This is a genomic window from Pseudonocardia sp. DSM 110487 (genome assembly GCF_019468565.1).
Classification (GTDB): domain Bacteria; phylum Actinomycetota; class Actinomycetes; order Mycobacteriales; family Pseudonocardiaceae; genus Pseudonocardia.
In genome coordinates, this window is the sequence record NZ_CP080521.1 from 6,969,095 (window position 1) to 7,082,091 (window position 112,997).

The 112,997-nt window shown below is 72.2% G+C and carries 111 protein-coding genes (1 of these 111 cut by a window edge); 38 read left to right on the top strand and 73 right to left on the bottom strand.

Annotated elements, in window-relative coordinates:
- The 6 genes in view from K1T35_RS32590 to rpsB are tightly spaced (at most 42 nt apart) and all read right to left on the bottom strand, a layout consistent with a single transcriptional unit that may run on beyond the window.
- Positions 1–605 carry the 5' portion of a class I SAM-dependent methyltransferase gene (locus K1T35_RS32590; protein ID WP_220262999.1) on the bottom strand. It extends 109 nt beyond the left edge of the window, so only the first 605 of its 714 coding nucleotides appear in the window; it begins with the start codon at positions 603–605; the stop codon falls past the left edge of the window.
- Positions 605–1,435 carry a phosphatidate cytidylyltransferase gene (locus K1T35_RS32595; protein WP_220263000.1) on the bottom strand — a complete coding sequence of 277 codons (831 nt, stop codon included), beginning with the start codon at positions 1,433–1,435 and terminating at the stop codon, positions 605–607. The genes K1T35_RS32590 and K1T35_RS32595 overlap by 1 nt, the downstream gene beginning before the upstream one ends.
- 32 nt (positions 1,436–1,467) lie before the next feature.
- Positions 1,468–2,025, bottom strand: a complete 558-nt coding sequence (gene frr / locus K1T35_RS32600; protein ID WP_220255606.1) for a ribosome recycling factor — start codon at positions 2,023–2,025, stop codon at positions 1,468–1,470.
- The gene (gene pyrH, locus K1T35_RS32605; protein ID WP_220255607.1) at positions 2,022–2,795 is read right to left on the bottom strand and encodes a UMP kinase; all 774 of its coding nucleotides are present in this window, start codon (positions 2,793–2,795) and stop codon (positions 2,022–2,024) included. Before pyrH ends, frr begins: the two co-directional genes overlap by 4 nt.
- Before the next feature lie 26 nt (positions 2,796–2,821).
- Positions 2,822–3,637: a translation elongation factor Ts gene (gene tsf / locus K1T35_RS32610; RefSeq protein ID WP_220255608.1), complete on the bottom strand. Its 816-nt coding sequence runs from the start codon at positions 3,635–3,637 to the stop codon at positions 2,822–2,824.
- 42 nt (positions 3,638–3,679) lie between these two features.
- On the bottom strand, positions 3,680–4,585 hold the full coding sequence (rpsB, locus tag K1T35_RS32615; protein WP_220255609.1) for a 30S ribosomal protein S2: 906 nt from the start codon (positions 4,583–4,585) through the stop codon (positions 3,680–3,682).
- A gap of 324 nt (positions 4,586–4,909) precedes the next feature.
- Here rpsB and K1T35_RS32620 point away from each other — a divergent pair, with 324 nt between their 5' ends.
- A complete protein-coding gene (locus K1T35_RS32620; RefSeq protein ID WP_255621004.1) occupies positions 4,910–5,947 on the top strand; it encodes a M23 family metallopeptidase in 1,038 nt (345 codons plus the stop codon).
- Here K1T35_RS32620 and K1T35_RS32625 read toward each other — a convergent pair.
- The 12 genes from K1T35_RS32625 to K1T35_RS32680 form a co-directional block, all read right to left on the bottom strand.
- Positions 5,865–6,710, bottom strand: a complete 846-nt coding sequence (locus K1T35_RS32625; RefSeq protein WP_220255610.1) for a FliA/WhiG family RNA polymerase sigma factor — start codon at positions 6,708–6,710, stop codon at positions 5,865–5,867. The genes K1T35_RS32620 and K1T35_RS32625 overlap by 83 nt on opposite strands.
- The gene (locus K1T35_RS32630; RefSeq protein ID WP_220255611.1) at positions 6,685–7,590 is read right to left on the bottom strand and encodes a tyrosine recombinase XerC; all 906 of its coding nucleotides are present in this window, start codon (positions 7,588–7,590) and stop codon (positions 6,685–6,687) included. Before K1T35_RS32630 ends, K1T35_RS32625 begins: the two co-directional genes overlap by 26 nt.
- A gap of 149 nt (positions 7,591–7,739) precedes the next feature.
- Positions 7,740–8,870, bottom strand: coding sequence for a DNA-processing protein DprA (gene dprA / locus K1T35_RS32635; RefSeq protein ID WP_220255612.1), 1,131 nt, complete (start codon positions 8,868–8,870; stop codon positions 7,740–7,742).
- On the bottom strand, positions 8,867–10,372 hold the full coding sequence (locus K1T35_RS32640) for a YifB family Mg chelatase-like AAA ATPase (protein ID WP_220255613.1): 1,506 nt from the start codon (positions 10,370–10,372) through the stop codon (positions 8,867–8,869). The genes dprA and K1T35_RS32640 overlap by 4 nt, the downstream gene beginning before the upstream one ends.
- A complete protein-coding gene (locus K1T35_RS32645; RefSeq protein ID WP_220255614.1) occupies positions 10,372–10,728 on the bottom strand; it encodes a YraN family protein in 357 nt (118 codons plus the stop codon). The genes K1T35_RS32640 and K1T35_RS32645 overlap by 1 nt, the downstream gene beginning before the upstream one ends.
- A gap of 300 nt (positions 10,729–11,028) precedes the next feature.
- A complete protein-coding gene (locus K1T35_RS32650) occupies positions 11,029–11,352 on the bottom strand; it encodes a DUF2469 domain-containing protein (protein ID WP_147253937.1) in 324 nt (107 codons plus the stop codon).
- A complete protein-coding gene (locus K1T35_RS32655) occupies positions 11,349–12,173 on the bottom strand; it encodes a ribonuclease HII (protein WP_255622701.1) in 825 nt (274 codons plus the stop codon). The genes K1T35_RS32650 and K1T35_RS32655 overlap by 4 nt, the downstream gene beginning before the upstream one ends.
- A gap of 93 nt (positions 12,174–12,266) precedes the next feature.
- Positions 12,267–13,340 (bottom strand): signal peptidase I, encoded by a 1,074-nt coding sequence (gene lepB, locus K1T35_RS32660; protein ID WP_255621005.1) that lies wholly within the window; start codon positions 13,338–13,340, stop codon positions 12,267–12,269.
- Positions 13,341–13,562: 222 nt separating this feature from the next.
- Positions 13,563–13,922, bottom strand: coding sequence for a 50S ribosomal protein L19 (rplS, locus tag K1T35_RS32665; RefSeq protein ID WP_220255616.1), 360 nt, complete (start codon positions 13,920–13,922; stop codon positions 13,563–13,565).
- Between the two features lie 129 nt (positions 13,923–14,051).
- Positions 14,052–14,804 (bottom strand): tRNA (guanosine(37)-N1)-methyltransferase TrmD, encoded by a 753-nt coding sequence (gene trmD / locus K1T35_RS32670; RefSeq protein ID WP_220255617.1) that lies wholly within the window; start codon positions 14,802–14,804, stop codon positions 14,052–14,054.
- A gap of 99 nt (positions 14,805–14,903) precedes the next feature.
- Positions 14,904–15,476, bottom strand: a complete 573-nt coding sequence (locus tag K1T35_RS49870) for a Clp protease N-terminal domain-containing protein (protein WP_220255618.1) — start codon at positions 15,474–15,476, stop codon at positions 14,904–14,906.
- Positions 15,477–15,488: 12 nt separating this feature from the next.
- A complete protein-coding gene (locus K1T35_RS32680; protein ID WP_220255619.1) occupies positions 15,489–15,704 on the bottom strand; it encodes a helix-turn-helix domain-containing protein in 216 nt (71 codons plus the stop codon).
- Positions 15,705–15,833: 129 nt separating this feature from the next.
- On the opposite strand from K1T35_RS32680, the gene K1T35_RS32685 reads away from it, so the two are divergent.
- Positions 15,834–18,905, top strand: coding sequence for an AAA family ATPase (locus tag K1T35_RS32685; protein WP_220255620.1), 3,072 nt, complete (start codon positions 15,834–15,836; stop codon positions 18,903–18,905).
- 68 nt (positions 18,906–18,973) lie between these two features.
- Complete coding sequence (locus K1T35_RS32690; RefSeq protein ID WP_220255621.1) at positions 18,974–20,347, top strand: FAD-binding oxidoreductase; 1,374 nt, start codon at positions 18,974–18,976, stop codon at positions 20,345–20,347.
- Between the two features lie 31 nt (positions 20,348–20,378).
- Here K1T35_RS32690 and rimM read toward each other — a convergent pair whose 3' ends face one another.
- The 4 genes from rimM to K1T35_RS32710 all read right to left on the bottom strand — a co-directional run bounded on the left by rimM (position 20,379) and on the right by K1T35_RS32710 (position 23,093).
- Complete coding sequence (gene rimM, locus K1T35_RS32695) at positions 20,379–20,897, bottom strand: ribosome maturation factor RimM (RefSeq protein WP_220255622.1); 519 nt, start codon at positions 20,895–20,897, stop codon at positions 20,379–20,381.
- A gap of 19 nt (positions 20,898–20,916) precedes the next feature.
- Positions 20,917–21,156 (bottom strand): RNA-binding protein, encoded by a 240-nt coding sequence (locus K1T35_RS32700; RefSeq protein ID WP_220255623.1) that lies wholly within the window; start codon positions 21,154–21,156, stop codon positions 20,917–20,919.
- A 67-nt stretch (positions 21,157–21,223) separates the two neighbouring features.
- Complete coding sequence (gene rpsP / locus K1T35_RS32705; RefSeq protein ID WP_220255624.1) at positions 21,224–21,664, bottom strand: 30S ribosomal protein S16; 441 nt, start codon at positions 21,662–21,664, stop codon at positions 21,224–21,226.
- Between the two features lie 163 nt (positions 21,665–21,827).
- The gene (locus tag K1T35_RS32710; RefSeq protein WP_220255625.1) at positions 21,828–23,093 is read right to left on the bottom strand and encodes a CPBP family intramembrane glutamic endopeptidase; all 1,266 of its coding nucleotides are present in this window, start codon (positions 23,091–23,093) and stop codon (positions 21,828–21,830) included.
- 228 nt (positions 23,094–23,321) lie between these two features.
- On the opposite strand from K1T35_RS32710, the gene K1T35_RS32715 reads away from it, so the two are divergent.
- The gene (locus tag K1T35_RS32715) at positions 23,322–24,062 is read left to right on the top strand and encodes a class I SAM-dependent methyltransferase (protein WP_255621006.1); all 741 of its coding nucleotides are present in this window, start codon (positions 23,322–23,324) and stop codon (positions 24,060–24,062) included.
- A gap of 253 nt (positions 24,063–24,315) precedes the next feature.
- Here K1T35_RS32715 and K1T35_RS32720 read toward each other — a convergent pair whose 3' ends face one another.
- The 3 genes from K1T35_RS32720 to K1T35_RS32730 are packed head-to-tail and all read right to left on the bottom strand — an operon-like array spanning position 24,316 to position 27,767.
- Positions 24,316–25,398, bottom strand: coding sequence for an amidohydrolase family protein (locus tag K1T35_RS32720; protein ID WP_220255626.1), 1,083 nt, complete (start codon positions 25,396–25,398; stop codon positions 24,316–24,318).
- Between the two features lie 4 nt (positions 25,399–25,402).
- Positions 25,403–26,938, bottom strand: coding sequence for a signal recognition particle protein (gene ffh, locus K1T35_RS32725; protein WP_220255627.1), 1,536 nt, complete (start codon positions 26,936–26,938; stop codon positions 25,403–25,405).
- Positions 26,939–26,948: 10 nt separating this feature from the next.
- Positions 26,949–27,767, bottom strand: coding sequence for a helix-turn-helix transcriptional regulator (locus K1T35_RS32730; RefSeq protein ID WP_220255628.1), 819 nt, complete (start codon positions 27,765–27,767; stop codon positions 26,949–26,951).
- Between the two features lie 103 nt (positions 27,768–27,870).
- On the opposite strand from K1T35_RS32730, the gene K1T35_RS32735 reads away from it, so the two are divergent.
- Entirely contained in the window at positions 27,871–28,635 is a 765-nt protein-coding gene (locus K1T35_RS32735) for an SDR family oxidoreductase (protein WP_220255629.1), read from the top strand.
- Here K1T35_RS32735 and K1T35_RS32740 read toward each other — a convergent pair.
- From K1T35_RS32740 to K1T35_RS32755, 4 genes are all read right to left on the bottom strand, one after another.
- Positions 28,592–29,203: an AAA family ATPase gene (locus tag K1T35_RS32740; RefSeq protein WP_255621007.1), complete on the bottom strand. Its 612-nt coding sequence runs from the start codon at positions 29,201–29,203 to the stop codon at positions 28,592–28,594. The genes K1T35_RS32735 and K1T35_RS32740 overlap by 44 nt on opposite strands.
- Positions 29,204–29,381: 178 nt before the next feature.
- Positions 29,382–31,733: a [protein-PII] uridylyltransferase gene (locus K1T35_RS32745; protein ID WP_220255631.1), complete on the bottom strand. Its 2,352-nt coding sequence runs from the start codon at positions 31,731–31,733 to the stop codon at positions 29,382–29,384.
- Between the two features lie 92 nt (positions 31,734–31,825).
- On the bottom strand, positions 31,826–32,164 hold the full coding sequence (locus tag K1T35_RS32750) for a P-II family nitrogen regulator (RefSeq protein WP_220255632.1): 339 nt from the start codon (positions 32,162–32,164) through the stop codon (positions 31,826–31,828).
- A 4-nt stretch (positions 32,165–32,168) separates the two neighbouring features.
- Complete coding sequence (locus K1T35_RS32755) at positions 32,169–33,551, bottom strand: ammonium transporter (RefSeq protein ID WP_220255633.1); 1,383 nt, start codon at positions 33,549–33,551, stop codon at positions 32,169–32,171.
- Between the two features lie 261 nt (positions 33,552–33,812).
- On the opposite strand from K1T35_RS32755, the gene K1T35_RS32760 reads away from it, so the two are divergent.
- Positions 33,813–35,753: a serine/threonine-protein kinase gene (locus K1T35_RS32760; protein ID WP_220255634.1), complete on the top strand. Its 1,941-nt coding sequence runs from the start codon at positions 33,813–33,815 to the stop codon at positions 35,751–35,753.
- Positions 35,754–35,772: 19 nt separating this feature from the next.
- Here the strand turns inward: K1T35_RS32760 and ftsY are convergent, their stop codons facing one another.
- The 3 genes from ftsY to K1T35_RS32775 form a co-directional block, all read right to left on the bottom strand.
- Positions 35,773–37,128, bottom strand: a complete 1,356-nt coding sequence (gene ftsY / locus K1T35_RS32765) for a signal recognition particle-docking protein FtsY (RefSeq protein WP_220255635.1) — start codon at positions 37,126–37,128, stop codon at positions 35,773–35,775.
- A 124-nt stretch (positions 37,129–37,252) separates the two neighbouring features.
- Positions 37,253–40,837: a chromosome segregation protein SMC gene (gene smc, locus K1T35_RS32770; RefSeq protein ID WP_220255636.1), complete on the bottom strand. Its 3,585-nt coding sequence runs from the start codon at positions 40,835–40,837 to the stop codon at positions 37,253–37,255.
- A gap of 44 nt (positions 40,838–40,881) precedes the next feature.
- Entirely contained in the window at positions 40,882–41,172 is a 291-nt protein-coding gene (locus tag K1T35_RS32775; protein ID WP_255621008.1) for an acylphosphatase, read from the bottom strand.
- Positions 41,173–41,226: 54 nt separating this feature from the next.
- On the opposite strand from K1T35_RS32775, the gene K1T35_RS32780 reads away from it, so the two are divergent.
- Positions 41,227–41,898: a CAP domain-containing protein gene (locus tag K1T35_RS32780; protein WP_220255637.1), complete on the top strand. Its 672-nt coding sequence runs from the start codon at positions 41,227–41,229 to the stop codon at positions 41,896–41,898.
- Between the two features lie 48 nt (positions 41,899–41,946).
- On the opposite strand, the gene K1T35_RS32785 is transcribed toward K1T35_RS32780, so the two are convergent.
- The 3 genes from K1T35_RS32785 to K1T35_RS32795 form a co-directional block, all read right to left on the bottom strand.
- The gene (locus K1T35_RS32785) at positions 41,947–43,143 is read right to left on the bottom strand and encodes a hypothetical protein (protein ID WP_220255638.1); all 1,197 of its coding nucleotides are present in this window, start codon (positions 43,141–43,143) and stop codon (positions 41,947–41,949) included.
- Positions 43,140–43,460 (bottom strand): PadR family transcriptional regulator, encoded by a 321-nt coding sequence (locus K1T35_RS32790; RefSeq protein ID WP_220255639.1) that lies wholly within the window; start codon positions 43,458–43,460, stop codon positions 43,140–43,142. Before K1T35_RS32790 ends, K1T35_RS32785 begins: the two co-directional genes overlap by 4 nt.
- A 76-nt stretch (positions 43,461–43,536) precedes the next feature.
- A complete protein-coding gene (locus K1T35_RS32795; RefSeq protein WP_220255640.1) occupies positions 43,537–44,979 on the bottom strand; it encodes an MFS transporter in 1,443 nt (480 codons plus the stop codon).
- Between the two features lie 3 nt (positions 44,980–44,982).
- Between K1T35_RS32795 and K1T35_RS32800 the strand changes: the two genes are divergently transcribed.
- On the top strand, positions 44,983–46,017 hold the full coding sequence (locus tag K1T35_RS32800) for a magnesium and cobalt transport protein CorA (protein WP_220255641.1): 1,035 nt from the start codon (positions 44,983–44,985) through the stop codon (positions 46,015–46,017).
- A gap of 6 nt (positions 46,018–46,023) precedes the next feature.
- Here K1T35_RS32800 and K1T35_RS32805 read toward each other — a convergent pair whose 3' ends face one another.
- Positions 46,024–47,049 (bottom strand): methyltransferase, encoded by a 1,026-nt coding sequence (locus K1T35_RS32805; protein ID WP_220255642.1) that lies wholly within the window; start codon positions 47,047–47,049, stop codon positions 46,024–46,026.
- 153 nt (positions 47,050–47,202) lie between these two features.
- Between K1T35_RS32805 and K1T35_RS32810 the strand changes: the two genes are divergently transcribed.
- The 8 genes from K1T35_RS32810 (at position 47,203) to K1T35_RS32845 (ending at position 55,767) form a co-directional block, all read left to right on the top strand.
- On the top strand, positions 47,203–48,381 hold the full coding sequence (locus K1T35_RS32810) for an ROK family transcriptional regulator (protein WP_220255643.1): 1,179 nt from the start codon (positions 47,203–47,205) through the stop codon (positions 48,379–48,381).
- Between the two features lie 32 nt (positions 48,382–48,413).
- The gene (locus K1T35_RS32815; RefSeq protein WP_220255644.1) at positions 48,414–49,661 is read left to right on the top strand and encodes a sugar ABC transporter substrate-binding protein; all 1,248 of its coding nucleotides are present in this window, start codon (positions 48,414–48,416) and stop codon (positions 49,659–49,661) included.
- A complete protein-coding gene (locus K1T35_RS32820) occupies positions 49,658–50,596 on the top strand; it encodes a carbohydrate ABC transporter permease (protein ID WP_220255645.1) in 939 nt (312 codons plus the stop codon). Before K1T35_RS32815 ends, K1T35_RS32820 begins: the two co-directional genes overlap by 4 nt.
- Positions 50,589–51,425: a carbohydrate ABC transporter permease gene (locus tag K1T35_RS32825; RefSeq protein WP_220255646.1), complete on the top strand. Its 837-nt coding sequence runs from the start codon at positions 50,589–50,591 to the stop codon at positions 51,423–51,425. The genes K1T35_RS32820 and K1T35_RS32825 overlap by 8 nt, the downstream gene beginning before the upstream one ends.
- On the top strand, positions 51,422–52,435 hold the full coding sequence (locus K1T35_RS32830; protein WP_220255647.1) for a Gfo/Idh/MocA family protein: 1,014 nt from the start codon (positions 51,422–51,424) through the stop codon (positions 52,433–52,435). Before K1T35_RS32825 ends, K1T35_RS32830 begins: the two co-directional genes overlap by 4 nt.
- Positions 52,432–53,427, top strand: coding sequence for a Gfo/Idh/MocA family protein (locus K1T35_RS32835; protein ID WP_220255648.1), 996 nt, complete (start codon positions 52,432–52,434; stop codon positions 53,425–53,427). The genes K1T35_RS32830 and K1T35_RS32835 overlap by 4 nt, the downstream gene beginning before the upstream one ends.
- A complete protein-coding gene (locus K1T35_RS32840; protein ID WP_220255649.1) occupies positions 53,424–54,596 on the top strand; it encodes a Gfo/Idh/MocA family protein in 1,173 nt (390 codons plus the stop codon). Before K1T35_RS32835 ends, K1T35_RS32840 begins: the two co-directional genes overlap by 4 nt.
- Positions 54,597–55,026: 430 nt before the next feature.
- Positions 55,027–55,767, top strand: a complete 741-nt coding sequence (locus tag K1T35_RS32845) for a DUF899 family protein (protein ID WP_220255650.1) — start codon at positions 55,027–55,029, stop codon at positions 55,765–55,767.
- 18 nt (positions 55,768–55,785) lie between these two features.
- Here the strand turns inward: K1T35_RS32845 and mutM are convergent, their stop codons facing one another.
- Genes mutM through K1T35_RS32865 form a run of 4 tightly spaced genes read right to left on the bottom strand, consistent with a single transcriptional unit; the run spans position 55,786 to position 58,221 of the window.
- On the bottom strand, positions 55,786–56,667 hold the full coding sequence (gene mutM, locus K1T35_RS32850; protein WP_220255651.1) for a bifunctional DNA-formamidopyrimidine glycosylase/DNA-(apurinic or apyrimidinic site) lyase: 882 nt from the start codon (positions 56,665–56,667) through the stop codon (positions 55,786–55,788).
- Between the two features lie 10 nt (positions 56,668–56,677).
- A complete protein-coding gene (rnc, locus tag K1T35_RS32855) occupies positions 56,678–57,424 on the bottom strand; it encodes a ribonuclease III (protein ID WP_220255652.1) in 747 nt (248 codons plus the stop codon).
- 10 nt (positions 57,425–57,434) lie between these two features.
- The gene (gene rpmF / locus K1T35_RS32860; protein ID WP_075949936.1) at positions 57,435–57,617 is read right to left on the bottom strand and encodes a 50S ribosomal protein L32; all 183 of its coding nucleotides are present in this window, start codon (positions 57,615–57,617) and stop codon (positions 57,435–57,437) included.
- A gap of 28 nt (positions 57,618–57,645) precedes the next feature.
- Complete coding sequence (locus K1T35_RS32865; protein ID WP_370645179.1) at positions 57,646–58,221, bottom strand: DUF177 domain-containing protein; 576 nt, start codon at positions 58,219–58,221, stop codon at positions 57,646–57,648.
- A 48-nt stretch (positions 58,222–58,269) separates the two neighbouring features.
- Between K1T35_RS32865 and K1T35_RS32870 the strand changes: the two genes are divergently transcribed.
- Positions 58,270–58,791, top strand: coding sequence for a hypothetical protein (locus K1T35_RS32870; protein ID WP_220255653.1), 522 nt, complete (start codon positions 58,270–58,272; stop codon positions 58,789–58,791).
- Between the two features lie 7 nt (positions 58,792–58,798).
- Here K1T35_RS32870 and K1T35_RS32875 read toward each other — a convergent pair whose 3' ends face one another.
- The 7 genes from K1T35_RS32875 to K1T35_RS32905 form a co-directional block, all read right to left on the bottom strand.
- Positions 58,799–59,569 (bottom strand): hypothetical protein, encoded by a 771-nt coding sequence (locus K1T35_RS32875; RefSeq protein ID WP_220263316.1) that lies wholly within the window; start codon positions 59,567–59,569, stop codon positions 58,799–58,801.
- A 49-nt stretch (positions 59,570–59,618) separates the two neighbouring features.
- A complete protein-coding gene (locus tag K1T35_RS32880; protein WP_220255654.1) occupies positions 59,619–60,140 on the bottom strand; it encodes a GNAT family N-acetyltransferase in 522 nt (173 codons plus the stop codon).
- Positions 60,141–60,179: 39 nt separating this feature from the next.
- Positions 60,180–61,661, bottom strand: a complete 1,482-nt coding sequence (locus K1T35_RS32885; RefSeq protein WP_220255655.1) for a glycosyltransferase family 39 protein — start codon at positions 61,659–61,661, stop codon at positions 60,180–60,182.
- 74 nt (positions 61,662–61,735) lie between these two features.
- Positions 61,736–63,403, bottom strand: a complete 1,668-nt coding sequence (locus K1T35_RS32890; protein ID WP_220255656.1) for an HlyD family efflux transporter periplasmic adaptor subunit — start codon at positions 63,401–63,403, stop codon at positions 61,736–61,738.
- A 44-nt stretch (positions 63,404–63,447) separates the two neighbouring features.
- Positions 63,448–64,656 (bottom strand): ABC transporter permease, encoded by a 1,209-nt coding sequence (locus tag K1T35_RS32895; protein ID WP_220255657.1) that lies wholly within the window; start codon positions 64,654–64,656, stop codon positions 63,448–63,450.
- On the bottom strand, positions 64,653–65,342 hold the full coding sequence (locus K1T35_RS32900; protein ID WP_220255658.1) for an ABC transporter ATP-binding protein: 690 nt from the start codon (positions 65,340–65,342) through the stop codon (positions 64,653–64,655). The genes K1T35_RS32895 and K1T35_RS32900 overlap by 4 nt, the downstream gene beginning before the upstream one ends.
- A gap of 120 nt (positions 65,343–65,462) precedes the next feature.
- Positions 65,463–66,668 carry a citrate/2-methylcitrate synthase gene (locus K1T35_RS32905; protein WP_220255659.1) on the bottom strand — a complete coding sequence of 402 codons (1,206 nt, stop codon included), beginning with the start codon at positions 66,666–66,668 and terminating at the stop codon, positions 65,463–65,465.
- 71 nt (positions 66,669–66,739) lie between these two features.
- Between K1T35_RS32905 and K1T35_RS32910 the strand changes: the two genes are divergently transcribed.
- The 9 genes from K1T35_RS32910 to K1T35_RS32950 all read left to right on the top strand — a co-directional run bounded on the left by K1T35_RS32910 (position 66,740) and on the right by K1T35_RS32950 (position 75,660).
- Entirely contained in the window at positions 66,740–67,957 is a 1,218-nt protein-coding gene (locus K1T35_RS32910) for a LeuA family protein (RefSeq protein WP_220255660.1), read from the top strand.
- Between the two features lie 420 nt (positions 67,958–68,377).
- Positions 68,378–69,640, top strand: coding sequence for a hypothetical protein (locus K1T35_RS32915; protein WP_220255661.1), 1,263 nt, complete (start codon positions 68,378–68,380; stop codon positions 69,638–69,640).
- A 281-nt stretch (positions 69,641–69,921) separates the two neighbouring features.
- Entirely contained in the window at positions 69,922–70,977 is a 1,056-nt protein-coding gene (locus K1T35_RS32920; RefSeq protein WP_220255662.1) for a TRAP transporter substrate-binding protein, read from the top strand.
- 3 nt (positions 70,978–70,980) lie between these two features.
- Positions 70,981–71,484: a TRAP transporter small permease gene (locus tag K1T35_RS32925; protein WP_220255663.1), complete on the top strand. Its 504-nt coding sequence runs from the start codon at positions 70,981–70,983 to the stop codon at positions 71,482–71,484.
- Positions 71,485–71,499: 15 nt separating this feature from the next.
- Positions 71,500–72,804, top strand: coding sequence for a TRAP transporter large permease (locus K1T35_RS32930; protein WP_220255664.1), 1,305 nt, complete (start codon positions 71,500–71,502; stop codon positions 72,802–72,804).
- Positions 72,805–72,817: 13 nt separating this feature from the next.
- On the top strand, positions 72,818–73,648 hold the full coding sequence (kduI, locus tag K1T35_RS32935) for a 5-dehydro-4-deoxy-D-glucuronate isomerase (protein ID WP_220255665.1): 831 nt from the start codon (positions 72,818–72,820) through the stop codon (positions 73,646–73,648).
- Between the two features lie 31 nt (positions 73,649–73,679).
- Positions 73,680–74,450, top strand: coding sequence for an IclR family transcriptional regulator (locus K1T35_RS32940; protein WP_220255666.1), 771 nt, complete (start codon positions 73,680–73,682; stop codon positions 74,448–74,450).
- Positions 74,451–74,472: 22 nt separating this feature from the next.
- Positions 74,473–75,261: an SDR family oxidoreductase gene (locus tag K1T35_RS32945; protein ID WP_220255667.1), complete on the top strand. Its 789-nt coding sequence runs from the start codon at positions 74,473–74,475 to the stop codon at positions 75,259–75,261.
- Positions 75,262–75,372: 111 nt separating this feature from the next.
- On the top strand, positions 75,373–75,660 hold the full coding sequence (locus K1T35_RS32950; protein ID WP_220255668.1) for a YciI family protein: 288 nt from the start codon (positions 75,373–75,375) through the stop codon (positions 75,658–75,660).
- A gap of 49 nt (positions 75,661–75,709) precedes the next feature.
- Here the strand turns inward: K1T35_RS32950 and K1T35_RS32955 are convergent, their stop codons facing one another.
- The 4 genes from K1T35_RS32955 to K1T35_RS32970 are packed head-to-tail and all read right to left on the bottom strand — an operon-like array spanning position 75,710 to position 78,726.
- The gene (locus tag K1T35_RS32955) at positions 75,710–76,030 is read right to left on the bottom strand and encodes a hypothetical protein (protein ID WP_220255669.1); all 321 of its coding nucleotides are present in this window, start codon (positions 76,028–76,030) and stop codon (positions 75,710–75,712) included.
- Positions 76,031–76,085: 55 nt separating this feature from the next.
- The gene (locus K1T35_RS32960) at positions 76,086–77,528 is read right to left on the bottom strand and encodes an Nramp family divalent metal transporter (RefSeq protein WP_220255670.1); all 1,443 of its coding nucleotides are present in this window, start codon (positions 77,526–77,528) and stop codon (positions 76,086–76,088) included.
- A 20-nt stretch (positions 77,529–77,548) separates the two neighbouring features.
- Entirely contained in the window at positions 77,549–78,010 is a 462-nt protein-coding gene (gene rpiB / locus K1T35_RS32965) for a ribose 5-phosphate isomerase B (protein WP_220255671.1), read from the bottom strand.
- A complete protein-coding gene (locus tag K1T35_RS32970) occupies positions 78,010–78,726 on the bottom strand; it encodes a GntR family transcriptional regulator (protein WP_220255672.1) in 717 nt (238 codons plus the stop codon). The genes rpiB and K1T35_RS32970 overlap by 1 nt, the downstream gene beginning before the upstream one ends.
- Before the next feature lie 122 nt (positions 78,727–78,848).
- Between K1T35_RS32970 and K1T35_RS32975 the strand changes: the two genes are divergently transcribed.
- Positions 78,849–79,367, top strand: a complete 519-nt coding sequence (locus tag K1T35_RS32975; protein WP_220255673.1) for a hypothetical protein — start codon at positions 78,849–78,851, stop codon at positions 79,365–79,367.
- Here the strand turns inward: K1T35_RS32975 and K1T35_RS32980 are convergent.
- From K1T35_RS32980 to K1T35_RS32990, 3 genes are read right to left on the bottom strand one after another with little or no spacing between them, the layout of a single operon-like run.
- Complete coding sequence (locus K1T35_RS32980; RefSeq protein ID WP_220255674.1) at positions 79,336–82,026, bottom strand: AfsR/SARP family transcriptional regulator; 2,691 nt, start codon at positions 82,024–82,026, stop codon at positions 79,336–79,338. The genes K1T35_RS32975 and K1T35_RS32980 overlap by 32 nt on opposite strands.
- 42 nt (positions 82,027–82,068) lie before the next feature.
- Positions 82,069–82,527: a carboxymuconolactone decarboxylase family protein gene (locus K1T35_RS32985; protein ID WP_220255675.1), complete on the bottom strand. Its 459-nt coding sequence runs from the start codon at positions 82,525–82,527 to the stop codon at positions 82,069–82,071.
- Positions 82,528–82,566: 39 nt separating this feature from the next.
- Positions 82,567–83,715, bottom strand: coding sequence for a serine hydrolase domain-containing protein (locus K1T35_RS32990; protein ID WP_220255676.1), 1,149 nt, complete (start codon positions 83,713–83,715; stop codon positions 82,567–82,569).
- Positions 83,716–83,996: 281 nt separating this feature from the next.
- Here K1T35_RS32990 and K1T35_RS32995 point away from each other — a divergent pair, with 281 nt between their 5' ends.
- Positions 83,997–86,258: a hypothetical protein gene (locus K1T35_RS32995; protein WP_220255677.1), complete on the top strand. Its 2,262-nt coding sequence runs from the start codon at positions 83,997–83,999 to the stop codon at positions 86,256–86,258.
- Here the strand turns inward: K1T35_RS32995 and K1T35_RS33000 are convergent.
- A complete protein-coding gene (locus K1T35_RS33000) occupies positions 86,227–87,147 on the bottom strand; it encodes a bifunctional helix-turn-helix transcriptional regulator/GNAT family N-acetyltransferase (protein WP_220255678.1) in 921 nt (306 codons plus the stop codon). The genes K1T35_RS32995 and K1T35_RS33000 overlap by 32 nt on opposite strands.
- A gap of 181 nt (positions 87,148–87,328) precedes the next feature.
- Here K1T35_RS33000 and K1T35_RS33005 point away from each other — a divergent pair, with 181 nt between their 5' ends.
- Positions 87,329–87,586 (top strand): hypothetical protein, encoded by a 258-nt coding sequence (locus K1T35_RS33005; protein ID WP_220255679.1) that lies wholly within the window; start codon positions 87,329–87,331, stop codon positions 87,584–87,586.
- Positions 87,587–87,776: 190 nt separating this feature from the next.
- Here K1T35_RS33005 and K1T35_RS33010 read toward each other — a convergent pair whose 3' ends face one another.
- Entirely contained in the window at positions 87,777–88,673 is an 897-nt protein-coding gene (locus K1T35_RS33010; protein WP_220255680.1) for a dienelactone hydrolase family protein, read from the bottom strand.
- A gap of 20 nt (positions 88,674–88,693) precedes the next feature.
- A complete protein-coding gene (locus tag K1T35_RS33015; RefSeq protein WP_220255681.1) occupies positions 88,694–89,590 on the bottom strand; it encodes an NADP-dependent oxidoreductase in 897 nt (298 codons plus the stop codon).
- A gap of 63 nt (positions 89,591–89,653) precedes the next feature.
- Between K1T35_RS33015 and K1T35_RS33020 the strand changes: the two genes are divergently transcribed.
- Both K1T35_RS33020 and K1T35_RS33025 read left to right on the top strand, forming a co-directional pair.
- Positions 89,654–90,019 carry a hypothetical protein gene (locus tag K1T35_RS33020; RefSeq protein ID WP_220255682.1) on the top strand — a complete coding sequence of 122 codons (366 nt, stop codon included), beginning with the start codon at positions 89,654–89,656 and terminating at the stop codon, positions 90,017–90,019.
- 148 nt (positions 90,020–90,167) lie between these two features.
- Positions 90,168–92,318, top strand: coding sequence for a hypothetical protein (locus K1T35_RS33025; RefSeq protein WP_220255683.1), 2,151 nt, complete (start codon positions 90,168–90,170; stop codon positions 92,316–92,318).
- 140 nt (positions 92,319–92,458) lie between these two features.
- On the opposite strand, the gene K1T35_RS33030 is transcribed toward K1T35_RS33025, so the two are convergent.
- Complete coding sequence (locus K1T35_RS33030; protein ID WP_220255684.1) at positions 92,459–92,845, bottom strand: nuclear transport factor 2 family protein; 387 nt, start codon at positions 92,843–92,845, stop codon at positions 92,459–92,461.
- Between the two features lie 72 nt (positions 92,846–92,917).
- Between K1T35_RS33030 and sigJ the strand changes: the two genes are divergently transcribed.
- Entirely contained in the window at positions 92,918–93,784 is an 867-nt protein-coding gene (gene sigJ / locus K1T35_RS33035; RefSeq protein ID WP_255621010.1) for an RNA polymerase sigma factor SigJ, read from the top strand.
- 60 nt (positions 93,785–93,844) lie between these two features.
- Positions 93,845–94,642 carry an alpha/beta fold hydrolase gene (locus K1T35_RS33040; protein WP_220255685.1) on the top strand — a complete coding sequence of 266 codons (798 nt, stop codon included), beginning with the start codon at positions 93,845–93,847 and terminating at the stop codon, positions 94,640–94,642.
- Here K1T35_RS33040 and K1T35_RS33045 read toward each other — a convergent pair.
- The 6 genes from K1T35_RS33045 to K1T35_RS33070 form a co-directional block, all read right to left on the bottom strand.
- Complete coding sequence (locus K1T35_RS33045) at positions 94,628–95,359, bottom strand: DUF899 domain-containing protein (RefSeq protein WP_220255686.1); 732 nt, start codon at positions 95,357–95,359, stop codon at positions 94,628–94,630. The two genes, K1T35_RS33040 and K1T35_RS33045, sit on opposite strands and share 15 nt — an antisense overlap.
- A 13-nt stretch (positions 95,360–95,372) precedes the next feature.
- Complete coding sequence (locus tag K1T35_RS33050; protein WP_220255687.1) at positions 95,373–95,702, bottom strand: metalloregulator ArsR/SmtB family transcription factor; 330 nt, start codon at positions 95,700–95,702, stop codon at positions 95,373–95,375.
- Positions 95,692–96,123: an SRPBCC domain-containing protein gene (locus K1T35_RS33055; protein ID WP_220255688.1), complete on the bottom strand. Its 432-nt coding sequence runs from the start codon at positions 96,121–96,123 to the stop codon at positions 95,692–95,694. Before K1T35_RS33055 ends, K1T35_RS33050 begins: the two co-directional genes overlap by 11 nt.
- A 102-nt stretch (positions 96,124–96,225) precedes the next feature.
- Positions 96,226–96,963 (bottom strand): SDR family oxidoreductase, encoded by a 738-nt coding sequence (locus K1T35_RS33060; RefSeq protein WP_220255689.1) that lies wholly within the window; start codon positions 96,961–96,963, stop codon positions 96,226–96,228.
- Between the two features lie 95 nt (positions 96,964–97,058).
- Positions 97,059–98,033: a serine hydrolase gene (locus K1T35_RS33065; RefSeq protein ID WP_220255690.1), complete on the bottom strand. Its 975-nt coding sequence runs from the start codon at positions 98,031–98,033 to the stop codon at positions 97,059–97,061.
- A gap of 2 nt (positions 98,034–98,035) precedes the next feature.
- Positions 98,036–98,857 (bottom strand): mycofactocin-coupled SDR family oxidoreductase, encoded by an 822-nt coding sequence (locus K1T35_RS33070; protein WP_220255691.1) that lies wholly within the window; start codon positions 98,855–98,857, stop codon positions 98,036–98,038.
- A 73-nt stretch (positions 98,858–98,930) separates the two neighbouring features.
- Between K1T35_RS33070 and K1T35_RS33075 the strand changes: the two genes are divergently transcribed.
- Positions 98,931–99,650 (top strand): HD domain-containing protein, encoded by a 720-nt coding sequence (locus K1T35_RS33075; RefSeq protein ID WP_220255692.1) that lies wholly within the window; start codon positions 98,931–98,933, stop codon positions 99,648–99,650.
- Here the strand turns inward: K1T35_RS33075 and K1T35_RS33080 are convergent.
- Complete coding sequence (locus K1T35_RS33080) at positions 99,580–100,848, bottom strand: MFS transporter (RefSeq protein WP_255621011.1); 1,269 nt, start codon at positions 100,846–100,848, stop codon at positions 99,580–99,582. The two genes, K1T35_RS33075 and K1T35_RS33080, sit on opposite strands and share 71 nt — an antisense overlap.
- A 111-nt stretch (positions 100,849–100,959) precedes the next feature.
- Here K1T35_RS33080 and K1T35_RS33085 point away from each other — a divergent pair, with 111 nt between their 5' ends.
- Entirely contained in the window at positions 100,960–101,916 is a 957-nt protein-coding gene (locus K1T35_RS33085; RefSeq protein ID WP_220255693.1) for a LysR family transcriptional regulator, read from the top strand.
- Here K1T35_RS33085 and K1T35_RS33090 read toward each other — a convergent pair.
- Together K1T35_RS33090 and K1T35_RS33095 are read right to left on the bottom strand one after the other, a co-directional pair.
- Positions 101,913–102,392, bottom strand: coding sequence for a dihydrofolate reductase (locus K1T35_RS33090; RefSeq protein ID WP_220255694.1), 480 nt, complete (start codon positions 102,390–102,392; stop codon positions 101,913–101,915). The two genes, K1T35_RS33085 and K1T35_RS33090, sit on opposite strands and share 4 nt — an antisense overlap.
- A complete protein-coding gene (locus K1T35_RS33095; protein ID WP_220255695.1) occupies positions 102,389–103,186 on the bottom strand; it encodes a thymidylate synthase in 798 nt (265 codons plus the stop codon). Before K1T35_RS33095 ends, K1T35_RS33090 begins: the two co-directional genes overlap by 4 nt.
- Before the next feature lie 43 nt (positions 103,187–103,229).
- Here K1T35_RS33095 and K1T35_RS33100 point away from each other — a divergent pair, with 43 nt between their 5' ends.
- A complete protein-coding gene (locus K1T35_RS33100) occupies positions 103,230–103,793 on the top strand; it encodes a putative immunity protein (protein WP_220255696.1) in 564 nt (187 codons plus the stop codon).
- 34 nt (positions 103,794–103,827) lie between these two features.
- On the opposite strand, the gene K1T35_RS33105 is transcribed toward K1T35_RS33100, so the two are convergent.
- Positions 103,828–104,232 carry a PPOX class F420-dependent oxidoreductase gene (locus K1T35_RS33105; RefSeq protein WP_220255697.1) on the bottom strand — a complete coding sequence of 135 codons (405 nt, stop codon included), beginning with the start codon at positions 104,230–104,232 and terminating at the stop codon, positions 103,828–103,830.
- A 114-nt stretch (positions 104,233–104,346) separates the two neighbouring features.
- On the opposite strand from K1T35_RS33105, the gene K1T35_RS33110 reads away from it, so the two are divergent.
- Entirely contained in the window at positions 104,347–105,918 is a 1,572-nt protein-coding gene (locus K1T35_RS33110; protein ID WP_220255698.1) for an FMN-binding glutamate synthase family protein, read from the top strand.
- Between the two features lie 27 nt (positions 105,919–105,945).
- Here the strand turns inward: K1T35_RS33110 and K1T35_RS33115 are convergent, their stop codons facing one another.
- The 5 genes from K1T35_RS33115 to K1T35_RS33135 form a co-directional block, all read right to left on the bottom strand.
- Positions 105,946–106,383 (bottom strand): universal stress protein, encoded by a 438-nt coding sequence (locus tag K1T35_RS33115; RefSeq protein ID WP_220255699.1) that lies wholly within the window; start codon positions 106,381–106,383, stop codon positions 105,946–105,948.
- A gap of 4 nt (positions 106,384–106,387) precedes the next feature.
- Complete coding sequence (locus K1T35_RS33120) at positions 106,388–108,298, bottom strand: MFS transporter (RefSeq protein WP_220255700.1); 1,911 nt, start codon at positions 108,296–108,298, stop codon at positions 106,388–106,390.
- 307 nt (positions 108,299–108,605) lie between these two features.
- Positions 108,606–109,931: an amidohydrolase family protein gene (locus K1T35_RS33125; RefSeq protein WP_220255701.1), complete on the bottom strand. Its 1,326-nt coding sequence runs from the start codon at positions 109,929–109,931 to the stop codon at positions 108,606–108,608.
- A gap of 103 nt (positions 109,932–110,034) precedes the next feature.
- The gene (locus tag K1T35_RS33130; RefSeq protein WP_220255702.1) at positions 110,035–111,105 is read right to left on the bottom strand and encodes a KR domain-containing protein; all 1,071 of its coding nucleotides are present in this window, start codon (positions 111,103–111,105) and stop codon (positions 110,035–110,037) included.
- On the bottom strand, positions 111,102–112,022 hold the full coding sequence (locus K1T35_RS33135) for a DMT family transporter (protein WP_255621012.1): 921 nt from the start codon (positions 112,020–112,022) through the stop codon (positions 111,102–111,104). The genes K1T35_RS33130 and K1T35_RS33135 overlap by 4 nt, the downstream gene beginning before the upstream one ends.
- 68 nt (positions 112,023–112,090) lie before the next feature.
- Between K1T35_RS33135 and K1T35_RS33140 the strand changes: the two genes are divergently transcribed.
- A complete protein-coding gene (locus tag K1T35_RS33140) occupies positions 112,091–112,936 on the top strand; it encodes a LysR family transcriptional regulator (RefSeq protein ID WP_220255703.1) in 846 nt (281 codons plus the stop codon).
- Positions 112,937–112,997: the final 61 nt, after the last annotated feature.

A 112,997-nucleotide genomic window follows, 5' to 3' on the forward strand; every position in this document is an offset into this window, starting at 1 on the left:
ATCCGCAGGACAGCCTCGAGGGTCTCCCTGTCCGGGAACCCCCACGTCGTCATGATGCGGCGCATCGAGAAGCCGTGGCGCTCGAAGAACTCCTCGACGCGGTCCGAGCGGTAGCGCGGCAGGTCGGCGCGCATCCAGTCGCCGTACGGCGCGACGGTGGCGTCGAGGTCGACGATCGCGATCGCGCCGCCCGGCCGCAGCACGCGCTGCGCCTCGGCCAGCCCTGGCTCGCACCCGGGCCCGAAGAAGTACGCCGTACGGGCGTGCACCAGGTCGATGCTGGCGTCCGCGATCGGCAACGCGGCCGCCCCCGCCCGACGCACGGTGGCCCGTCCGCCCATGCGCTCGCGCGCGCGTTCCACCAGGCCGGCATGCGGCTCCACCCCCGTGACGGACGCGGCCTCCGCGGCGAAGACGGGCAGGTGGAACCCGTCGCCGCACCCGACGTCCAGCACGTCGGAACCGGACCACGGCGCGGTCTCCCGCAGCGCGGTCCAGATCGCGCCCTCGGCGTCCTGCGCGCGGTTCTCCCGCTCGTAGACCTCGGGCCAGTTCCAGATGTTGGGGCTCGGGATCGCCTTGTCGGGCCGACGGAACCCCCGGATCACGGGACGACGATGCTCAGGAGCGCCCATGCGACGACCGCGGTGGGCAGCAGGGAGTCCATCCGGTCCAGGAGGCCGCCGTGGCCGGGCAGCAGGGTGCCCATGTCCTTGATGCCGAGGTCCCGCTTGACCATCGACTCGATCAGGTCGCCCAGGGTGGCGCACGCGACCAGCAACGCGCCCGTGAGGGCGCCCGCCCACCATGCCCCGCCCAGCATCAGGTGCACGCACAGCGCGCCCGCGACCATGCCGAAGAGCTGCGACCCGGCGAAGCCTTCCCACGACTTCTTCGGGCTGATCGTCGGAGCCATGGGATGGCGCCCCAATAGCACGCCCGTGGCGTAGCCGCCGACGTCCGAGGCCACCCCGCAGATCAGGAACGTGAGCACGCGGGCGAGCCCGTCGTCCGCGACGACCAGCAGCACCGCGAACGAGCAGAAGAGCGGTACGTACGCGGCCGTGAACAGGCCTGCGGTGACGTCTCGGACGTAATGTTCCGAACCTGCCCGCATCCGCCAGAGCAATACCGCAAGCGCGGTACCGGTGAAGGCGACGGCGAGCCCGCGCAGCCCGAACGGCCACGACAGCCAGACCATCGCCTGCCCACCGGCGAGCAGCACCGGCAGCGGCACCGCGATCCCGGCGCCGCGACGCAGCGCCCCGCCGAGCTCCCATGTGGCCACGGCCGTGGAGACGGCCAGCACCCCGATGAAGAAATGCCGCTCGAGCACGAGCGACGCCAGGATGACGGCGCCCATGCCGACGCCGACGGTGATGGCCGCGACGAGATCACGCCCGGCCCGCGACGGCCGGCGGGCCGGAGGCACCATCGCCGTGGTGTGTGGGGAGGAGGCGGTCACCGTCAGACTTCGAGCAGCTCGGTTTCCTTGTGCTTGACCAGTTCGTCGACCTGGTGGACGTACTTGTCGGTGGTGCCCTGCAGCTCCTTCTCGGCGCGCCCGACCTCGTCCTCGCCCGCCTCGCCGTCGCGCGCGATGCGGTGCAGCTCCTCCATGGCCTTGCGGCGGATGTTGCGGATCGTGACGCGCGCGTCCTCACCCTTGCCGCGGGCCATCTTCACCATCTCGCGGCGCCGCTCCTCGGACAGCTGGGGGATGACCACCCGGATGATCTGCCCGTCGTTGCCAGGGTTGAGGCCGAGGTCGGAGTTGCGGATGGCGGTCTCGATGGCCTTGAGCTGGCTGGCGTCGTAAGGCTTGATCACCGCCATGCGCGCCTCGGGCACGTTGATCGAGGCGAGCTGGTTGATCGGCGTCATCGATCCGTAGTAGTCGACGAGCACCCGCGAGAACATGTTCGCGTTGGCCCGGCCGGTGCGTACGGAGGCGAGGTCGTCCTTCGCGACGGTGACGGCCTTCTCCATCTTCTCCTCGGCGTCGAAGAGCGTCTCGTCGATCACGGCGTGTCCCTGCCTTCCGCAAACCCCTGGGTGCTGACCAGGGTGCCGATCCTCTCACCCCGCACCGCTCGTGCGATGTTCCCCTCGACGAGCAGGTTGAACACGATGATCGGCATCTTGTTGTCCATGCAGAGGCTGAAGGCTGTGGCATCCGCGACCTTCAGCCCCTGTTCGAGCACCTCGCGGTGGGTGATCTCGTCGTACAGCTTGGCGCCCGGGTCGAGCTTCGGGTCGGCCGTGTAGACGCCGTCGACCCCCTTGGCCAGCAGCACGACCTCGGCCCCGATCTCCAGCGCACGCTGGGCACCAGCGGTGTCGGTGGAGAAGTAGGGCATGCCGACGCCCGCCCCGAAGATCACGACCCGGCCCTTCTCGAGGTGCCGGATCGCGCGGCGCGGGATGTACGCCTCCGCCACCTGGCCCATCGTGATGGCCGTCTGGACGCGGGTTTCGATACCGTGCTCGCGCTCGAGGAAGTCCTGCAGCGCGAGGCAGTTCATGACGGTGCCGAGCATGCCGATGTAGTCGGCACGGGCGCGGTCCATGCCGCGCTGCTGCAGCTCCTCACCGCGGAAGAAGTTGCCGCCGCCGATCACCACCGCCACCTGGGCGCCGGTGGTGACGACCTCGGCGATCTGGCGCGCGACGGTTTCGACCACCCCCGGATCGACCCCGACGGACCCGCCGCCGAACATCTCGCCGCCGAGCTTCAGCAGCACGCGGCGATATCCGGCGCTCGGGCCGTCGGAGTCGTTCCGTGGAGTGGTCATCGCGTCGCCTTCGTCCGTGGGCCGGCTCAGGCCTGGCCGACCTCGAACCGGGCGAACTCGCGGACGGTGACACCTGCCTCGTCGAGCAGCGCCTTCACCGTCTTCTTCGGCTCGTGGACCGACGGCTGCTCCAGCAGCACGACGTCCTTGTAGAAGCCGTTGATGCGGCCCTCGACGATGCGCGGCAGCACCTGCTCGGGCTTGCCCTCCTCGCGGGCGGTGGCCTCGGCGATGCGGCGCTCGTTCTCCAGCACGTCACCCGGGACCTGGTCGCGGGTGGTGTACTGCGGCCGGGCCGCGGCGATGTGCATCGCGACGCTCTTGGCGGCCTCGTCGCCCGCACCCTCGTACGCCACCAGCGCGCCGATGGCCGGCGGCAGGTCCGACGCGCGGCGGTGCAGGTACAGCGCCACCGGGCCGTCGACGTGGATGTAGCGCTTGATCTCGAGCTTCTCGCCGATACGGGCAGAGAGCGCCTGCACGGCGTCGTCGACGGTGCCACCGTCGAGCGGCGCCTTCTTCAGCGCGTCGAGATCGGCCGGCTGCTGGTCCACCGCGACGCGGAGGATCTTGTCGGCGAGCACCTGGAAGTCATCGCTCTTGGCGACGAAGTCGGTCTCGCAGTTCAGCTCGACCATCGTGCCGCCCTCGGCCGCGACCAGCCCGTTGGCCGTCTCGCGGCCGGCGCGCTTGCCCACGTCCTTGGCGCCCTTGATGCGGAGCAGCTCGACGGCCTTGTCGAAGTCGCCCTCGGCCTCCTCGAGCGCCTTCTTGCAGTCCATCATCCCGGAACCGGTCAGATCCCGGAGCTTCTTGACGTCGGCGGCGGTGTAGTTCGCCATGGTGCCTTATTCGTCCGTTTCTCTTCGAAGAGTGTCGGGTCGTCAGCCGGCGGTGGTCTGCTGGGTGCCGTTGCTGGTGGAAGCCGGCGCGACCTCGGCAGCCGGGTTGGGCGCGTCGGCGCTCTGACCAGCGGCGGTGAGGCTGGCGCCGTCGGACCCGGCGCCCTCGGCGAGCAGGGTCTGCTCCCACTCCGGCAACGGCTCGTCGGTCGCGACGCCGGCCTCCGGCTTGTCCTCGCCGTCGCCGCCGCGCGTGCGCTGCGAGCGGGCCATGAGGCCGTCGGCGGCGGCGCGCGCGATCACCTTGGTGAGCAGCGCCGCCGAACGGATGGCGTCGTCGTTGCCCGGGATCGGGAAGTCGACCTCGTCGGGGTCGCAGTTGGTGTCCAGGATGGAGACCACCGGGATGCCCAGCTTGCGGGCCTCACCGACGGCGATGTGCTCCTTCTTGGTGTCCACGATCCACACCGCGCTCGGGACCTTCGACATGTCGCGAATGCCGCCGAGGGTCTTCTCGAGCTTGTCCTTCTCGCGGGTGAGCATGAGGATCTCCTTCTTGGTGCGACCCTCGAAGCCACCCGTCTGCTCCATCGACTCCAGCTCCTTGAGGCGCTGCAGCCGCTTGTGCACGGTCTGGAAGTTCGTGAGCATGCCGCCCAGCCAGCGCTGGTTGACATACGGCATGTTGACCCGGCCCGCCTCGTCGGCGATGGCCTCCTGCGCCTGCTTCTTCGTGCCGACGAACATGATCGTGCCGCCGTGGGCGACGGTCTCGCGGACGAACTCGTAGGCCCGGTCGATGTACGACAGGGTCTGCTGCAGGTCGATGATGTAGATGCCGTTGCGCTCGGTGAGGATGTAGCGCTTCATCTTCGGGTTCCAGCGGCGGGTCTGGTGCCCGAAGTGCACGCCGGAATCCAGCAACTGCTTCATGGTGACGACGGCCATGGCCGGTGTTCACCCTCTCGTCGGGGCGCGACCGCCGGACGGCCACGCGCGCGGTTTCGCGGAGCGCCGGTCGGCGGCACCGCCCTAGCGTGGCGCCGGTGGCCGGACCCGGGAGGTCCCGGGACCGCCCGTCCACCGCTCCCGTTCGATACGGGTGCGCGCACGCGCGAAGTCACCTCGACGACGTCGAGATGCAGGTTGAGTGTACGCCGAGGGCCGAACCGGCCCGACGCCGCATCCCGGAGTTGTCCACCTCGACCCCGAACCATCCACAGCCAAGGTGACTCGCCCCGCGCCGCCCTCGTTCCGCGCCAGGCTGAGCCCGTGGACCGAACGAGGCTGGCAGAGCACACGATCGGCGGCATCGCCCGCCGGTCGCCGTCGCGACGGCCGGCCACGAGGGGCGTCGCGAGATGGGCGCCCCTCGTGCTAGTCGCTCTCGCCGCGGCGGTGCTGCCGCTCCCGGCCGCGGCTCCGGGTGAGCCCGCGGCCGAGACGCGGCGCGACCGGCCGGTCGGCTTCGCCACGCCCGCCCCACCCGGACGGGCCGGGGCCGCTGCACCTGCGCCGCCGCCCGACGATCTCCCGATCCCACCCGACCGACCACCCGTGCGCGCCGAGCCACCTTCCGACGGTCTGCCGGCCCCGCCGGAGCGGCAGGCGCCACCCGCTGCCGCGCCGGCTCCCCCCGGCTGGCCGCCCTTCGCGCCGGCACCGCCTCCGGGCGCCGGCGTCCCCGCGCCAGGGGCGCGGTACGCATGGCCTCTGCTGCCGGCCCCCGTGATCGCCGCCCGCTTCCGGGCGCCGCCGCATCCGTACGGGCGCGGCCACCGTGGCGTCGACCTCGTGGGCGCGGCCGGCCAATCCGTGCTCGCGGCCCGCGCCGGCACCGTCGTGTTCGCCGGGCCGATCGGCGCCCGCAGCGTCGTCTCCGTGGACCACGACGACGGCCTGCGCACCACGTACGAACCGGTGCGGCCCACCGTGCGAGCGGGCGCGGTGGTGCGGGCAGGCGACGTGCTCGGGCTGCTGGAGCCCGGGCACCCGGGCTGCACGGCTGCGGCCTGCCTGCACTGGGGCGTGCGCCGCGGGCTTCAGGAGTACCTGGATCCACTGGTGCTCCTGCGCCCGGCCGAGGTGCGACTGCTGCCGGTGCCGGATCCGTGGCCCGCCGGGATCGTTGCGGCGCGGGGACCGCCGCGTGGAACGCGCGCCGAACGCGATCGTCGCATGCCCCACGGGCCCTGCGAGGACCACGACGAGCGCGCGGAGCCGGCCCTCAGCCCGCCGCGAGCTCCTCCAGCCTGCCGCGCAGGCGGCCTACCAGCCGCGTGTGCAGCTGGCACACCCGCGACTCGGTGACCCCCAGGAGCCTCCCGATCTCGGCGAGCGTGCGGTTCTCCAGGTAGTAGAGGCGCACGACGTCGCGGTCGCGCTCCTCGAGCTGCGCCACCGCGACGGCGAGCTGCCGGAACGTCTCGGCGGCCTGCACCACGGCCATCGGGTCGAGTGCGCCGTCGTCGGCGAGGAGCTCCGACACCCCGCCGCTGCTCTCGTCGAGGGCCTCGACGCTGATCAGCTGCACCTGCCTGCCGAAGGTCCGCACCTCGTGCGTCGGCAGGCCCAGCTCCTCGGCCAGCTCGGCGTCGGTGACCGCTCGCTGGAGCCGGCCCTCCAGCCGCTCCTGCGCACGTTCCAGCTCGCGCACGCGCCCGCGCACGGTCCGGGGCACCCAATCCTGGGCTCGCAGCTCGTCGAGGATCGCGCCACGGATGCGCGCCACCGCGTAGCTCTCGAACCGCGGGCTGCGCTCGGGATCGAAGCGCTCCACCGCGTCGATGAGGCCGAACACGCCGCACTGCACCAGATCGGCCACCTCGACGTAGGACGGCAATGCGCTCCCGAGCCGGTGCGCCACAGCTCGCAGCAGCGGCGTGTAGTGCACGACGAGCTGGTCACGCAGCGCGCGCGTGGGCTCGGCGAGATACGCCGCCCACAACTCCTCAACGGGCGACGCCGAGACCGCGACCGGCAGTACGGGAGCGTGGACCACCGCACCGGACACCGTTCTGAGCTGCGCAGACGGGGCCGGGAGAACGTCATGCCCGCGGATGCGCCTGCTCATGTACCACCTTCAGCCGCTCGACCGTGACCTGCGTATAGAGCTGAGTGGTCGCTAGCTTAGCGTGACCAAGCAACTCCTGTACGTAACGGAGGTCCGCGCCGCCTTGCAACATGTGGGTGGCTGCGGCATGCCGGAGGCCATGCGGCCCAACATCCGGCGCGCCGGGTACGGCCTCGAGGGCCTGGTGGACGACACGTCGCGCGACCCGCGGGTCGAGCCGGCCGCCGCGCGCGCCGAGCAGGAGCGCGGGCGGCGATCCCGGGCGTGTCAGGGCCGGCCGTCCGGCGCTGAGCCAGCGTCGCAGCGCGTCGGAGGCGGGCACCCCGTAGACGACCGTGCGTTCACGGTCGCCCTTGCCGATCACGCGCAGGGCGCGCCGGCCCGGGTCGACGTCGTCGAGGTCGAGCCCGCACAGCTCCGCCACCCGCACCCCGCTGGCGTAGAGCAGCTCCAGCACGAGCAGGTCGCGCAGGGCGATCGGGTGTTCCTCCGCGGCCCCGCTCCCGGCCGCATCGAGCACGGCGCCCGTCTGCTCGACGGTCGGGACCGCGGGCAGGGTTCGCCGCGGCCGCGGTGACGCGAGCCGCGCACCCGGGTCGACGGGCATGCGTGCGGTGCGGTGGGCCCACGCGGTGAAGCTGCGCGCTGCGGCAGCCCGCCGGGCGAGCGTGGCCCGGCCGAGCCCCGCCTCGTGCCCCACCGCCAGCCATCGGCGCAGCCACGCCAGGTCGAGAGCGTCGAGGCCGGCCAGGCCCTCGAGCAGACCGACCAGATCACCGCGGTACGCCCGCACGGTGTGCTCCGAGCGCCCCCGCTCCAACGCGAGGTGCTGTAGGAACGCCTCCAGCGCTGTCGCCGGACCGGGCGCGAGCTCGGGCATCCGCCGACCGTGCGCGTCGCGGGCGGAGCGGTCAAGCTCCCGGCGGCGTGTCGGCGAAGCGCCCCGCGCCACTTCACACACCGGGTGCGCACTTCACACAGGGCGGGCGTTGTGTGAGGTGCCGGCTGGATGTGTGAAGTGCCCACGTCTCATCCCGCCTCCACCACTCGGCGCCGCCAGCGGCCCTCGCAGTGCTCGACGAGCCCGCGCCGTTCGAGGCCCACCAGGGCCACCCGCACGGCGCCGATCGGCATTCCGGATTCCAGCGCGAGCCAGCGGGTGTCGCGGGCACCGCGGGCGGGCAGGGCGTCGTGGACGAGAGCGGCCGGGGCGTCGAGACCGTCGGTAGGCCGACCTCGCTCGGGATCGGGCGGGTCCGCGAGGTGCGCGCCGATCGGCGCCACCGCCTCCAGCACCTCGTCGCTGCGGGTGACCAGCAGCGCGCCGTCGCGGACGAGGCGGTGGCAGCCCACCGACATCGCCGAGGTGACCGGCCCTGGCACCGCCATCACCGCCCGGCCCAGCGACAGCGCGTCGGACGCGGTGCGCTGCGCGCCGCTGCGCAGCCCCGCCTCGACGACGACGGTGCCCACCGCGAGCCCGGCGATCAGCCGGTTGCGCACCAGGAAGCGGTGGCGGCCCGGCACGCCGCCAGGCGGGTACTCACTCACCACGAGACCGCTCGCGGCGATCCGCTCCAGCAGCAGCTCGTGCGACGCCGGGTAGACGCGGTCGACACCACACGCGAGCACCGCCACTGTGGCGCCGTCGACACCGAGCGCGCCGCGGTGTGCGGCCCCGTCGATGCCGATGGCCGCGCCGGAGACGACGGTGCACCCGCGGTCGGCGAGTCCGGACCCGAGCTCGGCGGCGACGTGCGCGCCGTAGCTCGTGGCCGCACGTGCCCCGACCACGGCTACGGCGTGCCCACAGAGCTCGTCGAGCCGGCCGGGGCCACGCACCCACAGCGCCAGCGGCGGGGCGACCTGTGCCGAACCGGCCGCGTCGAACGCGGCGAAGGCCTCGGCAGGCCACTCGGGGTGCTCCGGCACGACCAGCCGGGCGCCGGCGGCGGCCGCGGCGTCGAGGTCGGCGGCAGGCCGGTGCACCTCCCGCCGGGCACCCGTCTCCCGGGCCACCGGCTCGTCGACCCGCCCGTCGAGCACCCGCGCCGCCGCCTCGACCGGCCCGACCTGTGCCACCAGCTCGGCCAGCGCGGGCGCAGGCGGCTCGGCCACCCGGGACAGGTAGGCCCTGGCGAGCAGGATCTGCTCGTTCATGCCGCCCTCCTGTCACGGAAGAAGAGCGCGGTCTCGACCAGGTCCTCGTCGGGCCCGTCGCGCCCGGCGAGGTCGGCAAGGGTCCACGCGACGCGCAGCGCGCGGTCGGCTCCCCGCGCCGTGAGCTGGCCGGAACGCAGGCCGGCGTCGAGCGGACGGACCGCGCTGCGCGGCAGCGCGAACCGGGTGCGCAGCACGGGCCCCGGCACCTCGGCGTTGGTGCGGTACCCCAGCGCGCCCCATCGCTCCGCGGCCGCGCCGCGCGCCGCCAGGACCCGCGCCCGCACCGTGGCGGTGTCCTCGGCGTGCCCGGTGGCAGCGAGCGCGGTGACCGGGAACATTCGGGCTCTCAGGTCGACGCGGTCGAGCAGCGGGCCGGACAGCCGCCCGAGGTAGCGGCGGCGCACGAGGGACGGGCAGACGCAGTCGCGGTCGTGGGCGGGCGCGCATGGGCACGGGTTGGCCGCGAGGACGAGCTGGAACCGAGCCGGGTATTGCACCGTGCCGTCGGCCCGCGCGAGCCGGACCTCCCCCTCTTCGAGAGGGGTGCGGAGCGAGTCGAGCAGGCTCGCTCCCCACTCCGGAGCCTCGTCGAGGAAGAGGACACCGCGGTGGGCCAGCGACACCGCACCCGGCCGCGCGATCCCGGAACCACCGCCCAGTAGCGCTGCCATGGAACTGGAGTGATGGGGCGCGACGAACGGCGGCACCGTGCTCAACACCCCTGCGGCGGGCAACCGCCCGGCCACCGACCGGACGGCCGCGAGCGCGAGCGCCTCCTGCGGTGCGAGCCGTGGAAGCAGGCCGACGAAGCGCTGCGCGAGCATGGTCTTGCCCGTGCCAGGCGGCCCGACCAGCAGGACGTGGTGGCCGCCGGCCGCCGCGATCTCGATGGCGTGCCGTGCGTCGTCCTGCCCGACGACGTCGGCGAGATCCGGTGGTTCGGGAACCACGTCGTCGGCCAGTGGCTCCGGCCGGAGCAGCGTGCAGGCGCCTTGAAGGAAGGACAGGACGTCGGCGAGCCGCGCCGCGCCGTGCACCTCGATGTCCTCGACGAGCGCGGCCTCGGCGAGCACCGCCTCCGGGACGACCGCGCGCCGCATGCCCGCATCGCGCGCCGCGATCAGGCACGGCAGCACGCCCCGCACGGCCCGGAGCCTGCCGTCGAGGGCCAGCTCGCCGAGCAGGACCGTGCCGTCGAGCTCGGACTGCGGCAGCACCTCGCAGGCGCCGAGCACGGCACAGGCGAGCGCAAGGTCGAAGCCGCTGCCCGTCTTGCGCAGCGTGGCGGGCGAGAGCGCGAGCACGATCTTCTCGCCGGGCCACGTGAACCCCGAGTTGACGACCGCCGCGCGCACGCGGTCCTTCGACTCGTGCAGGGATGCGTCGGGCAACCCGAGCAGGTGGAACTTGGGCAGGCCCTTGCCGAGGTCGGCCTCGATCTCCACGACGTGGCCGTCGACGCCGAGGAGGGCCACCGCGTATGCGCGTGCGATCGGCATCAGAACGCCGCCTCGTAGTGCTGGACCGCGACCGGTGCGCCCGGCTCCGCGATCACGGCGACCACGTCGAACCGGACCGGTACCCAGCGGACCCCGTGGGCCTTGAGCCACGCGTTGGTGACCAGGCGGATGCGGGCCACCTTGCGGGCGTCGACGGCCTCTGCCGGCTCGCCGTACCGGGTACTCGAGCGCGTCTTGACCTCGCAGACCACGAGCCGGGCCGAGTCGGTGGCGACCAGGTCGATCTCGCCGTGGCGGCACCGCCAGTTGCGGGACAGGATCACCAGACCCCGCTGCTCGAGGTAGCGAGCCGCGAGATCCTCACCGCGGCGGCCGAGCACGTCCTTCGCTGCCATACCGACAACGATCGGCGAGCCGGATGCATCCGGACAGGCTGATCGGAAATCTGTGGACAGCTGGGGGGCGAGGTGGACAACTCCTCCGAGGAGGAACGTGATTGTCGGTGTGAGCTGTTAGGCCGTGTCTCGTGGATCTTGGCCGATGGGCTTCGAGATCCAGATCGACCCTGGCAAGGCGGAGGCCCGAGCCGTTGTATTGGAATACCCGGTCGGCCCGACAACGCAGCCAGGGACGATCTGGGCTCGAAGAGCGCGGTCAAGATCCGCGAGACACGGCCTAGTGCCCCGAGCCGGAGGCTAACTGCCGAACTGGTTGCCCTCCGGCAACCGCAGGTCGGGCTTCTCGAGCTCCTCGACGTTGACGTCCTTGAACGTCAGCACACGCACGTTCTTGACGAAGCGCGCCGGCCGGTACATGTCCCAGACCCACGCGTCGGACATCCGGACCTCGAAGTAGATCTCCCCGTCGGCGTTGCGCGCGGCGACGTCGACGGAATTGGCCAGGTAGAAGCGCCGCTCCGTCTCCACGACGTAGGAGAACTGGGCCACGATGTCCCGGTACTCCTTGTAGAGCGTGAGCTCCATCTCGGTCTCGTACTTCTCGAGATCCTCGGCGCTCACGGTGCTACCCCTCCTCTGGAACCCTCGGACGTCCCGACGGCCAGCGCCCCATTGTGGACCAGACCCTCCGCCAGGTCCTCCCCCAGCCCCGTCTCGATCGTGTCGTCCATCAAGTCTTCGTCGAACGCGTCCTCGTCCAGCACGGCGGCAGGAGGTCGCACCCCGTCGCGCGCCGCGCGCACGTTCACGAACGAGTACCGGTGCACCCGGCTGGGCCCGTGGGCGAGCATGGCCTCGTCGTGCACGGGCGTGCAATAGCCCTTGTGCTCGGCGAAGCCGTACTGGGGGAACTCGGCGTCCAGCGCGACCATGATCCGGTCTCGGGTGACCTTGGCCAGCACGGACGCCGCCGCCACGCACGCCGCGACCTGGTCACCCTTCGGCACGGCGAGCGCCGGGGTGCCGAACCCGCGCACCGCGAACCCGTCGGTGAGCACGTAGCCGGGCACTGTGGCGAGACCGGCGACGGCCCTGCGCATCCCCTCGACGTTCGCCACGTGCACCCCGCGGCGGTCGACCTCCTCCGGAGGGATGACCACGATGGAGAGGTCCTCCGCCCGGCGCCGGATCAGCGTGTAGTACTCCTCGCGCGCCGCGGCCGTGAGGAGCTTCGAGTCGGTGAGGCCTTCCAGCCGCTTCGCGTCGCCGGGGCGCAGCACGCACGCGGCGACGACGAGCGGGCCGGCGCAGGCGCCCCGCCCCGCCTCGTCGACGCCCGCCACCGGCCCGAGGCCGTGCCGGTGCAGTGTGCTCTGCAGCGTCCAGTTCCCCGCCGAACGCCGGACGACGGCGCGGGCCGGACGCAGCTCGGGCGGCAGCATGGTGCGCACCGGGCGGCGACGCGCCCGCCGCTGGGGTACAGGTCGTGCGGCCATCGAGGAGCAGTCTGCGCCACGCGGTGAACGGCCGTGCGCTCAGGGTCGCCGGTGCGGGAGGAACTCGGGGAACAGCAGTTCACGGGTTCGACGGCGGCGACGGAGCAGCGCGATCGGCAACGTGCCGAGCAAGCCGAGGGCGAGCGGCGCCCCCTCGGCCGCGTCCTGTGCCGCCATCCCGACGGCCGTGGACTGCGGGTTCTGGGCGGTGACCCACCCGAGCCGGTCGAACGGCAGCACGATCATCCTGGCTTGCCCGATCACGTTCTCGACGGGCACCGGGCCGTGGTCGGGCATCCGCGAGTCGGCCGAGTTGTTGCGGCTGTCCCCCATCATCCACAGCTGCCCGACGGGCACGTCGACGGGACCGAAGGACGCCTGCTTGGGCGGCCCGGCCTCGGGCAGGTAGAAGATGTACGGCTCGCTGAGCGACGTGCCGTCGACCATCACCTGGCCGCGCGAATCGCAGCACTGCACGGTCTGGCCGCCGACGGCGATGACCCGCTTGACGAAGTCCTTCTCGTCGGGCGGCGCGAGCCCGATCAAGGAGCCGAAGAGCTGCAGCCCGCGGACCACCGGGTTGCTCGGCTCCTGGATCTCGATCTCGCTGCTCCAGCTGTCCGGTCCCCGGAACACCACGACGTCGCCGGGCGCGGGGTCGCCGAGGCGGTAACTGATCTTGTCGACGAGCACGCGGTCGTTGTTGCAGCCGGTGCAGCCGTGCAGGGTGGTCTCCATCGATCCGGACGGGATGACGTAGACCTTCGCGAGGAACGTCTGGATCAGGAACGTGAGGACGAGCGCCACCACGATCAGGATCGGCAGTTCCTTCCAGAACGTGGGCCGCCTGCGCCTGCCGGGCTTGAGCTTGCGCCCGCTCGCCTCCGCCTGCTCCTTGTACTCCGCCGCGGGCCTGCTGGCGGGGGACGAACCCGCGCGGCGGCGGTGCCGCCCCGGCACCTCGCCCTGAGGCGGCTGGCCGGTGGTGGCGGCGTCCCCGAGGAGGTCGCCGTGGACGACGGTGGGCTCGTCGTCGTCCGGGTCGGGACGGCGTGGCGCCTGACGTGGCGGGACCCGCCCGTCGGGCGGCGCCGGCCGGCGCGCACCGCCCATCGGGACACCGTTCGCCGCGGGGCCGCCGGACCGCCGCCGCCCGTGCGGCATCGACGGCCGCGACGGCGGGAGGTCCGGTCGCTGTCCCGGTGGTACGGGTCCCTGGTTCCGCGGCACCAACGGCTCACCCGGCGGGGAGTACCGCGGTGGTGCGGCCCTCCGGTCGTCGGGGAGCTCAGGGAGGGCCACGCCCACGAGGCTACGGCAACCGCGCCAGAACGGTCAGGACGCGGACGTGGTCTCGCGCTTCTCCTTGATCTTCGCGGCCTTGCCGCGCAGCTCACGGAGGTAGTAGAGCTTCGCCCGGCGGACGTCACCGCGGGTGAAGACCTCGATCTTGTCGATGTTCGGGGAGTGCACCGGGAAGGTGCGCTCGACGCCGACACCGAACGAGACCTTGCGGACGGTGAAGGTCTCACGGGCCCCGGAACCCTGGCGCCGGATGACGACGCCCTGGAAGATCTGGATCCGGGACCGGTTGCCTTCGATGACCTTCACGTGCACCTTGAGCGTGTCGCCCGGCCGGAATGCGGGGATGTCGGACCGCAGCAGCTGTGCGTCCAGTGCGTCCAGGGTGTTCATCGCGAAGATCCGTCCTCGGTGATAGCGGTCGTGCAGGGGCGCGCACCAAGTCAAGTTCGGGGCGCCGGGCAGGCCCGTCGGGCGCGGGCAACCAGTCCATAGTGCCAGACGCGAGATCGCCGGGTGAAATCACCCGTCCCGCAGGCGTGCGAGGAACGCCCGGTCAGCGTCGTCGAGCGCGTCCTCGGGGAGGGCGGCGAGCAGGTCGGGGCGCCGTTCGGCGGTGCGTTCGAGCGCGCGATCGCGCCGCCAGCGGGCGATCTTGGCGTGGTTGCCGCTGCGCAGCACGTCGGGCACGGCCAGCCCTCGCCAGACCTCGGGCCGCGTGTACGCCGGACCCTCCAGGAGGCCGTCGGAGAAGGAGTCCTGCTGCGCCGACGCCGGGTTGCCCAGCACGCCGGGCTGCAGCCGGACCACCGCCTCCACCATCACCAGCACCGCGACTTCGCCGCCGACCAGCACGTAGTCGCCGATGCTCACCTCGTCCACGGCGAGGCCCCCGCGCCGCGCGTCGTCCACGACGCGCTGGTCGATGCCCTCGTAGCGCCCGCAGGCGAAGATCAGCCGTTCCTCTCCCGTCCACGCCTGGGCCGTGGCCTGCGTGAACGGCCTGCCCGCCGGGGTGGGCACGACGATCCGCGCCGGGCGCTCGTCGAGCGCCAGCACCGCGTCGAGGGCCTCCCCCCACACCTGCGGCCGCATCAGCATGCCGGGGCCGCCGCCGTACGGGGAGTCGTCGACGGCCTGGTGGACGTCGTAAGTCCAGTTGCGCAGGTCGTGCACGGCGAGGTCGACCAGGCCGGCGCTGATCGCCCGGCCCAGCAGCGCCTCGCGAAGCGGGGCCAGGTAGGCCGGGAAGATCGTGATGACGTCGATCCGCACGAACGGATGCTGCCAGCAGCGGCCCACCGGATGTCAGCAAGGTGGCTTTACTGGCACAACACGGCAGTATCGCCACCTTGCTGGCACTCGGGCAGGGCGTCAGCCGGCTCGGCGGCTCCGCACCAGTTCCTCGACGATCACGCGCGCCGGCGCCAGCCGCACCCCCTGCGCGGCCAGGATGTCGTGGGCGGCGCCGTCCTCGGTGTGGATCAGCCCGAGCAGGATGTGCTCGGTGCCGATGTAGTTGTGCCTGAGCGCCAGCGCCTCGCGCAGGGCAAGCTCGAGGGCCTTCTTCGTGGCGCGCTCGACCGGGATGTGCCCGAAGAGCCGGCCACCCTTCCCGCCGAGCGCGGCCCGCGTGCGGTCCAGCGCCCCGGGTCCGAAGGCCTCCTCCACCTGGCGGCGCACCTCGTCGAGGTCTATCCCCAGCGTGGACAGGGCATCGGCATCGATCGGCGGTCGACCACCGGGACCCAGACGGTCGACCTCGCGCAGCACCGCATCCTTGTCGATGCTGAAAGCATCGAGCACCGTGAGCGCCAGGTTGTCCGGCACGCTGTAGAGCGCCGCCAGCAGGTGTTCGGTGCGGATCTCGTTCGCACCCCGCGTGCGCGCCTCCTCCTGCGCCGCGACGACTGCCTGGCGGGCCTTGCCGGTGAACCTTTCGAACATCTCGCCTCCCCCTCAGAACCCGTACCGGCGGTACTTCTTGTGGACGGCCTGCCTGCTCACACGCAACGCCTCCGCGATCTGCTGCCATGACCATCCCTGGGACCGCGCGTTCGAGACCTGCAACTCCTCCAGCGACTCCAGCAGCCCCCGCAGGGACGCCACCGCCGCCAACCCGACGGCCGGGTCCCTGCTGGACGCCGCCGCCGCGACCTTCGTGGCATCGCTCATGCCGTCAACCTACGTTGACAGCTCGTGCTCTGTCAACCCAGGTTGACGCGCCGGTACCGAACGGGTCGTTGACAGGAGGCGTATTCGGAGTGCACTGGATGCCCGCCCGTCCAGCCCCGAGGAGGTGCCGTGGCCACTGCGGGTTTCGCACCGGGCCGGCCGAGCGCCCGGCTGGTGATCCGGCTCCTCGGCGACGCCACGGCCACCGTCGACGGGCACCCGCTGCCGGAGCTCACCGGGCCGCGTATGCAACAGCTGCTCGCGCGCGTGGCGCTCGCCGGCGACGCGGGCTTGCCCCGGGACCGCCTCGCGTGCGAGCTGTGGCCCGACTCGAGCGCGGCACAGGCCCGCACCAACCTGCGCAAGCTGCTGCACGACCTCCGCCGGGCGCTCCCGCTCCCCTGCGAGGTCGTCGACGCCGGCCCACGGACGGTGCGGTGGGCCGGCGACGGGTCTACGTGGCTGGACGTCCTCGCGTTCCTCGACGCCGCGGACGGTGGGGATCCGGAGACCGCGGTGCGCTGTTACGGCGGCGACCTGCTCCCGGCCTGCGAGGGCGACTGGGTCGTCGCCGAGCGGGAGCGGCTGCGTCGCATCGCCGTCGAGGTGCTCGCCGGGCTGGCGGCGGATGCGGATTCCGAGGGTCGCGACGCCGACGTCGTCGGGCAGGCACGGCGACTGCTTGCGATCGACGCGCTGCACGAACCGGCCTGCCGGCTGCTGATGGGCGCGCTGGCCCGGCGTGGCGAGCGGAGCGAGGCGCTGCGCGTCTACGACCGGCTCGCATCGGGGCTGGCCCGCGACCTCGACGTCACCCCAGAGCCTGCGACGACCGCGATCGCCGAACGGCTTCGCGAGCCGCGCCGGCCCACCCACGCCGGGCCTGCGCTGGTCGGACGCGCGGCCGAGTGGCGAGCGGCCCGCGACGTGTGGCGGGAGGCCACCGATGGCCGCTCCCGCCTGCTGCTGGTGACCGGTGAAGCGGGCATCGGCAAGTCCCGGCTCGTCGAGGAGCTGGCCCACCGAGCGGCCGCGGACGGTCATGCGGTGGCCTACGGCCGGGCCTACGAGGCCGCGGGCCGCCCACCATGGGGACCGGTGATCGACTGGCTGCGATCCGAGCCGGTGCGGGCGGGCCTCGACGATCTCGGCGGCGTATGGCTGACCGAGCTCGCCCGGCTGTTGCCCGAGCTCAGGCTCGCACACCCGCGACTGCCGGACGGCCCGCCGGCCAGCGACCTCGGCCGGCGCCACCACCTCCTCGACGCCGTCCGCCGCGGACTCCTCGCGACCGGGCGGTCGCTGCTGCTCGTCGTCGACGACCTCCAGTGGTGCGACAGCGACACGCTCGAGCTCTGCGGCTACCTCGTGCAGAGCTCGCCGTCTGCTCCGCTGCTGGTCGCGGGGACGGCGCGCGATGACGACGCGGCCGCACGGGACGCGGTGGCGCAGCTGCGCCGCCACCTCGCCCCGGCCGGCGCCATCTCGACGATCGCCCTCGGACCGCTCGATCCCGCCGCGACCGCCGAGATGGCGGCGCTGGTCGGGAGACGGACGCTGCGCCGGGACGCGGCGGTCCGGCTCTGGAAGGAGACGGAGGGCAACCCGCTGTTCGTCCTCGAGGCCGTGCGGGCGGGCTTCGGCGATGGCCGTACCACGCGGGTCGCGCTGACACCGACCGTCCACGCAGTGATCACGGCACGTCTTGAGCGCCTCTCACCAGGGGCGCGCCGGCTCGCCGAGGTGGCAGCGACGATCGGCCACGAGATCCCGACGGCCGTCCTCGCCGCCGCGGCCGGCCGGACCGAGGATGACATGACCGACGACCTGGACGAGCTGTGGCAACACCACGTTCTCCGCGAGCGCGGCGCGGCATACGACTTCAGCCACGACCGGCTGCGCGAGGTCGCTCTGGAGCAGATCAGTCCGGCCCGTCGCCACACCCTGCACCGCCGGGTCGCCGAGGCCATCGAGGCGCACCACGCGGCCGATCTCGATCCGGTCAGCGCCCGCCTCGCCGCCCACTACGTCAGCGCGGGGCTCGGGTCGCGCGCGGTCGAGGCCTACGAGCGGGCGGCCCGGCACGCCCACCGGGTCTTCGCCCTCGACGACTGCATCGCGCTACTCGAGCGCGCCCTGCGGCTGCTCGACGAGTCGCCGCGCGGTGCGGCGCGCGATGAGGTGGAGCTGCGGCTGCGGTCTGCGCTCGGGGTGCCGCTGGTCGCCCGGCGCGGCTACGGCGCACCGGGCGTCCTGCGCTGCTACGAGCGAGCGCTCACGCTGCACCGGAAGCTCGGCCGCCGTCCCGGCCCGCCGGTGCTGCGTGGCCTCGCGCTGCACGCCGTGGCCACCCTCCGGTTCGACCGGGCCGAGGAGATGGGCCGAGAGCTGGTCACCTCGGGGCAGACTGAGGCCACAGCCCGCACCGAGGGCGAGTACGTGCTCGGGGTCACCGCGTTCTGGCGGGGCGAGTTCGCCGACGCAGAGCACCACCTCCGCGCCGCGATCGATTCCTACCGCATCGAGGACGCCCCGCTGCACGTCGCGCGCTACGCCCAGGACCCACTCGGGGTGTGCCTGTCCCGGCTCGCCCTCACGCAGCTATTCCGCGGCCGACCCGCCGACGCCGGCGCGACCATGCGGGAGGCGCTGCGCGCGGCCACGGAGCTCGACGACCCCATGACCACCGGATACGTCCGCACCTTCGATGCGATCCTCGCCGCCCTCGAGCCCCGGCAGCGGGACCTCGGCACCACCGTCGACGCGCTCGACGCCGCCACGCACGCGATGCACATCGGCTACTTCACCATCGTCGCCCGGTTCCTGCGGGGGTGGCGCGGCCTGCTCGACGGTGATCTGCACGGCATCGACGCGATCCGCGAGGCCACCGACCGTCTGCGCCAGGACCAGCCACTGCACCTGACCCTGGGACTCTGTCTGCTGGCGCGCGCCCACCTGCGCGCCGGTGACGCTCCGGCCGGGCGGACGATCGTCGCCGAGGCAGTCGGCCGGACCGAAGACAGCGGACAACGCTACCTGCTTCCCGAGCTGCTTCGCGTGGACGCGGAACTGCAGGCACTCGCGGGCGACCGCGCAGGCGCCGTCCGCAGCGCCCACCGCGCGGTCGACGCGGCCGTCGCGCTCGACGCACCATGGCTGCGCGACCGCGCCGTCGCCACCGTCGCCCGCCTGATCCGCTGATCGGGAACGCTCCGGGAACGCCCCCTCCGGCATCGTCTCCGCCGCCAGCAGACCGCCAGGAGGGGAACATGACCACCATCGCCGAACTGCGCGAGCAGGTACGCGGGCCCGTCGTCGAGCCGAGCGACGACGGCTACGACGAGCACCGCCGCGTCCACAACGGCATCCACGACCGGCGCCCCGCGCTCGTCGTCCGGGCCACGTCGACGGCCGACGCCGTCGCGACCGTCAACTACGCCCGGGAGGCCGGCCTCGACCTCGCGGTACGGGGCGGCGGGCACAGCGGGCCCGGTTTCGGCACCTGTGACGGCGGCGTCGTGCTCGACCTGTCGCTGATCAACAACGTGTTCGTGGACCGCGTCAAGAAGACCGCGCACACCGGAGGCGGAGCCACATGGGGAGATCTGAACCATGCCGCTCACGCGTACGGACTAGCCACGACCGGGGGCATCATCTCGACGACCGGGGTGACCGGCCTGACGCTGGGCGGAGGTATCGGCTACCTCGCGCGCGGCTGCGGGTTGTCGTGCGACAACCTCGTGAGCGCCGAGGTGGTCGCCGCAGACGGGCGCATCCACGTCGCGAACGAGCACGACAACGATGAACTGCTCTGGGCGCTGCGCGGCGGTGGCGGCAACTTCGGCGTCGTCACCTCACTCGAGTTCGCCCTGCACGACGTGGACACGATCTACGGCGGCCCGATGCTGTACGAGGTTGCGGACGCACCCGCGGTCATGCGGGCGTACGACGAGTACATCCAGGACGCGCCCGAGCAGCTCGGGGCCTTCTTCGGCTGGCAGCTCGCCCCGCCGCTCCCGTTCATCCCGGAGGACCGCCACGGCGACATGTTCTGCGCAATGGTCACGTGCTGGAGCGGCCGCCCCGAGCAGGGCGAACAGGCCCTCAAGCCGTTCCGCGACGTCGCCGAGGTCAAGGCGGAGTTCGTCGGCCCGATGCCGTATCCCGCGCTCAACGCCGCCTTCGACGGGCTGTTCCCGAAGGGGCTCCGCCAGTATTGGAAGGCCGACTTCGTCCGCGACCTGCCGGACGAGGCCATCGCGGCGCACGTCGAGCACGGCTCCAAGGCTCCGACGTCGTCCTCGGGAATGCACATGTATCCCATCAACGGCGCGGTCCACCGTGTCGGCACCTCGGAGACCGCGTTCGGTCACCGGGACGCCAAGTACGCGATGGTCATCCTCGCCGGGTATCCGGATGCCGCGGACGACGAGGACAACCGGCAGTGGGTGCGCGGCTACTACGACGCGGTCCACCCGTATTCGGGCACCGAAGGGGGCTACATCAACTTCATGGACACCGATGACGCCGCGCGGGCGCCCGAGAACTTCGGCCCCACCTACGACCGGCTCCGCCAGGTCAAGGCCACCTACGACCCGGACAACCTCTTCCACCTCAACCAGAACGTGCCCCCGGCGCGCTGACGGGCCCTCGCCGTGCCGCACGCGCACCGCCTCAGTCGAGGAGGCCCTCGGGTGGGGTGAGGACCACGCGGCCGCCGGCCAGGTCGACGGTCGGCACGATGGCCGTCACGAAGGGGACGAGCGCGTCGGAGCGGTCCGCACGGGCCAGGACGAGCAGGTCGCCACCGGGGCCGTGTACGACCTCGCGGACCGTGCCGACGACGCTGCCGTCCTCCAGCTCGGCGCGCAGGCCTTCCAGCTGGTGGACGTGGAACTCCTTGTCGTCCTCCGGTGGCGCGATGGCGTCGGTCGGTACGAGGAGCCGCGTGCCACGCAGCGCCTCGGCGGCGTCCCGGTCCGGCGCCTCGACGAACCGCACGAGCAGCCGCCCCGAGTGGGGGCGGGCCGACTCGACGGTCAAGGTGCCGACCGGGGCGCCCGGCCGCTGCGCGATGAGAGAGCCCCCGGGCGCGAACCGCTCGTCGGGCGAGTCGGTGTGCACATCCACGACGAGCTCGCCGCGCAGGCCGTGAACCCGCACGACGACCCCGACGAGGTACTCGGTGCTCATAGCGGCCCCGCCGGGGGCGCTAGCGGTCGGTGTCGACGACATCCACCCGCACACCTCGGCCACCGACGCCGCCGACGACGGTGCGAAGTGCCGTCGCGGTACGGCCCCCGCGGCCGATCACCTTGCCGAGGTCCTCGGGGTGAACCCGGACCTCGAGGGTGCGGCCGCGGCGAGTGGTGACGAGCTCCACCTGCACGTCGTCCGGGTGGTCGACGATGCCCCGGACGAGGTGCTCGAGAGTGTCCGCCAGGACGCTCACGCGCCCTCCCCCCTCGTCGGACGCGTTCGCGACGCTGCTGCGCTCAATGGTGGCCTCGCAAGCTCGGTCACGCCTCTGCGGAAGCCTCGGAGGAGGCCTCGGCCTCGCCCTTCGCGCGGCGGTCGCTCTTCTTCCTGGGCGTGGTGGCCTCGGTGGTGGGCTCCTCGCCCGCGGCGGCGAGCGCGGCCTGGAAGCGGGCCTGCCTGTCGACCTTCTCCTTCTGCGGCTTCAGGGTGCCCTCGGCGCCCGGCAGGCCCTTGAACTTCTGCCAGTCACCGGTGACCTCGAGCAGGTGCTGCACCGGCTCGGTGGGCTGGGCGCCCACGCCGAGCCAGTACTGGGCCCGCTCCGAGTCGATCTCGATCAGGCTCGGCTCGTTCTTCGGGTGGTACTTGCCGATGGTCTCGATCGCCCGGCCGCTGCGGCGGGTGCGGGCGTCGGCGACGACGACGCGGTAGTACGGCTGGCGGATCTTGCCCAGCCTCATCAGCTTGATCTTGACGGCCACGCTGGTCGGTGCTCCTCGCGGATCGTGTGTTTCGGGTGAGTCCGCGCGGCTCGCGTGGGGTTACGGGCTGCGCATTACTCGGCGTGTGCGTCCGCGGCGCGGTTAGAGGGCCAGCCACGAGACTGATCGGCCATTCTGCCAGACGCGCGCGCGTGCCGGGGCATCAGGTCATCGGGATGACGCCGAGCAGCCCGAGTACGAGCGCAATCCCGGGAAGCAGGTTGTTCACCTGGTGGGCGACGATGCTCGCGAGCAACCGGCCGGTGTACAGGCGCGCGATGGCGATCGGGATGGCCACCACCAGCAGCAATGGCGTGCGCGTGAACTCGAAGTGCGCGATCGCGAACAGCAGCGTGCTGACGACGAACGCCACCCAGCGCCCTGCGATCTTCTCGATCCCGCCCCAGAGCAGGCCCCGATAGAGGATCTCCTCACACATCGGGGCGACGAACACGACGATGACCAGCACGAGCGCCGCCAGTGCCGGGCCGGCCCTGATCCCGCCGAACACGTCGCCCACCGCGGACGTGGCGTCCTCTCCGACGATCGCGACGTAGACGATCGACGCCGGGATCGTGAGCGCCAGCCCGCCGAAGCCGAACGCGAGACCCACGCCGAGTTCACGCCACGACCAGGCGAGGCCGAGGTCGATCCGCGGCCCGTTGCCACGCACCCAGGTGATCAACAGGGCGATGCTCGCCGCGAGCAGCGTGGGCACCGCGAGGGCGATGATCAGCGTGCTGATCGTCGGGCCGCCGTCCCCGATCGCGAAGACGCTGATCAGCCCGGAGACCAGCAGGAACACCACCTCCGCGAGCAGGTAGGCCCCCAGCCCCCAGCGGTGGGTGCGGGTGGGTGACGGCGCGGCCCACGAGGAACGCCGGGCTGGTTGCCGACCGATCGACGGTGCCGGGTACGGCGCACCGGGCGGGTACGGCCCCGGTGGGTATGGCTGCCCCGGGTACGGCTGCCCCGGCGGGTACGGCTGCCCCGGCGGGTATGCGCCCTCCGGGTACGGCGGCCCCGGTGCGGGGGGCGGCGGCCATGCCGCGTAGCCCGGCTGCGGCCATGGGGCACCGGCCGGGTGCGTGGGTGCCCCCGGGGGTGCGGACGGAGTCGCAGCCACGCCGACGGTCGAGGGCGCCACTTCCGCTGACGGCGGGGCGGGCGGGGCGTCGGCCGGCGGCGGCTCCCAGGCCGGGGCGGTGCCGGAACCGTGAGCCGGGTCGACCACCGGGGCCTCCGAACCGGGAACCGGGTCGGATCCGGGGTCGGGGGCGGCCGGCGCTCCGCGAGCGGAGTCGGCGCTGCCTGTGCCCTGGTCGGACGGGTGCTGCGCCGCGGAGCCGTGCGCGGCCGCCTCCTCGCCTCCGGAGCCCGGCCCCGGCTCCTCCGAGCCCGGTCGACCATCCCTCTGCAGAGCTCCCACGCCCCCGACGCTACCGGCCCACCGCGGAGGGCGCCGCCCGCCTGCCGCCACCGCGACGTGAGCGACCGGATCGTCACCCGGTCAGGGCTCGACCCACCCGTCCGCGCGAGCCGGACATCAGCGCTGCGGAGCCGGCACTGCCGACCGTCTCGCCCCCGATTGTCCGACCTGATCGGCGCGAGACGTACACGATCACCCTCGGCGACCGCTCCCTGCGAAGCTGGGACGGTGACCGTCTACGACCGGATCGGACAGGGGTACGCCACCACCCGGAGGTCGGACCCGAGGATCGCCGCGCAGGTGGCCTCGGCCCTGTCCGGTATGGCGAGCGTGGCGAACATCGGGGCCGGGGCGGGTTCCTACGAGCCCGCCGCAACGATCGTGGCCGTCGAACCCAGCTCGGTCATGATCCAGCAACGACCCGCGGAAGCGGCTCCGGCCGTACGCGGGGTCGCCGAGTCACTGCCCCTGGGCGACGGCAGCGTCGATGCCGCGCTGGCGATTCTGACCGTCCACCACTGGACCGACGTCGAGGCCGGGATCGCCGAATTGCGCCGCGTCGCCCGGCGGCGGATCGCGATCCTCACATGGGACCAGGCCGTGTTCGGCGAGTTCTGGCTGGTGCGCGACTACCTCCCGGCCGCCGCGGCGGTCAGCGCGGGGCACGCGGTGCCCATCCCCCGGCTCGTCGACCTGCTGCCGGGTGCCAGGGTGGAGCCGGTGCCCGTGCCGCACGACTGCACCGACGGCTTCGGTGCCGCGTACTGGCGGCGCCCCGAGGCCTACCTCGATCCACGGGTGCGCTCCGGCACCTCGATGTTGGCCCAGGCCGACCCGCGCGAACTCGCCGACGGTTTGGGGTCGCTCGCGGGCGACCTGGCGTCCGGCGCATGGCACGAGCGGCACCGCGCGCTGTCGGTCCTCGACCGCCTCGACGCGGGCTATCGGCTGATCGTCAGCAGCTGCTAGACGGCCAGGCTAGATGGCCGGTGTCTTTCGCGTGGCGGTCCGGCCTCCACAGGTGGTCTTCAGTAGGCCTCGGCACGAAAACGGGTGGAACCGGCCGTGACCGGGACGCCGCCATGGCTGTGATCACCGGAAGTGGTGGCAGCGCGACGGATCTGACGCTCTGCCACCACTTCTGACGATCATGCGAACCGCGCGGCGCCGTCAGGAGGCCGGTTCAGGCCCAGGACACCAACCACCGAAAGACACCAGCCACCTAACGCCCCCCGCCGGCGTGCACCGGCCGGCCCCTCAGCATCACGAGGGCGGGCTCGCGCAGCACCGACAGGTCGGCTCTCGGGTCGCTGCGGTACACCACGAGGTCAGCGCGCGCACCCAGCTCCAGTCCGGGACGGCCGAGCCACCTGCGGGCCGCCCAGCTGGCGGCGCCGAGCGCGTCGGCGGCGGAGAGGCCCGCGCGGTGCAGGGCGATCACCTCGTCGGCGAGCCGGCCGTGGTCGATGCCACCGCCCGCATCGGTGCCCGCGTACACGGGGACGCCCGCCTCGACGGCGCGGCGCACCGTCTCGTACGCGCCGGCGTGCAGCCGCCGCATGTGGTCGGAGTACGCCGGGTACCTGCTCGCCTGGTCGGCGATCCCCGGGAAGTTCTCGACGTTGATGAGCGTGGGCACGAGCGCGGTGCCGCGCTCGGCCATCTCGGCGATGAGGTCATCGGTGAGGCCGGTGCCGTGCTCGATGCAGTCGATCCCCGCCCGGACCAGCCCGGGGATCGCGGCCGCGCCGAACACGTGCGCGGTGACCCGCGCGCCGGCGCGATGGGCCGAGTCGATCGCCGCGACCAGCACGTCGTCGGACCACAGCGGGGCGAGGTCGCCCACGCCGCGATCGATCCAGTCGCCCACGAGCTTCACCCAGCCGTCGCCGGCCGCCGCCTGCTCGGCCACGACGTCGGGCAGCAGCGCGGGGTCGTCGAGCTCCAGCGACATGTTGGGGATGTAGCGCTTGGGGCGGGCCAGGTGCCGGCCGGCACGGATGATCTCCGGGAGGTCGGCGCGGGCCTGCAGCGGCGTGGTGTCGATGGGCGAGCCGCAGTCGCGGATCAGCAGGGTGCCCGCGTCGCGGTCGATGCGTGCCTGGGCGTCGGCCTCCTCCAGCTCGACGCCGCCGCTGGGCCCGAGCCCGATGTGGCAGTGGGCGTCGACGAGGCCCGGCACGATGAAGCCGCCGTCGACGAGGGTCTCCGCGCCCGGGATCGGCTCGACGAGCCGGCCCGCGGCGTCGACGTACAGCTCGATGGTGTCCTCGCCGGGGAGCAGCACGCCGCGCAGCCGGTACAAGGGACTACTTCTCCTTGGGGAACTTGAACTTGCTCGGGTCGAACCCGGGTGGCAGCTGGTCGAGGCCCGGCGGGAGCTCGCGCAGCGACGGCGGCAGCCCGGACAGGTCCGGCATCCCGCCGCCCCCGAACGGCAGCCCGGCGGCCCGCCCTGAGGTGGGCCCACGCCCCTTGGCCTTGCCCTTCTTGCCCTTTCGGCCCTTGTTCTGCTTCTTCGTGGCGCTTCGGCTGCCGAAGCCGAACTGGCCGGCCATCTGCTTCATCATCTTCCGGGCCTCGAAGAACCGGTTGACGACGTCGTTGACCTCGGTGACCGTGACGCCCGAGCCGTTGGCGATGCGCAGCCGCCGCGAGCCGTTGATGATCTTCGGGTCGGCTCGCTCCCCGGGCGTCATACCCCGGATGATCGCCTGCAGCCGGTCGAGCTGCTTGTCGTCGACCTGCGCGAGCGCGTCCTTCATCTGCGCGGCGCCGGGCAGCATGCCGAGGATGTTGCCGATCGGGCCCATCTTGCGAACCGCGAGCATCTGCTCGAGGAAGTCCTCGAGGGTGAGCTCACCGGTGGACATCTTGGCGGCGGCCTGGGCCGTGCGCTCCTGGTCGAAGTGCTGCTCGGCCTGCTCGATGAGCGTGAGCAGGTCGCCCATCCCGAGGATGCGGCTGGCCATCCGGTCGGGGTGGAAGACGTCGAAGTCGGCGAGCTTCTCGCCGTTGGAGGCGAAGAGGATCGGCTGGCCGGTGACCTCGCGGACCGACAGCGCCGCACCGCCGCGGGCGTCGCCGTCGAGCTTCGTGAGCACCACGCCGCTGAATCCGACGCCGTCGCGGAAGGCCTCGGCCGTGGCGACGGCGTCCTGACCGATCATGGCGTCGACGACGAACAGGGTCTCGTCCGGCGAGACGGCGTCGCGGATGTCCGCGGCCTGCTTCATCAACTCCTCGTCGACGCCGAGGCGGCCGGCGGTGTCGACGATCACGATGTCGTAGTGCTTCTCGCGGGCGTGCGCGATGCCGCGCCGGGCCACGTCCACCGGGTCGCCGACGCCATTACCCGGCTCGGGCGCGAACGTGGTGGCACCGGCCCGCTCGCCGACGATCTGCAGCTGGTTGACCGCGTTGGGCCGCTGGAGGTCACAGGCCACGAGCAGCGGCGTGTGCCCCTGGTTCTTCAGCCAGAACGCGAGCTTGCCAGCGAGGGTGGTCTTACCCGAACCCTGCAGGCCGGCGAGCATGATCACGCTCGGCGGCTCCTTGGCCAGCCGGATGCGCCGCGTCTCGCCGCCCAGGATCGAGATCAGCTCGTCGTTGACGATCTTGACGACCTGCTGGGCCGGGTTCAGCGCACCGGAGACCTCCGCACCCTTCGCCCGCTCCTTGACCCGCGTGATGAAACCGCGGACCACCGGCAGCGCGACGTCGGCCTCCAGCAGCGCGATGCGGATCTCGCGCGCCGTGGTGTCGATGTCGGCGTCGGAGAGGCGCCCCTTGCCGCGGAGATTGGCGAGGGCGCCGCTGAGGCGCTCGGAGAGGGTGTCGAACACCTCTACAACCCTACTGGCGTGCCGCGAGCTCCTGCAGGGCCGCCAGTGCGTCCGCCGAGGGAGAGCCCGGCTCGGCGAAGTAGGTGATCAGCAGTTGCCCGGGGGCGCTCGTCACCGCGAAGGTCTCCCAGCGCACGGTGACCTCGCCGATCGCGGGCGACACAAGGCGCTTGGCACCGGCGGCCTTCCCGCGCACGTCGTGGCGCGCCCAGAGCGTTCTGAACTCCGCGCTCTTCACCGAGAGCTCGCCGACCAGCGTGACCAGCCGGGGATCGTCAGGGACGGCCGCGGCCGACGCCCGTAGCGCGGCGACGGTCTCCGCCGCCACGTCGGACCAGTCCGGGTAGAGGGCACGCGCGGCGGGATCGAGGAACACGTGCCGAACGATGTTGCCGTCGCCGGGAACGCCGCCGCAGAGCAGCTCGGCCATCCGGTTCTGGGCAAGCACGTCCATGCACCGGCCCATGACGAACGCCGGGACACCCGGCATCGCGTCGAGCAGCCGGACGATCTCCGGTGCCGCCCGCTCCGGTTCCCGCCGTGACCGGCGCGGCGGCCGCGGGGCGGGGGTGGCGAGCGAGGCGAAGTAGGCAGTGGACTCGTCGTCGAGGTCGAGCACGCGGGCCAGTGCCTCCACCACCTGCGCCGATGGGTGTCGGTCCCGCCCGCGCTCGAGGCGCAGGTAGTACTCGGCGCTGATGCCGGCGAGCATCGCGACCTCCTCGCGCCGCAGCCCCGGCACGCGGCGCCTCCCGACCGGCAGGCCGTGGTCCTCCGGCCGCGTCAGCTCGCGGCGGGCGCGGAGGAACTCCCCGAGGAGGTTCGGCATGCACCCCACGGTAGGCGCGGACGCGGGGCGAGGGGTGGCCCCGTGACTACCCCCCTTCGCACGGCCTCCCCTTGCCCGCGCGGACGCTCGCAAGCTCGATGCCATGACGCAGAGCAACAGCAACATCAGTCACGACCTCGCCGGACGGATCGCCGTCGTCACCGGCGCGAGCAGCGGGATCGGCGCGGCCACCGCGCGGACACTCGCGGCGAGCGGCGCCCGCGTCGCCGTGCTCGCCCGCCGCACCGACCGGATCGAGGTGCTCGCGAAGGAGATCGACGGCATCGCCGTTCCCGCCGACGTCACCGACCCGGCGAGCCTCGCCCGCGCCGCGGACACGATCCGCGCCGAGCTCGGCAGGCCCGACCTGGTCGTCGCCAACGCCGGCGTGATGCTCGGCGCCCCGTTCGCCACCGCCGAACCCGTCGAGTGGTCGGCGATGGTGGACACGAACGTCGGCGGCCTGCTGAACACCGGCAAGGCGTTCGTCGACGACCTCATTGCGGCCGCCGCCGACGGCGGGCCCGCCGACCTCGTGCACGTCGGCTCCGTCGCGAGCCACGAGGTCTTCCCCGGGTACGCCGTCTACAGCGCGACGAAGGCGGGCGTGGCCGCGTTGACGCGCGGCCTGCGGCGCGAACTCGGGCCCCGCGGGGTGCGGGTGCGCGCGATCGAACCGGGGGTCACCGAGAGCGAGCTCGGCGACACGATGCTCGACGTCGAGGGCCGCGAGACGCTCGCACAGATCAGGCGCGAGATCGGGCCGATCCCTGCGAGTGACATCGCCGAGGCGATCGCCTGGTCGGCGGCCGCTCCGGCCCGGGTCAACGTGGCGCAGCTGATCGTGCTGCCGACCGCACAGGGCTAGCCGACTCGGCGTCGGTGTCGGTGTCGAGGCGCAGGCCACCGCGCGCCGCCGCCCGATCGAGCACGGTGACGCTCCGCCACCCCGGCGGCGGGTCGCGGAGCAGCTCGGCGGCGGTGCGCTCGGCCCGGCGCGCGTGGGCGAAGAACGAGGCCTCCTGCACCACGCGGCCGCGCGCGTACTGCCCGCGGCGGGCCTCCGCGGCGTCGACATGCAGCCACAGCAGGTGTGCCTCCCTCCCGGTGACGGCGGCGAGGCGGGCCATGGCGGCGCGGATGCTCGGCTGCGTGGCGGGCAGGTGCACGACGACGGTGGAGGTGGCCGAGAGCGCCGCCCCGACCACGGCGGTGCGGTGCATCAGGTGCACGACCGGCCGCTGCAATGAATACGGCACGCCGGCGGCGATCGGTCGAAGCGCCGCCCGCTGTGTCTCCGAGTCGAGCACGACGAGCCCTTCGGTGGCGGGCAGGCTCGCCAGCAGCGTGGACTTGCCCGCCCCCGGCATTCCGGCCACCAGCAGCAGCGTGCGGCCCGGTACGGCGAGCCGCACCGGCGGTGTCGCGGTGGTCACGCATTGTCCAACGTACGGTTCGGGCGGTTCGTTCCGTTCACCCGCCGGTTGCCCCGTGATCACGATCATGTTTCTGACCTCCCCGTCCCGGGGAGTGTCAGGTCCGCGCATGTCACGCGGCTTTCACCGCTATCTCACGCCGGGCGGGGTCGTCGACCACCCAGACCACGACTCGCGGTCAGCCCGCCGCGGTGAGCACCGCATTCTCGATCCGTTGCCGCTCCGCGCGTCCGAGCGTGCCCTCGCCGCCCGCGCCCGCCAGGCCGAACGCGTCGACCACCGACGCGCCGAGCGTCGAGACCTTGGCCCAGCGCACGTCGGCGCCGCACTCCTCGAGTGCGGCCGCCACCCGGTACAGCAGCCCGATCCGGTCGGTGCCGCGCAGCTCGAGGACGACCGCGCCGGTGGCCTCGTCGTCGAACCAGAGAACGCGCGGCGGCGCGGGCGGCTCCGCGGCGGTCCCGCGCGGCGCGTAGTCGCGCTCCTTGCGCGCCAGGGCCTCGGGCAGCCGCAGGCCACCGTCGAGCGCGCGGGTGAGGTCCGACCGCAGCAGGGCAGGGTCGGGCAGACCGCTGAAGCGCGGCGAGACGGTGAACGTGAACACCGCGACCCCGCCGAGCGTGGCCAGCTCCGCCGCGTGGACCTCCAACGAGTGCAGGGCGAGCACGCCCGCGGCGGCGGCGAGCGAGCCTGCCCGGTGCGGCACGGCGACGACGACACCCGCGGGGTCACCGTCGTCGAGGCGCACCTGCGGCCGCCCGTCGGCCTCGACAATGGCGGCCAGCTCGGTGGCCACCGCGGTCGGCGGCGTTGGACCGGGCAGGGCCTTCCCTGCGAGCACCGCTCGGCACCGGTTGGCCAGGTCGTGGATGAGCGCCCGCTTCCACGGGCTCCACACGCCAGGACCGGTGGCCAGCGCGTCGGCCTCCGCGAGCGCCTCGAGGAGCTCGAGCAACAGGCCGTCACCGTCGAGCGTATCGACGACGCGGGTGACGGTGGCCGGGTCCTCCAGGTCGCGGCGGGTGGCGGTGTGTGGCATCAGCAGGTGGTGGCGCACCATCCGCCCGAGCACCGCGACGTCCGCATCGGGGAAACCCAGCCGCTGCCCCACCTGCACGGCGAGCGACTCCCCCACCTCGGAGTGGTCGCCGCCACGCCCCTTGCCGATGTCGTGCAGCAGCGTGCCGACCAGCAGCAGGTCAGGGCGTGCCACGCGGGTGGTGAGCCGGGCGGCTTGCGCGCACGCCTCGACGAGGTGCCGGTCAACCGTCCAGACGTGCGCCCGGTCGCGGGGCGGCAGGTCGCGCACGGCGCCCCACTCCGGGAAGAGCCTCCCCCACAGCCCGGTGCGATCGAGCGACTCCACGACGTCGACCAGGGGGCGCCCGGTGCCCAGCAGCGACAGCAGCTCCCCGAGGGCCGGCCGCGGCCACGGGGCACGCAGCTCCGGGGCCGTGTCGGCGAGCCGGTGCAGGGTGCCTGCCGCGATCGGCAGGCCGGTGCTGGCGGCCGTGGCGGCCACCCGGAGCACGAGTGCGGGGTCGCGGGCCGCCGAGGCGTCGCGGGCCAGCGCCACCTCCCCGATGTGCTCGACGACGCCGGTATCGAGGGGGCGGCGCACGGGCGCGCGGCGCAGCGCGGCGAGCCCGCGCCTGGGCAGCGCGTTGCGGGCCGACCGCAGCCCCACCTCGGCCGCGAACGCCACCGACCGCGCCGCGCCGGACAGCGCGCGGGCCAGCTCGAAGCGGTCGGAGATCTCCAGAGCCGCCGCGACCTCGTCGGCGTCCTGCGCGTGCAGGACGTCCCGGGCCCGGCCGGCGAGCCGATGCAGCTCGGTGCGGACGTCGAGCAGGAGCATGCGGGCGGCCCGGACGTCGGCCGCGGGCCGGTCGACGAGCTGGGCCGCAGCGAGCGCGTCGATCAGCTGGACGTCGCGCAGGCCCCCGTGGCCGTTCTTGAGGTCGGGCTCCACCCGGTGCGCCACGTCGCCGACCTTGCGCCAGCGCTCCTCGGCGCTGTCGGCGAGCTCGTCGAAGCGGCCGCGGATCCCGGCCCGCCATGACTGCCGCACCGCGGCGCGGACCTTCTCCGAGAGCGCGGGGTCGCCCGCGATGTGCCGGGCCTCCAGCAGGCCGAGCGCTGCGCGCAGGTCGGTGGCGGCGACCTGCACGGCCTGGCCGGGCGTGCGGACCGAGTGGTCGAGCCCGATCCCGGCGTCCCACAGCGGGTACCACAGGTCCCTGGCCAGCCGCTCGATGTCCTTGCGGCCGTCGTGCAGCAGGACGAGGTCGAGGTCCGACCACGGCGCCAGTTCCCGGCGACCCAGCGCCCCGACCGCGATGAGCGCGGCCCGGTCGGTGAGCCCGATCGCGGCGGCCCGCGAGGAGAGCCAGAAGTCGTGCAGGTCTACCAGCGCCGTGCGCAGCGCCTCAGGGCCGAGCCGACGCTTGCTCGTGCCCTGCTCCAGCAGAACGGCCTTCGCTCGAGCCAGGTCCTCCGCGTCCCCCGACGCCACGGCCACCGCACCCACTACCGTCTCTCCTTCTGGCCTGAAACGGCAGCATGGTGGCCCTACTCCGATCGTCCTGGAGCAAAGCCACCATGCTGTGCGAAACGGAACGGTCAGACCGCGTCGGCGCCGCGCTCACCGGTGCGGACGCGGACCACGGTCTCGACCGGGGTGACCCACACCTTGCCGTCACCGATCTTGCCGGTGCGCGCCGACTCGACGATGGCGTCGACCACCTTCTCGGCGTTGGTGTCGTCCGCGACGACCTCCACCCGCACCTTGGGCACGAAGTCCACGGAGTACTCAGCACCCCGGTAGACCTCGGTGTGGCCCTTCTGCCGGCCGTAGCCCTGCACCTCGCTGACCGTCATACCGAGCACGCCGATCTGCTCCAGCGCACCCTTGACGTCCTCGAGGACGAACGGCTTCACGATCGCCGTGACCAGCTTCATGGGGTCAGCTCTCCTTGCCTGCGGTCGCAGGGACCTGCTCCGCGGATGCGGTGGCGGCAGCCGCGGGCCGCGACGTGCCGATGCCGGCGAGGCTACGGTGGCTGGAGAAGTCGTAGCCGGTCTCCGCGTGCTCGGTCTCGTCGATACCGGTGGCCTCGGCCTCCGGCGTGACCCGGCCACCGCCGGTGACGGCCTTGACGATGTAGCCGATGACCAGCGAGAGGACGAACGAGTAGGCCAGGACCGCGAGTGCACCCACGGCCTGCCGCCACAGCTGGTCGAAGCCACCGCCGTAGAACAGACCGTCGACAGCGGCCGGGGCGCTCGAGGTCCCGAAGAAGCCGACGAGCAGCGTGCCGACGAGGCCACCGACCAGGTGGACGCCGACCACGTCGAGCGAGTCGTCGTAGCCGAACCGGAACTTCAGGCCGACCGCGAGGGCGCACAGGACGCCCGCGATCACACCCACCGCGATCGCGCCCAGCGGCGAGACCGCAGAACACGAGGGGGTGATCGCGACCAGACCCGCCACGACGCCGGACGCCGCACCGAGGCTGGTCGGCTTGCCGTCGCGGATGCGCTCGACGAGCAGCCAGGCCAGCATGGCGGCCGAGGTGGCGACGAGGGTGTTGACGAAGGTGATGCCGGCGATCCCGTTCGAGGCCACCGCGGAGCCCGCGTTGAAGCCGAACCACCCGAACCACAGCAGGCCGGCACCGAGCATGACCAGCGTGAGGTTGTGCGGCCGCATCGGCTCCTTCGGCCAGCCGCTGCGCTTGCCGAGCACGATGACGAGTGCGAGGGCCGCGGCACCGGCGTTGATGTGCACCGCCGTGCCACCGGCGAAGTCGATGGCCTTGAGCTGGTTGGCGATCCAGCCGCCCGTCTCCGCGGTGACGCCGTCGAAGGAGAACACCCAGTGCGCCACCGGGAAGTAGACGATCGAGCCCCAGAGCCCGGCGAACAGCAGCCAGGCGCCGAACTTCATGCGGTCGGCAACGGCGCCCGAGATCAGCGCCACGGTGATGATCGCGAACATCGCCTGGAACGCCACGAAGACCGTGGCCGGAATCGTGCCGACGAGCGGGATGTCGACGGGCGGGCCACCCTCGGTCTCGAGGTAGGTGCCGCCGAACGTGCCCTGCAGGCCCGCGAACTCGCCCGGGTTTCCGAGCAGGCCACCGCCGACGTCGTTGCCGAACGCCACGGAGTAGCCGTAGAGCACCCACAGCACGCCGATGAGGCCAACGGCGGAGAAGCTCATCATGATCATGTTGAGGACGCTCTTGCTACGGACCATGCCGCCATAGAAGAACGCCAGGCCCGGTGTCATCAGCAGCACCAGCGCTGAGCTGGCGAGCATCCATGCGGTATCGCCGGTATCCACGGAACTCCCTCCCGTCTCGGCCGCCGATGCCAGCGGCAAGCTGGGAGGAACTATCTGTTCGGCGTGTTTCGGACACCCTCCACCGTTGTTTCCGGCCCGTGAACGAGCGGGGCCGGGATGTTACAACCGGATGACGGGATCCTTTGCGGAGTCGCGGCCCGCGGAGCACGGCGAGCGGCCGGGGAGGGGTCCCGCCGGAGCACGCGAAGGTCGACCGTGACACTGTCCCTTCTCCGTTCGGTCTCACCTGGGGGGTAGACGTTGACCGGGATCCCGGACGGCGCTCCGATCGCCGTGGTCGCGGGCCGCTACCGGCTGCGCGAGCTCGTCGGTACCGGCGGCATGGGTGCCGTGTGGCGGGCGAGCGACGAACTCCTCGGCCGTGAGGTGGCGCTCAAGCAGGTGCGCCTGGCCGACCAGCAGGTCGCCGACGTCGCGCTCGCGCGCGAGCGGATCATGCGCGAGGCCCGGATCGCCGCCGCGCTGCACCACCCCCACATCGTCTCGATCTTCGACGTCGTCCTAGAGGACGGCGAGCCGTGGCTGGTACTGGAGTTCCTACCGTCGCGCAGCATGGGCAGCGTGCTCGCGGAGCGTGGCACGCTGCCTGCCGTCGAGGTCGCCGCCATCGGGGCGGACGTGGCGGCCGCGCTGGCCGCCGCCCACGCCGCCGGGATCGTGCACCGCGACGTGAAGCCGGACAACGTGCTGCTGTCGCGGCCATCGGCCGCCGGGCCGCTGGTCAAGCTCACCGACTTCGGCATCGCCCACACCGCCGCGGCGCCCGCGCTCACGGCCACCCACGTGCTCACCGGAACCCCGGCGTACTTCGCGCCGGAGACCGCACGCGGCGAGGGCACCGACTCACGCAGCGACGTCTACTCCCTCGGCGCCACCCTGTACGCCGCCGTCGAGGGACACCCGCCCTTCGGCACCGACCCCGGCAACGTCCTTGCGTTGCTGGCGCGGATCGGGCGCGGCGGGGCGCCCGTGCCACAACGCGCCGGGCCACTCACCGACCTGCTGGGGAGCCTCACCGACGACGACCCGGCCGCGCGGCCGACGGCTGCACAGGCCCACGCGGTCCTGCGCCGGATCGCCGACAGCGGCCGGCCGGCCGCCACCGTTGTGAGCCCTCCGATCGATCCGGTGCGCGTCGGTGTGCAGGAGCTCGATCCCGTTGCGCTCCCGCGCCGCGAGCAGCGGCCGCGCCGCGGATCCCGGGTGGCCGCGGCCATTGCCGCTGCCATCACGGTGGTGGCCGGTCTCATCACCGCTGTCGTCGTCACCCTGCCCGACGGCGCACCCGGCGGCGCAGGGCCGAGCGTCCCGCCCGCCGTCACACCCCCAACCGAGACGGCGGGCACCGCCGTCATCGCCGACGTCACCACCGCAGACCCGTGTTCGCTGGTGGACCTCGCCGCGCTGCATCCGTTCGGCACGGCGTCCCTCGATCTGCGCGACGATCCCTTCGCCGGGTGCAGCGTGAAACTCGAACGGTCCGATGGCAGCACGGCCACGTATGCACTGACGTTCCAGAACGGGCTGGAGATCGCGCAGGTCACCGGAGGCCGCCGCGAGCAAGAGGCGGGCTACACCGTGATCAGCTACGACCCCGTGGAGCGCTACTGCGACCAGCACATCCTGCTGGCCGACGGGAACGCCATCCAGCTGGCCGTCTGGAGCCAGGACGGCTGGACGGGCAGCGCCGACATGTGCGAGGTGACCGACGCAGCGCGGGCGGCCGTCCTCGCTCGGTTGGCCGCACAGGGCATCGGCGTGCGGGCGCCGGCCGCCACAAGCCCGCTCACCGGCATCCCCAGCTGCAGCCTGCTGACGGCGGAGGACCTGTCCGTCGCCATCCCCAATGCCACGCCGCCGCGGCCCAGATTCGCCGACTGGGGCTGTGACTGGGCGTCGTTCACGAGCACGGAGAGGGTGACACTGATCTATTACCGGACCCTCCCGCTCGGCGCGTACCTCGGCACGCCCACCGACATCGCGGGACATCCCGGCCTCGTGCTCCCGCAGGGCGGATCCTGCTGGGTCCCGTTCGTCCAGCGCTCCTACACCGTCGCGGGCAGCGACGGCGTCGAGGCCGTCTGGTTGACCTACGAGGGCCCGGGCACCGACGCCGAGCTCTGCCAGGCGGCCACCGCGCTCGCCACGGCCGCCGCCCGCAGGCTCCCCCCGCCGAGCTGACGGCCGCGCACTCCGCTCGTCAGCGCGCTCCGAGCAACGCGTCGACGAACGCGGCCGGGTCGAACGGGGCCAGGTCGTCCGGGCCTTCGCCGAGGCCGACGAGCTTCACCGGCACGCCCAGCTCGCGCTGCACCCGGAACACGATGCCGCCCTTCGCGGTGCCGTCCAGCTTGGTGAGCGCGATGCCCGTGACCTTCACGACGTCGCCGAACACCCGCGCCTGCGTGAGCCCGTTCTGGCCGGTGGTGGCGTCGAGTACCAGCAGCACCTCGTCCACATCGGCCTGCCGCTCGACCACCCGCTTGACCTTGCCCAGCTCGTCCATCAGGCCGGTCTTCGTGTGCAGCCGTCCCGCGGTGTCCAGCAGGACCGCGTCGGCGCCCTCCTCGGCACCCTGTTTGACGGCGTCGAACGCCACGCTGGCCGGGTCGGCGCCCTCCGGCCCGCGCACGACCGTGGCGCCTGCCCGCTCGCCCCACGTGGCGAGCTGCTCGGCGGCGGCGGCGCGGAAGGTGTCGGCAGCGCCGAGCACCACGTGCCGGCCGTCGGCCACGAGCACGCGGGCAAGCTTGCCGGTGGTGGTGGTCTTGCCGGTGCCGTTCACGCCGACGACCAGCACCACGCCGGGGCGCCCGTCGTGCGGGAGTGCGCGCACGGAACGGTCCACGTCGGTGCCCAGCGCGTTCGTCAACACCTCGCGCAGCAGCTGACGGGCCTGCTCGGGGGTGCGCACCGCACGGGCGGCGAGCTCGGTGCGCAGCGTGTCGACCAGCTCGACGGTCATCTCGGGCCCGAGGTCGGCCTGCAGCAGCGTGGCCTCGACGTCCTCCCACGACTCCTCGTCCAGCTCCCCGGCACCGAGCAGGCCGAGCAGGCCCTGGCCGAAGCCCGTGCGGGAGCGCGCGAGCCTGCCGCGCAGGCGTTCCAGGCGCCCCTCCGCCGGGGCGATGTCGGTGGGCGCGGCGGGGGGCGCCGCCGGGGCAGCTCCGTTGGTGGACGGTGCAGGGACGGTCGGGGCCTCGGCCTGCGGCTCCGCCGCGGGCGGCACCGCGGTATCGGGCGGCACCGTCGTGTCCGGCGCCGGAGCGGCGGGCGGCACGAACGGGGTGCCGTCGGTGGTCGGCGCGGGGGCCGACGGCGGCTCGGCCCCCGGCGCGGGTGCGGGCGGCGTCTCCGGCTCAGCGGTCTCAGTGCCGCTTGAGAAGGCGATCCCGCTTCCGGCCTGGTAGGTACCCGCACGGCGAGGCGGTTCGACCTGGTCGGGCTCGCGCAGGCTGATCTGGCGCCGGCGGCGCAGCACCACGCCGAGCGCGACGGCGATGATCAGGATCGCCACCACGACGGCGACGACGATCCACAGGGTCTGCGTGGTCACCGCTCCACCCTGTCACGCCCGGCGGTGGCCGGAGCGCCGAGCACCCCCGTCGCTCTCCGACGAGCGGCGCGTTCGTCGGATAGGTTCCGACGAACGCGCCGTTCGTCGGAAAGGAGCGGGGCCGTCAGCTGACGGCGCGGAGGCGCTGGCTGATCACCGTCGTGATGCCGTCGCCGCGCATGCTCACGCCGTAGAGCGCGTCGGCGACCTCCATCGTCGGCTTCTGGTGGGTGATGACGATCAGCTGACTGGCCTCGCGCAGCTCCTCCATGAGGGAGATGAGCCTGCGGAGGTTGACGTCGTCGAGGGCGGCCTCGATCTCGTCGAGGACGTAGAACGGCGACGGGCGGGCGCGGAAGATGGCCACCAGTAGCGCCATCGCCGTGAGCGAGCGCTCCCCACCGGACAGCAGCGACAGCCGCTTCACCTTCTTGCCCGGCGGGCGGGCCTCGACCTCGATGCCGGTGGTGAGCATGTCGTCGGGGTCGGTGAGCACGAGCCGGCCGTCGCCGCCGGGGAACAGCGTGGCGAAGACGATCTCGAACTCGCGCGCGACGTCGGCGTAGGCGGTCGTGAAGACCTCGAGGATCTTGTCGTCGACCTCGCGGACGACCGTGAGCAGGTCACGGCGGGTGTTCTTGAGGTCCTCGAGCTGGGTGGAGAGGAACCGGTAGCGCTCCTCGAGCGCGGCGAACTCCTCCAGTGCGAGCGGGTTGACCTTGCCCAGCAGGGTGAGGTCCTTCTCCGCGCGCCGGGCGCGCCGTTCCTGGGTGCCGCGGTCGTACGGCATGGACGGGGGCTCGGTGACGTCCTCGCCCCGCTCCTTCGCCGCCTCGTACTCGGCGATCTCGGCGGCCGACGGCGGCACCGGCTCGTCCGGGCCGTACTCGGCCACCAGGTCGTCGACGGCGAGGCCGTGCTCGCCGAGCACTTTCTCGGTGAGTTGCTCGAGGCGCAGCCTGTTCTGGGCGCGCAGCACCTCGTCGCGGTGCACGGCGTCGGTGAGCTTGTCCATGAGCGCCGACAGCCGCCCGGCGGTGGCGCGGGCCTCGCCGAGGGCGCGCTCGCGGGCGTCGCGGGCCGCAGCGGCGGCGTCGCGCTCCGCGGCGGCCGCGGCGAGCGACTCGGCGATCCGCTCGCTCGCGATCTCCCCCGCCTCGACGACGGCCCGCGCGATCCGGGCGCTGCGCTCGCGCGACTCGCGGGCGGCCGCGGCCCGCGCCCTCGCCTGGCGTTCCGATGCCGCCTGCCTGCGCAGCGAGTCGGCACGGCCCGCGATCGCCCGCGCTCGCTCCTCCGCGGTGCGCAGCTCGAGCCGGGCCTCCACCTCCTCGGCACGGGCCGCCGCGACCGACTCGGCGGCGGCGTCGCGCACCTCCGTGTCGGGCTCGTCGTCCACGGGCTCGTCCTCGGCCCGTGCGAGCTGCTGCTCGGCCGCCTCCAACGCGAGTAGGGCATCGGAGCGGCGGGACTCGACGGTGTCGCGGCGCTCGCGCAGCCGCTGCGCCTCGGCCGTGGCGGAGCGGACAACCTGCTCCAACCGGCCGAGCTGCGCCGATGCGGCGGCCTTGCGCGTATCCGCTGCGCTCTGCACCCGCTTGGCGGCCTCGAGGTCGACGAGCCGGGCGGCCTCCTCGGCGCGGGCGCCCTCCAGCGCGGGGTGCAGCCGGGCGAGCTCCTCCTCGACGGCCTCGCGGCGTTCGAGGGCCTCGTTCACCGCCGCCTGCACGTCGAGCGCGCTCGACGCCGCGCCCGACCCGCCGGAGGCGCGGGCGGCTCCGAGCACGTCGCCGTCGCGGGTGACGGCGGTGAGCTCGGGGTGTTCGGCGACCACGGCCCGGGCGGCGGCGAGATCGTCGACGACGAGGACGCCGTCGAGCAACCGCGCGACGGCGGAGGCGACCGAGGGTTCGGCGGTGACGGACTCGAGGGCCCACCGCCCGACGGGAGGTTCAGGAACGCCACGTTCCTGTCCCCCAGGTTCAGGAATGTGGCGTTCCTGAACCTCGGGGGCGACCACCAGGCTGGCTCTGCCTGCGTCGCGACTCCGCAGCAGCTGGAGAGCCGTCACCGCCGCATCGGGCGATTCCACGGCCAGTGCGTCGGAGAGCTCCCCGAGGGCGGCGGCCACCGCGGCCCGGGCCTCCGGCTCCACCGTGAGCAGGCCGGAGAGCGGCCCGAGCACACCGTCGGTGCCGACGAGCTCGCCGGAACCGTCACGGCGGGCGAGGCTCACCGACAGGGCGTCGACGCGCGCCCGCCAGTGCGCGCGCTGCTGCTCCAGCTCGCGCTCGCGGGCCACCAGCTCGGCCACCCTCGCCCTGGCGGCCTGATGCGCCTCGGCGGCCTGTGCGCTGCGCTGCTCCAGCCCGGTGTCGCCCTCGTCGAGGGTGCCGAGCTCGTCGCGCGCGTGCTCCAGCTCGACCTCGGCCGCGGCGGTGCGCTCTTGTGCCTCCGCCAGCGCCTCCGAGAGCCGCTCGATCTCGTCGGCCGTGGCGGCGGCGCCGCTGCGCAGCGCCTCGGCACGGCCGGCGAGGGTGGCGATGCCCGCCTTGCGGTCGGCGAGGGCCCGGACGGCCGCCATGTGGGCGCGCTCGGCGGCGGCGAGGATCTTCTCGTGTTCGGCACGTTCCTCGAGGATGTCCGACAGCCGCCGCCGGGCCTCGGCGACGGCCGCAACCAGCTCCGCCTCCTCCTCCGCGATGGCGTCGGCCTCTGCATCGAGCTCGTCGGGGTCGCGGCCGGGGGCGCGTTCCTGCGGGTCGGCCAGGTGCCGGGTGCGTTCCTGCGCCAGCCGGACGGTGCCGGCCAGGCGTTCGGCGAGCGCCGAGAGCCGGTACCAGGTGTCCTGGGCGGCGGCCAGGCGCGGTGCGTCCTGGGCGAGGGCGGCTTCCAGCCGCTCCTGCTCGACGCGCGCGACCGACAGCTGCTCCTCGACCTCGGCGCGCCGGGCGCGGGCGCCGGCCTCGTCGGCCTCCTCGCGGGCGAGCTGCGTGCGCACGGTGACGATGTCGTCGGCGGCCAGGCGCAGCCGGGCGTCGCGCAGCTCGGACTGCACCGACTGGGCGCGGCGCGCGATCTCGGCCTGCCGGCCCAGCGGCTTGAGCTGGCGACGCAGCTCCGCGGTGAGGTCGGTGAGCCGGGTGAGGTTGGCCTGCATCGCGTCGAGCTTGCGGAGGGCCTTCTCCTTGCGCTTGCGGTGCTTGAGGACGCCCGCGGCCTCCTCGATGTACGCACGGCGGTCCTCAGGCTTGCTCTGGAGCACGGAGTCGAGCTGCCCCTGCCCCACGATGACGTGCATCTCGCGGCCGATGCCGGAGTCGGACAGCAACTCCTGGATGTCGAGGAGGCGGCAGGAGTTGCCGTTGATCTCGTACTCGCCCGCCCCGTCGCGGAACATCCGACGGGTGATCGACACCTCTGAGTAGTCGATGGGCAGCGCCGCGTCGGAGTTGTCGATCGTGAGCGTGACCTCGGCGCGGCCCAGCGGGGCCCGCCCCGAGGTGCCGGCGAAGATGACGTCCTCCATCTTTCCGCCGCGCAGGGCCTTGGCACCCTGCTCGCCGAGCACCCAGCTGATCGCGTCGACGACGTTGGACTTTCCCGAGCCGTTGGGGCCGACGACGCACGTGATGCCCGGCTCCAACCGAAGGGTCGTCGCCGAGGCGAAGGACTTGAAGCCCTTCAGCGTCAGGCTCTTCAGGTGCACGGGCGGGGTTCTCCAAAGACGTGGACAGTCGATCGAGGTTACCGCTAGCGCTCCTCGAACCCCCGCAGGCCGCCGCGCGCCTCGCTCCATTGCTCGACGACGTGATCGACACGGCCCGGAGTCGATTCGCTACGCAGCGCGGCCAAAAGTAACTCACATGGGTGATGTTCACCCTCGGCAACAACCACGACACGTCCGTCTGGAAGATTGCGCGCGCTGCCCACGAGGCCGAGTTCGAGGGCGCGAGAACGAGTCCACCAGCGGAAACCGACGCCCTGTACGTGACCGTGCACCCATGCCGTGAGCCGCACTGCCTCATCGCTGCGGGTGATCACGAACTGCTAGCTTACCCGTTCGTGCCCCCCAACCGGTCTAACGCCGGTGCGCAGATGCTCGCACTCGCGACCGGCGTCGTGCTGGTCGCCGGGGTCGCGGTCGCGACCTTCTCTGACGAGATCGTGCCCACCGAACTGCGCACAGATTCGATCGCCGCGACGACCGGCTCCCCCTTCGGCGCCGACGTGGTGCCGCGGGCAGCGCAGGTGGACGACCGCCCGCCGCCCACGGAGATCTCGACGGTGCACGCGTTCGCGTCGGTGCCCGGTGAAACCGCGGGCGGCCCCCCGGCCGCCCCGGAGAAGCCCCCGCCCGCGCCGCCGGCCCCCGCGGCTCCGCCGAAGCGCGAACCCGTCGCGGTCTCCGGCGCCATGGGGGAGGTCATCACGCTGACCAACCAGCGCAGGCGCGACGCGGGTTGCGGCGACCTCGCACCCGACGGCCGGCTGACCCGCGCCGCCCAGGCCCACGCATCGGACATGAACGAGAAGGGCTACTTCGACCACGTGAGCCGGGACGGGCGGCGCTTCGAGCAGCGCGTCCGGGCGGCGGGCTACCCGCGGCCGGGGGCAGAGAACATCGCCAAGGGCCAGACGAGCGCGAGCCAGGTGGTGAAGGAGTGGATGGCGTCCCCGTCGCACCGATCGGCGATGCTGACGTGCGCCTTCACGACGATCGGCGTGGCGCGGTCGGGCAACTACTGGGTGCAGGAGTTCGGCAGGTAGGAAAGGGTCCGTGCCGGCGCCCCCGACGTGCCGGCACGGACCCCGGGCTCAGCGGGTCGGCGGAACGCCCGGCGTGGGGACGGATGAGGGCACGAGCGGTGTTGCCGACGGAGCCGGTGGCACCGACACGACGGGCGGGGCGAGCTCCGCGGTCGGCATGTCAGTCGCGGCCCCGGCGCCCGGTGCGGGCGTCGTCGGCACCGCGACCACCAGCGGCCCGGGTGGGGTGTACCGGCAGCCACCGGTGCGCGGGTCGTAGTCCCACGTTCCCCGCGGGTAGGCCGCATTGCCGCCGGGATCGGCGCCGTCGTCATGGCCCACGCACTCCGAGCCCGCCGCGTCGATCGGCATGCCGTCCTGGTCGAACAGGTACACGCCGGTGAGCGGGTTGCCCGCGGCGTCCACCGGGCGGATGTCCCGGATCTCCCGTTCCGAGTCCTGCCACAGTCCCGGCATGGAGACGGGGTAGCTCGAGGCCGAGCTCTCGTAGGAGCGAGGCATGCCTGCGGCGAGCATCCACGTCAGCACCAGTGCGGCCAGCACGTTCAGCGGCACCACGATCCAGAGCCAGCGCCGGTCCCGCCGGGTGCCGTGCCCCACCCAGATCGACACGGGCACGGCGACGAGCGCGAGCAGCAGCACGGCGGGCGCCTCGCCACCGAAGACCGCCACGACGAGCCCGGCGGCCGCGATCGCCCGCACGACCCACCAGGCGGGCTGGAGGCTCGCGACGAAATCGGCGGCCGTGCCCGCCGCGCCGTCCTCTGGACGAGCCCCGACGAGCCACCGGACCTCCGGCAGCGCGGCCACGCTCGGCACGTGCGGCCCGTCGCGGATCACGAGCGGCAGCCCGAGCGCACCGACCAACAGCCCGACGAACAGGACGAACGGCTCACCTGCCGCGGCCCCGAGCAGGAACACCAGCGCCCCTGCCGCCGGCACCGCGATCGCGAGCCGGGCGAGCCCGTGGCGGGGCCGTTCGGCCCCCTCGGAAGCGGCGGGGTAACCGGCCGCCGCGCGCAGCTCGGCGGCGTAGGCGCTCGGCGAGCCCAGCCGCGCGGTCAGTGCGGCGCCGTCCGCCTCACCGCCGAGCTCGGCGGTGAGGTCCGCAAGGTGCGCACGGACGTCGTCGAGGATCTCCGCGACCTCCGGCGCCGGGAGATCGGCCAGCGCCGCCCGCACACCCGCCAGGTACTCCTCGGCCGCGGGGCTCGCCAGTTGCACCGTCGATCCGTCGTCGCTCACGCCGCAGCCACCAGCCCTTCCATCGTCTCGGCGAACGCCCGCCATGTCTTCGCCATCTCGCGGAGGCGGTCGCGCCCCGGCGGGTTCAGGCTGTAGTACTTGCGGTGCGGGCCCTCCTCGCTCGGCACCACGTACGAGGTGAGGAGCCCGGCGTTGTAGAGCCGGCGGAGCGTGCCGTACACCGAGGCGTCACCCACCTCGTTCAGTCCGGCGGCGCGCAGGCCACGCACCACCTCGTAGCCGTAGCCGTCGCCGCGGTCGAGCACCGCGAGCACGGCGAGGTCGAGCACACCCTTGAGCAGTTGACTCGTGTCCATGCCTCGCCCCCCTTCTGTGCGGTGCACAGTACTACGCATCGCGTAGTAGCGCGCACGGGGTCGACGAGCGGCCGCGTCATGCCGTCCTGAGCCGGGCGAGGATGATGATCGACGCGGCCACCGTCGCGCCTGCCAGTAGCGCCGACGACCACGCGAGGGCGGGCCCGTACGCCGGCGCGGGGGACGGGCCCGGCGGGAGCAGGGCCATGAACGCGCCGCCGACCCCGGTCACGCCTACGACGTTTCCCACTTGTGTGGTGGTGAGCAGCAGCCCGGACGCCGCGCCTGCCGCGGAGTCCGGAACGGCAGTCAGGACCAGCGAAATGACGGGGTTCGTCGCGAACCCCTGGCCCAGCCCGGCCACCAGCATCACGAGGGCGACGAGCGCGGGCTGCAGGTCCTCCGGCGCGGACGTGGCGACGAGCACGAGGGCGCCGAGTGCCATCGCGACGATCCCGCTTCCCGCGGCGGGGATGGCTGCCCCCGCCCTGGTCAGCCGCGGTGCGACTGCCGACGCGACAGCGAACCCGAGGCCGAGCGGCGCGAACACGAGTCCTGTCTCGAGCGGCGACCGGCCGAGCCCGTCCTGCAGATACTGGGTCAGGACGAAGACCAGTGGCGCGCCCGCACCTGCCGCGTACAGCAGGAGGACGACGACGATGCCCGCCGAGAACCGGCGCTCCGCGAACAGATGCGGCGGCAGCACCGGCGCGCGGTGCCGCCGCTCGTGCACCAGGAACCCGGCGACGAGCGCCGGCACGGCGGCCAGCAGCGCCACCGTCCACCACGGCCAGCCACTCTCCGGGCCATGGCTGACCGGCACGAACAACGCCAGCAGCGCGGCGGCTCCGAGAGCGGCGCCGAGCAGGTCCAGGTCGCGGACGCCGTCCCCGCGCGACTCCCCCACGGCCAGCGCAGCCCCGGCGAGCACGACGGCGCCGAGCGGGAGGTTCACGAGGAACGCCGTCCGCCAGCCCAGCCCGGCGATGTCGAGCCCGACGAGCAGCCCTCCGAACGCCGGGCCGAAGACCACCCCGAGACCGATCGTGGCGCCGTACCAGCCGACCGCGCGTTCCCGCTCCCCGATCGCGTAGCTGCTCCGGATGATCGACAGCACCTGCGGCAGCACCGCCGCCGCGGCCAGCCCCTGCGCGAGGCGCGCTCCCACGAGCGAACCCGCTGCCGGCGCCGTCCCGGCTACCAGCGAGGCCGCCACGTAGCCGGACATGCCGGCCAGGAAGAGCCTGCGGCGTCCGTACCGATCGCCGAGCCGCCCTCCCAGGACGAGCCCCGTCCCGTAGGTCACCCCGTAGCCGGCGACGATCCACTGCGCCTGGGCCGCGGTCGCCCCCAGGTCGGACCGGATCGCCGGGAGCGCGACCGTGACGACGAACGGGTCCAGCACCCCCATGAACGATCCCAGCAGCAGTGCCGGCAGCGCGAGCCGGCGGTGGCCCAGGGCGCTGCCCCGCGCGTCCCTACCCACACCACCGCGTTCCCGCTCCGCGGTTAGTCTCACGCCATGTCCGTGGTCGACAACGCCATCTACATCGACGGCAAGCGCGCCGCGGTACCGGGCTCGTTGGATCGAACCTTCGAGGAGCTGCGGCAATGCCCTGACGAGGGCCGCAGCTTTTGCTGGATCGGCCTGCTGCGCCCGTCCCCTGAAGAGATCCAGGCGGTCGCCCGGGAGTTCTCGCTGCACGGGCTCGCGGTGGAGGACACCATCACCGCGCACCAGCGCCCCAAGCTCGAGCGCTACGGCGACGTGTTGTTCGTGGTGCTGCGCCCGGCCCGCTACGTCGACCCGGTCGAGGTCGTGGAGATCGGAGAGGTGCACCTGTTCCTCGGACCCGACTTCGTCATCACCGTCCGGCACGCGGAGAAGCCCGACCTCGCGCAGGTGCGGCAACGGCTGGAACGCGAGCCCGACCTCCTCGACAACGGCCCGTACGCCGTGCTGTACGCCGTGCTCGACAAGATCGTCGACGACTACTTCCCCGTGCTCGACGGCCTGCAGGACGACATCGACGAGATCGAGGTGCAGGTCTTCGGCGGCGACCCGGGGGTATCCAAGCGGATCTACCAGCTCTCCCGCGAGGTCATCGAGTTCCAGCGGGCGGTGGAGCCGCTGGCGGACATGTTCGACAATCTGCGGGAGCAGCTGAAGGAGCAGGCCGGCGAGGCCGACCTCGAGCTGCGCCGCGCGCTGCGCGACGTCGCCGACCACTCCACCCGAGTGCTGGAGCGCATCGAGGCGTTCCGGCAGCTGCTCGCCAACATCCTCCAGGTCAACGCCGCCCTCGTCGGCCAGCGACAGAACGAGGAGATGGCCCGCATGACCCAAGCGGGCTTCGAGCAGAACGAGCAGGTCAAGCGCATCTCCTCCTGGGCAGCGATCCTCTTCGCGCCCACCCTGATCGCCTCGATCTACGGCATGAACTTCACCCACATGCCCGAGCTCGCGTGGCCACTGGGCTACCCGTTCGCCGTCGTGTTGATGTTCCTGCTCGGCCTGGGCCTCTACATGGTCTTCAAACGCCGCAACTGGCTGTAGGGCCCGTCATCGGGGTCGGACCGGTACCACCTCGAGCACGTGCCTGTTCACGGTTGCGTGGGTAGCGGCGGTGAGCTCCAGGTCGGCAGCGACGAACAGCATTCGCCACTCATTCTCGGTGCGCTCCTTGCCACCGGCGGAGACGAGCATCATCAGGTCGAGGAACTTCGCCGCGGGATCCTCGTTCGGCGGACCCACGACCGCCTCGACAAGGAGCAGCCGGGCCTCGGGCGCCATTGCGGCCCGCACGCTGCGCAGGATGCGCAGCGCGTCCTCGTCCGCCCAGTCGTGCAGGACACGGGCGAGGAGGTACGCGTCGGCTCCCGCGGGCACTTCCGCGAAGAAGTCGCCGGGCACGACCCTCACCCGGTCGGCCACGGCGGCGGCGCGGAGCACCGGGTCCGCGCCCGCGACGACGTGTGGCTGGTCGAACAGGATCCCGTGCACCGACGGATGGGCCGCGAGCACCGCCGCGAGCACCGCGCCGGTGCCGCCGCCGATGTCCGCGATCACGCCGTAGCGGGCGAAGTCGTGCGCCGCGAGGACGGTCGGGCCGGCGTCGCGGGAGAACGTGCGCATCGCCGCGTCGAAGACCTCACCGTGCTCGGGGTGCCGGCGCCGGTACTCCCAGACGTCGCACCCGAGGGCGTACGCGGCGGCGTTCTCGCCGGTCCGCACGCTGTGCGCCAGCTCGCCCCATGCACGCCACTCGTAGTCGGCGCCGAACATGCGCGCGGCGGGATCCACCGAGAGCGGGTGGTCGCGACACAGGTAGTTGCCCATCGGGCTCAGCGCGAACCGCCGGTCGGCGCCCTCGGCGAAGATGCCGATCGATGCCAGTGCCCGGAGCAGTCGGTACAGCGTCGGCGCGTGGGTGCCCGTCGCCGCGGCGAGCTCGTCGGCGTCCTGCGGCCCATCCCGGAGCAGGTCGGCGATCCCCAGCTCGGCCGCGACGGTGAGCGCCCGCGATCGCTCGTAACCGCGGACGACGGCGAGCAGCTCCCGGAACTCGTGCGGTGGTTCCTGACTCATGGCCCCTCCAGACGCCGGTGACGGGCAGGTGCTCGCTCGGCGATTCGCAAGCGTCACCTGGTCTCGCTCGCAACGGCCCCCTTGCCCTATTTATGAAACCCGCCTAGCGTAATGGCCTGATCATGTTGTGAACCTGTCACGACAGGGGCAGCGATGGCTTCCGACTCCTCGGTGGAGCGGCACGCCAACACCGTCAGCGTGCTGACGGCGCTGCGCGTGGACGAAGGCAGCAGGCTCGCCGAGCTCGCGCAGCGCACCGGCCTGTCGCGCCCCACCGTCGACTCGATCCTCACCGAGCTCGGCCGCCTCGGGTGGGTCGAGCAGCGCGAACCCGCCGACGCACCGGAGGGCGCCCGCCAGGCCGGCCGGCCGGCCCGCACCTATCGGCTCGACCCGGACGCAGGCTTCGTCGTCGGCGTGGACGTCGGCGTCAACCTGCTGACCGCGATGGTCGCCGACATCACCGGCACGACCCGGCACACAGTCACCCGCCCGATCAGCCGGACGACGCCCGGCGCGGAGCGCCGCACGGCCGTGCAGTCGCTCGTCGCCGACGCCGTGGCCGAGCTCGGCGTAGAGCCGCGCGAGACCCTCGCGCTGAGCCTCGGGGTACCCGGCATCGTCGATCCGGCCGGCCGGGTCACGCTGAGCACCGTCATCCCGGACTGGACCGGCTTCCACGTCGAGAAGCACTTCGGCCGCTGGGCGGGCGTGCCCGTCACCGTCGCGAACGACGCCAACATGGCCACCCTCGCCGAGCACTGGATCGGAGCCGCCCGGCTCGTCGACGACGTCGTCTACATCCTCTCGGGGCGCCGCACCAGCGCCGGCATCATCGTCGACGGATCGCTGCACACCGGCCGGCATGGCGCGGCAGGCGAGATCGGGAGCATCCCGGAGCTGTACTTCAGCACCGAGGAGCTACTCGCCATGCCGGGCAGCGACCCGGACTCCCCCGACGCGATCGGCTCGGTGTTCCGCGCCGCGCACGCAGGTGACGAGCAGGCGGCCGCACTGGTGGAGGAGCTCTACCGGCGGCTCGCCCAGGTCGTCGATTTCATGGTCAAGGCGTTCGACCCGGACATGGTCGTGCTCGGCGGCGGCGTCTCGCGCGCGGGCAGACCCCTCGTCGAGGGCATCGAACGCCACCTCGATCGCCCGGTGTTCAACACGACGCCGCTCGTGCTGTCGCAGCTCGGTCCGGAGGCCGTCGCGCTGGGCGCCGTCCGCTCCGCGCTGCAGCTCGCCGTCCGGCACAGCCCGCTACTCGCGGCGCTCGTCGCGCCGCCGCTCGGCGTTCCCACCCGTCCCGTCCCTGGAGGCCTGCAATGACGCCGGTTCCCCGTCGCACCCTGCTGAGATCCATGGCCACGCTCCCGCTCGCCGCAGGTATCGCCGCATGTTCGGGTACCGCGGGCCCCGCGTTCGTGCCCGACGGCGGGCGCGTGAGGATCGGCTACGGCATGTGGGACGCCGACCAGGTGCCCGCCATGCAGGAGGTCATCTCCGCGTTCCGCGCCGAGCACCCGGACATCGACGTCACGATCCAGCTCACGCCGTGGGCCACGTACTGGACGAAGTTGCAGACCTCGATCGTCGGCGGCGGCGCCGCGGACGTGTTCTGGATGAACGCACCCAACATCGCCAAGTTCGCCCGGTACGCCACCCTGCTGCCGCTCACGGACCGGCTGGCGCGCGACGGGATCACGCTCGCCGAGCACCCGCCGCACCTGGTGGAGCTCTACCGGCGCGACGGCGAGCAGTACGGCGTGCCCAAGGACTACGACACGATCAGCCTCTTCTACAACAAGGAGCTGTTCGAGCGGGCCGGGATCGGCTACCCGGACGAGAGCTGGACCTGGCAGCACGTCCTCGACGCCTCCGCCGAGATCCGCGACCCCCGGTCGGGGGTGTTCGGGTTCTCCGCGGCGCTGGACCGCCAGCGCAACCTCTACCCGGCGATCTTCCAGAACGAGGGCTGGGTGCTGCGGGGCACGCGGTCGGGGTTCGACGACGAGGCGACGATCGGCGGCCTGCGCTTCCTCACCGACGCGATCGACCGCAACCTGGCGCCCAACGCGATGGCCGAGGCCGACACCCGCGCGCGCGAGCAGTTCCAGGGCGGGAAGGTCGCGATGTACAACGGCCTGCCCAACGACTCGAACGCCACGTACAAGGACCCGGAGGTCCGCGCGCGCACCGGCGTCGCCGTCCTCCCCCGAGGTGCGCAGCGGGGCACGGTCATCCACGGGCTCGCGAACGTGATCAACGCTCGCACGCCGTACCCGGACGCCTCCTACGAGTTCGTGAAGTTCATGGCGGGACGCACCACCGGCGAGATCCAAGGGCGCTCGGGGACGATCCTGCCGAGCTTCTCCGGTACGCAGCAGGCGTTCCTGGAGGCCAAGCCGGAGTTCCGGATGCAGTCGTTCATCGACCAGGTGCCGGTCGCGACGGCCTACCCGGCCTCGGTCTCGACCACGACGTGGGAGCTCATGCAGCTGCGGGTCCTCGGGCCGTCCTGGATCGGCCCCGGGAGCAGGCCGATCGAGGAGTCGGCCCAGTTGCTCGCAAGCGACATGAACGACGTCCTCGCGAAGGAGGCGGTATGAGCCAGCTCGCGACCGCGCCGGCCGTACGCGCCGAGCGCGCGGCACCCGCCCGGCCGTACCGGCGCCGCCAGCGCAGCGCCTACCTGTTCATCGCCCCGGTCGGCCTGGGCCTCGGCATCTTCTACCTCTACCCCGCCGTCTCGACGTTCGTGCTCAGCTTCGCCGAGTGGGGGCCGTTCGGTGGGCACACCTTCACCGGGTTCACCAACTACCTCACGGTCTTCCAGCTCGACGCGTTCTGGACCGCGCTCGGCAACACGCTGCTCTACATGCTGATCGGGCTGCTCACGCTCCCCGCCGCGATCCTGTTCGCGGTGCTGCTGAACCGCGACGGCCTGCGCGGCGTCACCGTGTACCGCACGCTCTACTTCATCCCGTTCGTCACGCTGCCCGTGGCCAGCGGGATGGTTTGGAAGTGGCTGTACAACGGGGACTTCGGCCTGATCAACCAGTTCCTCGGCATCTTCGGGCTGCCCGGCACCTACTGGGTGTCCAACCCGGCCACCGCGCTCTTCGCGATCGGCATCGTGCAGGTGTGGTCGCAGGTCGGCTACTACCTGGTGATCTTCATCGCGGGGCTCAAGGCGATCCCGAAGGAGTACGCCGAGGCCGCCGAGATCGACGGGGCGAGCGCGTTCCAGCGGTTCTGGCACATCACGCTGCCGCTGCTGTCGCCGAGCATCTTCTTCTGCGCGGTCATCAACATCATCCTGACCCTGCAGATCTTCGACCTGGTGTACGTGATGAGCGCGTCGGCCACGGTGAACCCCGCCTTCGGCGCGTCCCAGTCGATCGTCTCGCTGTTCTACGAGAAGGCGTTCGTCGAGGCCGACAAGGGCACGGCTACCGCGCTCGCCTTCCTGCTGATGCTGCTGATCGCGGGGCTCACGTACGTCCAGTTCCGGCTCCAGCGCAGGTGGGTCAACTATGTCTGACAGCGCCCGCGGTACCCGCACCGGTTCGGTTCTCACCCACGCCGTACTCGTCCTCGGCGCCGTCGTCATGATCGGCCCCTTCGTCTGGCAGCTGCTCACCGCGTTCAAGTCGCTTCCGGAGACGACGACCGTGCCGCCTCCCCTGCTGCCGCGGGAGTGGCTGTGGTCGAACTTCGCCGCAGTGTTCGACGTGCTGCCGTTCGGCCAGCAGCTGCTGAACTCGCTGATCGTGGCGGCCGCCGTGACGCTGGGCCAGCTCGCGTTCTGCTCGCTCGGCGCCTACGCCTTCGCGCGGTTGGAGTTCCGCGGCCGGGAACTGATCTTCGCGCTGTTCCTGTCGGTGCTGATGGTGCCCAAGCAGCTGCTGATCCTGCCGCAGTACCAGATCATGTCCGGCCTCGGGCTGCTCAACTCCCTACCCGCGCTCATCCTGCCCGGGCTCTTCTCCGCCTTCGGCACGTTCCTGCTGCGCCAGTTCTTCGCGACGATCCCCAAGGACTTCGAGGAGGCCGCCCTCCTGGACGGCGCGGGCCGGTTCCGCATCTTCTTCTCGATCATGCTGCCGCTGGTCAGGCCCGCGCTCGCGGCCCTCGCGGTGATCACCGTGATGCACACGTGGAACGACCTGCTGTGGCCGCTCGTGGTCAACACCGCCCCCGCGTCAATGCCCATCAGCGCGGGTCTCACCAGCCTGCAGGGCCAGGAGTGGACCGACTACCCCGTCCTCATGGCAGGGGCCCTCATGGCCTCGATCCCGATGTTGCTCGCCTACCTGGCGCTGCAGCGGCAGTTCGTGCAGGGCATCGCCCTCTCCGGGACGAAAGGATGATGGAAATCAGCGGAACGGAACCACTGCGCGTGGGGATGGTCGGCGCGGGCGGGATTGCGAACGCCCACCTCCCGGCCTGGCTCCACCTGGGCGCCGAGGTGGGCGTGTACTCGCTGCACGGCGCCCCGGACCTGGTGGCGCGGCACGGAGCAGGCCACGCCGTCGACGGCCTCGACGAGCTGCTCGCCGCCGTGGACGTCGTCGACGTCTGCACCCCGACCTACACCCACCCCGAGATCGTGTTCGCCGCCGCGGCTGCGGGGCGACACGTGCTGTGCGAGAAGCCGCTGGCCCTCGACCCCGCAACGGCCGAGGCGATGGCCCAGGCCTGCGCGGACGCGGGCGTGCGGCTCTACCCCGGGCACGTCGTGCGGTTCTTCCCGGAGTACGTGGCGCTGCAGGCCGCCGTGGCCGAGGGGGCGATCGGCGCTCCCGCGGTGCTCCGGTTCGACCGCTGCGGTGCGCGGCCCCGCCGTGCGTGGTTCGCCGACCCCCAGCTCTCGGGCGGCATCATCATGGACCAGATGATCCACGACCTCGACTTCGCCCGGTGGCTCGGCGGCGAGGTCGAGTGGGTACACGCGCGCCTGCACGACAGCGCCCCGGGAACGGCGACGGGGGTCGTGTCGGCGCACGTCGTCGCGCGGCACCACGGCGGGGCGATCAGCGCCGTCACCGGCACGTGGGCCAGGCCGGGCACCCGGTTCCGGTACGGCTTCCACGCCGCGGGCACCGACGGGATGCTGTCGTACGACTCGGCCACCGAGACGTCCCTGCGCACCGACACCGGTGCGCCGCAGGACGGCGAGCGCCTGCTGCCCGACGTCTCCCTGGTGGAGAGCCCGTTCATCGCCGAAATCCGCGAGTTCGCGGCCGCGTTCACCGGCGGGCCCGCTCCCCGGGTGGACGCCGTCGACGGCGTCGCCGCCGTCCGGCTCGCGGCGGCCGCGAACGCCTCGCTCGCCAGCGGCAGGCCAGAGGCCGTCGACCTCGCGGGGGTGCCCGCGTGAAGATCGGCGTGATGTCGCTGGCCCACCTGCACGCCCTGAGCTACATCGGGCTGCTCGGCGCGCGCCCGGACGTCGAACTGGCCGTCGCCGACCCGGACGCCGGGCAGCGCCCGCCGGGCGAGTCCGGCGGGCGCGCGCTCGCCGAGCGGCTCGGCGTCACCCGCTACTTCGACACCTACGAGGACCTGCTCGGTTGGGGGCCGGACGGCGTCGTGATCTGCTCGGAGAACTCCCGGCACCGGGAGCTCACCGAGTTCGCCGCCGCGGCCGGAACACACGTGCTGTGCGAGAAGCCGATGGCCACCACCGTCGCGGACGGCGAGGCGATGGTCGCGGCGTGCGCGGCGGCCGGCGTCCACCTCATGGTCGCCTACCCGGTGCGCTTCTCGCGGCAGTTCCGCGCGTTGCTGGCGACCCTGCCCGCACTGGGGCGGGTGATCGCGGTCGCGGGCACGAACAACGGCAAGCTGCCCACGGCGCGCGCCTGGTTCGCCGACCCGGTACTCGCCGGGGGCGGTGCGGTCATGGACCACACCGTGCACCTCGCCGACCTGCTCGACGTCGTCCTCGACGGCGCGGAGGCCGAGTCCGTCCACGCCGTCTGCAACCGGATGATCAACGCCACCGCGCCGGTCGAGACCGGCGGGCTGGTCTCGATCGGCTACCCCGGCGGAGTGATCGCGACGATCGACTGCAGCTGGTCGGTTCCCGAGCACTACCCGACGTGGGGCGGGCTCACGATGCGGCTCATCGGCGAGGACGGGATCGCGGACATGGACGCGTTCGCCCAGGCCGTCCACGGGTTCTCCGAGTCGTCGCGAGCTCCCCTGCGGCTCGACTTCGGAGCGGGCGGCGACGCCGCGATGCTCAAGGAGTTCGTCTCGGCGATCCGGGACGGACGGCGCCCGCAACCGGACGGCGAGTCCGGGCTGCGGTCGCTGCGGATCGTGGCCCGCGCCTACGAGTCGGTGCGCACCGGGGAGCCTGCTTGATCGGCATCGGGCTGGTCGGGGCGGGCTTCCGGAGCGGCCTCGCCACCGCCGCCGAGGTGCCCGGTGAGTCGCGCGTGGTCGCGGTGGCCGACGTCGACGAGCGGGCCGCGCGGCGGGCCGTGCGGGAACGGCACCCGGGCGCAGGCGTGCACACCGACCACCGGGCGCTGCTGGGCCGCTCCGACGTCGACGCCGTACTGGTGATCACCCCGGATAACACCCACGCGGACCTCGCCTGCGACGCGCTGGAGGCGGGGAAGGCCGTGTTCGTCGAGAAGCCACTCGCCACCACCGTCGAGGACTGCGACCGGGTGCTGCGGACGGCGGAGAAGGCGGGCAGCCGGCTCTACGTCGGACACAACATGCGGCACATGCCGGTGGTGCGCACGATGCGGGAGATCGTCGAGCGCGGGGACATCGGCGCGGTTCAGTCGGTGTGGGTGCGCCACTTCGTCGGCAACGGCGGCGACTTCTACTTCAAGGACTGGCATGCCGAGCGCCGGTGCACCACATCGCTGCTGCTGCAGAAGGCGGCGCACGACATCGACGTCGTGCACTGGCTCGCGGGCGCATATACGGAGCGGGTGAGCGCGTTCGGGGCGCTGCGCGTGTACGGCGACGGGCACCGCCGCGAACCCGGCGCGCCGAAGCCGCCGGACTGGCTCGCCCCGGAACGGCACTGGCCGCCCCGCAGCCAGCGCGACCTCAACCCGGTGATCGACGTGGAGGACCTATCGCTGGTGAACCTGCAGCTCGGCGGGGGCGTGCTGGCCGCATACCAGCAGTGCCACTTCACCCCGGACTACTGGCGCAACTACACCGTGATCGGCGACGCGGGACGGCTGGAGAACTTCGGCGACGGCTCCGGCGCAGTGGTCAAGGTGTGGAACCGGCGGCGGTCCGGCTACGCGCCCGACGCCGACGCAGAACACGTCCTGCCGCCGAGCACCGAGGTCCACGCCGGCGCGGACCGGCCCCTCATGGCGGAGTTCCTGCGGTTCGTCCGCGACGGCGGGCGCACCGACACCTCGCCGGTGGCCGCCCGGATGAGCGTCGCCGCCGGAGTGCAGGCCACGGCGTCGCTGCGGGCGGGCGGCAAGCCTCATGACGTCCCGCCGCTTGACCCGCAGCTCGTGGCGTACTTCGAGCGGGGGCAGCGCCCGCTGTAGCTCGTCTGGCTCGCCAGTCGACGGCGACGTGACGGAGCTCGTCCCTCGGTGGCTGGTCGGCGCGGAAACGGGCGAAACCGACACGGAGCGCACCAAAACAGCGAGCATGACGCTCGCGGCCCCATGATCGATGCGAGATGTCCATCCCGGCCCTCGACCGGGCGATTGTGCGCTTCTCGGAATGATCTCCGCTGTTGACGCATCCCGTATCCGCTCACGCGACCCGTCGACCAGTCGCGTGGACCGAGAAGGGGTGCGCGAGCGCACACCGGGCGCGGGAGGTACCTGCCTGGCGTCCGCGGAGTGCCGACTGATCCGCGCCCCGCGCAGTAACGATCACGGCTGCATGAAAACGTGCGCCGTCCGATGTCCAATCCCGGATGCGCCGTTCGTCGGTGGGCAAAACCGCAACGAACGCATGGAGGCGATCATGAACGATCACGCACCCGGCCAGGCCCTCCCGCCCGTGGTCGACAGGAAGACCTGGCAGGAGGCCCGGGACGCACTGTTCGCGCGGGAGAAGGCGCATACCCGCGAAGGGGACGCAATCGCCGCGGCGCGGCGGCGGCTGCCGATGGTGGAGGTCGACGCCACCATCGAGGTCATCGGCCCTGACGGACCGATCACGATCCTCGACGTCTTCGAAGGCCGCACGCAGCTCATCGCCTACTTCCACGCCTGGTGGCCCGGCAAAACCGCCGCCGAGCAGTGCGAGGGCTGCACGTTCTTCAACAGCCAGGTCCGCGAGCTGTCCTACCTCCACTCCCGCGACGCCACGTACGCCGTGCTCTGCAAGGGCCCGTACGCGGAAAGCATCCGCTACCGGGACTTCATGGGCCTGGACATGCCGTGGTACTCGGCCGAGAAGACGGCCCCGCAACTCCTGGAGGGTCGCGACTGGCAGCGCCACCACCTCGTCTGCTACGTCCGCGACGGCGAGCGGGTGTTCGAGACGTACTACACCGGCGGTCGTGGCGTCGAGATCATGGCCCCCACCCACGGGCTGCTGGACATGACCGTCTACGGACGCCAAGAGACGTGGGAAGACTCCCCCGACGGCTGGCCCCAGCCCTGGAGTTACGAACACGGCCAGCACCACTGGCGTACCAACGGACGCCCCATCGCCCAGTGGTCCCGCATCGAAGCCGGCCGCTCCGACGAGCTGACCTGAGGATCAGCCGAGCAGCGCTCAGGGGTGCGGGTTGCGCGGGCGCGGCTGGCAGCGGGGGCAGGTGTAGGAGCTGCGGTTCATGAACGGGTCGCGGCGGATCGGGGTGCCACAGCGCGGGCACGGGCGGTCGGCCTGCCCGTACACCGCGAGCGAGCGGTCGAAGTAGCCCGACGCACCGTTCACGTTGACGTACAGGGCGTCGAACGAGGTTCCGCCCGCGGTGAGCGCCTCGTTCATCACGGTCGCCGCCGCGCCGAGCACCGCCCGGCCCTGCCCGCGCGTGAGCCCCTCGGTGGGCCGCGAGCCGTGCAGGCGCGCCCGCCAGAGGGCCTCGTCGGCATAGATGTTGCCGATGCCCGAGACCACGGTCTGGTCCAGCAGCGCCCGTTTGAGCCCGGTGCGGCGGCGGCGGATGGCCGCCACCGCGTCGTCGAGGTCGAACGCGGGGTCCATCGGGTCGCGGGCGATGTGGGCGACGGGGTCCGGGACCAGTCCCCCGCCCACGGCAGGGACGAGGGGATGCACCGACAGCCCGCCGAACGTGCGCTGATCGACGAACCGCAGCTCAGGGCCTGCGTCGGCGAACCTCAGCCGGACGCGCAAGTGGGTCTCGTCCGGGCGATCCGCGTCGGCGACGAGCATCTGCCCGCTCATCCCGAGGTGCGCGAGTACCGCGTCCTCGCCGTCCTCGGCGTGGTCGAGCTCGAGCCAGAGGTACTTGCCGCGGCGGCGGACGCCGGTGATCGTGCGGCCGACCAGGCGGGCCGCGAAGTCGGCGCCGCCCTCGACGTGCCGGCGGACGGCGCGCGGGTGCGCCACGGTGACCTCGGCGACCTTGCGGTCGAGGACGTGGTCCGCGAGGCCGCGGCGGACGACCTCGACCTCGGGCAGCTCCGGCACGTACGGGACGCTAGCCGTTTCGCCCGTCAGTACCGGCGGCGGCCTCCGCGGTGAGCGTGCGCCACGCGAGCTCGGCCGCCTTCTGCTCGGCCTCCTTCTTCGTGCGCCCCACCCCGGATCCGAGGTCGCGGCCCGCGATCACCGCCGTGGCGGTGAACTCCTTGAGGTGATCCGGCCCGTCCTCGGCGATGCGGTACTCGGGCACGCCGAGGTCGGCGGACGCGGTGAGCTCCTGCAGGCTGGTCTTCCAGTCCAGCCCGGCGCCGAGCAGCGGGGCGCCCTGCATCAGGGCGTCGAACAGCCGGTGCACCAGCTCACGCGCGGTGTCGAGACCGTGCTCGAGGTAGACCGCGCCGATCAGTGCCTCGGTGGCGTCGGCGAGGATGCTCGCCTTGGTCCTACCGCCGGTCAGCTCCTCGCCGCGGCCCAGGTAGAGGTGCGCGCCGAGCCCGTCCTCCCCGAGGGTGGCGGCCACGCCCGCGAGGGCGTGCATGTTCACGACGCTCGCGCGGAGCTTGGCCAGCTGCCCCTCGGGCAGCTCGGGGTGGTCGCGGTACAGCCGCTCGGTGACGATGATCGAGAGGACCGAGTCGCCGAGGAACTCCAGCCGCTCGTTGGTGGGCAGCCCGCCGTTCTCGTACGCGTACGAGCGGTGCGTGAGCGCAAGGGTGAGGAGGTCCTCGGAGACCTTCACCCCCAACGACGCGAGCAGGGGCCCGCGATCGTCCGCGGGCCCCTGTGGGGCGCGTTCTGCCATCCGCCCGTCGTCAGGCCGGGGTGACGACCGGGCGGCCGTCGTAGGTGCCACAGGTGGGGCAGGCGACGTGCGGCGGCTTGGTGGCCCGGCACGCGCGGTTGGAGCAGGCGACGAGGGTGGGCACAGCGGCCTTCCACTGCGCCCGGCGCGAGCGCGTGTTCGACCGCGACATCCGGCGCTTCGGAACAGCCACGTGAGATCTCCTAGCAGTCAGTACGGGGTCAGTCGGCGGACAGGCGCCCCTTGAGAGCGGCCCACCGAGGATCCAGTGTCTCATGCCCGTGGTCGGGCGTGAGGTCGGCCCACTTCTCCCCGCACTCGGGGCAGAGGCCGGGGCAGTCGACCCGGCAGAGCGGGGCGAGTGGCAGCGCGAGCACGACGGCGTCGCGCACGATCTGCTCGACGTCGACCATCTCGTCGACGACCCGCGGCAGCTCGTCCTCTTCGGTGGTCTCGTCGGTGATGCTGTCCGGGTAGGCGAACAGCTCCGAGAGCTCCACGTCGATCTCGTCGGAGAGCGGGTCGAGGCAGCGGGCGCACTCGCCGGACAGCGATGCGTGGACGGTGCCGGAGACGTACACCCCCTCGGTGACCGACTCCAGCCGCGCCTCGAGCTCGATCGGCGCGCCCTCGGGGACGGCGATCGTCTCCAGTCCGAGCCGGGCGGTCCCGGCGGGCGCCGGGATGCGCCTGCTGTAGGCGCGCATGTTCCCGGGACGGCGCCCCAGCTCGCGCGTGGCGAAGACCCACGGGCTGGCCGGGTCGGGGTGGCCGGGGTGGGGGCGGTGCGTGGTCACCACTCCAGGGTAGGCCCGCCCCGAACCCGATCCGCTACCTTCCCCCGAGTGCCCTTGATCCAGACCTGCACCGTCGACGACCCGCTGCACGGTGTGGTGATCGTCCACACCGACATCGAGCACGGGTGGGTCGAGGTGGCGGGTGACGGCTTCCCCGCGGTGCACCTGCGGCGGTCGGAGACCGCTGAGGTGTCCGCGTACGTGCCGATCGGCACGCGCGACCCCGCGCAACTCACGCTCACCGTCGACGGGACGCCGGCCACGCTCACCCTCGGGAGGGGCCGGTTCACCCGCGGCTCGTTCCGCGTGGACGCGCACGTGGACGGCGTCCACTACCACTTCAGCCCGTCTGACGAGGACGGCAGCCGGCTCTCCCGCGACGGGCAGCGGCTGGGCGAGCTCATGCTCGAACCGGAGACGGTGGAGCTGATGGCGGTGTGGACACCCGCCGCGGACGTCCGGCCGCGGGACGCAGCCGTCGGCTACGCACTGGCCACCGCGTTCGGGACGGGGGCGGAGAGCACGCTGACGATGCTGATCAACACGGTCGTCGGGCCGTTCGGCGGCTGATCACAGCTCACCCACCGACCCTCGGGCGCACCGGCGCAGCCGCGACGACCCAGACGACGCGCCGCTCGGCGTCGGTGCAGTACCAGACCCGCCCGCTCCCGGCGACCTCGAGGTGCCACTGCTGCAGGGTCCGCTCGCCGACCCGGCGCTCGGCAAGCCGCCCGCGCAGCCGGTGCCGGCGGGCCGGCTCGTGGGGCCGGGCGGGACGCTCGGCGAGCGCTGCCCACGCCTCCGCCGGCCCGGTGGCCACGCGGCACAGCTCCTCCCAGCCCTTCGCCGCCTCGGACGTCGCGAACCGGGGCTCCCAGCGGTCGGACGTCCCCGAGCTCCCCTCGGGCACCGGGACCGGGCCGAGGTCGTCGTCCACCGGGCGGGACAGCTCGGCCGCGAGGGAGGGGTCGGCGTGGATCTCGGCGGTGGCTCGCCACTCGAACAGCGCCTGCGACAGCACATCCCACTGCCCCAGCTCCGCCGACGCCTGCACGGCCTGCCCGAACTCGCTCGCGAAGCGGCGCCGGTCGTCGACGGGGAGCTTGTCGAGCCACGGGAACTCCTCGGTGAGGGCCTCGTGCGCCGCCTCGTCCAGGTGCAGCAGCGCGGTGCGCAGCGTCCGCGCCACGGCGAGGGCCCCGTCAGCCGCCGCTTCGGCGCGGTCCTCCCTGACCAGGAGCAGCGGCACCCCTTCGCGCCGCCGGACGCGCACGTCGCCCCGGTCGGCGAGGGCCGCGACGCCCCGCGGGTCGCGCTGGAGCTCGCTCCACTGCACCTCGGTGGTCATGACCCCGCATGCTGGAGGTATTCAGAGATCCGGGCAATCGCCCGGGGGCTCAGAGTTCGCCGAACGGGGCCGCGTAGCGGAAGGTGCCGCGCAGCTGCGGCCGGTACGCCGTGAGCGGGCGGGCCTGGAAGTGCGGCGCCCACTCGGGTACCTCGGGCTCGATGCCCAGCTCGGCCGCGGGGCGGAATCCGAACCGCGGGTAGTAGTCGGGGTGCCCGAGCAGCACCACGACGCCCTCGTCGAGCGCGTCGGCGGCGCCGAGCACCGCGTGCATGAGGGCACTGCCCACACCGCGGCGCTTGTGGGCCTCCCGCACGCCGAGCGGGCCGAGGCCGAGCGCGGGCAGCTGGTCAGGGCCGAGCGTCGCCCGCGTGACGCACACGTGCCCCACCACAGCACCGTCGATCTCGGCGACGAGCGACAAGGGCGGCAGCCACTCCTCGCTCGCGCGCAGGGCGTCGACCAAGCCCGGCTCGATCGGCGCGGAGTCGGGGTACATCGGGGCGAACGCCTCGGCGTGGACGTCGGCGACGGCGGGCGCGTCACCCGGGAGCTCACGGCGGACCAGCACCGGGACAAGATCCAGGTCGGCGCACGTACACGCAACCGACTATCCGATGTGGCGCAGCTGCGGCCAGAGCTGCGACCACGGAGCGCGCCGCTCGCGGACCAGCCAGACCGGCTCGTCCTGCTCGTCGTTGTCGACGCCGAGCCCGTTGTCGACGCGCGCGGCGAGCTCGACCGCGCCGAACCACCGGCGCAGCGGCGCCTCGTCCAGCCCGACCACGATCAGCGTTCCGGCATCCTCCGGCGGCGGGCCCCACCCCCAGTACGCGTTGTGCCCGCTGTGGGCCGGCGCGAGCGCGGGCAGGAACCGGTCGACGGCGCCCGCCTCCCCATAGTTGGCGGTGAGCACCGCGACGCGCTCGCCCGCTGGCACCCGCGCGTGCACGGCGGAGATCGTCGCCGCGAACTCGGGCCAGCCGACCGTCTCCCCCGCGTCGTAGTTGATGTCCGGGATCGGGGTGCGCGCCAGCTCACCGACCGGGACGAGCGGCAGCATGAGCAGCGAAGACATCGCGAGGCTCAGCGCGAGGGCGGCCGCGAGCAGCCCGGTTCGCAGCACGCGTGCTCCGCGCCGCGCCCAGTCGACGACGGCCGGCGCGCCCGCCGCGAGCAGCACCGGGAAGAAGCCCGCCATGTAGTAGGGCTTGCCGCCCGTCACCAGGAACAGCGCGGCGACCAGCACGTACGCCACGGCGAAGGCGCGCCACGTGCGCAGCGCGGGGTCGCGGGCGAGGCGCCACCAGCCCAGTACCCAGATCGGCACGAGCAGCGGGCTCACGAGCACGAGCTGGAACGGCAGGAACAGGTACCACGGCTCGCTGCTGCCGGAGCTGCCGCCCGCGATCGCGGCGGACAGCGTGAACACCGGGAAGCCGTTCGTGGCCTGCCAGACCAGGTTCGGCGCCCAGATCGCGAGCGCCACCGCCGCGCCCAGCCACGGCCAGCGACTGGCCAGCGCCGCCCGCGGCCCGACCGCAAGCACGCCCACGAGCACGCCGGCGAGCAGCACCAGCGGCTGCGGCTTGTTCTGCAACGCGAGCCCGGCCACCGCGCCGGTGACGAGCCAGATCATGCCGCCGTCACGCAGCGAGCGCGCCAGGAGCCAGGTCAGGGCGGTCCAGGCGAGCAGGTCGTAGGTGGTGGTCGACAGCAGGTGCCCGACAGCCAGCAGCACCGCCGACACGCCCATGCTCGCCGCGGCCACCAGCTGCGCGCCGCGCCCTCCACCCAGCTCACGGGCGATCAGGCCGGTGAGCAGCACGACCAGGGCCGATGCGAGCACCGACGGCAGCCGCAGGCCGGTGAGCGAGCCGGGCAGCAGCGTGTCCATCGCGCGCGCGATCAGCGGCGTGAGCGGTGGCTGGTCGACGTAGCCGAACGCCGGTTCGCGCCCGGCCCGCAGGAAGTACAGCTCGTCGCGATGGTAGCCGTAGCGACCGGACGTGGCGAGCAGCAGCGCGGCGACGCCGCCCGCGAGCGCACCGAGCCCGCCCCACGCCACACGGAAGCGAGGCGGATCGATCACGCGGTGACGCTAGCGCGAAAGCGTCGTGAGTGGATACGCGCGCTATGGCGCGCGTATCCACTCACGACCCGGCGTCAGCCGCCGGGGCCCCCTCCGGTGGCGGCGGGGGTCGGCGGCGGTGGGAGCAGGAGCTCCTGGCCCTCCCGCAGGCCGGAGAGCACCTGGGTGTACTCGTCGCCTGTCGCACCGGCCTCGAATGGTGTTCTGACGGGTTGGCCGTCCTCGCCGCGGACGTCGACGAAGGTGCCCGCAACGTCACGTTGGACGGCGGCCGACGGCACGCGCAGCACGTTGTCCACCGACTCGGTGATCACGTCGGCGAGCGCGGTCTGGCCGTCGCGCAGCCGGGCATCGCTGCCATCGCGGAGCACGATCGTGGCGTTGTACTCCACGATCCCGGACGACGGCGTCCCGGTCGGCGCGATCGAGAGGACGGTTGCCGGCGCCCGCAGGTCGGGGATCGCGTCGACCGTGACCTCCACCTGCTGGTTGACGGCAATGCGCGCGGCGTCGGACTCCTCGAACGGCACGACCAGCTGGTACGTGTCGAGGTTGTTCAAGACCATGAGCGGTCCCGTGCTCTGCGCCGAGCCCCCGTTGTCGCCACTCGAGATGTCGTTGCTCTGGGGGATCCTCGCGGTGCTGCCGGGTGCGACCGGGGTGAGGCCGGACGCCTCGCCCACGAACTCGCCGGCCTTCCCGTTGATCGCCGACACGGTGCCGGCGGCCGGGGCGTACAGGACCGTGTTGTCGACGTCCTGCTGTGCCACCCGGACGGCTGCCTGGGCGTTGCGCAGTTGCGCCCTCCGGACCTCGATGTCGGCGGGCCGGTCGTTCTGGGCGGCGCCGCTGTCGTTCTCCGCGGAGATGACGGTCTGCTGCTCCCGCTCGATCGACACCTTCCCGGCCGCGGCGTCGACGTCCTCCTGGTGCTTCGCGGTGTCCAGCGCGGCCTCGGACTGGAGCACTGTGCGCTTCGCGTTCTCGACGGCGGTGCGGTCGGCGTCGAGCCGCTCGCAGGCCCCGGCGGGGACCGAGTTGAAGGCGATGCCCTCTACGCGGAACGACGCTCCTTCGACCTGGGATCCCGTGTCCTCGTCGTCCTCTGAGCCTTCGGTGTCCTGCTGGCTCTGCTGGCTCTGCCGGCTCGGTGCTGGATTGGTGGTCGTGGTCGACGGCGGGCTGTCGCCCTCGTCCTCGCACGCCTCCTCGTCCCGGCGCAGGACGTCCCACGCGCGGTCGAGGACCTTCTTGTCGAAGTCGAGCTGCTCGCGCGCGCGGTTCGTGGCCGCGCGATTCAGATCGTTCGTCTCGTCGACCTGCTTCTTGACCGCGTCGAGGATCTCCTGCGCCTGGCCGAGCGTGCGGCCGGTGGCGTTCACGCGGTTGTTGCCCGTGGCCCGGTCCAGCTCGGCCTGCGCCTCGGCGAGGCTCGCCTGCTCCTGGGAGAGCGTCTGGCGGAGCGCGAAGTCGTCGACGCGGGCGAGCTCCTGCCCGGGCACCACCTGGTCACCGACGCCCACCAGCACCTGCGTGAGCTGCCCGCGCCGCGGGAAGCCGAGCGTCTGTTCGGAGATCCCGACGAGAGTCCCGGAGGCCGACACGGTGCTCTGCACCGAGCCGCGGTCCACGCGCAGTGCCGGCGGTGGCGGCGGCTCCGCGGTGCAGGCCGTGAGGGCCAGCACCGCGGCCGCACCGATGGCGCATGCCGCCCAGGCGCGCCGACCGGTCGTTCGGGACATGAAAGCTCCTGCCTTGATCACTACTGGTCTGGATCTCGCGCGGGTCATTGGTATCGGAGGGCCTCGATCGGTCGGAGCCGCGACGCGCGGTGGGCCGGGTAGCCGCCCGCGATGAGGCCGATGAGCAAGCTGATCGAGAACGAGAGCACGATCGAGCCGGGGTCCACGGCCGGTGCGGGGAAGTCGGGGATCAGCTGCGGCATGATCAGCGCACCCACGAGCGAGAGACCGACGCCGATCACGATGCCGATCAGCCCACCCAGCGCGGACAGGAACACCGACTCGAGCAGGAACTGCCCGAGGATCACCCGGGGCCGGGCCCCGATCGCCTTGCGGATGCCGATCTCCCGGGTCCGCTCGGTGACCGTCACCAGCATGATGTTCGCGACGCCGATGCTGCCGACGATCAGCGAGATCCCGGCGACGGCGCCGGTGAACAGCGTCAGGAACGACAAGAACTGCGTGGCCTCCTGGATCTGCTGCTGCAGGGCCTGCACGTCGAAATCGCGCTTGGCGGTGTCGCGGATGTTGTGCCGGTCGGACAGGACCTCGGTGATCTGGTTCGCCGCCGGCGTCACCGCCTCGGCGGAACGGGCCCGCACGATGATGGTGTCCAGCTCGTCGTCGCCACCGGTGAGGTAGCTGCGCGCCGCGCCGATCGGCATGATCGCGACGTCGTCCTGCTGCCCGGTGGCCTCCGCCACGCCGATCACCCGGAACACCGCCCTGCCGATCCGGATCTCCTGGCCGAGCGCGGATGCCGCGTTGCCACCGAACAGCTCGGTGACCGGGCCCGGACCGAGCACGACCACCTTGGCGTTGGTGCGGACCTCCTGCGCGTCAAACCCGCGCCCCGCCGTCAGCTCGCGGTCTGTGACCGTGAAGTAGTCGGCCGTGGTGCCGGTGACCGATGTGCGGTACTGGTCGCCACCCAGCTGCAGCAGCGCGGCCCCGGCGACGATCGGGAGGGCGGTCGCGACGTCCGGGGCGTCCCTGAGCACCGCCTCCATGTCATTCTCGGTGAGGTCACGGGCCTGGCCCCCACCAGGCACCCCACCCTCGGTCGGCGTCACCGTGATCTGGGTGTTGAGCGAGCCGAACTGCTCGTTGAAGCCCGCCTGGATCCCGTTGCCGAGCGCCGTGAGCAGGATGACCGCCGAGACGCCGATGATGATGCCGAGCGTGGTGAGCGCGGAGCGCAGCTTGTTGGCCCGCAGACCGCGCATCGCGATGCGCGTGACCTCCCAGATCACGACGTGACCAGTTGCTTCTGCCGTACGTCGCGCACGATGTGGCCGTCGCGCAGCTCGATCACGCGCTTGGCGAACTCCGCGACCTCCGGCTCGTGCGTGATCAGCACGACGGTGCGGCCTGCGTCGTTCAGCTCGACCAGCAGCCGCATGATCTCCACCGTCGAGGTGGTGTCCAGGTTCCCGGTGGGCTCGTCGGCCAGGATGATCGCCGGGTTGGTCACGAGCGCCCGCGCCACCGCGACACGCTGCTGCTGCCCACCGGACAGCTCGTTGGGCATGTGACCCGCCCGCTCACCGAGCCCGACCCGTTCCAGCGCCGCCAACGCGCGCTCCCGGCGGCGGCTCTTGTCCCCGGCGTAGATGAGCGGCAGCTCGACGTTGCGCACCGCCGAGGTTCGCGCGATCAGGTTGAACGACTGGAACACGAAACCTATCCGCGTGTTGCGGATGGCCGCGAGCTTGTTGTCGCGCAGCTTGCTGACGTCGATCCCGTCCAGCAGGTAGCGCCCGTCGCTCGGCACGTCAAGGCAGCCGAGGATGTTCATCATCGTGCTCTTGCCGGAACCGGACGGCCCCATGATCGCGACGAAGTCGCCCTCCTCGACGAGGAGGTCCACCGGGCCGAGCGCCCGGACCTGCACCTCGCCGTTGCCGTAGGTCTTCGTGACGCCGTCGAGCTCGATCATGGTCCCCCCTGCAGGCAGTCGTCCCCTCGACTACCTCGATCACATCAACGAGGTAGCGAGATCTCGGGTACGCCGTACTCATAATTTGCCACGAGTGACCCGGGCCACGTCGAGCGGGTCTCAGGAGCCCGGCGGCGGACCGGTGTAGACGGCGCGTGGGCGCAGCATCCGCCCGCGCGCGTACTCCTCCATCCCGTGCGCCAGCCAGCCCGCCGTGCGGGCCACGGCGGCGATCGCCGCCCCGGCGCCGGGCACCATGCCCGCCACGCGCGCGAGACACGCCACGGCGAGGTCGACGTTGGGAGCGGGGAGCCTGCGGCGCCCGGCCTCTGCGATGACGGCCTCGGCCGCGGCGAGCTGCTCGTGCCCCGGCACGGCCGCACGCAGCAGCTCCATCAGCCGGACGCCACGCCCGTCGGCACCGGTGTAGACGCGGTGCCCGAGGCCGGGGATGCGATCGCCACGGCGCAGCCGTTCGCCGATCACGCGCGCCGCGTCGGACGGGCCCCGCACGTCGGCGAACATCCGCTCGGCCGCCAACGACGCGCCGCCGTGCAGCGGGCCGGAGAGCACGCCGAGCCCGGCGAGCACCACGGCGTACGGATCGGCCCGCACCGACGCGGCCACGCGGGCGGCGAGCGTGGACGCCGCCAGCTCGTGGTCGGCGAGCAGCACCAGCGTGGCCTCGAGGACGTCGAGCAGGCCGTCCGGCGGACGGGGGGTGAGCCGGCTCCACAGCCGCTCTGCGACGGAACCGTCGAGCGGCGAGCCCTCCTCCGGGACGGGCAGGCCCTCGACGAGCCCCGCCACGATCGTCTGCCCGGCCGCGACCACGGCGGGTGGCTCTAGGTGGAAGCGCAGCGGGTCCAGACCGGCCAGCACGGTGACGATCACCGGCATCCGGTCCAACGGCAGCAGGTCGCCGGGCAGGCCGCGCTGTGCGTCCCGCACCGCGGCCAGCGCCTCGGACGCCACCCGCCACTCCGACGCGGTTGCGGTGAACGCGTCCGGGTCCCCCGTCCACAGCCACGTGGCCACCTGCTCGTAGCGGGCGGTACCGGCCAGCGCCAGCGCGTCCCGCCCCCGGTAGTAGGGGCGGTCACCCACGAGCGCGGTCAGGGCCGACTCGACGACGAGCTCCGTCTCCGCCGCGCGGCGCGGCCTGCCGCGGCGTGCGAGCAAAGCCACCTCGGCCGCGTCGAACATGCTGCGGCGCCCGTCGCTCCCCGGTCGCCTGCGCAGGACGCCACGGCTGACGTAGGCGTACAGCGTGGCCGGCTTGACCCCGAGCCGGCGCGCCGCCTCGGCGGCATCGATCTCCTCCACCCGGACTCCTGACGATATATTGATTAAAATCAATATTGATACACATTGAGGACGTGTGTCAACGTCGCGGCATGCCACGAGTGCACTTCCTGGACGTCACCAACCGCGACGGCGTGCAGACCGCGCGCACCGGCCTGTCCAAGTTCGGCAAGACGATGGTCAACTGGTACCTGGCCCGACTCGGCGTGGCCCAGTCCGAGATCGGCTTCCCGTTCCTGCACCACGAGGTGCCTTACATCCGGGCGCAGGTGGCGCTGGAGAAGGCAGGCGCGTTCGGCGACCTGCGCCTCGCCGGCTGGTGTCGCGGCGTGGCGGCGGACGTCGAGAAGGCCGCACCGCTCGGGCTGCGGCACTACAACCTGTCGATCTCCACGTCCGACTACATGATCAAGAACAAGTTCCGCGGCAGCCTGGACCGCGACGCGATCATCAGGGAGATGACGGCGGCGGTCCGCGTCGCGAAGCAGAGTGGGGCGGAGACGATCGGCGTCAACGCGGAGGACGGATCCCGCACCGACGACGCGTTCCTGCTGCAGTTCGCCCTCGCCGCGAAGGAGGCAGGCGCCGACCGGGTGCGCTACTGCGACACGATCGGCGGCGACACCCCCGGCCGCATCCGGGAACGCTTCGCGGCGCTCGCGGCGACCACCGGAATGCCCGTGGAGACGCACTGCCACAACGACCTGGGGATGGCCGTCGCCAACTCGGTGTCGGGTGCGCTCGGCGACCTCGACGCGGGGCAGGACGCCTGGATCAACACGTGCGTCAACGGCATCGGGGAGCGGTCGGGCAACGCCGACCTGCTCTCGACGGTTCTCGCGTTCGAGCACGGCTTCGGGATCGACGCCGAGATCGGCGACGCCCTCGATCTGAGCTGGGCGCGCCGCTTCGCGCTGTGGGCGAGCTACGCCTTCGGTCAGCCGCTACCCCACAACCAGGTGGGCGTTGGCCGCAACGCCTTCGCGCACGAGTCGGGCATCCACGCCGACGGCGCGCTCAAGGACCACGGCAACTACGAGCTGTACGACGAGGCCACCCTCGGCCCGTTCCCCGACGACTGGCACACCCGTGACGGCCGGGTCGTGCTCACCGGCGAGTACGGCGGGAAGGCCGGGTTCCGGCACGTCATGGAGGGCCTCGGCCTCGAGCCTGCCGACGAGGAGCGATCGTTCCAGCTGGCGCAGCTGTGCAACGCGATGACGGGCCGCCCGCTCACCGACGACGAGCTGCGCCTGATCGCCCGCCACCCCGCGGAGCTCTCGCTGCTGTTCCCGGGCCAACTCCCCTGACCGAGCAACGTCCGCGTCAACGCGGCTGGGACGGGCGCTTCATGTCGGTCGCGACTTCCGCGGCGTGTCGAAGCGTGCACGGATGGACGGGCCACCCCGTCTGCGACCACGCACAGCCGGCGCAGTGGCCGGTGCCGTCATCGACATGCGCCGCACGCATCCCCTCAGTGAGACCGTGCGCGACGTAGACCGCGACGAGCTCGCTCATCGGCGCCGAGTCGCTCATCGGCCCCGCACCGCCAACGCAATGCCCAGGAGCATGAGGAACAGCCCATATGCCGTGGCGAAGGCCAGAAAGGCCCACAGAAGCACGGTCGCGCACGTTGCCGGCCTCTTCACTCCCTCTACGCTGGCCTCGGCGAGCAACCGGAGGCAGGGCGTTTCGCGGGGATGCCCGGGGATGATCGGCATCCTCGGCGGGTGGGGATGCGGGTGGAGCCGAACACGCAGTTGCGGGCCGCACGGCTGGCCCGGCCGTCGTCGCGTTCCCCCGGCCATCCGCTGAGCCGCGGAGAGCTGGCCGAGCTGGTCGCCGCCGAGGTCCATCGGAGCGCCGGCCACGAGGCGCCGGTGGATGCGCACTACGTGGCGAAGCTGGAACGTGGTGCGATCCGCTGGCCGGGCCGCACCTACCGGCAGGCGTTCGCAGCGGTGCTCGAGGCGAGCGAGTCCGAGCTGGGGTTCCGACCACCGCGGCGCAGCGACGACGGCGTCCCGGAGCCGTACACGGATGACGGGCTGCTCGCGCTCGCGGCACGGGCCGGGGTGTCCGAGGTGGGCGCTGCCGCGGTGGAGGCGGCCGAGGAGGTCGCCGAGCTACTGGCCCGCGCGTACGCCAACACCCCGCCGGACGCGCTGCTGACGGAGGTACGTCGCCGCGCATCGGAGGTGTCGGTGCTGCTCGACCGGCGCACCACGCTGGCGCAGCGGCGCCGCCTGCTGGCAACGGGCGGATGGCTGGCGCTGCTCGGCGCGACCGTGCTCGTCGACCTCGGCGACCGGGCGCAGGCCGCCGCCGCGCGAGCCGCGGCGGCGTCACTGGGCCGAGAGTCCGAGCACACCGAGATATGCGCATGGGCGCTCGAGATCGCGACATGGACGGCGCTGATAGACCAGGACTGGCAGCGGGCGGCTCGGCTGGCGGCCGAGGGGGAAGCACTGGCCGCTCCGGGCGCGTCCGCGGTCGTGCAGCTCGCCGCCCAGCGGGCGCGCGCCGCGGCCCGGCTCGGCGACGGCGCCACGGTGCGCGCGGCACTCGCCCGGGCGGAGACGGGCGTGGACCGCCAGTCCGGGCCCACGCCACGGGACCACCACTTCTTCTTCGATCGGCGCAAGCTGGAGGGCTACACCGCCACCTCGCTTGCCTGGCTCGGCGACCCGGCCGGGGAGCAGGTCGCCCGCGAGGTCGCCGACCGGTACGCGCACGGCCCTGCCCGCCGGCTCGCTACCGCCCGGATCGACCTGGGGCTGATCCTCGCCCGCGACGGGCGCGCGGACGAGGCTGCCCATCTCGCGCTATTGGCCGCCGACTCCGGTCGACTGGTGCCGTCGAACGCATGGCGGGTGGTGGAGGTCGACCAGCAACTTGCTCCGCGCCGCGACGTCGTCGAGGTGGCGGAGCTACACGAGCGGGTGCGTGGCGCACGCATCCAATCCTCGGACCCGCTCCAATCCGACCGATGATCGACGGGATCGGGACATAACGCTCACCCCTGAGCGTTATGTCCCGTTCCCGCTGATCACGCCGGCTCGAAACGCCAGTCCGGCGAGGCCTGCCCGGGCTGCGGGCCTGGCCGGACGTCAGCAGCGCGCGCCGTGATCCCAATAGGTAGCCGCGATCCGGGTTCCGCTCGTTCCCGCCCCGGCAAGCGCTTCCCAGAACCTCTTGCACGCACCGGCGGCCAGCAGTAGGTTGTTCCGTGCCACGGAACTGAGTTCCATATCTGCTGACAAAGGAGTCCGGCATGGGTCGACCGAAGGCAGCCGCGCTGGTAGGCGTGGCCGCGGCGGCGCTCCTGGTGAGCGCCTGCAGCGCTGGTACCGGCGTCCCTGGCGCCGTCACAGGCGGCGGGGCCGGGGGCGGTTCGGCCGCCGCCACGGCCGAGACGGTGTTCCGGGTCGCGTTCAACCAGCCCGAGAACCACCCGCAGTTCATCGCCATGCGGGCCATGGGCGAGCGGCTCGCCGAGCGGACCGGCGGCCGGTACGGCATCGAGGTCTATCCGAACGAGACCCTCGGGGCGCAGCGCGAGACGATCGAGCTGGTCCAGTCCGGCGCGCTGGACATGTCGATGGTCGCGAGCCCGCTGCTGGAGAACTTCAACCCCGACTTCGTGGCCTTCAACCTCCCGTTCACGTTCGACTCCCAGGACCACCAGCGCGAAGTCACCAACGACCCCGCGATCGTCTCCGAGCTCTACTCGTCGCTCGACGGCCAGAGCATCCACGTGCTCGGCGCGTTCCACGGCGGCATCCGCTCGATGTACAACCCGCGGGGCCCGGTCACGACGCCTGCCGACCTCGCCGGGATGAAGGTCCGCGTCATCGAGTCGGACACGAACATCGAGATGATCCGGCTGATGGGCGGCAGCGGCACGCCGATGGGGATGGGCGAGGTCTACACCGCGCTGCAGTCAGGGGTCATCGACGCCGCCGAGAACAACGAGTTGACCTACTTCAACTCCAAGCACTCCGAGGTAGCGCCGTACTACAGCTACACCCGCCACCTCATGCTCCCGGACTACCTGATCACCAACCCGGCGATCCTCGAGGGCATGTCCCCCGAGCACCGCTCGATCTTCACCGACGAGATCCGCGCCGCCGTCGAGGAAGAGGGGCAGCTCTGGAAGACCGAGATCGCGCGGGTCACCCAGGCCGCGAAGGACGCGGGCGCGCAGTTCAACGAGGTGGACACCGAGGCGTTCGCGGCGGCGATCCGCCCGCTGGTCGAGCTGAAGCTGACCAGCGACGTCGCCCGCCGGATCCACGAGCAGGCGCGCGCGGCCGCCACGGCCGGCTGATCGATGACCGCGCTCAAGAAAGCTCTCGACCGCGGGCTGGCCGCGGTGTGCGTGGTGCTGTTCGCCGCGCTCGTGCTCGACGTGTCGTGGCAGGTGTTCGCCCGGCAGGTCCTCGGCAGCCCGAGCGGCTGGTCGGAGGAACTGGCCAAGTACCTGTTCATCTGGCTGGGCCTGTTCGCGGCCGCGCTCGTGTTCGGCGAGCGGGGCCACGTCGCAATGGACGTGGTGGTGCGCCGGCTGCCGCGGAGGGCACAGGTGGTGCTGGCGATCGCCGTCCAGCTGGCGATCCTGACCTTCACCGGGCTGGCGCTGCTGTGGGGCGGGTTCCTGGTGTCGCAGCTGGCCTGGAACCAGAACCTGACCGGCCTGCCGATCACGGTCGGCCCGCTCTACCTCGCCCTGCCGATCAGCGGCGCCTTGATCGCCTTCTACACCCTCTTCCACCTGGTGCAGATCCTCACCGGCGCCGAGCGCCCGGTGGAGGACACCGACCTCGAGCTCGTCTAGGGAGGACGTCCCGGCATGGACCCCGTCTCGCTCGCCGCCCTCCTGCTGCTGGTCGGGATCGCGGTGCTGCTCGTCATCGGCGCCCCGATCAGCGTGGCCGTCGGCCTGTCGTCGCTCGCGGCGATGTTCGTCTTCCTCGGCACCGAGGACGGCGTGTCCACCGCGGCCCAGCAGATCTTCCGCGGGATCAACTCGTTCCCGCTGCTGGCCATCCCGTTCTTCGTGCTGGCCGGCGTGATCATGAACAACGGCGGCATCGCACTGCGGCTGGTCGATGCCGCGAAGGTGCTGGTCGGCTGGGCACCGGGATCGCTGGCGCAGACGAACGTGGCGGCGAACGCCCTCTTCGGGGCCGTCAGCGGCTCCGGGGTGGCGGCGGCCGCCGCGGTCGGCGCGGTGATGACCCCGCTGCAGGAGAAGGAGCGCTACGACCGCAGCTTCGCCGCAGCCGCCAACGTCGCATCGGCGCCGTCCGGGATGCTCATCCCGCCGAGCAACTTGATGATCGTCTACTCGCTGGTGTCGGGCACGTCGGTGGCCGCGCTGTTCGTCGCGGGCTACCTGCCCGGCATCGCGTGGGCGCTGGTCTGCATGGCGGCCGTGCACCTGTACGCCCGCAGGCGGCCCGAGCTGCGGGTGACCGACCGGATCGGCCTCGCGCAGTCGCTCAAGGTGCTGCTGGACGCGGTACCGGCGCTGCTGCTGATCGTGGTGGTGATCGGCGGCATCCTCGCCGGTTTCTTCACCGCGACCGAGGCGTCCTGCATCGCTGTGCTCTACGCGCTGCTGCTGTCGTTCCTCTACCGCGCGATCTCCGTGCGGCAGCTGCCCGGCATCCTCATCGACGCCGCGAAGACGACGGCCGTCGTCATGTTCCTGATCGGCGTCTCGACGGTCATGGGCTTCGTCCTGTCCTTCGCCCGGGTCCCGCAGACGGTGTCCGAGGGGTTGTTCGGCCTCACCACCAACCCGGTGCTGATCCTGCTGCTCATCGCGCTCGTGCTGCTGGTCGTCGGCTGCTTCATGGACGCGACGCCTGCCGTGCTGATCTTCACGCCGATCTTCCTGCCGATCGTGGAGAGCTTCGGGATCCACCCGGTCCACTTCGGCATCATGATCGTGCTCGGGGTCTGCATCGGCACGATCACGCCGCCGGTCGGCACGATCCTCTTCGTGGGCGCGAAGGTCGCCGACCTCGGGATCGAGCCCGTCGTCCGCAGGCTCGTCCCGTTCTTCGTCGCGCTCGTCATCGTGTTCATCGTCGTGATCTTCACGCCGGGGCTGTCGCTCTGGCTGCCCGGCCTGCTCGACCTCCTGTAGAGAAAGGACTTCCATGGAGCAGCGCTACGCCACCGCCCCCGACCAGATCCCCGGGATGGACACCGCGGAGCTGCGCCGCCGCTACCTCGTCGAGGACCTGTTCGTCGCCGACGAGGTGCGCGCGGTCTACACCCACCACGACCGCGTCGTCCTCGCCGGCATCCAGCCGGTGAGCGGCCCCGTCGAGCTGCCCGGGTTCCCGGAGATCCGCAGCGACCACTTCTTCGAGCACCGGGAAGCCGGGATCGTCAACGTCGGCGGCGCGGGCACGGTCGCGGTCGACGCCACCACCCACAAGGTGGGAAAGGGGTCCTGCCTGTACGTGGGGCGCGGCGTGCGGGACGTGACGTTCACGTCCGCGGACGGCGACGAACCCGCGCGGTTCTACCTCTTCTCCGCGCCGGCGCACACCGCGTACCCGACCACGCTCGTCGAGGCGGGCAGCGGGACCGTCCGCGAGCTCGGCGACCCCGTCACCTCCAACCGGCGCACGCTCAACCAGTACATCCACGAGAACGGCGTGCGCAGCTGCCAGGTGGTGATGGGTGTGACGACGCTTCACCCGGGCAGCATGTGGAACACGATGCCTGCCCACACCCACGACCGGAGGATGGAGGCCTACCTCTACTTCGACCTGCCGGATGACGCGCGGGTCGTGCACATCATGGGCGAGCCGACGCAGACCCGGCACCTCATGGTCGCGGACGGGCAGGCGGTGATCTCACCCAGCTGGTCGGTGCACTGCGGGTTCGGCTCGGCCAGCTACAGCTTCGTCTGGGCGATGGCAGGAGAGAATCAGAGCTTCGACGACATGGACGGCGTCCCCATCGCCGAGATGCGGTGATCCGGGATGCACTGAACCGAACAGGTGAGAGATGCCCCCCGAGACCCCTGCCACCGGTGAGCGTGCGACCGCGAGCGAGAAGACCCTGCTCGTGCTGTCGGCGGTGCTGACCCACCCGCGCTTCACCGACGTGGTGGAGGCGACCGGGCTGGCGAAGGCCACGGTGCACCGGATCCTGTCCACGCTGGTGGACCGCGGGTACGTCGCGGTGGGCCGGGACGGGCAGTACCTCCCGGGGCCCACGATCCTTTCCCTCGCGGGGCGCGCGCTGCAGCAGATCGACATCTCGGCGATCGCGCAGCCGATCGTCGACGAGCTGGTGGCCCAGGTGCACTGCACGGTGCACGTGGGCGTGGCGAACGGCGACGAGATCATCTACCTGATCCGCGCCGACTCCGACAAGCCGTACCAGATGCCGTCGCGGGTGGGCCTGGCCATCCCGATGCACTCGTCGGGCATCGGGAAGGTCGTGCTCTCCGGCTACACGGACGAGGGGCTTGCGCACTACGCCGCCCGCACCGGGCTGGTGCCCCGCACCGACCGCACGATCCACGACCTCGAGACGCTGCGCCGGGTCGTCGCGGCCGTCCGCGAGCGCGGCTACGCAGAGGACGACGGGGAGAACGTCCCGGGCGTGCGCTGCGTGGCGGCGCCGATCCGCGACCACACCGGCCGGATCAAGTACGGGCTGAGCATCTCCACCCTCGGCCTCGAGCACACCGCCGAGCAGGTCGTGGCGATGGCGCCGTACGCCATCGCGGCCGCGGACAAGATCTCCGCCGCGCTCGGGCACACCCCCTGACGAGTAGGAGCACCCCGCCGCCATGACCCACGCGACCAGCCCCGCCGCGTACGCGGAGAGCCTCTTCGGCCTCGAAGGCCGGCTGGCCGTGGTGACGGGGGCGAGCCGGGGCATCGGCCTCGCGATCGCGGACTGTCTGGCCGCGGCGGGCGCCGACATCATCGGCGTCGGCTCCGGAAGGCCCGACGGGGACGGCGAGGTCAGGGCCGCCGTCGAGGGGCGGGGCCGGAAGTTCATCGCCGCGGCGGCGGACCTCGCCGACCGCGAGCAGGTCGCCGCGCTCGCCACGGACCTCGCCACGCGCGACGTCGACATCCTGGTCAACAACGCCGGCGCGATCCGACGGGCCCCTGCGGCCGAGCATCCCGACGCCGACTTCGACCACGTCGTCGACGTGAACCTGCGGTCCACCTTCGTGCTGTCCCGCGAGGTCGGGCGGGGCATGGTCCGCCGCGGCGGCGGCAAGATCGTGAACACCGCGTCCATGCTCAGCTTCCAGGGCGGGGTGCTCGTGCCCGGCTACGCCTCGTCCAAGTCGGCGGTGGCCGGGCTGACCAGGGCGCTGGCCAACGAGTGGGCCGACAAGGGCGTCAACGTCAACGCCGTGGCCCCCGGTTACGTCGTCACGGCCAACACGCGCGACCTGCGCGAGGACCCGGTGCGCAGCCGGGCCATCCTCGACCGCATCCCGGCCGGACGCTGGGCCGAGGCCGCCGACATCGCCGGCGCGGTGCTGTTCCTCTGCTCCCGCGCGGCCGACTACGTGCACGGCGCGGTGCTCCCGGTGGACGGCGGCTGGCTCGCCCGCTGACCTGCGGGTTCGCGATCACGGGTCGATGGAGGAGGGAGGCAGGCCCTTCGTGATCAGACGAGGAGGACGTCGATGTTCGAGCAACACCCGAGATGGAATGAGGAAAGCGACTTGAGCCTGTTCGCCGTGTTCTACACCTATGCCGATGGTTCGGACGACAAGCGGGACGAGCACCGGCCCGCACACCGGGCGTTCCTGCGGGAGCTGCACGAGGCCGGCAAGCTGAAGGTGTGTGGGCCGTGGGGTCCGGAGCAGCCACCTGGCGGGATGCTGATCTTCGAAGGCGAGAGCGCGGCCGAGATCGGCGAGCTGCTCGACCGCGACCCGTTCGCGGAGGTCGGCGTGGTCGCGGAACGCTCGATCAAGTCCTGGGGCATCGTCATCGGCGAGCTCGGCTGAGGGTCGGTGCCGGCGTGCTCGGCCGGGTCTGCGGCCGAGCACGCCCGGCTCAGCGCGGGGCGGGACGGGGTGCCCGGGCGCGGTGGGCCGAGTAGAGCCCCAGCCCGGCGAGCACCAGCGCGAGCGGCGGGAACCAGAACACCGCGGCGACCGCCAGCACGAGGTTGGCGACCGCGATCCGCACCCAGTTCCTGCGGCTCGGGTCGGCGGGTCCGACCGCGCGGGTCGGGCGCTGTCCGCGCAGCGCGAAGACGAGCTGCACGAGCGCCAGCCCGGCGAAGACGGCCGCCCACACCGGCTCCCCGTCGAGGAACCGCCATACGGACAGCATGGCGAGGCACGCGGTGGCGACGGCGCTACCGGGCCTCATCGCGGCCCTCCCAGGTTCAGGAACGTGGCTTTCCTGAACTTCGGAGCCACCCCGGTCAGGCGAACAGCTGCCATGTCGAGACCACCCCCAGCACCGTCAGCAGGATCCCGGACAGCAGCACCCACCAGCGGCCTGCCGTCGTGAGGCGATAGGCGGGCGGCAGGACCTTCCGCTCGGTCCACAGGATCGCCAGGCAGAACAGGCCCGACGTGAGCAGGCCGCCGAGCACCGAGGCGGGCGTCACGATCACCACCAGCTCGCCGACCGTCCACACCAGCGCGAGGCTGGCGAGGAGGATGTAGCCGTACATCCACGGCCGCAGGGCACGCTGCCCGGTACGGCGCAGCCGGCCGAACACCGGCGAGAGGGTCTCGTACGCCGTGTACGTGTAGAGCTCCCAGAACGCGTACAGCGAGCCGAAGAACGCGAAGAAGACCGCGACGTAGTAGAGGTACTGGAGCGTCGGGTGCACGGCCGTGAGGAACTGGGCCTGGTAGGTGAGGGTGTCGTTGCCCTCGGGGATCTGCTGCTGTTCGGCCAGCAGGGAGGCGCCGTTGATCATGAACATGCAAGCGAACACCACGATCGCGACGAACGACAGCGCCGTGTCGCCCAGCGGCGCTCGGCTCCATGCCCGACCGCGGGCCACCTGCTCCGCGTCCTCCGACAGCGGCAGCCGGGCCCCGCGGGGCAGGGCCGCGAGCCGCTCGGCGAGCCCGGCCTGGTCGGAGCGCCCGAGCATGCCCCAGCGCTTCTCGCGCAGCATGCCGGCGTAGCCGATGTAGTCGTACGTGCCGCCGCCGACGGCCCCCAGGTACACGGCGAGCTCCAGCCACACGGGGCGCTCGGCGACCTCCGGGTAGGCGCCTGGCACCCATGCGTTGTACTCCGGCACGGTCGGCAGCAGCCCGGCCAGCGCGGCGAGCCAGTCCGGCTGCAGCACGACGACGCTGATCGCGATGGCCAGCAGCATGAACCCGACGATCACGGTCTGCGCGCGTTCCATGCGCTCGTAGCCGCCGAACCAGGACAGCAGGCCGGACAGCACGATCAGGCCGCTGGCCCACAGCGCCCCCGTTCCGACCGCGGTGATCGTGGCCATCAGGTCGCCGAGCGCGACCCCGAGCCCGCCCACCCACGACGGGATGGCCGCGATCGAGACCACGCCCATGAGCAGCGTGAACCAGCCGCGCGGGCCGCGGAACAGCGTGGCCCAGCGCGCCATCGGGTGCTCGCCGGTGACCACGGTGTACCGGTTGAACGAGTAGGCGAGCGCCGCCTTGGCCGCCGCCGAGACGAGAAACGCCCACAGCAGCGCGTATCCGAACAGGGCGCCGCCGCGCGCGGCGAACACCATCTCGCCGGTGCCGATGTTCGCCGACGCGACGATCGCGCCCGGCCCCAGCACGGACAGGGCGGTGACCAGGGTGAGCCTGCGCCGCAGTTTCCCCGGTGGCTCCGGGTAGGTGAGGAACTCCGTTGTCTCGGGCGTCGCCATGGCCGCTCCTTTGCGGGGTGTCAGGCGGGGTCGGACGTCATCTCGCGTTCCATCTCGTTCAGCATCTGCACGCGGCGCCGGAAGGCCGGGTCGGTGCTGAAGCGCGCGGCGAGGAACTCCTCGAGGACCTGCGTGGCGATCGCGGGGCCCACCAGCCACGCGCCGAGGCACACGACGTTGACGTCGTCGTGCTCGACGGCTTGCCGGGCGGTGTAGGTGTCGTGGGCGACGGTCGCGCGGATGCCGGCGATCTTGTTCGCAGCGATCGCGGCGCCGACGCCCGTGCCGCACACCAGCACGCCCCGGTCGGCCTCGCCCGCCCGCACCGGTGCGCTCACGGCCTTGGCGACGTCCGGGAAGTCCACCGGGTCGGTGCCGTTCGGGCCGACGTCCAGCACCTCGTGCCCCAGCCCTTCGAGCACGGAGCGCACGTGCTCCTTGAGCGGGAATCCGGCGTGGTCGTTGCCGAGGACGATCTTCATCAGGCGCCTCCGCGCATCTGCTCGAGCCAGGCCAGCGACTCGGGCGAGCCGCCGGGGAACGTCTCGTCCGCATCGAGCAGGAAGCTGCGGTCGCCGTGGTGGGCGAGCTCGTGGTGCACCGCGACCGGGTCGCCCGCCTCGACGAGCTCGAGGATCCGGCGGTGCCGCCGCGCGTCCCCGACGAGCGGCTCGTGGACGCTGCGGACGCGGCGGTTCATCACCATGCAGAGGCGCATCTGGAGCGCAAGCGACCGGTAGGCGTCCTCCAGCCTGCTGTGCCCGGCGAGCCCAACCACGGCGAGGTGGAACGCAAAGCCGCGCTCGATCACCGCGGCCTCGTCGCCCGCACCGGCCGCCCGCTCCAGCGCCGCGTACGCCTCGCGGCAGCGAGCGATGCGCTCTGGCGCGCGGCACGGCACCCCGAGATCGACGGCGAGGCGCTCGAGGTCGTGCCGGAGCGTGAGGATCTCGTAGACGTCGTGCAGGGTCAGCGGGGTCACCACCACCCCGCGGCGCGGGGAGCGCACGACGAGCCCCTCCTGCTCCAGCACGCGCAGGGCCTCCCGCAACGGCGGCTTGCTCACGCCCAGCGCGCCTGCCACCTGGCTCTCCACGACGCGGTCCCCTGGCCGCAGCTCACCTGCGAAGATCATCTTGCGCATGGCGTCGGCGGCGAGGTGGGTGATGCTCGGCGGTGCCGCGATGCGCTCCGACATCGGACACCCCCTCGGCGACGACCTTTTGTAGACAGTAGGTCGGGATCTGGGGCTCGGCAACGGCTGCACACCGCGCGAGGATGTGCACGCCTCCCCAGCCACTGAGATCCGAGGAGCGAGACGTGAAGATCGGCGAACTCATCGAACTGCTGACGGATGCCGCCGCCGACCTTCCCGACGGAACGGACTCCGAGGTCCACGTCCACATCTGCCGCGGCTGGGACGCCTTCTCGATCGTCACGAAGGAGGTGACGGTCGACACGAGCGGCCCCGTCGCGCTGGTGCAGGGCCACCCGCACCGCGACGACGGGCAGACGGTACGCAGACCGGTCGCCATGGGAGTGGACGACGAGCTGGCGAGGATGGTCGAGAACCCGGACGCGATCCAGGAGGAACCCCCGTCGTCCGTGATGATCCAGATCGACGAGACGAAGGCGTACCGCGTGCCGTTGCGGGCGGACGGGAAGATCCTCGCTCCCGGCGATGTCGACGCCTTGCGCGTCGGCTGCCTGTGTGACCCCGAGAAGAACAACTTCGGGCGGGGGGTCGAGCGCACCGGCGACAACGTCGCGCTGATCTTCAAGGACAACTGCCCCGTGCACCAGACCGTCACCCTCCCTCCGGACGGCCCGCCCCTCTGACGGCTCGCGCCAGCCCGGCACGGGCCCGTTCCTGCTCGCGGGAGTAGGCGATCTCGTCGGCGAGCGCAATGGCGGCTCGGTGCCGCTCGGCGGCCGAGGCGTGGTCACCCGCGGCGAGCGCGACCTCGCCGAGCCCGTTGAGGGCGGAGGCCTCCCCACTTCGGTATCCGGTTTCGCGGTACAGGGCCAGCGCGTGCTCGTAGTGGGCACGCGCCTGCTCGTGCTCACGCAGGTCGAGGTGGGCCGAGCCGAGGCCCTCGAGGGCCTCCGCCCGGCCGTCCCGGTCGTCGAGCCCCTCGTAGACCCGCAGCGCGTCGTGGTGCAGGGCGACCGCCGATCGCACGTCCCCGAGGCGGGCGACCGCCCGGCCGAGGGCCGCCAGAACCGCCCCTTCCGCGGCCCGGTCCCCCAGCTCCCGGTAGCGCTCCAGCGCGCGCAGGTAGTGCTCGCGCGCCTCGTCGGCATGGTCCTGTCCGAGGCGCACATGGCCGAGGCCCTGCTCGGCCCTGGCCTCGACGTGCCGGTCGCCGAGCTCGTGGGCGAGGCGAAGAGCCCGCCGATGCTGGTCCGCGGCCTCGTCGTAGCGGCTCTGACGCCAGTGGACCCAGCCCATGTCGACGAGTGCGCGCGCTTCCGTCGGCCGGTCGCCACGGGCCCTGCTGGACTCCAGGGCATCCGCGTAGAGGGCGACCGCGTGCTGGGAGCGGTCGTAGAGGTAGCGGTGCAGGGCCGTCGCCCGCTGACGGTCGGTGGCCTGGGCGGCGACCGCGATGAGGTTCGCCCGCTCGGCCGCCAGCCACGTGTCGGCACCACCGGAACCGGCGTCCGCGATCGCGCGCTGGTAGTGCTCGACGAGCCGGTCGACCGCCGCTGTCCGCATCGCGGGGGTGTCCTGCGCTTCCGCCGTTCTCCGCGCGTGCTCCCGCAGCAGGTCGTGCAGGGTGTACCGGCCGGGCTCATGCTGCAGCAGCATGTGAGCGTCCAGGAGCTCTTCCAGGAGCTGCTCGGCCTCCTCCGACCCGATGCCCGCCAGCGCGGCGGCCGCGCCGGCGTCGAGATCGCGCCCTGGATGCAGACCCAGCAGCCGGAACATGCGGCGTTGCCCGGGTTCGAGCTGCTCGTAGGAGAGGGTGAACGCGGCGGCCACCCCGCGGTCGGACACCGCCAGCTCGGTGAGCCGCCCGCGCTGGTCGCGGAGCCGGTCGGCCAGGTAGCCGACCGTCCACCGGGGCCGGTGGCGCAGGCGGGCCGCCGCGATGCGCACCGCCAGCGGGAGGAAGCCGCACAGCTGCAGCACGTCGAGCACGGCGAGCGGTTCCGCGTCGGCGCGCGTGCCCACGATCGCGGTGAAGAGGCCCAGCGAGTCCTCGGCGGGGAGCGGGTCCAACGAGAGCACCTCGGCGCCGTCCAGACCCACGAGCCGCCTGCGGCTGGTGATCAGGACGAGGCCGCTGGACGCGCCGGGCAGCAGCGGCGCCACCTGGTCGACGTCGGCCGCATTGTCGAGGACGACCAGCGCGCGGCGATCGGCCAGCTCCGCCCGCCACCGGGCGGTGAGCTCGGCAGGGGTGCCCTGGAGGTCGTCCACGGGCACGCCGAGCTGTCGCAGCAGGACCTCAGCAGCGGCCGCGGCCGACAGCGGCGACTGCCCGGCGGTGTGGGCCTGCAGGTCGACGAACAGCTGCCCGTCGGGGAATCCGCCGCCGAGCCGGTTGGCGGCGTGCACCGCCAGCGTCGTCTTGCCGACACCCGCCATGCCGTCGATCGCCCAGACCGTCGACCTGGCCTCGTCGAGGGGCGCGATGCGGTCCATCTCGACCCGACGACCGGTGAAGTCCGGCGGGTCGTACGGCAGGAAGCTCACGCGCCGGCGCGCGGGCGCGGAGACCGCGGAAGGAGCGGGCCGGTGGGCCAGCGCCGGATCGTCGCGAAGGACGCGCTGTTCCAGGTCGGTGAAGGCGCGGCTGGGATCCAGTCCCTGCTCGTCGGCCAGCACGGCGCGGAACCCGCGGGCCGCGGCGAGGGCGTCGTGCTGCCGTCCCGCCCTGTGGAGGGCGAGCACGAGGTGGGCGGTCAGCCTCTCGCGCAACGGGTGCGCGGCCACGTGGGCGGACAGCTCGTCGACGAGGTCCGCGTGCCGCCCCATGGCCAGCTCCAGCTCGGCGAGGCGCTCGACGGCCGCGAGCCGCCTGTCCTCCAGCCGCGCGCGGGCCGGCTCGACGTAGTCGGCGCTCACGTCGGCGAGCGGCTGCCCCCGCCACAACGCCAGCGCGGCGCGGAGCCTGCGGGCGGCCTCCTCGGGCTCGGCATCGGCGATGCGCCCCGCCTCGGCGACGCCGGTGGTGAACTCCTCCAGGTCGAGCTGGCCCGGCTCGGGACGGATCACGTACCCCGCCGGCCGGGTGGCCAGCACGTCGGCCGCTCCCGCCGCCCGCAACACCCGCCGGAGGCCGGTGATCGCGGCGTGGATCTGGGAACGCGAGGTGTCCGGCGGGGTCGCGCCCCAGATCGCACCGACGAGACGCTCCGCGCCGATCACGGTGCCGGCGTGCAGCAGCAGGTAGGCGAGCACCGACCGGTGCCGGGGCGACGCACTGGGCAGGGGCCGGTCCTCCGCCGAGACCTCCACCGGTCCCAGCACGGCGAAACGCACCCTCACCCTCCCATCGTGGCAGGAGGGTGGGGTGCGTCCTCGCGGCTGTCACCAGGTGGTGCCCGCGGGCTCCTTGATCGTGGCGTTGAGCCGGTTGAACAGGTTGGTGGTCGCGATCCAGAGGATCAGCCCCGCGAGCTGCTCTTCGTCGAAGTGGTCGGCGACCTCGTCCCACAGCTCGTCCGGAACGGCGTCGCCGGACCGGTCGGCGAGCCGGGTGACGGCCTCGGCGAGGGCGAGCGCGGCCCGCTCGGAGTCCGTGAAATACGGCGCCTCCCGCCACGCTGCCACCATGAGGAGCCGCTCGTCGGTCACGCCGGCCTTGCGGGCCGAGCGCGAGCCGGCGTCGACACATGCGCTGCAGCCGTTGACCTGGCTGGCGCGCAGGTGAGCCAGCTCGAGCGTCTCCTGCGGCACCCCGGCCCCGTGCACGGCCTTGTAGAGCGAGTTGATGCCCTTCATCGCGTCGGGCAGCACCATCGCGGGGTTCTTCATCCGGGCTTCCATCTCTGCTTCCTTTCACTCGGTTCGAACATGGGATGACGGTCAGCGCGACCCGGCGGACCGCACGACGGCCGCGGCCAGCCGCGCGACCTCCGGCGCCTCGAAGCCGAAGGCCGCCCGCCGCCGGGTGTAGCCGAACGCCACACCGGTGCACGGATCGGCGAATGCCTCGGATCCGGCCGAGCCGTCGTGGCCGAAGGCGCGCGCGGACAGGAACGGGTAGGTCGCGCCCTTCGCCTGGAAGCCGACCGCGAACTTGTACCGCTCGCCGCCGACCAGGTCAGGGCCCACGGAATGGAGCGTCGAGAACTCGGCGACGGTCGCGGGCCCGAGCAGCGGGGACCGCCCGTCGATGCCGGAGACGGCGGCCGCATACAGCGCAGCCAGCCCGCGGGCGCTGCCGACCCCGCCCGCGGAGGCCGGGCCGAGCGCGCGCACGACGCGGTGGTTGGGGATGTCCAGGATGTCGGAGACGGCGAAGGCTGGGAGGTTGTAGCTGATCCCGGCGATGCCGTGCGGGCTCGGCGAGTACGCCTCGAAGGCCGCCTGTTGCTCGGCCGTGGCGATCCACGGGAGGACGGGCCGGAAACGCGGCTCGAGCGACTCGGGGAGGCCGAGGTAGAGGTCGAGATCGAACGGAGCGCGGATCCGCTCCTCGTACAGCTCCTGGATGCTCCGTCCGGTGATGCGGCGCACCACCTCCCCGACGATGGCGAAGGCCACGAACGAGGCGTAGCCGTGGGCGGTACCCGGCCGCCACAACGGGGCCTCCGCCGCCATCCGCTCGGCGAGGACGCGGTCATCGGCGAGCTCGTCGATGGTGAGGCCCTCCTCGGCCCCGACCACGCCGCTGCGGTGCGTGAGAACGTCGCGCAGGGTGATCCCGGCCTTGCCCGAGACCGCGAACTCCGGCCACTGTTCGGCGACGGCCCGATCCAGATCGAGCACCCCGTCCTGCACCAGCAGGGCCACGACGATGCTCGCCGCACCCTTCGTGGACGAGAAGATCCCGGTGAGCGTCTCGCCCGTGACGTCATCGCCTGCCCACAGGTCGACGGCGCGCCGGCCCCGCACGTACGCCGCCAGCTGGGCGCCGGCCGCTGCGCCGTCCTCGGCCGCGACCGCCGCGAACTCCTCGCGCACCTCCTCGAATCCCTCGGCGACATCTCCGCGAACGTCGATCCGGCTCATCAGTTCCACCTGCGCCACCTCCCACGCTTTCGGGCTGTCGCCAGCGTGTGGGAGCCGGTTGATGGGCTCACGATGCGATCGCGATGTGCCTGCTGTGCGCGCTGATCCACGGGTGCGCGAGGGGGCCGCCGGACGGCGTGCGAAGCTGGAGGCCGCACGTCAGGGCGACCTGAGGTGATCTGGCGCACAGGGCACTGGGCGAGCTGCCACCGAGCCGTCCACCGTCCGATCACCCCGGCGCCGGGGTGATCGGGACGTGGTCGACGGGGGGAGGGACCAGGATGGACGCAACCGGCGCGGGCACCAGCACCGGGCAGAGCGCCGGGCCCACGGATGTCACCGGGAGTGCCGAGGACGTCACCGCCGGTTCGTCCAGCACGGTCGGCCGGGCCGATGCCACGGGGCCGCTGCCCGTCCAGAAGCCCGCCGACCCCACCGGGCCGCTACCCGCCCAGGAGGCCGAATCCAGGCTCGGAGCGAGCGCCGACGACACAGCCGCCCAACCCGTCGTCGCGGCCACGCCGTCGTGGTTCGCAACCGGTCCGCTCCCCGTGGTCCCCACCGCGCCGGGCAACACGGCACCGGTCGACACAGCACCGGTCAACACCGCGACACCTGCCGGTGCACCCGCTCCCCCTGCGGCACCCGCCGGTTCCTTCGACGCCGGCCTCACACCTGGAGAGCCGAGCACGCCCCCGGCCGGTCTCTTCGAACCCGCGGACGGCCTGCCGTCGACCGCCGTCGCACCGACCGGCCCGCATCCCGCGGTGCCCGCCCCGCCCCCGCCGAACGGCGCGACCCCGGTCGTCGAGGCGCATCCTCCCGTGGGCGCCGTCCCGCCCTCGCAAGCGGTGAACGGGACAGGCCCCGGCGCTGCCGCCCCGGCTCCGCATGGCGGCAGCCCGACCGATCCTGCCCCGATGACCGCGCCCCTTCCCGTCGTCGGCCCACCCCCTCCCCCGAGCCCGGCCCACGTACCACCGCCTGCCGCGGTCACCCCGCCCGCGCCCGGCCCGCCCGTCCAGCCGGCCGGCCTCTTCGTTCCGCCCCCGCCGCCTGCGGTCGCGAGCACAGCAACGGGCCCGGCCCCCGCGCCGCCGGCCGACCTCTTCACACCGGCCACCCCGTCACAGGGCCCGGCGGCGCCGCCGGCGCCGGAACCGCCGACCGGTCTCTTCGCGGCAGTCGCTCCGCCCCCCACGGTTACGCCTGCACCCGCTCCCATCCCGCCTGCCGGCGGCGTCCCGGCGTCGCCGGTGCGTCCCGTCGACGCCACCGGTCCCATGCCGGTGATCAACCGGGTGAGCGCGCCGCCCGCGGGGCCACCGTCCGACCTCACCCCACCGCAAGCGGCCGGGAGCCCGCAGCCGCCCGCGCGCGCTCCGGAGGCCCCGCCCCGCACCGACGCGTGGGCCTTCGTCCCGGGGCCCACTCGGCCGCGCCGCACGAACTCCCCGCCGGATGACCGCAGGCCGGCGGCGCAGTCGCGGCCGCTCCCCACACCGCCCGGCGGGGGCCACTCCCCGAGCCTGACCATGGTGTCCGGCCCGAAGGCCACCACCGGGACGACGACGCGGCGGGCATGGCCGCTGACCCTCGTCGGCGTCCTCGTGGCCGTCGCCGCCGGCATCGCGCTGGTGTTCTCGGTCGCCCGCACGAACCCTGCCGATCTCGCCACCTCGGCCGCCACCGACGCCGGAAGCTGGCCCGGCGCCCGCTACCAGGGCGCCGTCGCCGCGGTCGACGGCGGCGAGATCCGGTTCGACCTGACGGTCACCCCCGACGGCGCGTCGGGCACGCTCTCCCGCGACGACGGCCGGGCCAGCGCCGAGCTCCTCTGGGACCAGGGTGGCGCGCTGATCCGCGCCAACCGGGAGTGGTGGCTGTACCACCACCCGACGCGGGCCGACGACCTCGCGGGCAACTGGGTGGCCGAACCGCTGACCGAGACCCAGGAGATCGACCCCCTCCTGCGTCTCAGCGGCCCCGCGCTCTCCGCGTACGTGCGCGGGGAGCAGCCGGCCCGGTGGCAGGCCTTCGAGCAGCAGATCGTGGAGGGGCGGTCCGGGATCGTGCTCTTCGACGGTGCACGGCGGGTCGTCGTCGGCAGCGAGGACGCGCACCCGCTGCTCGCCGTCGACATCGCGCCGAACGCGCAGACGCCCCCGGTGCCGGTGGCGAGGCCGACCGACGAGGAGCTCGCCGCGGTGACCGGCGCGGCGGCCAGGGTGCGGCAGGAAGCGGCACCCAAGACACTGGCGCAGGTGCTGCAGGAACGCCCGAACGTCGGGATCCAGCTGCAGCCGGATCCCGTGTGCACCGCTCAGACGTGCAACGTCACCATCGTCCTGACCAACTCCGGCAATGCGCCCGCACGCGGCCGCCTCGAGGTCTCCGCCGACGGTCAGGTGGTCGCGAACCACCCGCTCGACGTCCAGCCCGGCCAGGTGGCGACGTTCACGGCGACGGCACCCAACCCCCAGTTCGGTCAGCCGGAGGCCAAGGGCCAGATCATCTGGGCGACCCGCGCTGTGGACGACTGATGGCGAGCCCTAGGCGCTTCTCGAACCAGTGGTGGGCGTAGGGCTCGTCGTTGAACGCCGGGACCTCGGTGTAGCCCGCCGAGCGGTAGAGGGCGATCGCCTCGACGAGCGAGCGGTTCGTCTCGAGGCGCAGTACGCGGGCGCCGGACGCGGCGGCGTGCGTCTCCAGCTCTGCGAGGAGCCTGCGGCCCAGTCCGGTGCCGCGCACGGTGGCCGACACCCACATCCGCTTGACCTCGCACGCGCCATCAGCCCCGAACTTCAGGGCCCCGCACCCCACCGGCTCGGCACCGAGCCGCGCGACCAGCAGGATCCCGGCGGGCGGCCGGAGCCCGATGTCCGGCGCCGGATTGCTCCGGTCGACGTCGAAGCCGGTGTCGAACCGGCTGTCGAGCTCGGTGAAGTACGCCTGCAGGCAGTGCCGGGCGTCCCGGTCGGCGGGATCGGTGACCGCGATCTCGATCATTCCGGCCTTGAGCAGTCGTTCGACCTCGGCCATCGCGGCGGCGAGGCGGTCCCGCTGAGGTGGCGGGAGCGGCGCGAGTAGCGCGGTCGCCACCTCGTCGCTGCGCCGCTCGAGGGCCTCCCGCTCGGCGGCGCCCTTCTGCGTGAGCCGGGCCAGCCGCGCGCGCCGGTCGGATGCGTCGGCCTCCACGGTGATCAGGGAGTCGCCCTCGAGCGAGCGCAGCAGCCTGCTGAGGTAGCCCGAGTCGAGGCCGAGATCGGCGCGCAGCGTCCGCACGTCCTGGCCGTCCGGCCCGATCTCCCACAGCACGCGCGCCGCCCCGAGCGGCCGTCCGCGTCCGAGGAACTCGTCCTGGAGGGCGCCGACTCGCTGCGTGACGGTGCGGTTGAACCGGCGCACCTGCGCCACCATCGCCGCGTCCATTCTCTGACTCTAGTCAGAGATTTACCTGGAGGTAACCCAATCGGCTGCATTTGCCGCACGGTCTCCCGGCCGCCGCCACGAGCAAATCCCTTGCTCAGCCCGTCGAAGGGCCGCTTTCGGCACCGGCAATGCGACGATCCATCGCGTGGCACGAGCCACGTGAGCAGCTCAAACTCCGCTCATGACCTCCGGCCATGATGTGCCGCAGGTGCACTGCTGCTCGCACGACGAGTCCACGAGCTGCCACAGCAGCGCCACCACGATCCGCGGCGACCATGCACACTGCTGCACGTTCGTAGAGATCACCCTCCGCCTGGGCACCGACCCCGCCGAACTGGCGGGAGCATGTCACCGCAGCGACTGCCGCATCGACGACATGTTCGGGTGCCCCGCGTCGTCACTGGGCTGGGTGCCCGCACCGAGAGAGCCGGCCGACTGACCCGGTCCTGGGCCGGCGATCGCGCCGCGCTGATCACCCACTTCACACACCGACTGTCCGCTTCACATAGGGCGGGCCCTGTGTGAAGCGGGTGCTGGGTGTGTGAAGTGCGATCAGGTCGGGTGTCCGTCGCGTTGGCGACGAGCGCCTGACCAGAGAATCCAGCGGCCGCCCGCCGATGGTCGACAGCTCACGCGAGGTGGCGTCCGAACCAGTCGAGCACCTCCGCGTAGGCCTGCTCGGCGGCGCGCGCGTTGTACCGGGGGCCGGTGTCGTTGAAGAACGCGTGGTCGACGCCTTCGAAGGTGCGTATCCAGTACGTCACCCCCGCGGCCCGCAACGCCGCCTCGGCGCGCTCCCGGCCCGCGTTCACCCGATCGTCAAGGCCGGCGAACATCGCGAGTACCGCCGCGGTGACCCCGCGGAAGTCGGGCTGCTCGGGCACCGGCCCGTAGAACGGGATGGCAGCGGCCAGCCTGGGTTCCCCGGCCTGCAGCAGCTGCCAGGTCATCCCGCCACCGAAGCAGAACCCGACCACACCGACCTTGCCGCCGGGCACGCGCCGCCCCAGCTCGTCGATGCCCGCACGCAGGTCGGCGAGCACCCCGTCGACCGGCGCGTCCGCCAGTGCGGTCGGCGCCTGGGCGGGATCGGTCAGCGCGGCCGTGCCGCCCCGTGCGGACAGCAGGTCGACGCACAACGCGCCGTACCCGGCCCCTGCCAGCCTCCCGACCAGGTCGGAGAAGTGGTCGGTCAGGCCGCGGTTCTCGTGGATCACCAGCAGAGCACCGAGCGGCCGCCCGCTCGCGGGGGCGGCCCATGCGCCGATCAGCTCACCCGCCGGCCCGGCGAACCGGATCTCCTGTCCCGGGCCGACGCTCTGCGGTCGACCGGGCGGGTCGCCCGTCGGGCCAGGCACGCTCGCCGGCGGCGCCGCTGGCTCAGTGGCACAGGCGGCGAGCAGCGCGCTCGCCGCCGTGGCTCCGAGGCCGAGCAGCGCCAACCGGCGCAGGGCCTCCCGCCGGGTCAGCACACCGTCCGCGTAGTCCTCGGCGACCTCGCCGACGAGGTAGTCCCGCAGCGCCATCGACCCGAGAGTAGTGACTCCTATGGAATCCGCAGCACGATCTTGCCCCGAGCGTGCCCACCCTCGACGACGGCCAGCGCGCTGCCGGCCTCGTCGAACGGCCGCACCTCGGTGACGTTCGGATCGAGCGAGCCATCGGCGACGAGTCGAGCAACAGCGGCGAGCCGCTCCCCGCTGCGGACCCGCTCCACGGGGCGCCCGCCGAGCGCCGCGACGCCCGCGTGGTCGGCCGCGGAGAGGATCACCCGAGCGTTCCCGTCGAGGTTCGCGACCGCGCCGCGCAGCGCGTCACCGCCGACGAGGTCGAGCACCGCATCGACCCGTCCCGGCACCGGCGCGCCGGGCGCGAGCGGGGCGGCCCCCAGCCCGGCCAGCAGCTCGTGCTTGCCATGGCTCGCGATGCCCACCACCTCGACCCCACGGGACCGGAAGAGCTGCACCGCCGCCAGCCCGACGCCACCGCCCGCCCCGACCACCAGCAGCGTCGCGGCCGGCGGAAGGGCGAGCTGGACCAGCGCGTCGTACGCCGTCGCCGCGGCGACCGGCAGCACCGCCGCGTCGGTGACAGCGACCTCGGACGGGCGGAGCGCGGCGAACGACACCGGCACGCGCGCGAACTCCGCCCACCCGCCCGCCGAGCCGACCGTGCCGCCGAAGACCTCGTCGCCGGGCGCGAAGCCCGACATCCCCGCGCCGAGCCGCTCCACCGTGCCTGCGACCTCGCGGCCGAGCGCCACCGGCGGTTCGAGGGGCAGGTCGGCGCGGCGCAGCCCAGCCCGCACCTTCCAGTCGGCGGGGTTCACCCCCGACGCCGCGACGCGCACGAGGAGCTCGCCCGGCCCTGGCTCGGGCACCGGGAGGTCGAGGAACGCCTCCGTCTCCGCACCGCCGTACCGGGTGAATCCGTATGCCTTCATGCGGATCATTCAATCGCGTCACGGGGCGCGTAACGGAGGCACGGCGGCGGACGAGCGTCCGACATGCCGACGATCGCACTCGCCTTTCCCATCCCACCCGAGAAGTACGAGACCTGGCGCGCGGCCATCACGTCCCTCGCCGGCGAGCGCCGCGCCGAGTACGACGCCTCGCGACGCCGTCTGGGGGTCGAGCGCTCGAGGACCTGGGTGCAGCAGACGCCGCACGGCCCGGTCGAGATCCTCGTCGTCGACGTCGCCGACCCGGCACAGTACTTCCACGGGCTGGCGACCTCGCAGGAGCCGTTCGACGTCGACTTCCGGGCGTTCATCCAGGACGTCTACGGCTTCGACCTCAGCCAGCCCCTGCCGATGCCGCTGCCCGAGCTGCTGCTGGACTCGACGCCCGCGGCCACGTCGGTCGGCCCCTGATTGGAGTAGCCCCCAGCTTGGGGTTAACTGGAGTGCGCGGCCTGCTCACCCGTCCAGGCCACACATCTCCCCCGCTGCCCGGTCCTAGACTTCGACGGCCGCCTTTTCGCGCGTTCCCACGCAACGGCGCGCTCCCCGGGGAGGGCTCATGTACGGAAGCGTTCCGTGCAGCGCGGACGCCGAGCCGATCGAACGGGAACCGTCGCGGGCGTCGGCGAGCCCGACACCGGCGGCCGCCGCGCACATCGGGTCCCGACGCGCCGCCGCACCCAGGATCGGCAGGGGTGTCCCGATCGACAGCGCCGAGATCCCCGATACCCGCGTGATCCGGAACGCGGCCGGCGCGCCGGCCGACGTGCCCCGCACGATTCCGGTCGCCGACGGCCTGGACGATCCGCGGCTGCGCGACCTCGACGAGACCCTGCGCCGCTTCATGGCCGAGTCCGAGGCGGCCGGAACCACCGGGCCCGCCGTGGTTCGCCTCGCCGCGCTGCTGCTCGGTGTCGCGGCGAAGGACGCGACGCAGGTCGAGCTCGTCGCGGGCGCCGCCCTCGCGGGAATGCGGGCACGGCTGCGTGGCGAATCGCGAGGCGCTGCCGCCCTGCCGCGGCCGCTGGTCGCGCTGCTCGACCAGGCCGCGCTCGCATGGCGGACCACGTCCGACGCCGATTTCTGGCAGACCATGGCCGCCACGGCTGCTCGCCCGGACGGGATGTCCCACGTGCGGCACCGGCGCGAACTGGCGGCGTGGCTCGGCGTCATCGCCGAGCTCGGCGGACCCGACGTGCCCCGATGGGTGTGGACCACCGCGGCCGAGAAGGCCGATCTGGTCGACGCTCTCGTCATATCGGGCAGCGGCGCCGCCGAGCCCGTGCAGACGATCATCGACCGGCTCAGGACGCTGACCCGCGGCCCGGATCGGCCGCCGCGTACCGTCGCCGCGGGGCTCGCCCAGATGGCGGTGGCCGCGCTGGACGGGGTCACGGCTGCGCCACCACCTGATCGGAGGGGCGCCGTGATGCTCCGGGAGCGAGCATCCGGGCCGAACGCCGTGGCGCGCGAGGCCCTGCGGGGCACCGCGCACGCCCTCGTCTCGCTCGATGACGGCACCCCCGACCGGCTGGCCGCCCACCTGTTCCGCTCCCGGCTCTCCGCGCTGTACGTCGACGTGCGCGAGCAGCTGCGCCAGTACGCGCCGAGGTCCGACGCCGACCTGCCCGGCGCCGAGCGCCATCGCAGGCTCATGGAGGTTCTCGGGCCGCTCGACGCGGCCCTCGTCGCTGCGCTCGACCGGTGGAGCGCGACGCTCGCCGGCGGGTCCGCCGATGCGCGCCTATACGTGGACGTGGCGCGCGACGCACACGCCGCGATCGGGGCCGTCCTGCGCCGGATGGGCCGGGCAACCGACCCGGTCGATCCCGACAGGCTGCTCTTCCCCGCCAGGAGCCCTGAGCAGGTCCGCGTCGCCTGTGTCGTCCGGATGGTGGGGATCGAGCTCGGGCTGGAAGCGGGCGAGGTCCTGCTCGGCGATGTCGCACCACCCGGTGATCCCCTCGCCGGTCTGCGCCATCGGCTCGCGGAGATGCGCGAGGACCAGAGGCGGCTCACGTCCGAGCGCGACGCCCGCATGCAGGGGCCCCTGCTCGCCACGATCGCGCTCCGCCCCAAGTACCTGGCCGCGCTCGGTGGCACCACCGTCAAGGCACTCACCGCCGCCGCCCGCTCCTTCGACACCGCGGCCATGGCGGCACCACCGGATCCCGTCGCGCTGGAGGCGGCCGCCGACGAACTGATCGAGGCGGCGCGGCAGGCCCGCAGGGCGGGCGCCGCGCTGCGCGAGTTCGACCGCCAGGAGGTCGTGCACCTCGCCGACCTGCTCCAGGAGATCGTCGCCGAGCAGCTGGCGCGGTGGCCGGACCGACTCGCCGCGAAGGGCGCCGCGCTGCGGGCCGCGATCCCCACGCTCCCGGTCCCGGCCGCGGGCGTGAGCCTGGACCGGTTCTGGGGCGAGCAGAAGGCCGAGGTGCTGGCGACGCTCCCCACGCTCATCGCGACGCAGGTCAGCGACGCGATGGGCCTCCACCTCGGCACGGAGCTCGGCAGGCTGAGCGCGCTCGTGCCGGCCCGTGACGAGGCGGCGACGGCGGAGCAGGCGTGGACGGTGCTGCGGATCCTGCGCGCCTACAAGGCCATCGCGTCCCGGCTGCCGGTCAGCCGGGCCGACGCCAAGGCCCGGCTGCACGCCGCGCTCGACGCGGTGGCCCTCTCGGTACTGCGCCTGCTACCGCCTCCGCCTTGAGACGCTGGTCGAGTAGCGGAGGCGCCCTGGCGCCGTAGCGTATCGAGACCCCTCTGCTGCTGAGGTGAGCCTGGGGTGTGGTCTCGATACGGGCCGGCGCTGGGGCGCCGGCCCTACTCGACCACCGGGACGCGGCTCGCTCAGAACATCCCGTGCGGGTTCGCCGGCGCGTCGGGAACCGGCTGCACGACGTCCCAGTGCTCGGCGATCAGGCCGTCCTGGATGCGCAGGATGTCGACGGCGGCGACCTCGCCCGCCGGAAGGGCGATGCGGTTGTGCACCGCGACGAGCGGATCGTCGGCGATGACGCGCCGGACGTCCGTTCCGGCCTCGAGCAGCGCCTTTCCCGCGGGCGTGCGGAAGAAGTCCGCGAAGGCCTCGCGCCCGGTGGCCTTCGCGGGATCGTGCGGAACCCTGGGGTTGTGCGAGACGAAGTCGGGGTGGAGCAGCGCGAGCCCGCCGTCGAGATCGCCTGCGTCGAGCCGCGTGAAGAGCTCCAGCACCAGCTTCCGGTTGAAGTCGGTCATGTTTCCTCCTCGGGTTTCGCCCATACGACGCGGCGCGGCGCCCGAACGTCACACGGTGGTAGACGTCGGTGTGTGACGAGCGACCCGGTCTTCGAGGTCCACCGGCAGGTGCTGTTCGGGGCGGCGTACCGGATGCTCGGCACCAGGGCCGACGCGGAGGACGTGCTGCAGGAGGCGTGGCTGCGCTGGAACCGGGCCGACCGCGACGAGGTGGACGAGCCGCGTGCCTACCTGTTCCGGCTGGTCACCCGCCTCGCGCTCGACCAGCTGCGGCGGGTGAAGGCCCGGCGAGAGGCGTACGTCGGCCCGTGGCTGCCCGAGCCACTCCTCACCTCGCCGGGCGCCGAGGAGCGCGCCGAGCTGGCCGAGACGCTCTCCATGGGCATGCTCGTCGTGCTGGAGACGCTCGCCCCGGTCGAGCGGGCCGTGTTCGTCCTGCGGGAGGCGTTCGGGTTCTCCCACGCCGAGATCGCGGAGATGACCGGTCGCACGGAGCGGGCCGTCCGGCAGCTCGCCTACCGGGCGCGCCGGCACGTCGATGCCCGGCGGCCGCGCCGGGACACCACGCCCGGGGAGCACCGCGAGGTGACGGAGCGCTTCCTGGCCGCGGCGATCGGCGGTGACCTCGCGGCGCTCCTGTCCGTCCTCGCCCCCGACGTCACGTTCGTCGCCGACGCCGACGGCAGGTCGGAGACGCCCCGGCAGCCCGTCCGCGGGGCCCGGGAGGTGGCCGAGTACCTGGTCTCCGTCGTCCCGTTCTGGCCACCGCGCCTCGACGCCGAGCTCACCCCGGTGAACGGTGGTCCGGGCGCGTTCATCACCACGGGCGGACGACCGTTCATGGTCTTCTCGTTCGACATCGACCGGAACGGCCGGCTGCGGGAGATCGACGTGGTGCTCAACCCCGACAAGCTCCCCGCGGTGCAGGTACAGCGATGATTCCGGGCGGCCGCGTGCGACTCCCCTCCTGACCGGCTCCACCGACCGAAGGAGAACACGATGCCGACCCTCACCGTCCCTGGCGCCCACCTGCACTACGAGGTGCGGGGCTCCGGCCCGCTCGTGGTGCTCGCGGGCGCCCCGATGGACGCGGCGGCGCTCGCCCCGCTCGCCGACCTGCTCGCGAGCGATCACACCGTGGTCACCACCGACCCGCGGGGCATCAACCGCAGCCGGCTCGACGACCCGGGTCAGGACTCCACCCCCGAGCTGCGGGCCGACGATCTCGCCCGCCTCATCGCCCACGTCGACGCCGGACCGGCCACGGTGTTCGGCTCCAGCGGCGGCGCGGTCACGGCGCTCGCCCTCGTGCAGTCCCGCCCGGAGCTCGTGCGCAGGATCATCGCGCACGAGCCGCCCTTCTACGCGCTGCTGGACGACCGCGAGCAGCTCGCCGCGCGGACCGACGACCTCATCGCCACCCACCTGTCGGGCGACGTGATCGGCGCGTGGAAGAAGTTCATGGATCTGACGGGTTTCGTGCTGCCGGACGGCGCGGTCGAGCAGATGTTCGGCGGTGAACGCGACCCGCAGGCCGTCGCCGACGAACGGCGCTGGTTCGCTCACGAGATGCGCGGCACCAGCTCATGGCAGCCCGATCTCGAGGCGCTGCGCGCGGCGGCGCCCCGGATCGTCATCGGGATCGGCGACGAGTCGGCAGGCCAGCACTGCGACCGGACCTCACGCGCGCTCGCCGGTGCCCTCGACGAGGAGCCGGTGATGTTCCCCGGCGGCCACATCGGGTTCGCCGACGACCCCGAGCGCTTCGCGCCCAGCCTCCGCTCAGTCCTGGAATAGCCCCGACTCCACGGCCCGGCGAACCTGCGCCTCGCCCGCGGTCGGCACCCCGGTGTCGCCGTACGCGTCGTGCCAGTTCCACCACTCGTACGGCTTGGTCTGCGGGTATCCCTCCGGCGAGTCCTCCCACTCCTCCTGGCGGCCGAGCGCGGTCATGTCGAGGTAGGCCCACGGGGTCCCCAACGCCTCGTCGCCCCGGTTGTTGATGAAGTACGTACGGAACACGCGATCGCCGTCGCGGATGAATGCGTTGGTGCCGTGCCACTGGTCGACGCCGAAGTCGGCGTCGAAGCCGTCGGTCATCGTGTACCAGGGCATCTTCCAGCCCATGCGCGCCTTCACGCGCTCGATGTCCGCCTGCGGCGCGCGCGACACGTTGGCGAACGTGGTGTCGCGCGCGTTCAGGTGGGCGACGTCGGCCACCTGGTCGGCCATGATCGAGCAGCCGACGCACGCGTGGTCGGGCCAGCCGTGCACGCCGGGCTCGAAGAAGGCCCGGTAGACGATCAGCTGGCGGCGACCCTCGAACAGGTCGAGCAGGCTCACCCTGCCTCGAGGCCCCTCGAACACGTACTCCTTCTCCACCGCCAGCCACGGCATCCGCCTGCGCTCCGCGGCCAGCGCGTCGCGGGCGCGCGTCAGCTCCTTCTCCTTCACGAGCAGCTGCGCGTGAGCGGCGTCCCATTCGTCCTTCGAGACGACCGGTGGTGTCTTCATCGTTGGTGCCCCTTCATCGATTGAGGTGTTCCTGCAATGCGTCGAGGGAGCCGTCCCAGTCGCGGGCGAGCGCAGCGAGGAACTGCTGCGCCACCTGCATCGGGGCGGAGCGGAGCCGGTACCGGACCCGCCGCCGCTCCCCCGGCTGCGCTGTCACCAGGCCCGCGTCCGACAGCAGGGCCAGGTGTTTGGCAATCGCCTGCCGTGTGATCGGCAAGCGTTCGGCGAGATCTGTCGCTGTGGCAGGCCCGTGGGACGCCAACGTGGCCAGGATGGCGCGTCTGCTCGGGTCCGCCAGTGCGACGAAGACCTGCTCGGCGATCGCCTCGATGTCAGGCGGCATCGAGGTAGTCAACCAGTTCGGCCAGCTCACGCCCCCAGCCGTCGGTGTTGCCGTCGAACGCCTTGCGGTAGGCGTCGTCCGAGAGCTGCGAGAAGCCGCTCTCGACCACGGTCAGCCTGGTGCCCGCGCCGGTCGGCTCGAGGGTGAACTCGACGTACGTCCGGCGGGGGTCGTCCTCGGGAAGTCCGTAGATGTGCCATGTGAAGGCGAAGACCGCCGGCTCCTCGACCCGCTCGACGCGCAGGTTCGCCGAGCCTCCGTCGTCCCACCTCAGCTGCCCCGCTCCGCCCGGCCGCAGGTCGATCGTGGCCTTGTTGCCGAACCAGGTGCCCAGCCCCTCTGCCGTGGTGATCGCCGCCCACACCTTCCGCGGAGGGTGGGCGAGGTCGATCGTCCGCTCGATGCGGTCGGGGAACGCCATGTCGGCCTCCATCAAATAGCAACCGTTTAGTTGCTACTCAAGCTATAGCAGCCAGCGGGTTGCGTCAAGCGTGCCCTGCACGAACGTCGGGATCACGGCGGCTCAGCCGACCGGGCGCAGTCCGGCGCCGCTCACGACGTACTCCGGCGCGCTCCCCTGATCCCCTGCGACGTCGAGGACGGACTTGGCGACCTGGTCCGGCGTGAGGATCGGCTGCAGGTTCTCCACGAAGGTGTCGCGATCGACGCCCTGCCGCGCGGCGTATGCCGCGACCCCGACCGAACCGACGCCGCTCGGTGTCAACTGCGGGAGCAGCGCGACGAACCGGATGTCCAGCGCGGCACGTGCCGCTTCGTCAGCCGCATACCCGCGGATGAAGCGGATGGCGGCCTTGGCGCTGGCGTACCCGCCGCTGAGCGGGGACCCGCCCAGTGCGGCCCCGCTGGACATCGCGACGACCACGCTGCCCGGAGCGAGCGGCTCCCGCAGGGCCGCCCGAGTCCAGGTGAAGACGTGACGGGTGTCGACGTGCCAGTTGCGGCTGAACGTCTCCCACGTCTGGTCGTGCACGGGCGCCATGTGCGGAACAGCTCCCGCGTTGAGCACGAGCAGGCCGGGCCGGTTCTCGCGGATCACCTCGTGCGCGATCGTCTCGTCGGCGGCGTCGGCGGCGACGGGCGTGAAGCCGTCGCCGAGCTCCTCGTGGAGGGCGAGGAGCGCCTGCTCGTCGCGGGCGATGCCGACGACGCCGGTACCCGCGGCGACGAGGGCGGCCGCGATCGCGCGGCCGAAGCCACGGCTCGCACCCGTGACGACGGCGGTCGGGAAGGGAACGGACATGGGACACTCCGAAGGGTTCGGCGATCGGTCGTACATCGAGACCCGCGCCGTGCCCGAAATCCGTCACTCCTCCCCAGATTCGCCCGTGACCTGCATCACACGCGTGCTGGCACGGCGGCCGACACCTCGGTGAGAAGGCGGCCGACGTCCTCTCCCCAGTGCGAGGCGACGACAAGACGGCGCGCCGGGTCGACCCACAGCAGGTGCCGGCCGAGGTTGCCGCGAGCGCAGCGGCCGCCGGCCGGGGCGGACGGGTACACCGTGCGCGCGTCGTTCAGCCACCACAGCAACCCGTAGTCCGGTTTGACCGCGCACGGCGTCCACGTCAGGTCGACCCACTCCGCGCTGACCAGCGTCCGATCGCCCCACCGCCCGCGCCGGAGGTAGAGCTCGCCCAGCAGGGCCAGGTCGACGGCGTTGATCCAGAGGCCGCCGCCCCAGTGCGCCCCGCCGCTCACCACGGCGACATCGCGGTCCGACACCCGGACGCGGGAGTTGTGGTAGCCGTGCCACGACCAGGTGTCCGACATCCCCAGCGGACGGGCGACGCACTCGCCCAGCACGTCGGGGAGCGACCGGCCGAGGAGAACCGTGAGGGCGAGCGCCAGCAGGTTGACGCGCACGTCGTTGTACGCCCACCCGGTCGCGCCGTCGCCACGGCTCTGGGCGTCCACAGCGGCGGGCTTCCCCCACAGCTCGCCGTCCCACCCGCTCGTCTGCTGCAGCAGCTGGCGCCACGTGATGCCGCGGACCCGGTCCCCCAGGCAGGACACCGGCTCCTCGAGCCGCAGCAGCCCGTCGTCGAACGCGAGCCCCGCCACCAGCGACAGCACGCTCTTCGTCACGCTGAACGCCATCTCCGGCGCGTGCGGGTCGCCCCACTCCGCGACGACCGCCCCGTCGCACACCACCACGCCACTGGCTCCCGTGCCGGTCAGCTGGGGGCCGATCACGTCGCGGTGGGACTCGTCACGGTTCTGGGCCGCGCAGTACTCGTCGATCCGGTGGATGCCCGCGGTCACCCGCGCCGCCTGGTCGCGCGCCGCCCGGCGCACCGCCTCGAGATCCATCGCTACTTCACGGTCATGCCGGCGTCCACCGGGAGCGCCACACCGGTCACGTAGCGGGCCTCGTCGGAGACCAGCCATGCGACGGCGGCGCTGACGTCCCGTGGCTCGACCAGCGGGACGTCGAGCAGGTTGCTCATGTCCGGGCCGTCGGCGGGCAACGACGCCAGCAACTCCTGGAGCGCGTCGTTGAGGATCATCGGGGTGCTGACGCCGGTCGGGTGGACGGAGTTCACCCGGATGTTGTGCTTGGCCAGCCAGTTCGCCCAGGTCTTGGTCAGCCCGACGATGGCGTGCTTGCTCGCGACGTATCCGTCCGCGCCCGCGTCCCCGCTACCGCCCCGCCCGATCAGCGCCATCGTCGAGCCGGTCAGCACGATCGAGCCGCCCCTGCCCTGCTCGATCATGATCGGTGCCGCGGCGTGCACGGTGTTCCACACGCCCACCAGGTTCACATCGAGCACTTCCCGGAACGCATCCGGTGGGGCGACGTCCTTGGCGACCATGCCGATGCCGGCGTTGGCCACCACGATGTCGACCCCGCCCAGCTGCTCGGCCCCGTCGGCGACGGCCGCGGCCATCGTCTCCGCGTCCCGCACGTCCACCTCGGCCGTCACGATCCGACGGTCGAGCGCCTCGACCTCGGACGCGGTCTCCGCCAGATCCGCCGCGGTCGCCAGCGGATAGGCGACGGTCTCCAGCTGGCGGCAGATGTCCACGGCGATCACGTCCGCGCCCTCGCTCGCGAGCCGCACCGCATGGCTGCGCCCCTGTCCCCGCGCCGCCCCGGTGATCAGAGCGACCTTCCCCTCGAGCCGTCCGGTCATGTGCCCACCCTTCGCGTGTGACGGGTTCATCACGTACGGATCAACATCATGGTGGGTCGGGTTACTTTGGCCCATGGACGAGCTGACGCCGAGGTACCTGCTGTCCCTCCCGCTGCACGTCGTCACCGAGGTCTACGGAGAGAAGGGACTGCGCAGGCGGTTCCAGCTCGAGGTCGCGACCTTCACCGAGGCCGGACGGTCGGTGCTGGAGCGGGCGTTCCGGCTCACGGAGCGGCTGCACCGCGACGACCGCCGGTCCCGCGAACCCGTCCTCAACCACCTGCTGCGCGTCACCCTCCGGATCATGTGTCACTACCAGGTCCGCGACGTCGATGTGCTCGCCGCCGCCCTGCTGCACGACGCCGTCGAGGATCACCCCGAGGAGCTGGCGGGCGGCGCACCCGAGGACCCCACCACGGCGGCACTCGCCGTGCTGGCGCGCGACTTCGGCCCACGGGTGGCCGAGCTGGTGGGCGCGGTCACCAACCCCGCATACGACCCGGCAAGGGACAAGGACGACCAGTACCGGGAGCACGTGGCAACCAGCCTGGCCGGCAACCCGTGGGCCCGTCCGATCAAGGTCTCCGACTTCACCGACAACGGCGTCGGCGTCCTCTACACGGTTGGGCCGAAGGTGCGCCGGGCCGCGGTGAAGTACGGCCCGCTGGTGCCGGTGCTGCGCGAGCTCGTCGCCCGACCCGACACCCCACTGACGGACGACGTCAAAGCGAAGATCGCCGGCCAGTTCGATCTCGCCGAGCAACGGTTCGCCGCGATCCTCGAGCCGAGCTGACACGTGGAGCGAGCTGCACCCGGGACAGCAGCAGCGGGCTGGCGAGGATGAGCAGCCCCGCAACCGTGATCGCCGTGCGCGGGCTCGTGGCGTCGGCGAGCAGACCGGCGAGCGCGCTGAAGACGGCGATGGCCAAGCCGTTGCCGATCGACCAGGCCGACAGGGCGCGGGCGACGCGGTCGTCGGGCGTGTTCTCGAGCCGGTAGGCGGCGAGTACCGGCGTGAACAGGCTCATGCTGATGATCACCGCGAACTCGACGGCCATCACGGTCGCGAGGCCTGCGGCACCGGGCTGAACGAAGGCCAGGCCGATCAGCCAGACCGCGCGCAGCGTGCCGACCGTGCGGAGGATCCGGTGCTGGCCGTACCTCGCCACGACCCGGCGGGCGAGGCGCGATCCGATGAGCCCGCCGACGCAGGGGGCGGCGAACGCGAGGCCGTACTGCCATGGCGCGAACCCGAGCTCCCCGAGCATGAGCACGGCGAGCAACGGCTCGGTGGCCATGATCAGCCCGGCGACGAGCAGGTTGTTGACGTAGAGCGCCCGCAGGCCGGGGTGGCTCATGATGTGCCGCCAGCCGTCGAGCAACTCGCCGGCCCGGACCCTGCTCTCGGTTCGCCGCGGGCATTCCTCGCGGCCCCGGATCGCCGTGATCCCCAGTGCGGAGAGCAGGTAGCTCACCGCATCGACGACCACGGTCGCCACCGGCCCGAAGATGCCGATCGCCGCCCCGCCCAGCGGTGGCCCGACGGCGATCGAGCTCCAGGTCGTCGACTCGAACCGCGCGTTGGCCACGAGCAGGTCCTCCGGCCGGACGAGAGCCTTGAGGCAGGCCCCGCTCGCCGCCGTGAAGGCGATCTTGGCCGCGGCGACGACGGCCGAGACGACCAGCAACTGGGCGAATCCGAGCCCGCCGAAGGCGTACGCGACCGGGATGGACATCATGGCCGCGAACCGGGCCAGGTCCATCGCGATCATCACCGGGCGTTTGCGGCGGAACTCCACCCACGGGCCGAGCGGCAGCGCGATCAGCGCGCCCACCGCAGGCCCGACCGCGGCGAGGACGGACACCTGAGCCGGGCCGGCATCCAACACCAGCACGGCGATGAGCGGGAGCGCACCGAACCCCAGCCCGGACCCATAGGCGCTGACGGCGTATGACGCCCACAGCCATCCGAACTGCCGGCCCAGCGCCACGGAACCCCATTTCGACAACTCGACGTTGATCGCCCCGATCGAAGCATTCCGGTCAAACAACTGAATCGGCGGAGAAACACAACCAGGGGTTGTACAAGTAGGGTTCGGCGCGTGGATCTCGACGCCGTGCGCACCTTCGTCGCCGCCGCGGACGCCGGCCAGTTCCAGGAAGCCGCCGCCGTGCTGTCGGTCACCCAGCAGGCCGTCTCCAAGCGCATCGCCGCCCTGGAGAAGGACCTGGGGGTACGCCTGTTCACCCGCACGGCCCGCGGGGCCCAGCTCACCATCGACGGCCAGGCGTTCCTACCGCATGCCCGTGAGCTCCTCCGGGCGGAAGAGCGGGCCGACGCGTCCGTGCGTCCTGGGCGACGCGCGCTCCGCGTGGACGTCGTCGGCCGTCGGGTCGCACCGGCCGTGCTCCTGCAGGACTTCTACCGCGCGCACCCGGAGATCGAACTGGACGTGGTGACGCTGAATGCCCCGGTCAGCGCCGCGATCGCCGCTGTCGAGTCCGGCACGATCGACGCCACCTTCCACGCCGTCCCGGGTCCGGTGCCCGACACGATCAAGGCCGTCCGGGTGATCGACGAGCCGCACGAGCTGCTCGTCGGGCCCCGCCACGCGCTCGCCAACGCTCGCTCCGTCACACCTGCACAGCTCGCCGGACATCGGATCTGGATGCCCGGCATGGCACCCGATGCCGAATGGGCCGCGTACTACGACGAACTCGCCGCCGCGTTCGGGCTCACGATCGACGTGGTCGGGCCCAGCTTCGGGGCAGAGGCCCTGCTGGACGAGATCGCCGATTGCCCGGAACTGGCGACGTTCGTCGGTGAACGCTCGCGGTACCTGTGGCCGGACCGCTACGACCTGCGGCGCATCCCGGTGCGGAATCCGGCACCCATCTACCCGATGTCACTGATCTGGCGCGCCGACAACCCGCATCCCACGCTGAATAGCCTTCACGACTATCTGGTCTCCCGACGAGTGGACGCACCGGAAACGGAGGTCTGGACACCAAAATGGGCGCCGGAGTTCCGGCTGAACGGCACTTCTGCTCATATCTAGAGTTCCGGAGGTCGGGGGTCAGCGAAGGTCAGGAACCGGTAGTGCAGCCCGGTCGACGACTCCTCCCACTCCCCCACGGAGTCCGGCGAGCGCCCCACGTCCGGCGCGTACGTGTCACCGTCGAAGAGCTCCCGGATCTCGGTCACCTCGATCCGGTCCGCGAACGGCAGCGCCGCCCGGTACACCGAGGCGCCGCCGATCACCCACACGTCCCCGGACACCGCGGCGAGCGCCTGCCGCAGGTCGGGGAACGTCTCCACACCTTCCTGGGGCGTGCGCGACAACACGACGTTTCGCCTGCCCGGCAGCGGCCGGAACCGCGGAGGAAGCGACTCCCATGTGCGGCGGCCCATGAGCACGGTCGCGCCCGTGGTCAGGGCGCGGAAGTGCTTCAGATCCTCCGGCAGGTGCCACGGCAGCGTGCCGTCGCGCCCGATGACGCCGTTCGCCGACTGCGCCCAGACGAGTCCGATCACACCGCCACCGGTGCCTTGATGCCGGGGTGCGGGTCGTAGCCGTCGATCGTGATGTGCTCGTAGGTGTAGTCGAACAGGCTCTCCGCGGGCTTCAGGCTCAGCGTGGGGAACGGCCGCGCCTCGCGTGCGAGCTGCGTGCGGACCTGGTCCTCGTGGTTGTCGTAGATGTGGCAGTCGCCGCCGGTCCAGATGAACTCCCCGACGCCGAGCCCGACCTGTTCGGCGATCATGTGCGTCAGCAGCGCGTAGCTGGCGATGTTGAACGGCACGCCGAGGAACAGGTCCGCGCTGCGCTGGTAAAGCTGGCAGGACAGCTCACCGTCGGCGACGTAGAACTGGAAGAACGCGTGGCACGGCGGCAGCGCCATCCGCGGGATGTCGGCGACGTTCCAGGCGGACACGATGATCCGCCGGGAGTCAGGGCTCTCGCGCAGCGTGCGCAGCACCTCGCTGATCTGGTCGATGTGCCCGCCGTCGGGGGTCGGCCACGACCGCCACTGCACGCCGTAGATCGGGCCGAGATCACCGTCCGGCCCCGCCCACTCGTCCCAGATCGTGACGCCGTTCTCCCGCAGCCACGTGACGTTCCCGTCACCGCGCAGGAACCACAGCAGCTCGTACGCGACCGAGCGGAAGTGGACCTTCTTCGTCGTGATCAGCGGAAAGCCGTCGGACAGCCGGTAGCGCAGCTGATGGCCGAAGACCGACCGCGTGCCCGTGCCGGTGCGGTCCTGCTTGCGCGCGCCCGTGTCGAGCACGTGGCGGAGCAGGTCTTCGTACTGCGTGTCCGGCATGCCCGGGGAGCCTAATAGGGGTGCACGGGCCCACGATGAGGACATGAGGATCGAACCCGGCGATCTCGAGTTGACCATGGATGAGTTGCGCATGGTCGCTCGCTTCGCAGTGCAGAGCGCCGAGGACGTTCTGACCGTCTTCGAGCAGCACCACCCCGACGACAGACGACCACGTGCGGCTGTCGAAGCGGCGTGGGCGTTCGTCGGCGGCGCCAACCGTACGAAGCTGCAGCGCGTCACCTCCTTGGATGCGCACCGAGCGGCCAAGGAAGCGACGACCGAGGCCGCGAAGCATGCCGCACACGCCGCCGGTGACGCCGCCTCCGCCGCGTACCTCCACCCGCCCGCTGCTGTGCAGGGCTGGGCGCCGTCCGTCAGGGCGTCGCAGGTCGGGCACATCCTGCGGGCCGCAGCGCACGCGGCATGTGCGGCCGAGCTGTACGCCGATGGCGATCCGGGCGTGGGCGACGAGCGCATCGAGCGGGCTCGTCAGCGTGCGACACGCGTCCTTGTCGACGTGCTCGGGCGTTTCCCTCCTGCACCCGTCGGCAAGACCCGCGTCGCACAGCTCATGAAGAGCTTGGACACATCGTTGCGGTCAGGCTGATCGCGGCGCGGTTCGGGACCGCATGCCGCTGCCTTCAGACGTTCCGGTCACGGGAGCCGGGCCCGTCCACGTTCCAGGATCTGATCCGATTCGGCCAGATCCGCAGGACCTCGCTGGTGAATCCTTCAATCATCGGCCCTTGTGTCGCGACCAATTCGGCGCGTCCCCGGATTTCCAGCCCGCGGCCGCGCTGGCCGCCAGGGCCGACAGGCTCGTCCGCAACGTCGTCGATCACGATCGATACGCGAGGTTCGACCGCGATGTTGCGCGCCTTGCGCGACGTGCTCAGGCCGGGCCCACCAACGTCAACGACTCCGGAATCGAGGTCGACCCAGCACGCCACCGGGTGATTCATCGGTGCACCGGACGGCCCTATCGTGGCCAGCCGACCCAGCGGGTGTTTGGTCAGGTACCTCTTCTCACGCGCAGTGAAGATCATTTTTCAGAGGGTAGTAGCTGAAGTCGACTTCAGGTCAAATTGTCTGGTTCGCAGGCTACGATCTTCGCAGCTCCTGACCTGCGCGAGCGAGCGGACCGGAGCAGACTCTGACGGATGAAATGGCGTCGGGTGCTGCCGTTGGCCGCCGCAGCCGGGGTCGCCGCCCACGACCTCGTGCAGCGCCGGCACGCGTTGCTCCGCAACTTCCCCGTGATCGGCCACGGCCGGTACCTCGTCGAGAAGATCGGGCCCGAGCTGCGGCAGTACATCGTCGCAGGCAACGACGAGGAGCGCCCGTTCAGCCGCGACCAGCGACGCTGGGTGTACGCCTCGGCCAAGCTCGAGAACAACTACTTCGGCTTCGGCACCGACAACGACGTGGAGCACACGCCGGGCTACGTGATCGTGAAGCACCGGACGTTCGGCCGCGCCGTGCCCGCGTCCAGCCCTCGCGCAGGCCACGAGGCGTGGCTCCCGTGCGCCAAGGTGCTCGGTGCCGCCCGCGGGCGCAGACGGGCGTTCCGCCCGGACTCGGTCGTGAACATCTCCGGAATGAGCTTCGGATCGCTCTCCGGCAACGCGGTGGCGGCGCTGAACAAGGGGGCGGCGCTCGCCGGATGCATGCAGAACACCGGCGAGGGCAGCGTGTCGCCCCACCACCTGCTCGGCGGGGAGCTGGTGTGGCAGATCGGCACCGGCTACTTCGGCTGCCGCGACGAGCACGGCCGATTCGACCTGCACCGGCTGAAGGACGTCGTGGCAGCGGCCCCGATCCGGGCGCTGGAGGTGAAGCTCAGCCAGGGCGCCAAGCCGTCGCTGGGCGGGCTGCTGCCCGGCGTCAAGGTCTCCCCCGAGATCGCGTCCACCCGCGGTGTCCCCGTGGGGCGCGACTGCGTGAGCCCGTCCCGGCACGCCGAGTTCACCAACACCGACGAGCTGCTGGACTGGGTCGAGATGCTCGCCGCGGAGACCGGGCTTCCCGTCGGCATCAAGTCCGCCGTCGGCGACATGGCGTTCTGGGACGAGCTCACCCACCTCATGGCCGACACCGAACGCGGCGTCGACTTCGTCAACATCGACGGCGGCGAGGGCGGGACCGGAGCGTCGCCGCTCGTATTCACCGACTCCGTGGCCCTGCCGTTCCGGATGGGCTTCAGCCGGGTCTACCGGACGTTCGCGCAGCGCGGGTTGCACGAGCAGGTCGTGTTCGCCGGAGCCGGGAAACTCGGCTTGCCCGACAACGCCGTGACCGCATTCGCGCTCGGCGTCGACCTGGTCTACGTCGCGCGCGAGGCGATGCTCGCGATCGGCTGCATCCAGGCCCAGAAATGCCACACCGACACCTGCCCGACCGGTGTGGCGACGCAGAACCGCTGGCTTGCCCACGGCCTCGACCCGGAGCTGAAATCGGTGCGGGCGGCGAACTACATCCGCACCCTCCGTCGCGACCTGCTCAAGGTGGCCGAGGCCACCGGCGTCGAGCACCCCGCCCTCATCGGCAGCGACGACGTCGAGATCCTCACCGGGCAGACCGTGGGCACGCCGCTGCACGAGATCTACGGCTACGAACCCGACTGGGGCTATCCGTCCGCCGCCGATCAGGCCGCCGTCGTGAAGCTGATGACCGACACCGCATCACAGGGCGGTTCGGCACAGCCCTCGCCCACCGCCGCCGGTAAATCCTGATCCGACCCGCCGTCGACGACGGCCAGGTCAGCGCACGACCACCACCGGGCACTCCGCGTGGGCCACGATGTGTTGGCTGACCGAGCCCAGCAACATCCCGGCGAATCCCTCGCGGCCCCGCGCCCCGACCACCAACAGGTCGGCCTCCTTCGACCGCTCGATCAGCACCTTGGCCGGGTTCCCCTCCGCGATCGAGGTTCGCACATCCACGGCCGGCGTCGTGGGGGTGAGATCGGCGGTGAACCGCTCCAGCATGGCCAGGGCGTCGTCCTTCGGCTGGGTCTCGTAGCCCTCCGGAGGGAGCGACCCGTACGGCGGGGCCATGAACAACGCCGGCCGGTGCCATGCCGTGACCGCGGTGAGGGAAGCGCCGTGGTGCGTGGCCTCGCCGTAGGCCCAGTGCAGGGCGATCCGGCTGTTCTCGGATCCGTCGACCCCAACGATGATGAGCTTGATCTCTGGCATGGGTTCAGTCCTCCTCGTGGAGAGCCGAGGTCTGGACGACGAGCACATCGCAGACCGCCTTCTTCACGATCTCGCCGGGCACGGACCCGAGCATCTCGCCCTCCTGCGCGCCGAGGCCGCGGTTGCCCACGACGATCAGGCTGGCGGGGTTCCGGCCGGCCACCCGCAGCAGGGCCTCGGCGGGCTTGGCCGCGACGACCACCTGCTCGATGTCCCGGATCCGCTCCGAGGTCAGCTCCTTCACCGACGTCCGCATCGCGTCTCGGGCCGCCTTCTCGCCGTACAGCAGCCTGCGACCGTCGACCTGCTCCGTCCGCTGGGCTTCGGTCCCCGGGTCGTACGCCGAAACGACCACCATCCTGGCCTCGGCGGCGGAAGCGACCTCGTGCGCCCTTGCCACGGCGTACAGCGCCGAGGGGGATCCGTCGGAGCCGACCACCACCCGGTCGTAGACGGTGATCTCGCGGCGCCCGGCGAGCGGCACGACGGAAGACTCCTCGTCCGCCGGCGGCGGGTTGACCCACAGCATGGCCATGGCCGCGGCAAGGAGCAGCACTCCGGCAAGCATGATCGCGTTAGTTCCCCTGCTGCCGAGGAAGCTCTCGAAGATCCAGCCGAACGTGATCGTCTGGATCAGCATGGGAACCACGATCATCATGTTCAAGATCCCCATGTACACGCCGGTGCGTTCCCTGGGGACCATGCTCGCGACCATCAAGTACGGGACGCCGACCATGCTGGCCCAGCAGATGCCGAGGCCGATCATCGGCACGAGGGTCAGGATCTGATTGTTGATCTGTGACAATGCGGCCAATGACAGTCCGGCGAGCGCCAGGGTGCCCGCGTGCACCCGCTTGCCGCCGAAACGCTGACACAGCGGCAGCAAGAACAAGGCGGAGATCATCGTGACGAAGTTGTATCCGCCGTTCATCAGCCCGGTCCAGCCCGCAGCCTCCTCGTAGCCGGGAGTGTCCGGGGCCGCATTGAAGACCGACTCGGCGACGCTGACGCTCACGAACTGCCAATAGATGAACATGGCGTACCACTGGAACAAGAAGGCCAAGCCGATCTTGTGCATGCCGATGGGCATCACCTTCACGGCCTCAGCGATCTCGGCAATCGTGGCGACGGGACCCTTGGACTTCGACCGGATCTCCGTCAGCTCCTCATCGGTCGGCGGGATCTCCTTGGTCCGGACCATGGCGATCGAGATCGTCACGAGGCAGCAGACCGCTCCCAGCCAGAAGCAGACGAAGACCCAGTAGGGCACGCCGGCGTCGGTGGCGCCGGTGATGGCCTGCTGGAAGACGTACAGCGACACGTTCGCCAGCACCGCGCCGGCGCCGGTGAACAGGCTCTGGGTCAGGAAGCCGCGAGGAATCTGCGTCTTGCGCAGCCGGTCGGAGATCAGCGCCCGGTAGGGCTCCATCGCGGTGTTGTTCCCGGCATCGACCAGCCACAGGCAGATCACGGCCATCCACAGCGCGGTCACGACCGGGAAGAGGAACAAAATGATGACGCACACCAGGCCGCCGCCGAGCACGAAGGGCTTCCGCTTGCCCCACCGGGGACTCCAGGTCTTGTCGCTCATCGCCCCGATGAACGGTTGGATCAGCAAACCGGTGATCGGGCCGGCGATGTTGAGGATCGGTAGGCTGTGGGCATCCGCCCCCAGCAGCACGAACAGCGGGTTCACCGCAGTTTGGGTGAGTCCGAAGCTGAACTGCACACCGAAGAACCCGAGATTCATCCATGCGATGTTGCCGGGTGTCATCAGCGGGCGGCGTTCGTCGTCCGATCCGACTTCGGTGACTTCCGCAACGTTCACTGCCATCGAATGCGCTCCTTTGCGGTCGGATCGAAAGCCGACGAAGCGGTCAGTCGGATCGAAACCGGACGCGACATCCCCCGTCACCCTGCACGGTAACCCCGTCGTGTGTGACGTGCCACACATAGCAGCCGACGGCCGGATGCGCATGATCTTGCCCAGTAAGTGATCTCGGTGGTCGTCCCCGTCAGGCTCCCCGAACGTCGAGTGCGACAGGTGGATGTGATCCACAGACCGGCTCCGCCAGTAGGGAGATCAACCGGTCGGCCGCCCATCGGGCGGCGACCGCAAGAAGCCCGCACCCCCCATTCGCCCCACTGAGCCCGGCCAGCACCCACACGTACGGCCACAAGATCGACACTTGTTCGCGATCCATCTAAATTTGCTGCTGCATTCAGGAGGCCCGACCAGCGGCCCAGACGCGCGTGGCGGTAGCTTGGGCGTCGCGGATGAGCTCGGATGTGTCGGCATACGCGAGTCGGCGGTCGGCGACCAAGAGAGCACCGTCGACCATGACGTGGGTGACGTCCCGGCCGCTGGCGTTGTAGACCAGGACACCGAATGGGTCGTCCAGCGGTGCCAGGTGCGGCTGGTCGACGTCGACAAGAATCAGGTCGGCCCTCTTACCCGGCTCGAGTGAACCGACGCGGTCGGCCAGGCCGAGAGCATCGGCACTTCCTGAGGTAAAATGCCGCAGCGCTTCGCGGGCACTCAGGGCGAGATGGTCGTTCGTTTGCAGCCGCAGGCCGAAAATCCCGGCGCGCATCGCGTCCCAGGGATCCATGGTGACCCAGTCCGTGCCCCAGCCGACGCGGAGCCCGGCGGCATAAACCTCGCTCATCGGGCCGAGTATTCCAGACGACTTCATGACGTTTCCCGGGCAATGAGCGGCCGGTGTATCGGTGCGCCGCAACGTCTCGACGTCGCCGGCGTCGGCGTACAGCAGGTGGACGGCGACCGTCGACTGGCCGAGAACGCCGTTGTCTTCAAGGAATCGCACCGAGCTCTGACTGTAGCGGTCGCGCAGGTATTCGTGTTCCGACCGGCCCTGCGCGACGTGTGTGTGGATTCCGGCACCCCTCGCCCTCGCCTCGGCAACAATTTTCCGATGCAGGTCAGGAGAACAGGTGTCGGCGGCGTGCGCGCCGAACCGGACCTCGATCCGGCCGTCGGCGGCGCCGTGCCATTTCTCGTACAGCTCGACGTTCTGGCCGAGCTTGCGCACACCTCTTTCCGGCGAATAGTCCCGCCGGCCTTGCCCGATGCGGGGCAGGTCGACGTCGTAGGTCTTGTGAGCGATCTGCGCCCGGATACCGGCTTCGGCAGCCGCGCGGGCCGTCTCGGCGGCGTGATGGAACATGTCGTTCATCGTCGTGCACCCGGACAGTAGCAACTCGGCGATCCCCAGTCGGCTGAGCACGTGGATGGCGTCGGCATCCATGTGTTGCTCCATCGGCAGCGCGTAGCCGTAGAAATTGTTCGGCCGGTCCTCCAACTGCCCGCGAAAGATCGCGCCGGCGACATGCGTGTGCGCGTTCACGACCCCGGGAAGCAGGACGTGCCGGGGAAGCCGCCGGATCTCGTCCCCGGTGACTTCGCCGGCTGGGCCCACGTCGACGATCTGGTTTCCCTCGATCGCCACCGCACCATTCTGGATCACCTCGAGTTTCGCATCCATCGGCAACACCCAGCCGGCCTCCAGCACGAGTCGCTTCGCCACCCGGAATCCTTTCGTTGCAGTAGGTTCTCGAAACCCCGGAGGGGGCCGACCCGACGGACGGTCGCACACCAACTCGCCGATCTGGAACAGGTCGAGAGTGGCGTCAGATCCGGAGTACGTCGTCCAGCCGGGCGGCGCGGGTGTCGATCTGGTCGATGGGGAGCGGTTCGGCAATGTCGGCGGCGATGTCGGCGACTGCCTCCTGGCAAGCTGGGGTGAAGTACGCGGTGCCGTCGTCGTCGACGTGGTGGATGCCGTCGCCGTTGCTCATTCGCTGGTTGAACGCGATCGCTTCGTCGGCTGTCACGCCTGGTGGAAGATCAAGTGCGACGGCCTGGTTGTTGATGCGCACCGGGTATCCACCGGGCAGGCCGTCCGGGGCGGGCGCCGACCACCGCAGCGGTGGCGCGTCGGGCAGCAGCGCGGTGAGCACGGGCAGTGCGGCCGCGGCCGTGACGTGGTTGTAGCGCGGCCCGGGCGCCAGCCCCGGGGCCTGGTAGGCGAGGCCGTCGTCGCGGTGTCCCTGCTCGTCGAGGTAGATCCGGCAGCGGTGGTCGGGATCCGCGGGAGGGTCGGCTTGCATCACGTCGAATACCTGCGCATGGTGGCCGATCACCCGGATCAGCGGTGCGTTCGTGGCGTCCGGGTGGATGGCCCGCCATGCGGCGCGGGCGCGCAGTTGGATCACGCTCGCGTTGCCCAGACCTATCGTGGGTGCGAGGTCCAGTGCGGCCAGGATCGGGCCGGTCACGTCGGGCAGGGACAGATTGGCGATCGGTCGTGAATACCCGGCCTCCCTTGCGGCGCGCATGACGGCGAGTGGCACCGCGAGTTGGTAGGGCAGACGCAGCGCGATACCGGCCGCCGCCACCGCCCGTGCCGCCGGGTCGTCCCGGCCGAACAGCTCCCACGGGCTGCGCCGGGAGGCGCATTGCACCACCAGGTCGGGCCTATGGGTGGCCAACAGCGAAGCGACGTCCTCCACCCGGAGGGCATCCAGCCGAACCGGCTCCACCAGGCAGTCGTAGCTGCTGAGCACGGTGGTCGCTGCCTTCGTCACCTTCGGCACGGATCGGCCGGCCAGCAGCAGCCGACGCACGCCGGGGTGGCCGGCGAGTCCGGCCGCGAGCCGCTCACCCAGGTCACCGACTCCGATCACCAAAACCGTGCTCACGCATCCTCCTCGCTGGCGCTCGTGTGGCGCGGGGAACGTCGATCCGATCGGCCTGTGCGCACGGCGCCCGTGCTCGCCACGACCACGAGCCCGATCGCCAGCATCTGAATCGGTGAAAGCTGCTGGTGGAGCACGATGAACCCGGCGAGGGCGGCGACTGCCGGCGACAAGCTCAGCAGCACCCCGAACGCGCCAGCGGTCAGCCTGCGCAGGGCGAGCAGTTCGAGCGTGTACGGCACCGCCGAGCACAGCAGCGCCACCGCCAGGCCAGAGCCGAGCGCTTCCGGCCGCAGCAGCGTGACACCGGCGTCGACGATGCCGATCGGGAGGCTGAGCACCGCTGCGACCGAGATGGCCAGGGCAAGCCCATCCGCTTCGGGGAACCGCGTGCCGGCCTGCTTCGAGGCCAGGATGTAGACGGCCCACATCGCGCCCGCACCCAGTGCGAATGCCACACCGGAGCCGGTGAGCTGGGTCAACCCGCCGCGGCCGAGAAGTGCCACCCCTGCCAGCGCAAGTGCCGCCCACAGCGCGCTCATCGCCTTGCGGCTGGTCAACACCGACAGCGCCAATGGCCCCAGCACCTCGAAGGTCACCGCAGCGCCCAGCGGGATCCGGGCGACCGCCTGGTAGAACAGCCCGTTCATCGTGGCGAGGGCCAGCCCGAACCCGCAGATCACCGCCCAGTCCGCACGGCTGTAGCCGCGCAGCACGGGGCGGCACACCGCGAGCAGCACCAGCGCCGACATCAGCTGCCGCAGTGTCACCATGCCCGCCGCACCGACCATCGGGAACAACAACGCCGCGACGGTCGTCCCGAACTGCTGCGCCGACATGCCCGCCAGCACCAGCGCCACCGGCACCAGCCGGCTCGATTCCTCCTGGCCGCCGAGCGCGGCCGTTCGGGTGTCTGTCACACCACGAAGCTATGAGCCGCAATCTCCACCCGGAAATGCTTCTTCACCGCTGGTTATGCTTGAGAGGTATGACCGTCGAACTGCGGCATCTGCGCTGCTTCCTCGCCATCGCGGACGAGGGCACCGTGACCGGCGCGGCGAACAGCCTGCACCTCAGCCAACCGGTCGTGTCCCGCACCCTGCGGCAACTCGAGGACCACATGGGTGTGCGATTGGTCGACCGCTCCACCCACCACCTACGACTCACCCCGGCCGGGCTCGCGCTGCGCGAACGGGCGGCAGCAGCGCTCGCGGCCGTGGAACACGCCCTGGCACCGGACCGGGCCTGGCCGCTGCGGGTGGGCTACGCATGGGCGGCGTTCGGCGAACACACGACGCCGCTGCTGCGCGCCTGGCGGCGGGCTCACCCCGAGACCCCGCTGCGGCTGCTGCGCGTGGACGACCGCACTGCCGGCCTCGCGCTCGGCCGGGCTGACGTCGCGGTGCTACGCGGTACTGCCGGCCCCGGCGGCATGCACACCGTGCTGCTCTGGCAGGAGTCGCGAGTGGTGGCACTGGCCCAAGACCATCCACTGGCCGAACGGACCGAACTCGCACTGGCCGACCTCGCCGACGAGACAATCGCGCTGAACACCGTCGCCGGATCCACCACCGTCCGGCTCTGGCCCGCCGCGAGTCGACCGACCCGCACGCTCGCCGTCGCCAATCCCGACGACTGGGCGGTCGCGATCGCCTCCAGCGCCGCCGTCGGCGTCACATCGGCCGCCACCATCAGCATGCACCCCAACCCCGGCCTGGTGTACGTGCCACTCACCGACGCGCCCCCGCTACCGGTTCGACTGGCCTGGCCGGACCCGGCTACACACCCTGCGGCCGCCGAATTCGCCGCAATGGCACAGACATTCGGCCAGTAAGATCATATTCCAGCCGTTGATCGTGATCTTGCCGGCGTGACCGTGCCGGACAGGGCACGGC

Excerpts from the sequence above, each read along its gene's own strand:
- K1T35_RS33060 (WP_220255689.1), bottom strand. The coding sequence starts at position 96,963 with ATGTCCGTTCCCTTCCCGACCGCCGTCGTCACGGGTGCGAGCCGTGGC.
- K1T35_RS33050 (WP_220255687.1), bottom strand. The coding sequence starts at position 95,702 with ATGCCGCCTGACATCGAGGCGATCGCCGAGCAGGTCTTCGTCGCACTG.
- K1T35_RS33015 (WP_220255681.1), bottom strand. The coding sequence starts at position 89,590 with ATGAAGGCATACGGATTCACCCGGTACGGCGGTGCGGAGACGGAGGCG.
- K1T35_RS32900 (WP_220255658.1), bottom strand. The coding sequence starts at position 65,342 with ATGATCGAGCTCGACGGCGTCACGAAGACCTACGGCAACGGCGAGGTG.
- K1T35_RS32645 (WP_220255614.1), bottom strand. The coding sequence starts at position 10,728 with ATGGCAGCGAAGGACGTGCTCGGCCGCCGCGGTGAGGATCTCGCGGCT.
- K1T35_RS32890 (WP_220255656.1), bottom strand. The coding sequence starts at position 63,403 with ATGTCCCGAACGACCGGTCGGCGCGCCTGGGCGGCATGCGCCATCGGT.
- K1T35_RS32985 (WP_220255675.1), bottom strand. The coding sequence starts at position 82,527 with ATGGAAGCCCGGATGAAGAACCCCGCGATGGTGCTGCCCGACGCGATG.
- K1T35_RS33025 (WP_220255683.1), top strand. The coding sequence starts at position 90,168 with ATGTACGGAAGCGTTCCGTGCAGCGCGGACGCCGAGCCGATCGAACGG.
- kduI (WP_220255665.1), top strand. The coding sequence starts at position 72,818 with ATGGAGCAGCGCTACGCCACCGCCCCCGACCAGATCCCCGGGATGGAC.
- K1T35_RS33000 (WP_220255678.1), bottom strand. The coding sequence starts at position 87,147 with ATGGACGCGGCGATGGTGGCGCAGGTGCGCCGGTTCAACCGCACCGTC.
- K1T35_RS49870 (WP_220255618.1), bottom strand. The coding sequence starts at position 15,476 with ATGTTCGAAAGGTTCACCGGCAAGGCCCGCCAGGCAGTCGTCGCGGCG.
- K1T35_RS32735 (WP_220255629.1), top strand. The coding sequence starts at position 27,871 with ATGACGCAGAGCAACAGCAACATCAGTCACGACCTCGCCGGACGGATC.
- K1T35_RS33100 (WP_220255696.1), top strand. The coding sequence starts at position 103,230 with ATGAGGATCGAACCCGGCGATCTCGAGTTGACCATGGATGAGTTGCGC.
- K1T35_RS33030 (WP_220255684.1), bottom strand. The coding sequence starts at position 92,845 with ATGACCGACTTCAACCGGAAGCTGGTGCTGGAGCTCTTCACGCGGCTC.
- K1T35_RS33070 (WP_220255691.1), bottom strand. The coding sequence starts at position 98,857 with ATGACCGGACGGCTCGAGGGGAAGGTCGCTCTGATCACCGGGGCGGCG.
- K1T35_RS32960 (WP_220255670.1), bottom strand. The coding sequence starts at position 77,528 with ATGGCGACGCCCGAGACAACGGAGTTCCTCACCTACCCGGAGCCACCG.
- K1T35_RS33115 (WP_220255699.1), bottom strand. The coding sequence starts at position 106,383 with ATGCCAGAGATCAAGCTCATCATCGTTGGGGTCGACGGATCCGAGAAC.
- rpsB (WP_220255609.1), bottom strand. The coding sequence starts at position 4,585 with ATGGCCGTCGTCACCATGAAGCAGTTGCTGGATTCCGGCGTGCACTTC.
- K1T35_RS32955 (WP_220255669.1), bottom strand. The coding sequence starts at position 76,030 with ATGAGGCCCGGTAGCGCCGTCGCCACCGCGTGCCTCGCCATGCTGTCC.
- K1T35_RS33075 (WP_220255692.1), top strand. The coding sequence starts at position 98,931 with ATGGACGAGCTGACGCCGAGGTACCTGCTGTCCCTCCCGCTGCACGTC.
- K1T35_RS32630 (WP_220255611.1), bottom strand. The coding sequence starts at position 7,590 with ATGCCCGAGCTCGCGCCCGGTCCGGCGACAGCGCTGGAGGCGTTCCTA.
- rnc (WP_220255652.1), bottom strand. The coding sequence starts at position 57,424 with ATGGCAGAACGCGCCCCACAGGGGCCCGCGGACGATCGCGGGCCCCTG.
- dprA (WP_220255612.1), bottom strand. The coding sequence starts at position 8,870 with ATGAACGAGCAGATCCTGCTCGCCAGGGCCTACCTGTCCCGGGTGGCC.
- K1T35_RS33005 (WP_220255679.1), top strand. The coding sequence starts at position 87,329 with ATGACCTCCGGCCATGATGTGCCGCAGGTGCACTGCTGCTCGCACGAC.
- K1T35_RS32825 (WP_220255646.1), top strand. The coding sequence starts at position 50,589 with ATGTCTGACAGCGCCCGCGGTACCCGCACCGGTTCGGTTCTCACCCAC.
- rplS (WP_220255616.1), bottom strand. The coding sequence starts at position 13,922 with ATGAACACCCTGGACGCACTGGACGCACAGCTGCTGCGGTCCGACATC.
- K1T35_RS32690 (WP_220255621.1), top strand. The coding sequence starts at position 18,974 with ATGACCACCATCGCCGAACTGCGCGAGCAGGTACGCGGGCCCGTCGTC.
- K1T35_RS32805 (WP_220255642.1), bottom strand. The coding sequence starts at position 47,049 with ATGAGTCAGGAACCACCGCACGAGTTCCGGGAGCTGCTCGCCGTCGTC.
- K1T35_RS32995 (WP_220255677.1), top strand. The coding sequence starts at position 83,997 with ATGGACGCAACCGGCGCGGGCACCAGCACCGGGCAGAGCGCCGGGCCC.
- K1T35_RS33010 (WP_220255680.1), bottom strand. The coding sequence starts at position 88,673 with ATGGCGCTGCGGGACTACCTCGTCGGCGAGGTCGCCGAGGACTACGCG.
- rpiB (WP_220255671.1), bottom strand. The coding sequence starts at position 78,010 with ATGAAGATCGTCCTCGGCAACGACCACGCCGGATTCCCGCTCAAGGAG.
- K1T35_RS32790 (WP_220255639.1), bottom strand. The coding sequence starts at position 43,460 with ATGGACACGAGTCAACTGCTCAAGGGTGTGCTCGACCTCGCCGTGCTC.
- K1T35_RS32940 (WP_220255666.1), top strand. The coding sequence starts at position 73,680 with ATGCCCCCCGAGACCCCTGCCACCGGTGAGCGTGCGACCGCGAGCGAG.
- K1T35_RS32970 (WP_220255672.1), bottom strand. The coding sequence starts at position 78,726 with ATGTCGGAGCGCATCGCGGCACCGCCGAGCATCACCCACCTCGCCGCC.
- K1T35_RS32945 (WP_220255667.1), top strand. The coding sequence starts at position 74,473 with ATGACCCACGCGACCAGCCCCGCCGCGTACGCGGAGAGCCTCTTCGGC.
- K1T35_RS32655 (WP_255622701.1), bottom strand. The coding sequence starts at position 12,173 with ATGCTGCCGCCCGAGCTGCGTCCGGCCCGCGCCGTCGTCCGGCGTTCG.
- K1T35_RS32990 (WP_220255676.1), bottom strand. The coding sequence starts at position 83,715 with ATGAGCCGGATCGACGTTCGCGGAGATGTCGCCGAGGGATTCGAGGAG.
- K1T35_RS32730 (WP_220255628.1), bottom strand. The coding sequence starts at position 27,767 with ATGCCGAACCTCCTCGGGGAGTTCCTCCGCGCCCGCCGCGAGCTGACG.
- K1T35_RS32750 (WP_220255632.1), bottom strand. The coding sequence starts at position 32,164 with ATGAAGCTGGTCACGGCGATCGTGAAGCCGTTCGTCCTCGAGGACGTC.
- K1T35_RS32815 (WP_220255644.1), top strand. The coding sequence starts at position 48,414 with ATGGCCACGCTCCCGCTCGCCGCAGGTATCGCCGCATGTTCGGGTACC.
- K1T35_RS33055 (WP_220255688.1), bottom strand. The coding sequence starts at position 96,123 with ATGGCGTTCCCCGACCGCATCGAGCGGACGATCGACCTCGCCCACCCT.
- K1T35_RS33105 (WP_220255697.1), bottom strand. The coding sequence starts at position 104,232 with ATGATCTTCACTGCGCGTGAGAAGAGGTACCTGACCAAACACCCGCTG.
- K1T35_RS33065 (WP_220255690.1), bottom strand. The coding sequence starts at position 98,033 with ATGGATCTCGAGGCGGTGCGCCGGGCGGCGCGCGACCAGGCGGCGCGG.
- K1T35_RS32595 (WP_220263000.1), bottom strand. The coding sequence starts at position 1,435 with ATGGTGCCTCCGGCCCGCCGGCCGTCGCGGGCCGGGCGTGATCTCGTC.
- K1T35_RS32680 (WP_220255619.1), bottom strand. The coding sequence starts at position 15,704 with ATGAGCGATGCCACGAAGGTCGCGGCGGCGGCGTCCAGCAGGGACCCG.
- K1T35_RS32780 (WP_220255637.1), top strand. The coding sequence starts at position 41,227 with ATGCTCGCACTCGCGACCGGCGTCGTGCTGGTCGCCGGGGTCGCGGTC.
- K1T35_RS32875 (WP_220263316.1), bottom strand. The coding sequence starts at position 59,569 with ATGACCACCGAGGTGCAGTGGAGCGAGCTCCAGCGCGACCCGCGGGGC.
- K1T35_RS32910 (WP_220255660.1), top strand. The coding sequence starts at position 66,740 with ATGCCACGAGTGCACTTCCTGGACGTCACCAACCGCGACGGCGTGCAG.
- K1T35_RS33140 (WP_220255703.1), top strand. The coding sequence starts at position 112,091 with ATGACCGTCGAACTGCGGCATCTGCGCTGCTTCCTCGCCATCGCGGAC.
- pyrH (WP_220255607.1), bottom strand. The coding sequence starts at position 2,795 with ATGACCACTCCACGGAACGACTCCGACGGCCCGAGCGCCGGATATCGC.
- rimM (WP_220255622.1), bottom strand. The coding sequence starts at position 20,897 with ATGAGCACCGAGTACCTCGTCGGGGTCGTCGTGCGGGTTCACGGCCTG.
- K1T35_RS33040 (WP_220255685.1), top strand. The coding sequence starts at position 93,845 with ATGCCGACCCTCACCGTCCCTGGCGCCCACCTGCACTACGAGGTGCGG.
- K1T35_RS33095 (WP_220255695.1), bottom strand. The coding sequence starts at position 103,186 with ATGCCGGACACGCAGTACGAAGACCTGCTCCGCCACGTGCTCGACACG.
- K1T35_RS32930 (WP_220255664.1), top strand. The coding sequence starts at position 71,500 with ATGGACCCCGTCTCGCTCGCCGCCCTCCTGCTGCTGGTCGGGATCGCG.
- K1T35_RS32830 (WP_220255647.1), top strand. The coding sequence starts at position 51,422 with ATGATGGAAATCAGCGGAACGGAACCACTGCGCGTGGGGATGGTCGGC.
- tsf (WP_220255608.1), bottom strand. The coding sequence starts at position 3,637 with ATGGCGAACTACACCGCCGCCGACGTCAAGAAGCTCCGGGATCTGACC.
- K1T35_RS32925 (WP_220255663.1), top strand. The coding sequence starts at position 70,981 with ATGACCGCGCTCAAGAAAGCTCTCGACCGCGGGCTGGCCGCGGTGTGC.
- K1T35_RS32820 (WP_220255645.1), top strand. The coding sequence starts at position 49,658 with ATGAGCCAGCTCGCGACCGCGCCGGCCGTACGCGCCGAGCGCGCGGCA.
- K1T35_RS32810 (WP_220255643.1), top strand. The coding sequence starts at position 47,203 with ATGGCTTCCGACTCCTCGGTGGAGCGGCACGCCAACACCGTCAGCGTG.
- K1T35_RS32920 (WP_220255662.1), top strand. The coding sequence starts at position 69,922 with ATGGGTCGACCGAAGGCAGCCGCGCTGGTAGGCGTGGCCGCGGCGGCG.
- K1T35_RS33110 (WP_220255698.1), top strand. The coding sequence starts at position 104,347 with ATGAAATGGCGTCGGGTGCTGCCGTTGGCCGCCGCAGCCGGGGTCGCC.
- lepB (WP_255621005.1), bottom strand. The coding sequence starts at position 13,340 with ATGGGCGGTGCGCGCCGGCCGGCGCCGCCCGACGGGCGGGTCCCGCCA.
- K1T35_RS32845 (WP_220255650.1), top strand. The coding sequence starts at position 55,027 with ATGAACGATCACGCACCCGGCCAGGCCCTCCCGCCCGTGGTCGACAGG.
- K1T35_RS33045 (WP_220255686.1), bottom strand. The coding sequence starts at position 95,359 with ATGAAGACACCACCGGTCGTCTCGAAGGACGAATGGGACGCCGCTCAC.
- K1T35_RS32800 (WP_220255641.1), top strand. The coding sequence starts at position 44,983 with ATGTCCGTGGTCGACAACGCCATCTACATCGACGGCAAGCGCGCCGCG.
- K1T35_RS32640 (WP_220255613.1), bottom strand. The coding sequence starts at position 10,372 with ATGCCGATCGCACGCGCATACGCGGTGGCCCTCCTCGGCGTCGACGGC.
- K1T35_RS33020 (WP_220255682.1), top strand. The coding sequence starts at position 89,654 with ATGCCGACGATCGCACTCGCCTTTCCCATCCCACCCGAGAAGTACGAG.
- K1T35_RS32625 (WP_220255610.1), bottom strand. The coding sequence starts at position 6,710 with ATGAGCAGGCGCATCCGCGGGCATGACGTTCTCCCGGCCCCGTCTGCG.